General features: G+C 73.0%; 102 protein-coding genes, 1 tRNA gene and 2 pseudogenes (1 of these 105 running past the window's edge). 30 read left to right on the top strand and 75 right to left on the bottom strand.

Features of this window, described 5'->3' with window-relative positions:
* The 6 genes from ilvC to ilvD form a co-directional block, all read right to left on the bottom strand.
* Positions 1 to 168 carry the 5' portion of a ketol-acid reductoisomerase gene (gene ilvC, locus BLW04_RS03830; protein WP_091537469.1) on the bottom strand. The gene continues 861 nt to the left of window position 1, outside the view, so only the first 168 of its 1,029 coding nucleotides appear in the window; its start codon is at positions 166 to 168; its stop codon lies off the left edge, out of view.
* 177 nt (positions 169 to 345) lie between these two features.
* Entirely contained in the window at positions 346 to 870 is a 525-nt protein-coding gene (gene ilvN, locus BLW04_RS03825) for an acetolactate synthase small subunit (protein WP_091537468.1), read from the bottom strand.
* A gap of 2 nt (positions 871 to 872) precedes the next feature.
* The gene (locus BLW04_RS03820) at positions 873 to 2,819 is read right to left on the bottom strand and encodes an acetolactate synthase large subunit (protein WP_091537467.1); all 1,947 of its coding nucleotides are present in this window, start codon (positions 2,817 to 2,819) and stop codon (positions 873 to 875) included.
* 255 nt (positions 2,820 to 3,074) lie between these two features.
* Positions 3,075 to 5,840, bottom strand: a complete 2,766-nt coding sequence (locus tag BLW04_RS03815) for a putative bifunctional diguanylate cyclase/phosphodiesterase (RefSeq protein ID WP_091537466.1) — start codon at positions 5,838 to 5,840, stop codon at positions 3,075 to 3,077.
* Positions 5,837 to 8,530 carry a putative bifunctional diguanylate cyclase/phosphodiesterase gene (locus tag BLW04_RS03810; RefSeq protein WP_091537465.1) on the bottom strand — a complete coding sequence of 898 codons (2,694 nt, stop codon included), beginning with the start codon at positions 8,528 to 8,530 and terminating at the stop codon, positions 5,837 to 5,839. Before BLW04_RS03810 ends, BLW04_RS03815 begins: the two co-directional genes overlap by 4 nt.
* 84 nt (positions 8,531 to 8,614) lie before the next feature.
* Entirely contained in the window at positions 8,615 to 10,324 is a 1,710-nt protein-coding gene (ilvD, locus tag BLW04_RS03805; protein WP_254781021.1) for a dihydroxy-acid dehydratase, read from the bottom strand.
* A 65-nt stretch (positions 10,325 to 10,389) separates the two neighbouring features.
* Here ilvD and BLW04_RS03800 point away from each other — a divergent pair, with 65 nt between their 5' ends.
* Positions 10,390 to 10,752, top strand: coding sequence for a PH domain-containing protein (locus BLW04_RS03800; RefSeq protein WP_254781019.1), 363 nt, complete (start codon positions 10,390 to 10,392; stop codon positions 10,750 to 10,752).
* Between the two features lie 68 nt (positions 10,753 to 10,820).
* Here BLW04_RS03800 and BLW04_RS03795 read toward each other — a convergent pair whose 3' ends face one another.
* Positions 10,821 to 11,780 carry a 2-hydroxyacid dehydrogenase gene (locus BLW04_RS03795; RefSeq protein WP_091537463.1) on the bottom strand — a complete coding sequence of 320 codons (960 nt, stop codon included), beginning with the start codon at positions 11,778 to 11,780 and terminating at the stop codon, positions 10,821 to 10,823.
* A gap of 43 nt (positions 11,781 to 11,823) precedes the next feature.
* Between BLW04_RS03795 and BLW04_RS03790 the strand changes: the two genes are divergently transcribed.
* Positions 11,824 to 12,972, top strand: coding sequence for a PQQ-dependent sugar dehydrogenase (locus BLW04_RS03790; protein ID WP_091537540.1), 1,149 nt, complete (start codon positions 11,824 to 11,826; stop codon positions 12,970 to 12,972).
* Between the two features lie 9 nt (positions 12,973 to 12,981).
* Here the strand turns inward: BLW04_RS03790 and gatB are convergent, their stop codons facing one another.
* The 4 genes from gatB to gatC are packed head-to-tail and all read right to left on the bottom strand — an operon-like array spanning position 12,982 to position 16,506.
* The gene (gatB, locus tag BLW04_RS03785; RefSeq protein ID WP_371327767.1) at positions 12,982 to 14,487 is read right to left on the bottom strand and encodes an Asp-tRNA(Asn)/Glu-tRNA(Gln) amidotransferase subunit GatB; all 1,506 of its coding nucleotides are present in this window, start codon (positions 14,485 to 14,487) and stop codon (positions 12,982 to 12,984) included.
* Positions 14,481 to 14,672, bottom strand: coding sequence for a hypothetical protein (locus BLW04_RS03780; RefSeq protein WP_091537461.1), 192 nt, complete (start codon positions 14,670 to 14,672; stop codon positions 14,481 to 14,483). Before BLW04_RS03780 ends, gatB begins: the two co-directional genes overlap by 7 nt.
* Positions 14,669 to 16,192: an Asp-tRNA(Asn)/Glu-tRNA(Gln) amidotransferase subunit GatA gene (gene gatA, locus BLW04_RS03775; protein WP_091537539.1), complete on the bottom strand. Its 1,524-nt coding sequence runs from the start codon at positions 16,190 to 16,192 to the stop codon at positions 14,669 to 14,671. The genes BLW04_RS03780 and gatA overlap by 4 nt, the downstream gene beginning before the upstream one ends.
* A 14-nt stretch (positions 16,193 to 16,206) precedes the next feature.
* The gene (gene gatC, locus BLW04_RS03770; RefSeq protein WP_091537460.1) at positions 16,207 to 16,506 is read right to left on the bottom strand and encodes an Asp-tRNA(Asn)/Glu-tRNA(Gln) amidotransferase subunit GatC; all 300 of its coding nucleotides are present in this window, start codon (positions 16,504 to 16,506) and stop codon (positions 16,207 to 16,209) included.
* A gap of 232 nt (positions 16,507 to 16,738) precedes the next feature.
* On the opposite strand from gatC, the gene BLW04_RS03765 reads away from it, so the two are divergent.
* Complete coding sequence (locus BLW04_RS03765) at positions 16,739 to 17,401, top strand: ACT domain-containing protein (RefSeq protein ID WP_091537459.1); 663 nt, start codon at positions 16,739 to 16,741, stop codon at positions 17,399 to 17,401.
* 64 nt (positions 17,402 to 17,465) lie between these two features.
* Here the strand turns inward: BLW04_RS03765 and ligA are convergent, their stop codons facing one another.
* The 11 genes from ligA to BLW04_RS03710 all read right to left on the bottom strand — a co-directional run bounded on the left by ligA (position 17,466) and on the right by BLW04_RS03710 (position 30,800).
* Entirely contained in the window at positions 17,466 to 19,619 is a 2,154-nt protein-coding gene (gene ligA, locus BLW04_RS03760) for an NAD-dependent DNA ligase LigA (RefSeq protein ID WP_091537538.1), read from the bottom strand.
* A gap of 42 nt (positions 19,620 to 19,661) precedes the next feature.
* Positions 19,662 to 20,102: a type II toxin-antitoxin system VapC family toxin gene (locus BLW04_RS03755; RefSeq protein ID WP_091537458.1), complete on the bottom strand. Its 441-nt coding sequence runs from the start codon at positions 20,100 to 20,102 to the stop codon at positions 19,662 to 19,664.
* Positions 20,099 to 20,341, bottom strand: a complete 243-nt coding sequence (locus BLW04_RS03750; protein WP_091537537.1) for a hypothetical protein — start codon at positions 20,339 to 20,341, stop codon at positions 20,099 to 20,101. Before BLW04_RS03750 ends, BLW04_RS03755 begins: the two co-directional genes overlap by 4 nt.
* Positions 20,342 to 20,377: 36 nt before the next feature.
* Positions 20,378 to 21,439, bottom strand: a complete 1,062-nt coding sequence (locus tag BLW04_RS03745; RefSeq protein ID WP_091537457.1) for a methionine synthase — start codon at positions 21,437 to 21,439, stop codon at positions 20,378 to 20,380.
* Positions 21,423 to 23,783 carry a bifunctional metallophosphatase/5'-nucleotidase gene (locus BLW04_RS03740; RefSeq protein WP_254781016.1) on the bottom strand — a complete coding sequence of 787 codons (2,361 nt, stop codon included), beginning with the start codon at positions 23,781 to 23,783 and terminating at the stop codon, positions 21,423 to 21,425. Before BLW04_RS03740 ends, BLW04_RS03745 begins: the two co-directional genes overlap by 17 nt.
* 128 nt (positions 23,784 to 23,911) lie before the next feature.
* Complete coding sequence (gene mnmA / locus BLW04_RS03735; RefSeq protein WP_091537536.1) at positions 23,912 to 25,009, bottom strand: tRNA 2-thiouridine(34) synthase MnmA; 1,098 nt, start codon at positions 25,007 to 25,009, stop codon at positions 23,912 to 23,914.
* 5 nt (positions 25,010 to 25,014) lie between these two features.
* Positions 25,015 to 26,205 carry a cysteine desulfurase family protein gene (locus BLW04_RS03730; RefSeq protein WP_091537456.1) on the bottom strand — a complete coding sequence of 397 codons (1,191 nt, stop codon included), beginning with the start codon at positions 26,203 to 26,205 and terminating at the stop codon, positions 25,015 to 25,017.
* Entirely contained in the window at positions 26,202 to 27,593 is a 1,392-nt protein-coding gene (locus tag BLW04_RS03725) for an MFS transporter (protein ID WP_091537455.1), read from the bottom strand. The genes BLW04_RS03730 and BLW04_RS03725 overlap by 4 nt, the downstream gene beginning before the upstream one ends.
* A 166-nt stretch (positions 27,594 to 27,759) precedes the next feature.
* Positions 27,760 to 28,722 (bottom strand): electron transfer flavoprotein subunit alpha/FixB family protein, encoded by a 963-nt coding sequence (locus BLW04_RS03720; protein ID WP_091537454.1) that lies wholly within the window; start codon positions 28,720 to 28,722, stop codon positions 27,760 to 27,762.
* Between the two features lie 32 nt (positions 28,723 to 28,754).
* Positions 28,755 to 29,534, bottom strand: coding sequence for an electron transfer flavoprotein subunit beta/FixA family protein (locus tag BLW04_RS03715; protein WP_091537453.1), 780 nt, complete (start codon positions 29,532 to 29,534; stop codon positions 28,755 to 28,757).
* Between the two features lie 141 nt (positions 29,535 to 29,675).
* A complete protein-coding gene (locus BLW04_RS03710; RefSeq protein ID WP_091537452.1) occupies positions 29,676 to 30,800 on the bottom strand; it encodes an L-cysteine desulfhydrase Cds1 in 1,125 nt (374 codons plus the stop codon).
* Between the two features lie 108 nt (positions 30,801 to 30,908).
* Between BLW04_RS03710 and BLW04_RS03705 the strand changes: the two genes are divergently transcribed.
* Positions 30,909 to 31,145, top strand: a complete 237-nt coding sequence (locus tag BLW04_RS03705; RefSeq protein ID WP_139306720.1) for a FitA-like ribbon-helix-helix domain-containing protein — start codon at positions 30,909 to 30,911, stop codon at positions 31,143 to 31,145.
* The gene (locus BLW04_RS03700) at positions 31,142 to 31,534 is read left to right on the top strand and encodes a type II toxin-antitoxin system VapC family toxin (protein ID WP_091537450.1); all 393 of its coding nucleotides are present in this window, start codon (positions 31,142 to 31,144) and stop codon (positions 31,532 to 31,534) included. The genes BLW04_RS03705 and BLW04_RS03700 overlap by 4 nt, the downstream gene beginning before the upstream one ends.
* A gap of 276 nt (positions 31,535 to 31,810) precedes the next feature.
* On the opposite strand, the gene BLW04_RS03695 is transcribed toward BLW04_RS03700, so the two are convergent.
* From BLW04_RS03695 to BLW04_RS03675, 5 genes are all read right to left on the bottom strand, one after another.
* The gene (locus BLW04_RS03695; RefSeq protein ID WP_091537449.1) at positions 31,811 to 32,596 is read right to left on the bottom strand and encodes an enoyl-CoA hydratase/isomerase family protein; all 786 of its coding nucleotides are present in this window, start codon (positions 32,594 to 32,596) and stop codon (positions 31,811 to 31,813) included.
* 61 nt (positions 32,597 to 32,657) lie between these two features.
* The gene (locus tag BLW04_RS03690; RefSeq protein ID WP_139306719.1) at positions 32,658 to 34,223 is read right to left on the bottom strand and encodes a glycosyltransferase family 39 protein; all 1,566 of its coding nucleotides are present in this window, start codon (positions 34,221 to 34,223) and stop codon (positions 32,658 to 32,660) included.
* A 25-nt stretch (positions 34,224 to 34,248) separates the two neighbouring features.
* On the bottom strand, positions 34,249 to 35,805 hold the full coding sequence (locus BLW04_RS03685) for an NAD(P)/FAD-dependent oxidoreductase (protein ID WP_091537447.1): 1,557 nt from the start codon (positions 35,803 to 35,805) through the stop codon (positions 34,249 to 34,251).
* Between the two features lie 132 nt (positions 35,806 to 35,937).
* The gene (locus tag BLW04_RS03680; RefSeq protein ID WP_091537446.1) at positions 35,938 to 37,659 is read right to left on the bottom strand and encodes a hypothetical protein; all 1,722 of its coding nucleotides are present in this window, start codon (positions 37,657 to 37,659) and stop codon (positions 35,938 to 35,940) included.
* Between the two features lie 8 nt (positions 37,660 to 37,667).
* Positions 37,668 to 38,468, bottom strand: coding sequence for an ABC transporter ATP-binding protein (locus tag BLW04_RS03675; protein ID WP_091537535.1), 801 nt, complete (start codon positions 38,466 to 38,468; stop codon positions 37,668 to 37,670).
* Positions 38,469 to 38,541: 73 nt separating this feature from the next.
* Between BLW04_RS03675 and glgX the strand changes: the two genes are divergently transcribed.
* Positions 38,542 to 40,740 (top strand): glycogen debranching protein GlgX, encoded by a 2,199-nt coding sequence (glgX, locus tag BLW04_RS03670; RefSeq protein ID WP_254781014.1) that lies wholly within the window; start codon positions 38,542 to 38,544, stop codon positions 40,738 to 40,740.
* A 39-nt stretch (positions 40,741 to 40,779) separates the two neighbouring features.
* Here glgX and BLW04_RS03665 read toward each other — a convergent pair whose 3' ends face one another.
* Complete coding sequence (locus tag BLW04_RS03665) at positions 40,780 to 41,751, bottom strand: FHA domain-containing protein (RefSeq protein ID WP_091537445.1); 972 nt, start codon at positions 41,749 to 41,751, stop codon at positions 40,780 to 40,782.
* A gap of 260 nt (positions 41,752 to 42,011) precedes the next feature.
* A complete protein-coding gene (gene glgP, locus BLW04_RS03660) occupies positions 42,012 to 44,561 on the bottom strand; it encodes an alpha-glucan family phosphorylase (RefSeq protein ID WP_091537444.1) in 2,550 nt (849 codons plus the stop codon).
* A gap of 138 nt (positions 44,562 to 44,699) precedes the next feature.
* Between glgP and BLW04_RS03655 the strand changes: the two genes are divergently transcribed.
* From BLW04_RS03655 to BLW04_RS03635, 5 genes are all read left to right on the top strand, one after another.
* The gene (locus BLW04_RS03655) at positions 44,700 to 46,718 is read left to right on the top strand and encodes an alpha-1,4-glucan--maltose-1-phosphate maltosyltransferase (protein ID WP_091537443.1); all 2,019 of its coding nucleotides are present in this window, start codon (positions 44,700 to 44,702) and stop codon (positions 46,716 to 46,718) included.
* 48 nt (positions 46,719 to 46,766) lie between these two features.
* Entirely contained in the window at positions 46,767 to 48,668 is a 1,902-nt protein-coding gene (treS, locus tag BLW04_RS03650; protein ID WP_091537442.1) for a maltose alpha-D-glucosyltransferase, read from the top strand.
* 52 nt (positions 48,669 to 48,720) lie between these two features.
* Entirely contained in the window at positions 48,721 to 50,106 is a 1,386-nt protein-coding gene (locus BLW04_RS03645) for a maltokinase N-terminal cap-like domain-containing protein (RefSeq protein ID WP_091537441.1), read from the top strand.
* A gap of 29 nt (positions 50,107 to 50,135) precedes the next feature.
* On the top strand, positions 50,136 to 53,147 hold the full coding sequence (gene glgB, locus BLW04_RS03640; RefSeq protein WP_091537440.1) for a 1,4-alpha-glucan branching protein GlgB: 3,012 nt from the start codon (positions 50,136 to 50,138) through the stop codon (positions 53,145 to 53,147).
* 112 nt (positions 53,148 to 53,259) lie between these two features.
* On the top strand, positions 53,260 to 54,666 hold the full coding sequence (locus BLW04_RS03635) for a neutral zinc metallopeptidase (RefSeq protein ID WP_091537439.1): 1,407 nt from the start codon (positions 53,260 to 53,262) through the stop codon (positions 54,664 to 54,666).
* Between the two features lie 91 nt (positions 54,667 to 54,757).
* Here the strand turns inward: BLW04_RS03635 and BLW04_RS03630 are convergent, their stop codons facing one another.
* On the bottom strand, positions 54,758 to 55,741 hold the full coding sequence (locus tag BLW04_RS03630; RefSeq protein WP_091537438.1) for a tetratricopeptide repeat protein: 984 nt from the start codon (positions 55,739 to 55,741) through the stop codon (positions 54,758 to 54,760).
* 590 nt (positions 55,742 to 56,331) lie between these two features.
* The gene (locus tag BLW04_RS25680; RefSeq protein ID WP_371327766.1) at positions 56,332 to 56,445 is read right to left on the bottom strand and encodes a hypothetical protein; all 114 of its coding nucleotides are present in this window, start codon (positions 56,443 to 56,445) and stop codon (positions 56,332 to 56,334) included.
* A 218-nt stretch (positions 56,446 to 56,663) separates the two neighbouring features.
* On the opposite strand from BLW04_RS25680, the gene BLW04_RS25675 reads away from it, so the two are divergent.
* Positions 56,664 to 57,428, top strand: coding sequence for a hypothetical protein (locus tag BLW04_RS25675; protein WP_139306718.1), 765 nt, complete (start codon positions 56,664 to 56,666; stop codon positions 57,426 to 57,428).
* 24 nt (positions 57,429 to 57,452) lie between these two features.
* Here the strand turns inward: BLW04_RS25675 and BLW04_RS03625 are convergent, their stop codons facing one another.
* The 3 genes from BLW04_RS03625 to BLW04_RS03615 are packed head-to-tail and all read right to left on the bottom strand — an operon-like array spanning position 57,453 to position 60,514.
* A complete protein-coding gene (locus BLW04_RS03625; RefSeq protein WP_091537437.1) occupies positions 57,453 to 58,355 on the bottom strand; it encodes a halocarboxylic acid dehydrogenase DehI family protein in 903 nt (300 codons plus the stop codon).
* A gap of 46 nt (positions 58,356 to 58,401) precedes the next feature.
* Positions 58,402 to 59,670 (bottom strand): MFS transporter, encoded by a 1,269-nt coding sequence (locus BLW04_RS03620; protein WP_217630824.1) that lies wholly within the window; start codon positions 59,668 to 59,670, stop codon positions 58,402 to 58,404.
* 46 nt (positions 59,671 to 59,716) lie between these two features.
* Complete coding sequence (locus BLW04_RS03615; RefSeq protein WP_091537435.1) at positions 59,717 to 60,514, bottom strand: enoyl-CoA hydratase/isomerase family protein; 798 nt, start codon at positions 60,512 to 60,514, stop codon at positions 59,717 to 59,719.
* Between the two features lie 95 nt (positions 60,515 to 60,609).
* Here BLW04_RS03615 and BLW04_RS03610 point away from each other — a divergent pair, with 95 nt between their 5' ends.
* Positions 60,610 to 61,374, top strand: coding sequence for an IclR family transcriptional regulator (locus tag BLW04_RS03610; RefSeq protein WP_091537434.1), 765 nt, complete (start codon positions 60,610 to 60,612; stop codon positions 61,372 to 61,374).
* 71 nt (positions 61,375 to 61,445) lie between these two features.
* On the opposite strand, the gene BLW04_RS03605 is transcribed toward BLW04_RS03610, so the two are convergent.
* Positions 61,446 to 61,928: a hypothetical protein gene (locus tag BLW04_RS03605; RefSeq protein ID WP_139306717.1), complete on the bottom strand. Its 483-nt coding sequence runs from the start codon at positions 61,926 to 61,928 to the stop codon at positions 61,446 to 61,448.
* Positions 61,929 to 62,349: 421 nt separating this feature from the next.
* Here BLW04_RS03605 and BLW04_RS03595 point away from each other — a divergent pair, with 421 nt between their 5' ends.
* The gene (locus tag BLW04_RS03595) at positions 62,350 to 62,559 is read left to right on the top strand and encodes an endonuclease domain-containing protein (protein ID WP_091537431.1); all 210 of its coding nucleotides are present in this window, start codon (positions 62,350 to 62,352) and stop codon (positions 62,557 to 62,559) included.
* Positions 62,560 to 62,641: 82 nt separating this feature from the next.
* On the opposite strand, the gene BLW04_RS03590 is transcribed toward BLW04_RS03595, so the two are convergent.
* From BLW04_RS03590 to BLW04_RS03580, 3 genes are read right to left on the bottom strand one after another with little or no spacing between them, the layout of a single operon-like run.
* Positions 62,642 to 64,117, bottom strand: coding sequence for a phytoene desaturase family protein (locus BLW04_RS03590; protein ID WP_091537430.1), 1,476 nt, complete (start codon positions 64,115 to 64,117; stop codon positions 62,642 to 62,644).
* A 53-nt stretch (positions 64,118 to 64,170) separates the two neighbouring features.
* A complete protein-coding gene (meaB, locus tag BLW04_RS03585) occupies positions 64,171 to 65,199 on the bottom strand; it encodes a methylmalonyl Co-A mutase-associated GTPase MeaB (protein ID WP_091537429.1) in 1,029 nt (342 codons plus the stop codon).
* On the bottom strand, positions 65,196 to 66,401 hold the full coding sequence (locus tag BLW04_RS03580; protein ID WP_091537428.1) for an acetyl-CoA C-acetyltransferase: 1,206 nt from the start codon (positions 66,399 to 66,401) through the stop codon (positions 65,196 to 65,198). The genes meaB and BLW04_RS03580 overlap by 4 nt, the downstream gene beginning before the upstream one ends.
* Before the next feature lie 226 nt (positions 66,402 to 66,627).
* On the opposite strand from BLW04_RS03580, the gene BLW04_RS03575 reads away from it, so the two are divergent.
* From BLW04_RS03575 to BLW04_RS03540, 8 genes are all read left to right on the top strand, one after another.
* Complete coding sequence (locus BLW04_RS03575; protein ID WP_091537427.1) at positions 66,628 to 67,482, top strand: alpha/beta fold hydrolase; 855 nt, start codon at positions 66,628 to 66,630, stop codon at positions 67,480 to 67,482.
* Positions 67,483 to 67,596: 114 nt separating this feature from the next.
* Positions 67,597 to 68,061, top strand: a complete 465-nt coding sequence (gene mce, locus BLW04_RS03570) for a methylmalonyl-CoA epimerase (protein ID WP_217630823.1) — start codon at positions 67,597 to 67,599, stop codon at positions 68,059 to 68,061.
* A gap of 71 nt (positions 68,062 to 68,132) precedes the next feature.
* Positions 68,133 to 69,464, top strand: coding sequence for a crotonyl-CoA carboxylase/reductase (ccrA, locus tag BLW04_RS03565; protein WP_091537425.1), 1,332 nt, complete (start codon positions 68,133 to 68,135; stop codon positions 69,462 to 69,464).
* Between the two features lie 174 nt (positions 69,465 to 69,638).
* Positions 69,639 to 70,925 carry a coiled-coil domain-containing protein gene (locus BLW04_RS03560; protein ID WP_139306716.1) on the top strand — a complete coding sequence of 429 codons (1,287 nt, stop codon included), beginning with the start codon at positions 69,639 to 69,641 and terminating at the stop codon, positions 70,923 to 70,925.
* A gap of 162 nt (positions 70,926 to 71,087) precedes the next feature.
* A complete protein-coding gene (locus BLW04_RS03555; RefSeq protein WP_139306715.1) occupies positions 71,088 to 71,945 on the top strand; it encodes a hypothetical protein in 858 nt (285 codons plus the stop codon).
* Between the two features lie 66 nt (positions 71,946 to 72,011).
* Entirely contained in the window at positions 72,012 to 73,013 is a 1,002-nt protein-coding gene (locus BLW04_RS03550; RefSeq protein ID WP_139306714.1) for a hypothetical protein, read from the top strand.
* A 137-nt stretch (positions 73,014 to 73,150) separates the two neighbouring features.
* On the top strand, positions 73,151 to 74,011 hold the full coding sequence (locus BLW04_RS03545) for a DUF4397 domain-containing protein (RefSeq protein ID WP_175483891.1): 861 nt from the start codon (positions 73,151 to 73,153) through the stop codon (positions 74,009 to 74,011).
* Positions 74,012 to 74,082: 71 nt separating this feature from the next.
* Entirely contained in the window at positions 74,083 to 74,661 is a 579-nt protein-coding gene (locus BLW04_RS03540) for a class F sortase (protein WP_091537533.1), read from the top strand.
* Positions 74,662 to 74,727: 66 nt separating this feature from the next.
* Here the strand turns inward: BLW04_RS03540 and BLW04_RS03535 are convergent, their stop codons facing one another.
* The 3 genes from BLW04_RS03535 to nucS form a co-directional block, all read right to left on the bottom strand.
* Positions 74,728 to 74,964 carry a hypothetical protein gene (locus BLW04_RS03535; protein WP_217630822.1) on the bottom strand — a complete coding sequence of 79 codons (237 nt, stop codon included), beginning with the start codon at positions 74,962 to 74,964 and terminating at the stop codon, positions 74,728 to 74,730.
* Positions 74,965 to 75,082: 118 nt separating this feature from the next.
* Complete coding sequence (locus BLW04_RS03530) at positions 75,083 to 76,864, bottom strand: 3-hydroxyacyl-CoA dehydrogenase family protein (RefSeq protein WP_091537419.1); 1,782 nt, start codon at positions 76,862 to 76,864, stop codon at positions 75,083 to 75,085.
* A gap of 73 nt (positions 76,865 to 76,937) precedes the next feature.
* A complete protein-coding gene (gene nucS / locus BLW04_RS03525) occupies positions 76,938 to 77,609 on the bottom strand; it encodes an endonuclease NucS (protein WP_091537418.1) in 672 nt (223 codons plus the stop codon).
* A 58-nt stretch (positions 77,610 to 77,667) separates the two neighbouring features.
* Here nucS and BLW04_RS03520 point away from each other — a divergent pair, with 58 nt between their 5' ends.
* Positions 77,668 to 78,567 (top strand): hypothetical protein, encoded by a 900-nt coding sequence (locus BLW04_RS03520; protein ID WP_091537417.1) that lies wholly within the window; start codon positions 77,668 to 77,670, stop codon positions 78,565 to 78,567.
* An 18-nt stretch (positions 78,568 to 78,585) separates the two neighbouring features.
* Here the strand turns inward: BLW04_RS03520 and BLW04_RS03515 are convergent, their stop codons facing one another.
* The 4 genes from BLW04_RS03515 to BLW04_RS03500 form a co-directional block, all read right to left on the bottom strand.
* Positions 78,586 to 78,891 carry a type II toxin-antitoxin system VapC family toxin gene (locus BLW04_RS03515; RefSeq protein WP_091537416.1) on the bottom strand — a complete coding sequence of 102 codons (306 nt, stop codon included), beginning with the start codon at positions 78,889 to 78,891 and terminating at the stop codon, positions 78,586 to 78,588.
* A 3-nt stretch (positions 78,892 to 78,894) separates the two neighbouring features.
* Positions 78,895 to 79,434 (bottom strand): dicarboxylate/amino acid:cation symporter, encoded by a 540-nt coding sequence (locus BLW04_RS03510; RefSeq protein ID WP_254781013.1) that lies wholly within the window; start codon positions 79,432 to 79,434, stop codon positions 78,895 to 78,897.
* A gap of 174 nt (positions 79,435 to 79,608) precedes the next feature.
* Positions 79,609 to 80,046: a pyridoxamine 5'-phosphate oxidase family protein gene (locus tag BLW04_RS03505; protein ID WP_256375458.1), complete on the bottom strand. Its 438-nt coding sequence runs from the start codon at positions 80,044 to 80,046 to the stop codon at positions 79,609 to 79,611.
* A 95-nt stretch (positions 80,047 to 80,141) separates the two neighbouring features.
* The gene (locus BLW04_RS03500) at positions 80,142 to 80,915 is read right to left on the bottom strand and encodes an enoyl-CoA hydratase-related protein (RefSeq protein ID WP_091537415.1); all 774 of its coding nucleotides are present in this window, start codon (positions 80,913 to 80,915) and stop codon (positions 80,142 to 80,144) included.
* A gap of 140 nt (positions 80,916 to 81,055) precedes the next feature.
* On the opposite strand from BLW04_RS03500, the gene BLW04_RS03495 reads away from it, so the two are divergent.
* A complete protein-coding gene (locus tag BLW04_RS03495; protein ID WP_175483890.1) occupies positions 81,056 to 81,826 on the top strand; it encodes a hypothetical protein in 771 nt (256 codons plus the stop codon).
* 8 nt (positions 81,827 to 81,834) lie between these two features.
* Here BLW04_RS03495 and BLW04_RS03490 read toward each other — a convergent pair whose 3' ends face one another.
* A complete protein-coding gene (locus BLW04_RS03490) occupies positions 81,835 to 83,850 on the bottom strand; it encodes a methylmalonyl-CoA mutase family protein (protein WP_091537413.1) in 2,016 nt (671 codons plus the stop codon).
* Between the two features lie 123 nt (positions 83,851 to 83,973).
* On the opposite strand from BLW04_RS03490, the gene BLW04_RS03485 reads away from it, so the two are divergent.
* A complete protein-coding gene (locus BLW04_RS03485; RefSeq protein WP_091537412.1) occupies positions 83,974 to 84,309 on the top strand; it encodes a hypothetical protein in 336 nt (111 codons plus the stop codon).
* Positions 84,310 to 84,429: 120 nt separating this feature from the next.
* Here the strand turns inward: BLW04_RS03485 and murA are convergent, their stop codons facing one another.
* On the bottom strand, positions 84,430 to 85,713 hold the full coding sequence (gene murA, locus BLW04_RS03480; protein WP_091537411.1) for a UDP-N-acetylglucosamine 1-carboxyvinyltransferase: 1,284 nt from the start codon (positions 85,711 to 85,713) through the stop codon (positions 84,430 to 84,432).
* Between the two features lie 84 nt (positions 85,714 to 85,797).
* Here murA and BLW04_RS03475 point away from each other — a divergent pair, with 84 nt between their 5' ends.
* Complete coding sequence (locus BLW04_RS03475) at positions 85,798 to 86,385, top strand: cob(I)yrinic acid a,c-diamide adenosyltransferase (protein ID WP_091537410.1); 588 nt, start codon at positions 85,798 to 85,800, stop codon at positions 86,383 to 86,385.
* A gap of 91 nt (positions 86,386 to 86,476) precedes the next feature.
* Here the strand turns inward: BLW04_RS03475 and BLW04_RS03470 are convergent, their stop codons facing one another.
* The 24 genes from BLW04_RS03470 to argS form a co-directional block, all read right to left on the bottom strand.
* Positions 86,477 to 86,881, bottom strand: a complete 405-nt coding sequence (locus tag BLW04_RS03470) for a DUF2550 domain-containing protein (RefSeq protein ID WP_091537409.1) — start codon at positions 86,879 to 86,881, stop codon at positions 86,477 to 86,479.
* A 38-nt stretch (positions 86,882 to 86,919) separates the two neighbouring features.
* Complete coding sequence (locus tag BLW04_RS03465; RefSeq protein WP_091537408.1) at positions 86,920 to 87,309, bottom strand: F0F1 ATP synthase subunit epsilon; 390 nt, start codon at positions 87,307 to 87,309, stop codon at positions 86,920 to 86,922.
* A 208-nt stretch (positions 87,310 to 87,517) separates the two neighbouring features.
* Positions 87,518 to 87,745: a hypothetical protein gene (locus tag BLW04_RS25670; RefSeq protein WP_139306712.1), complete on the bottom strand. Its 228-nt coding sequence runs from the start codon at positions 87,743 to 87,745 to the stop codon at positions 87,518 to 87,520.
* Between the two features lie 350 nt (positions 87,746 to 88,095).
* The gene (gene atpD, locus BLW04_RS03460) at positions 88,096 to 89,541 is read right to left on the bottom strand and encodes a F0F1 ATP synthase subunit beta (RefSeq protein ID WP_091537407.1); all 1,446 of its coding nucleotides are present in this window, start codon (positions 89,539 to 89,541) and stop codon (positions 88,096 to 88,098) included.
* Positions 89,542 to 89,650: 109 nt separating this feature from the next.
* Positions 89,651 to 90,619: a F0F1 ATP synthase subunit gamma gene (locus BLW04_RS03455; RefSeq protein WP_091537406.1), complete on the bottom strand. Its 969-nt coding sequence runs from the start codon at positions 90,617 to 90,619 to the stop codon at positions 89,651 to 89,653.
* 2 nt (positions 90,620 to 90,621) lie between these two features.
* Complete coding sequence (atpA, locus tag BLW04_RS03450; protein WP_091537405.1) at positions 90,622 to 92,259, bottom strand: F0F1 ATP synthase subunit alpha; 1,638 nt, start codon at positions 92,257 to 92,259, stop codon at positions 90,622 to 90,624.
* A gap of 87 nt (positions 92,260 to 92,346) precedes the next feature.
* On the bottom strand, positions 92,347 to 93,177 hold the full coding sequence (locus tag BLW04_RS03445; RefSeq protein WP_091537404.1) for a F0F1 ATP synthase subunit delta: 831 nt from the start codon (positions 93,175 to 93,177) through the stop codon (positions 92,347 to 92,349).
* Positions 93,177 to 93,764 carry a F0F1 ATP synthase subunit B gene (locus BLW04_RS03440; RefSeq protein WP_175483889.1) on the bottom strand — a complete coding sequence of 196 codons (588 nt, stop codon included), beginning with the start codon at positions 93,762 to 93,764 and terminating at the stop codon, positions 93,177 to 93,179. Before BLW04_RS03440 ends, BLW04_RS03445 begins: the two co-directional genes overlap by 1 nt.
* Positions 93,765 to 93,807: 43 nt before the next feature.
* Complete coding sequence (gene atpE / locus BLW04_RS03435) at positions 93,808 to 94,035, bottom strand: ATP synthase F0 subunit C (RefSeq protein WP_091537402.1); 228 nt, start codon at positions 94,033 to 94,035, stop codon at positions 93,808 to 93,810.
* A gap of 120 nt (positions 94,036 to 94,155) precedes the next feature.
* Positions 94,156 to 94,986 (bottom strand): F0F1 ATP synthase subunit A, encoded by an 831-nt coding sequence (gene atpB / locus BLW04_RS03430; protein WP_091537401.1) that lies wholly within the window; start codon positions 94,984 to 94,986, stop codon positions 94,156 to 94,158.
* Positions 94,983 to 95,204 carry a hypothetical protein gene (locus BLW04_RS03425; protein WP_254781011.1) on the bottom strand — a complete coding sequence of 74 codons (222 nt, stop codon included), beginning with the start codon at positions 95,202 to 95,204 and terminating at the stop codon, positions 94,983 to 94,985. Before BLW04_RS03425 ends, atpB begins: the two co-directional genes overlap by 4 nt.
* 128 nt (positions 95,205 to 95,332) lie before the next feature.
* Positions 95,333 to 95,842 carry a hypothetical protein gene (locus BLW04_RS03420; RefSeq protein WP_091537399.1) on the bottom strand — a complete coding sequence of 170 codons (510 nt, stop codon included), beginning with the start codon at positions 95,840 to 95,842 and terminating at the stop codon, positions 95,333 to 95,335.
* The gene (locus tag BLW04_RS03415) at positions 95,839 to 97,089 is read right to left on the bottom strand and encodes a glycosyltransferase family 4 protein (RefSeq protein WP_091537398.1); all 1,251 of its coding nucleotides are present in this window, start codon (positions 97,087 to 97,089) and stop codon (positions 95,839 to 95,841) included. Before BLW04_RS03415 ends, BLW04_RS03420 begins: the two co-directional genes overlap by 4 nt.
* A 4-nt stretch (positions 97,090 to 97,093) precedes the next feature.
* Entirely contained in the window at positions 97,094 to 98,404 is a 1,311-nt protein-coding gene (gene glyA, locus BLW04_RS03410) for a serine hydroxymethyltransferase (protein WP_091537397.1), read from the bottom strand.
* Positions 98,405 to 98,603: 199 nt separating this feature from the next.
* Entirely contained in the window at positions 98,604 to 99,263 is a 660-nt protein-coding gene (locus BLW04_RS03405) for an L-threonylcarbamoyladenylate synthase (RefSeq protein ID WP_254781010.1), read from the bottom strand.
* Between the two features lie 25 nt (positions 99,264 to 99,288).
* Positions 99,289 to 100,179 (bottom strand): peptide chain release factor N(5)-glutamine methyltransferase, encoded by an 891-nt coding sequence (gene prmC, locus BLW04_RS03400; protein ID WP_091537395.1) that lies wholly within the window; start codon positions 100,177 to 100,179, stop codon positions 99,289 to 99,291.
* The gene (gene prfA, locus BLW04_RS03395; RefSeq protein WP_091537394.1) at positions 100,176 to 101,255 is read right to left on the bottom strand and encodes a peptide chain release factor 1; all 1,080 of its coding nucleotides are present in this window, start codon (positions 101,253 to 101,255) and stop codon (positions 100,176 to 100,178) included. Before prfA ends, prmC begins: the two co-directional genes overlap by 4 nt.
* A gap of 121 nt (positions 101,256 to 101,376) precedes the next feature.
* Positions 101,377 to 101,607 carry a 50S ribosomal protein L31 gene (rpmE, locus tag BLW04_RS03390; protein ID WP_091537393.1) on the bottom strand — a complete coding sequence of 77 codons (231 nt, stop codon included), beginning with the start codon at positions 101,605 to 101,607 and terminating at the stop codon, positions 101,377 to 101,379.
* A gap of 103 nt (positions 101,608 to 101,710) precedes the next feature.
* A complete protein-coding gene (rho, locus tag BLW04_RS03385; protein WP_091537392.1) occupies positions 101,711 to 103,942 on the bottom strand; it encodes a transcription termination factor Rho in 2,232 nt (743 codons plus the stop codon).
* Positions 103,943 to 104,203: 261 nt separating this feature from the next.
* Complete coding sequence (gene thrB / locus BLW04_RS03380) at positions 104,204 to 105,133, bottom strand: homoserine kinase (protein ID WP_217630820.1); 930 nt, start codon at positions 105,131 to 105,133, stop codon at positions 104,204 to 104,206.
* Positions 105,134 to 105,165: 32 nt separating this feature from the next.
* Positions 105,166 to 106,251: a threonine synthase gene (thrC, locus tag BLW04_RS03375; RefSeq protein WP_091537389.1), complete on the bottom strand. Its 1,086-nt coding sequence runs from the start codon at positions 106,249 to 106,251 to the stop codon at positions 105,166 to 105,168.
* A gap of 226 nt (positions 106,252 to 106,477) precedes the next feature.
* A complete protein-coding gene (locus BLW04_RS03370; RefSeq protein WP_091537387.1) occupies positions 106,478 to 107,785 on the bottom strand; it encodes a homoserine dehydrogenase in 1,308 nt (435 codons plus the stop codon).
* Complete coding sequence (gene lysA, locus BLW04_RS03365; RefSeq protein ID WP_091537385.1) at positions 107,782 to 109,275, bottom strand: diaminopimelate decarboxylase; 1,494 nt, start codon at positions 109,273 to 109,275, stop codon at positions 107,782 to 107,784. The genes BLW04_RS03370 and lysA overlap by 4 nt, the downstream gene beginning before the upstream one ends.
* On the bottom strand, positions 109,272 to 110,933 hold the full coding sequence (gene argS / locus BLW04_RS03360) for an arginine--tRNA ligase (protein WP_091537383.1): 1,662 nt from the start codon (positions 110,931 to 110,933) through the stop codon (positions 109,272 to 109,274). The genes lysA and argS overlap by 4 nt, the downstream gene beginning before the upstream one ends.
* 165 nt (positions 110,934 to 111,098) lie before the next feature.
* Between argS and BLW04_RS03355 the strand changes: the two genes are divergently transcribed.
* The 3 genes from BLW04_RS03355 to BLW04_RS03345 all read left to right on the top strand — a co-directional run bounded on the left by BLW04_RS03355 (position 111,099) and on the right by BLW04_RS03345 (position 112,750).
* Complete coding sequence (locus BLW04_RS03355) at positions 111,099 to 111,902, top strand: DUF3105 domain-containing protein (protein WP_091537381.1); 804 nt, start codon at positions 111,099 to 111,101, stop codon at positions 111,900 to 111,902.
* Positions 111,903 to 111,907: 5 nt separating this feature from the next.
* Positions 111,908 to 112,591 carry a DUF305 domain-containing protein gene (locus BLW04_RS03350; protein ID WP_091537378.1) on the top strand — a complete coding sequence of 228 codons (684 nt, stop codon included), beginning with the start codon at positions 111,908 to 111,910 and terminating at the stop codon, positions 112,589 to 112,591.
* 87 nt (positions 112,592 to 112,678) lie between these two features.
* Positions 112,679 to 112,750: transfer RNA gene (locus BLW04_RS03345), tRNA-Arg, on the top strand.
* Positions 112,751 to 112,983: 233 nt separating this feature from the next.
* Here BLW04_RS03345 and BLW04_RS29450 read toward each other — a convergent pair.
* From BLW04_RS29450 to BLW04_RS28010, 4 genes and pseudogenes are all read right to left on the bottom strand, one after another.
* A pseudogene (locus BLW04_RS29450) lies at positions 112,984 to 113,298 on the bottom strand (N-terminal phage integrase SAM-like domain-containing protein); the annotation flags it as partial.
* Positions 113,299 to 113,530: 232 nt separating this feature from the next.
* Positions 113,531 to 113,842: a hypothetical protein gene (locus tag BLW04_RS03330; protein ID WP_091537374.1), complete on the bottom strand. Its 312-nt coding sequence runs from the start codon at positions 113,840 to 113,842 to the stop codon at positions 113,531 to 113,533.
* A 5-nt stretch (positions 113,843 to 113,847) separates the two neighbouring features.
* Positions 113,848 to 114,024: a hypothetical protein gene (locus tag BLW04_RS26500; protein WP_175483888.1), complete on the bottom strand. Its 177-nt coding sequence runs from the start codon at positions 114,022 to 114,024 to the stop codon at positions 113,848 to 113,850.
* A gap of 97 nt (positions 114,025 to 114,121) precedes the next feature.
* Positions 114,122 to 114,362, bottom strand: a pseudogene (locus BLW04_RS28010) (helix-turn-helix transcriptional regulator).
* Between the two features lie 705 nt (positions 114,363 to 115,067).
* On the opposite strand from BLW04_RS28010, the gene BLW04_RS03315 reads away from it, so the two are divergent.
* The coding region (locus BLW04_RS03315; RefSeq protein ID WP_139306710.1) for a transposase at positions 115,068 to 115,343 on the top strand (276 nt) is incomplete at its 3' end.

The raw sequence follows: 115,343 nt of genomic DNA, 5'->3' as shown, positions 1-115,343 counted from the left end.
GGCGCGGCTCTTCGAGCCCTCGGGCAGGCCGACCCGGACGTCGACACCGGAGTCACGCAACGAGAGCGCGTGGGCGTGACCCTGGCTGCCGTAGCCGAGGACGGCGACGGAGCGCCCTTGGATGATCGAGAGGTCGGCGTCGTCGTCGTAGAAGATCTCGGCGGCCATGGGGCGTGGTTCCCTTCGGTCGAGCTTTATGGCGATAAAGCGCGGATCCGACGCTCCGGATGGGCGCCGGGAGTTCGGTGGGGTCAGGCGATGCCGGTCAGGCGGTGTCCATGGCGTGACTCCACGCCCTGTTCCGCTCCTCGCTCGTTCCTCGCTGCCATGCTCGCAGGGCTGTCGTCACGCGGTGCGCTCGACGGGGCGCAAGGTACCGGCGCCATTCATCGACCGGGGTCCGCGGCCCAGGGCCACGGTGCCCGACTGCGCCATCTCCTTGATGCCCAGCGGGGCGAGGACGGCGAGCAACGCCTGCAGCTTGTCCGGGGTGCCGGTCGCCTCGAGGGTGACCGTGTCGGTGTTGACGTCGATGACCCGGGCCCGGAAGAGCTCGGCGGTCTGCAGCACCTGCGAGCGGTCGGCCAGTGGTGCGCGCACCTTCACCAGCAGCAGCTCACGCTGGACGGCGGCGGTGTCCAGCTCGACGATCTTGATCACCTCGATGAGCTTGTTCAGCTGCTTGGTGATCTGCTCCAGCGGCTGGGACTCGGCGTCGGCCACGATCGTCATCCGGGACAGGTCCGGGTTCTCCGTCGGGCCGACCGCGAGGGACTCGATGTTGAAGCCGCGCCGGCTGAACAGTGCCGAGACGCGGGCCAGCACCCCGGACTTGTTCTCGACCAGGACCGAGAGCGTGTGTCGTGTCATCGTCAGACCTGTCCCTCGCCGAAGACCGGGCGCACGTCGCGCGCGGCCAGGATGTCGTCGTTACTGGCCCCGGCGGCGACCATCGGCCACACCTGGGCGTCGGAGCCGACGATGAAGTCGATGACCACCGGGGCGTCGGTGATCGCCATGGCCTTCTCGATCACCGCGTCGACGTCGTCCTTGCCCTCGCACCGCAGGCCGACGCAGCCCAGCGCCTCGGCCAGGGTGACGAAGTCGGGGATGCGAACCTGCTTGGCAGAGCCGTCGCCGGTGTGGGTGTTCAGCCGGGTGTTGGAGTAGCGGCCCTCGTAGAACAGGGTCTGCCACTGCCGGACCATGCCGAGGTTGCCGTTGTTGATGACGGCGACCTTGATGGGGATGCCCTCGATGGCGCAGGTGGCCAGCTCCTGGTTGGTCATCTGGAAGCAGCCGTCGCCGTCGATCGCCCACACGGTGGTGTCCGGGCAGCCGTACTTGGCACCCATCGCGGCCGGGACGGCGTAGCCCATGGTGCCCAGCCCGCCGCTGTTGAGCCAGGTGCCCGGCTTCTCGTAGGAGATGAACTGCGCGGCCCACATCTGGTGTTGGCCGACGCCGGAGGCGTAGATCGCGTCGGGGCCGGCGATCGCACCGAGCCGCTCGATCACGTACTGCGGCGACAGCGCACCGTCCCCGGGCCAGTCGTAGCCCAGCGGGTACTTCTGCCGCCACTGGTCCAGCTGCGCCCACCAGGCGGTCAACTGCGGCGTCCGGCCGGCCTCCTGCTCGGCGCGCACCGCGATCACCAGCTCGGCGATCGTGGCCTTGGCGTCACCCACGATCGGCACGTCGGCCCGCCGGTTCTTGCCGATCTCGGCCGGGTCGATATCGGCGTGCACGATGGCGGCATCCGGCGCGAAGCTCGACAGCTCGCCGGTGACCCGGTCGTCGAAGCGGGCGCCGAGGGCGACCAGCAGGTCGGCCTTCTGCAGCGCGGTCACCGCGGTGACGTTGCCGTGCATGCCGGGCATGCCGAGGTTCTGCGGGTGGCTGTCGGGGAAGGCGCCACGGGCCATCAGGGTGGTCACGACGGGAGCGCCGGTCAGCGCGGCGAGCTCGGCCAGCTCCTCGGTCGCGTGGGCCTTCAGCACCCCGCCACCGACATAGAGGACCGGCTGGCGGGCACCCGCGATGAGCGCGGCGGCCTCGCGGACCTGCTTGCCGTGCGGGCGGACGGTCGGCTTGTACCCGGGCAGGTCGATCCGCGGCGGCCAGCTGAAGTCGGTGTGCGCCTGCAGGACGTCCTTGGGGATGTCGACCAGCACCGGGCCGGGCCGGCCGGTGGAGGCGAGGTGGAAGGCCTCGGCGATGCGCTGCGGGATCTCGTCGGCGCTCGTGACGAGGAAGTTGTGCTTGGTGACCGGCATCGTGATGCCGCGGATGTCGGCCTCCTGGAACGCGTCGGTGCCGATGGCCGCCGAGGGCACCTGCCCGGTGATGGCCACCATCGGCACCGAGTCCATGTAGGCGTCGGCCAGCGGGGTGACCAGGTTCGTCGCGCCGGGGCCGGAGGTGGCCATGCAGACCCCGACCTTGCCGGTGGCCTGGGCGTACCCGGTGGCGGCGTGCCCCGCGCCCTGCTCGTGGCGGACCAGCACGTGCCGCAGCGCGGAGTCGAACAGCGGGTCGTAGGCCGGCAGGATCGCCCCGCCGGGGATGCCGAAGATGACCTCGACACCGACGGCTTCCAGCGACCGGACCAGGCTCTGCGCGCCGGTGATGCCGGAGACGGGCTCGGCGGCGGCCTCGGCCATCGACCGGGCGGTGGTCTCCACTCCGAGGGTCGCCCGCGCGGCGGACTCGGTGGGTGCGGTGAGGACGGCCTGGTCGGGGCCGGCGCCCGGCGCGAACGCCGCGGGCGCGGAGCCGGCCGGGGTGGAGCGGCCGGCGCTGCTGGTGGTAGTGCTCATGGTCGACGATCTCCCTGGACGGGGTGGGTGCGGCGGCGGGCGCAGTCGCTGGCCGGGCACGCCCGGCCAACAAAAAACCCCTCGTGCCGGAGGCACTGAGGGGCGGCGCGTCGGTCGGGAGGACCGGCGCGCTAGCGGATCGCTACGAGCAGGCGAGTGCTGGGCACCTCGACACTGTGCGCCCGCGACGGTCTCCACGTCAACCGAGCTGTCCCACCAGGTGGACCGCGCTGACGGCATTCGTGGGACGACGGGTCAGTTCAGCGCGAGCGGGCCGTCCAGCAGCGCGGCGTCGAAGCCGTCGATGAGGGCGGGCAACTCGGCGGCGGCGGTCGGCCGGCCCAGCAGGAAGCCCTGCAGGTACCGGCAGCCCAGCCCGCTCAGCGCGGCCAGCTGTCCGCGCGTCTCCACGCCCTCGGCCACCACGTCGATGTCCAGTCGGCGGCCCAGGTCGATGACGCTGCCCACCAGAGCAGCGCTGCGCTCGTCGTCCTCGATGCCGGCCAGGAACTCCCGGTCCATCTTCAGCACGTCGACCGGCAGGCGGGCGAGGTAGGCGAACGTCGAGTACCCACGCCCGAAGTCGTCCAGGGAGATGACGCAGCCCATGTCGTGCAGGGTCGACAGGTCGCCCTCGGCGCGGTCTCGCTCGCCGATGAACACCGACTCGGTGACCTCCAGCATCAGCCTGCGGGGCGGCAGCCCCGCAGGGCCCAGCGCCGCGGCGACATCGGGCACCAGGCAGCCGGCCTGCAGGTGCCGGACGCTGATGTTCACGCCCAGCTGCAGGTCCCGGCCCTGGCGCAGCAGCCCGGCCAGCTCGGCGGTGGCCTGGTCGAGGACCCACCGCTGCATCGGCACGATCAGGCCGTCGTCCTCAGCCAGCGGGATGAACTCCTCCGGCGGCACCTCACCCAGCAGCGGGTGGTCCCACCGCAGCAGCGCCTCCAGTCCCAGCACCCGGCGCTCGGCCAGGCCGACCACCGGCTGGTAGACCAGCCGCAGCTGCCCGCGGTCCAGCGCGTCGGGCAGGTCGCGGGCCAGCCGGGTGCGCCGGCCGGTGGCGCTGTCGGCGGCCTCGCCGTGCCGGCGCACGCAGTCCTTGCCGGCGGCCTTGGCCGCCCGCAGCGCGAGGTCGGCCTGCCGGAAGGCGACCGGCACGTCCTCGGCCGGGTCCAGGGCGGTGACCCCGATGCTGGCCGAGACGTCGAAGACCAGGTCGGGGTCGGCGCCGGGCGTGGGCACCGAGCGGTGCACCCCGTGCAGTTCGACCACGATGCGCTCGGCGAGAGCGCTGGCCTCCTCGAGGTCGGCCGACACCAGGACGGCGAACTCGTCGCCGCCCAGCCGGCCCACGAGGTCCCGGTCCCGCACCGTGGTGCGCAGCCGCGCGGCGACCTCGACCAGCAGCAGATCCCCCGCCTCGTGCCCGGCGATGTCGTTGACGGCCTTGAAGCCGTCCAGGTCCAGCAGCAGCAGGCAGGCCGCGTCGCCCTCAGCCGCCCGGCTGCGGGCGGCCGCCGCGGCGGCCATCAGCCGAGCGCGATTGGGCAGCCCGGTCAGGTAGTCGGTGTAGGCCAGGCGCTCGAGCTCCCGCTCGTCCACGCGCCGGCCGTCGAGCTCCCGCAGGTGCAGGATCAGACCGTCGGCGTCCCGTCCGGACGGACCGGCCTGCAACGCCGCGGAGGAGACCACCCGGACGGTCTCGTAGGCGCGCCAGCCGCCGTCGCGGGTGCGGAGCCGGAACACCCGGCCGGGACCGTCGTGCACGCCGGTGGCGGCCAGCGCGCGCTCGAGCTCGGCGCGGTCGTCGGCGTGCACGAACTCCTGCAGGCGGTGGCCTTCCAGGTCCCGCGCCGCCCATGCGGTGGGGCCGTGTTCGGCACCGGAGGACCAGGTGATCTGGCCGTGGTGGTCCAGCACGATGGTGATGTCGGCCGAGCTGTTGACCAGGGTGCGGAAGTAGGCCTCCGTACGCAGGACGTGCCGGGTCAGGCGGGCACTGTCGCCGGCCCACACCAGGGTCCGCACGAAGGTGAGCAGGAGCAGCACGGTGAGCACCGCCGCCTCTCCGCTCGTCACCGACCGGACGGTCGCCCAGCCGCCGAGCAGCAGCAGCACCACGCCGAAGGCCAGGCAGTAGCTGACGACGATGCCGGCCAGCGGCACCGCGGCCGCCGGGGCGCCGCCGGCCCGCGGGCCGGGGTCGGCGGCGAGTGCCAGTGTCGCGGCGACGAGCATCGCCAGGTAGGCGGTGCTGCTGACCACGTCCAGGGCGGGCGAGGGCGACGCGACCGCCAGTGCCCCGCTGAGCATCGCCACGGCGAGCGAGCCGAAGGCCAGCAGCAGCCAGCCGGCGGCGGCGCGGCGCGCGGCGCGGACCCCGGCCAGGGTCACCAGGCCGGCTGCGCACAGCACCGCGCTGACCGCCGGGTAGCCCACGGTCAGCAACGGGTCGGCCGCGGCGTCGGAGATGCCGACGGCAGCCGGCACGACCACCTCCATCAGCACGCCGATCGCGACGAGCGCGACCGTGGCGTCCAGGACCACCCGGGCCCGGACGCGCCCGCCGGTGGCCCGGACCAGCCGCGCGCACAACAGCACGGTGACCAGGCCGGCGGCCGCCAGCGGCAGGTCCGACAGCCCCGACACGTCGGGGTTGACCCCGACGCCGACGAGCCCGCGGCCGGCCTGGCCGAGGCCGAGCAGCCCGGCGATGACCGCGAGGGCCCGCCAGGCCTGGGCGGCGACCGGGTCGATCCAGCGGCAGTGGTCCACAACCAGCGCGCCGACCACCCAGGTCGCGGCGGCCAGGACGAGCGGGCCGCCGTGGCCGGTCCACGCGGGAGCGAGGAGCTCCATCAGCCCCAGGACGACGGCCAGTCCGGCGAGCGCGCCGACGACGGCGGTCCGCGGCCAGCCGCCCGGCCCCCGCAGAGCGGACGCCGGGTCGGCGCGGGGGCCGGGCAGCGCGGTGTCCGGAGGTGCTGTGCACCTGCGTGACCTCGCTAGCTCGGTCACGTTCTGCTCGGGACGCCCGGCCAGAGCTGGCCGGCTCCCTGGTCGAGGAGCTGCACGACACCGGGCAGGGCCACCGGCCGGGAGAGCAGGAAACCCTGGGCGAAGCCGCAGCCGATCGCCTCGAGGACGGCCAGCTGGCTGGTGGTCTCCACGCCCTCGGCCACGACGTCCACCCCGAGGGCGGCGCCGATCCCGACGACCGACTCGACCAGCGCCCGGGTGTAGGCGTCCCGGTCGATCCGGGCCAGGAAGCCGCGGTCGAGCTTGAGCACGTCGACGGGCAGCCGCGCCAGAGCCGGCAGGGTCGAGTGGCTGCTGCCGAAGCCGTCGAGCGCGACGTGCACGCCCATCAGCCGTAGCGCGGAGACGTCGGCGAGGTCGTGCTCACCGCCGGAGGCCACCGCCGATTCGGCGATCTCCACGATCAGCCGCTCCGGCGGCAAACCACTGGCCTGCAGGGCGGCCGAGACGTCGCCGACCAACGTGCCGGCGGCCAGGTGCCGGGCCGAGATGTCGACGCCCAGCTTGAGCTCCACGCCGTGGACGGGCAGGCCGACCGCGGCGAGGGTGGCCTCCCGCAGGACCCAGCGCTGCAGGTCCACGTCGAGACCGGCGCGCCCGGCGACGGGCAGGAACTCCTCCGGTGGCACGTCGCCGTACACCGGGTGCCGCCACCGCAGGGAGGCCTCCACACCGGTGACCCGGTGGTCGGCCAGGGCCACGATGGGCTGCCAGGCGAGGGTCAGCTCACCGCGCTCGCGGGCGCCGATCAGGTCACGTCGCAGCTGCTCGCGCCGGTCGCGGGCCGCGCCCAGACCGTCGTGGTAGCGGCGCACGCTGCCCGGGGCGACAGCCCGGGCGTCCCGGACGGCCAGCTCGGCGTGGTCCAGCGCCTCCCGCTCGGTCAGCCCGGCGACCAACGGCACCACGCCGACGGCGGCGGTCAGGTCGACCAGCCCGAAGTCGGTGACCAGCGGCTGTTCGATCACCGACAGGCAACGCGCGGCGACCTTGTCGGCGTCCGCGCGGGTGCCCACGGCCAGCACGCTGAAGGACTCGGCGCCCAGCCGGGCCACCTGGTCCTCGCTGCGCAGCGTGGCCCGCAGCCGGCGGGCTATCTCCTGCAGCGCCAGGTCCACGACGTCGCCGCCGACGTTCTCGCGGGACTCGAGCAGGCCCTGCACCTCGAAAACCAGCAGGGAGGCTGCGACGTCGTCCTCGTCGGTACCGTCCTCGCTGCCGTCCACGGACCGCCCGCCGGCCCCGTCGGCGAGCGCGCCCAGCCGGCGGCCCAGGACGGCCAGCTGGGCGGCCCGGTTGGGCAGTCCGGTGAGCGGGTCGGTGAAGGCGAGGGAGTGCAGCTCGTCCTCCCGGTCCAGCCGGGCGGTGATGTCGCGGCAGTGCAGCACCAGGGCGCGGACGTCGGCGTCGGCCCGCAGGTCGCTGACCCCGGCCTCCAGCACGCGCCAGCTGCCGTCGGCGGCGGGCAGCCGGAACGTGCGAAGTCCGGTGAGCCCGGCGGTGGTCGCCTCGGCGGCCAGCCAGGTGGTGACGGCGTCCGCGTCGGCCGGGTGCACCACGGTCGGCAGCGGGCGGCCCACCAGGCCGGAGCCGGCGGCGACCGCGGCCTGCTCCAGGACGGCGGCGGCCCAGGTGACCTGGAGCTCGCCGTCCAGGATGAGCACCGCGTCGCTGCTGGAACGGACCAGCGAACGGAAGTAGGCCTCGCTGTCCCGCAGCCGGGCGCCGACCCGGGACTCGTCGCGGGCGGTGACCGCACGGTGCACGGCGGTGAGCCCGAGGCCGGTCAGCAGGGCCAGCGCGGCGACCAGGGTCGGCTGGGTGCCCAGCGCCGCGGACCCGACGAAGAGCAGGGCCGCGGCGACCATGACCAGGTGCGGCAGCAGCTGGCCGGCCTGGCTGAGCCGGACGTCGCTGCGGGTGGGCGGGGCGTCGCAGTGCGAGCCAGGGTCCTGCAGCACGGCCAGGCAGATGAGCAGCAGGCTGGCGAGCTGGACGTCCGGCACGGCGGCCTCCAGCACGGCGAGCGAGCGGTCCGCGCCGACCACGGACAGGCCGTGGGCAGCCGCCTGGCTGCCGGCGGCCAGGAGCAGCAGGGCGCCGGGGACGCGGCGCGCCCCGGCGGAGACCAGCACCAGCACGCTGGACAGCAGCGCCGCGGTGGTCAGGCAGGACAGCTCGATGGCCAGGCGCGCACCGGCCGGGGCACCGGGCGGCCAGGCGGCCAGGACCGGGCCGACGACCAGCACCTGGCCGAGCACCAGGGCCGCACTGAAGAACAGGGCGGTCTCGGTGAGCAGTCGGGCGCCGCCGCGACGGAGCTCGCCGGAGCTGAGCAGGCTCAGCACGCCGCCGATGGCCAGCAGCAGAGAGGGCAGGGGCACGAGCACCGCGGCCGGGTCGAGCAGCTGCCGATGGGCGGCAGGGAGGAGCAGGTCGGCGGCGGCGGTGCTGGCCAGGCCGAGGCCGACCGCCACGGCCAGCAACGTCCAGCCGCGCAACCCGGCACCGGCCCGCCGGCCACCCCGCCACAGCAGGGCGGCGGTGGTCAGCGCGGCGACGAGGAGCAGCAGGTCGGCGGCCAGCGGGACGGCGCCTGCGGCTGCGCCGGCCAGCACCGGGGCGAGGAGCAGCCACCATCCGGGTGCGCGACGGCGCTCGTGGTCCACACCCTGGTTGTCGACCTGGCCGGGGGGATGCCCAAGCCCCGCTGCCCGGCCCTCACCCGAACGGGTCGGGCCGGACTCTCCCGGTCAGCCGCAGATCGCGCCCTGGGCCGCCGAGCCGACCAGCTTGGCGTACTTGCCGAGCACACCCCGGGTGTAGCGCGGGGCCGGCGGCATCCAGCCCTCGGCCCGCCGGGCCAGCTCGGCCTCGTCGACCAGCAGGTCGAGGGTCCGGCCGGTCAGGTCCAGCCGGATCGGGTCGCCGTCCCGCACGAAGGCGATCGGCCCGCCGTCCATGGCCTCGGGGGCGACGTGGCCGACGCACAGCCCCGTGGTGCCGCCGGAGAAGCGCCCGTCGGTCAGCAGCAGCACGTCCTTGCCGAGCCCTGCGCCCTTGATGGCACCGGTGACGGCAAGCATCTCCCGCATCCCCGGCCCGCCCCTCGGCCCCTCGTAGCGGATGACCACGACGTCGCCGGGGCTGAGCGTGCCCTCGGTGACGGCGTCCATCGCGCCCTGCTCGCCGTCGAAGACCCGCGCGGTGCCCTCGAAGACGTCGGCGTCGAAGCCGGCGGACTTCACCACGCCGCCCTCGGGCGCCAGCGAGCCGCGCAGGATGGTCAGCCCACCGGTCGTGTGGATCGGGGAGCTCATCGCGTGGATGATCGCGCCGTCGGGGTCCGGCGGGGACAGTTCGGCGAGGTTCTCGGCCATCGTCTTCCCGGTCACGGTGAGACAGTCGCCGTGCAGCAAACCGGCGTCCAGGAGCGCGCGGAGCACCACCGGCACGCCGCCGATCCGGTCGATGTCGCTCATCACGTACCGGCCGAAGGGCTTCACGTCGGCCAGGTGCGGGGTGCGGTCGCCGATCCGGTTGAAGTCGTCGAGGGTCAGCGGGACGTCGGCCTCGTGCGCGATGGCCAGCAGGTGCAGCACCGCGTTGGTGGAGCCGCCCAGCGCCATGACCAGGGTGATGGCGTTCTCGAACGCCTCCTTGGTCATGATCTGGCGGGCGGTGATCCCCTGGCGCAGCATGCCCACCACGGCCTCACCGGAGGCCACGGCGTAGCCGTCGCGGCGGCGGTCGGGCGCCGGCGGGGCCGCGCTGCCGGGCAGGCTCATGCCCAGCGCCTCGGCCGCGGCGGCCATCGTGTTGGCGGTGTACATGCCGGCGCAGGCACCCTCGCCGGGGCAGGTGGCCTTCTCGATCGCGGTGAGCTCGTCGCGGGTGATCTTGCCGGCGGCGCAGGCACCGACGCCCTCGAAGACGTCGATGATCGTCAGGTCCCGGTCACCGAGCCGGCCGGGCAGGGTGGCCCCGGCGTAGAGGAAGACGCTGGCCAGATCGAGCCGCGCGGCGGCCATCAGCATGCCGGGCAGCGACTTGTCGCAGCCGGCCAGCAGCACCGAGCCGTCGAGCCGCTCGGCGAAGACCACGGTCTCCACCGAGTCGGCGATGACCTCGCGGGACACCAGCGAGGCGCGCATGCCCTCGTGGCCCATCGAGATGCCGTCGGAAACCGAGATGGTGCCGAACTCCAGCGGGAAACCGCCGCCGGCGTGCACGCCCTCCTTGACCTTCTTGGCCAGCCGGTCGAGGGACAGGTTGCAGGGGGTGATCTCGTTCCAGGACGACGCCACCCCGATCTGCGGCTTCACCCAGTCGTCGTCGCCCATGCCGACCGCCCGCAGCATCGCGCGGGCGGGGGCCTTGGCGATCCCGTCGGTCACCTCGTGGCTGCGGGGCTTCAGGGTCGCGGGATCGCTGCCGGCGGGGCGCTCTTCGACGGTGGTCACGGTCCTGGATGCTAGGCCCGGGTCGGCGCGGCTACGTTCCCGGACCCCTGGAAGCATGTCCCGACGTGGCCGTCGCCCGGATGCGGATGAACCGCACCGCCCTGCTCCCCGTCGTCCTGCTGGCGCTGTGCGTGGTCCCGGCCGCGGCCGCCACCCCCTGGATGGCGCTGCTGCTCCTGCTGCCCGTGCTCGCGGCCGCCTGGGTGCTGCGGGTGGGCGCCGACGTCGGCGAGGACGGCGTGACCGTCCGCTCGCTGGTCGGCTCCCGGCACGTGCCGTGGGACCGGGTCGCCGGCCTCCGGGTGGGCGGCCGCGGTCGGCTGTGGCTGGTGACGACCGCGCACACCCAGGTGCGGCTGCCGGCGCTGCGGGCCCGCGACCTGCCCCGGCTGTCCACGGCGTCCGGCGGCCGCATCCCCGCCCCTTAGCGACCCCTGGAAGGACCCCGCTGCCCCCCACCGCTCGCGAGCTCGCGGCGGGACCCTGCGGCGGGGCCTCAGTAGTCGCCGACGACGTTGCGCAGCGGCTCCCCCGCCAGCACCCGGGTCAACTGGTCGGTGACCGCCGCGGTGGCCCGCGCGTTGGTGCCGGGGACGTCCCCGGCGACGTGCGGGGTGAGCAGCAGCCCCGGCGCCGACCACAGCGGGTGCCCGTCGGGCAAAGGTTCGGGATCGGTGACGTCCAGCGCGGCCCGCAGCCGGCCCGACTGCAGTTCGGCGAGCAGCGCGTCGGTATCCACGACCACCCCGCGGGCGGCGTTGACCAGCAGGGCGTCGTCGGCCATGGCGGCCAGGAAGCCGGCGTCGACCAGGCGGATGGTCTCCGGCGTCACCGGGACGATCACGATGACCACGTCGGCGTCGGGCAGCAGGGTGGCCAGCTCGTCGGTGCTGCGCACGCCGTCGCGCGCCGTCCGGGCCGCGTAGGTCAGCGCGACGTCGAAGCCGGCGAGCATTGCGCCGATGGTCCGGCCGATGTCCCCGGCGCCCACCATCAGCACGCGGGCGCCGACCATCGAGTGCTCGGTGCGCGGGGCCCAGCGGCCGGCGTCCTGCTGGCGGGTGAAGTGCGGGATGCCGCGCTGGGCGGCCAGCATCGCGGTCACCGCCCACTCGGCGGTCGAGGGCGTGTGCGCTCCCCGGGCGTTGCACAGCGCGACGCCCTCGGGCAGCCGCCCGGCGAACTTCTCCGCGCCGGCGCTCATCAGCTGGACCAGGCGCAGCCGCGGCAGCCCGGCGAGGAACTCGGCGGGGAGCTCGGCGCCGCCGCGGGGCACGAGCACCTGGGCTGAGGCGGCCTCGCCGGTCGGTGCACCGTCGGCCGGGTCGTAGCGGTGGGCGCGCACGCGGGGCGAGAGCGCCTCGACCGCGGCGGCCACCGCCCGGGAGGGGACGAGCACGTGCAGCGTCTCGTCGGGGGACAGGTCCAGGCGGGGTGCGGTGCTGGCATCGGGCACGGCTGCCGACCCTAGGCGCGGCCCCGCACGTACTGTGGCCGGGGTGGGACGGCGGAGGGCGGCACGCGGCACCGGGCTGGCGACGGCCCTGGTGGGGGTCCTGCTCACCGTGGCCTGCGGCAGTGGCTACTCCCCCTCCGGCCCCTTCCGTGAGCTGCCGCGGGGCGCGCCCCCCGAGGTCGCCCCGCCCACCGGTTCCGCCCCGGCTCCCGTGCCCGGCGACCCGTCCACCCCGGGCAGCAGCGACGAGCAGGCCGGCGACCCGAACGTCGTGGCCACCGAGCTGACCGTGCCGACCGGGCTGGTCGTGCTGCCCGACGGCACGGCGGTGGTCGGCGAACGCGACTCCGGCCGGCTGCTGCAGGTCTTCCCCGACCGCTCCCCCGCCCGCGAGCTGATGACGGTGCCGGGCATCGACACCGGCGGTGACGGCGGGCTGCTCGGCCTGGCGCTGTCGCCGACGTTCCCCGAGGACGGGCTGTACTACGCCTACCTCTCCACCGCGACCGACAACCGGGTGGTGCGCTTCCCGGTGGGCGGCACGCCCAACCCGGTGCTGACCGGCATCCCGCGCGGCGAGGTGCGCAACGGCGGCGGCCTGCTCTTCGGCTCCGACGGCACGCTGTACGTGGGCACCGGCGACACCGGCGACCCGGCGCTGGCCGCCGACCCGGCCTCGCTGGCCGGCAAGGTGCTGGCGGTGGACGTCTTCGGCCAGCCCGTCGGCGCCGATCCGGTCTTCAGCCGCGGCCACAGCGACGTCACCGCCCTGTGCTCCGGCGGCGACGAGCGCGTCTTCGCCACCGACAACCTGCCGACCGGGCCGGACGAGTTCGACGCGCTGGTCGCCGGCGGCGACCAGGGGCCGGACGGGACCGGGCCGGTGCTGACGGTGCCCGAGGACGAGGCGGGGCTGGCCGGCTGCGCGGTGTCCGGCCCCTACGTGTTCCTGGGTGCGCTGACCGGCCGCAAGGTCGTGACGGCCGAGCTGGACGGCACCGGCGCTCCGGTCGGCGACCCGGCGGACTTCCTGCCCGACCGGTACGGCCGGCTGCGCAGCGTGGCGCTCGACCCGACCGGCGCGCTGTGGATCACCACGTCGAACAAGGACGGCGCCGGCACCCCGGAGGCCGACGACGACCGGGTGCTGCGGGTCCTCCCGCCGTCGTCGGCCGCCGACTCGCCGCTGTAGCCGGGCGGCTCAGGAGCTGAGCACGCGCTCCTCGAGCATCCGCTTGACCGTTGCGGCGTCCGCGGTGCCCCGGGTGGTCTTCATGACCGCGCCGACGAGGGCGCCGAGGGCCTGCACCTTGCCGCTCTGCACCTTGGCCACGATGTCGGGGGCACCGGCGATGGCGGCCTCGACGGCGGCCACCAGCTCGTCGGACTCCCCCAGCACCGCCAGGCCCTGGGCTGCGACGACGTCGGCTGGTCCGCCACGGCCAGCCAGCACACTGTCGAGCACCTGCCGGGCGAGCTTGTCGTTGATCGTGCCGGCCTCCACCAGCCCGGCCAGCTCGGCGACCTGCGCCGGGGTGACGGCCAGTTCGGCGAGCTCGCTGCCGGCCTCGTTGGCCCGCCGCGCGAGGTCACCCAGCCACCACTTGCGGGCATCGCCCGGCGTGGCACCGGCGGCGACGGTCTGCTCGACCAGCCCGAGGGCGCCGGCGTTGGCCAGCCACTGCATCTCGGTGCCGGAGATCCCCCACTCCTGCTGCAGCCGCTCGCGGCGCGCCGCCGGCAGCTCGGGGAGCCCGGCCCGCAGCTCCTCGATCCAGGCCGCGTCGGCGGCGATCGGCACCAGGTCGGGCTCGGGGAAGTACCGGTAGTCGGTCGCCTCCTCCTTGGAGCGGCCCGAGGAGGTGGAGCCGGTGTCCTCGTGGAAGTGCCGCGTCTCCTGGACGATCCGGCCACCCTCGTCGAGCACGACGGCCTGGCGGCGCATCTCGTAGCGCACCGCCCGCTCGACCGACCGCAGCGAGTTCACGTTCTTGGTCTCGGTGCGGGTGCCCCACTCGGCGGCACGCACCGGGTTGAGGGAGATGTTCACGTCGCAGCGCAGGCTGCCCTGCTCCATCCGCACGTCGGAGACGCCGAGGGCCTGGACGATCTCGCGCAGCTCGGTCACGTAGGCGCGGGCCACCTCGGGGGCCTTGAGCCCGGCGCCGGGGACTGGCTTGGTGACGATCTCCACCAGCGGGATGCCGGCCCGGTTGTAGTCGACCAGCGAGTGGTCCGCCCCGTGGATGCGGCCCGTCGAGCCGCCCACGTGGAGATTCTTGCCGGTGTCCTCCTCCAGGTGCACCCGCTCGATCTCCACTCGGTGGGTCTCGCCGTCGACGACCACGTCCAGGTGCCCGCCGACGCACAGCGGCTCGTCGTACTGGCTGGTCTGGAAGCCCTTGGGGATGTCGGGGTAGAAGTAGTTCTTCCGCGCGAAGCGGCACCAGGAGGCGATCTCGGAGCCGAGCGCCAGGCCGATCTTGATCGTCGCGGCGACTGCAGCCTCATTGGCCACCGGCAGCGAGCCGGGCAGGCCCAGACAGACCGGGCAGGTCTGCGTGTTGGGCTCGGCGCCGAAGGTCGTCGAGCAGCCGCAGAACATCTTCGAGGCGGTGCCCAGCTCGACGTGGGTTTCCAGGCCGATCACCGGCTCGTAGCGCGTGGCGACCTCGTCGAAGTCGAGGAGGCGGTCGGTGCTCACGATTTCTGCTCCTTGCGGGTGGGTGCCGCCGGCAGGCTGCGGCCGGTCAGCCACGCGCCGATCCCGGTCAGCACGCCGAGCACGATGAAGACGGCGAAGACCGCCCGGCCGGTGGTCGCCCACAGCACCGCGCCGACCACGATGACGAAGACAACCAGCCCCCAGGCGGCCTTCAGTGCGCCGTTCATGCCGTCGTCCGGGCGGGGAGCTCGTCGAGCAGCCGGTGCCCGCGGGCGGCGTCCTGCGCGGCTTCCAGCGCGGCAGCGACCCGGTAGCAGCGGTCGTCGGCCAGGCCGGGGGCCATCACCTGCAGCCCCACCGGCAGCCCCTCGGACAGGCCACAGGGCACCGAGATCGCCGGCACGCCGGCCAGGCTGGCCGGCAGGGTGCACAGGTCCGCGGCGTACATGGCGATCGGGTCGTCGACCCGGGAGCCGATCGGGAACGCCACGGTCGGGGTGGTGGGGCTGACCAGGACATCGACCCCGGCGCCGTCCGTCCGGTCGAACGCAGCCGCGAACTCCCGGCTGATCAGCGTGCGGACCTTCTGCGCCTGGCCGTAGTAGGCCTCGTAGTAGCCGCTGGACAGCGCATAGGTGCCCAGGATGATCCGGCGCTTGACCTCCGGGCCGAAGCCCTGCTCCCGGGTCAGTGCCATGACCTCGTCGAGGTCGTGGCTGCCGTCGTCGCCGACGCGCAGGCCGAAGCGGACGCCGTCGAAGCGGGCCAGGTTGGACGAGGCCTCGCTGGGTGCGATCAGGTAATAGGCGGCCAGGGCCAGGTCGAAGGTGGGGCAGGAGACCGGCACGATCTCCGCGCCCAGGCCGGCCAGCACCTCGAGCGCCTCACCGAACCGGGCCAGGACGCCGGGCTCGTAACCGTCGGAGTGCCCCTCGCCGCCCAGCTCGGTGACCACGCCGATCCGCAGGCCGGCCAGGTCGCCGGTGGCGCCGGCCCGCGCCGCGTCGGCGAGCCGGGGCAGCGGGACGTCGATGCTGGTGGAGTCGCGCCGGTCGTACCCGCCGATCGCCTCGTGCAGGACGGCGGCGTCCAGCACGGTGCGGGCCATCGGGCCGGCCTGGTCAAGGCTGGAGGAGAAGGCGATCAGGCCGTAGCGGGACACCGAGCCGTACGTGGGCTTGTGCCCGACCAGCCCGGTGACTGCGGCGGGCTGGCGGATCGAGCCACCGGTGTCGGTGCCGATCGCCCAGGGCGCGAGGTGCCCGGCCACCGCGGCGCTGGACCCGCCGGAGGAGCCGCCCGGGATGCGGTCGGGATCCCAGGGGTTGCGGGTGACCCGGTAGGCCGAGTTCTCCGTGGACGAGCCCATGGCGAACTCGTCCATGTTCGTCTTGCCCAGCAGCACGGTGCCGGCGCTCTTCAGCCGCTCGGCCACCGTGGCGTCGTACGGCGGTCGCCAGCCCTCGAGGATCTTCGAGCCGCTGGTGGTGGGCACGCCCTCGGTTACCACGACGTCCTTGAGCGCGACCGGCACCCCGGCCAGCGGGCCGAGCGCGGCACCACCGGCACGGGCCTCGTCGACCGCCGCGGCGGCGGCGAGCGCCGCGTTCCCGTCGACGTGCAGATAGGCGCCCAGGGTCGCGTCGTCGGCCGCGATCCGGTCCAGGTGGGCCCGGGTGACCTCGACGGCGCTGACCTCGCCGGCGGACAGCAGGGCGGTCAGCGCGTTGACGTCCAGCGCCGTCAGATCGGGGCTGGTGCTCACGCTTCCTCCTGCAGGATGCGGGGCACGCGGAACCGGTCGTCCTCGGCCGCGGGCGCGCCGGCCAGGACCGCATCGCGCGGCAGGCTCGGGGTCACCTCGTCGGGCCGGAAGACGTTCGTCAGCGGGACGACGTGGGAGGTGGGCGGGACGTCGGCGACCGGCGCCTCACCGACCCGGGCGACGGCAGTGAGGACGACGTCCAGCTGGCCGGCGAAGAGGTCCAGCTCCTCGTCGGTCACCGCGAGCCGGGCGAGGCGGGCCAGGTGCTCGACGTCCGTTCGGGACAGGCTGCTCATGCTGGGCTGGGACCCGGGGTGCGACGACCCCGCTCCGGCTGCCGGTCCGACCGGCCTCGACTGCGCTCCACGACCGGCCACTCTACGTGGGACACGGGCGAGGTCCGTGCGCCCCGGGTTGACCACCGGGCCCCTCCATGCGGGAAGCTGACACCGCTCTCGATCGACGGCGATCGGCCCGCACACCCGTGCATCCGGCGGGGCCCTGACGTGGACGGCACCGGAGGCACCCGTGTCCTACCTCTTGCGACTGGTGGTCCCCGACCGACCCGGCATCCTCGGGGCGGTCGCCACGGCGCTCGGCACCGCCGGGATCGACATCGTCTCCGTCGACGTGCTCGAACGCGGAGGCGGGACGGCCGTCGACGACGTGGTGGTGGAGCTGCCACCGGACCGGGTCGCCGACAGCCTGATCACCGCGGTCACTGCCGTGCCCGGGGTACGGGTGGAGTCGCTGCGGCCCTTCGCCGGACCACTGGACACCCACCGCGAGCTGCTGCTGCTGGAAGCGCTGGTCCGGGCCGGGTCGGGGACCCCGAAGCTGCTGGCCGCCGAGCTGCCGCGGGTCTTCCACAGCGGGTGGGCAGTGGTGCTGGCCGGCCCGCCGGCAACATCCACCGTGCTCGCGGCGTCGGAGGCGGCGCCGTCCTTCGATGGGGTGCCGCTGCCCTGGCTGCCGCTGAGCTCTCCCCTGCTGCTGCCCAGCGAGGGCGACTGGGTGCCCCCGCGCTGGCAGGAGCTGGCCGTGGAGATGATGGCCTCACCGCTGGACGACGCCGGCACCGCGGCACTGCTGGGCCGCTCCGGTGGGCCGGCCTTCCGGCGCTCGGAGCTGCTGCGGTTCGCCCACCTGACCGGGATCGCTGCCACCGTCTCCCGGCTACCCCCCGCCTGAGGAAGGACCCCTTTGCCCCCCAACCCTCGCTGACGCTCGGGCCGGGACCCTGCAAAGGGGCCGATCAAGCACCGTCGCTGTCGGCGTTGCCCATCGTGGCGACTTCGCGGGCCGCATCGGGGCCCTGCTCGAGCAGCACTGCGAACCCGTCGTCGTCCAGGATCGGCACCTTGGCGGCGACCGCCTTGTCGTACTTGCTGCCGGGGTCGGCGCCGACCACGACGAAGCCGGTCTTCTTCGAGACCGAGCCGGTGACCTTGCCACCGCGCTCCTGGATGGCGGCGATCGCCTGGTCGCGGCTGTGGTCGCGCAGCGACCCGGTGACAACGACGGTTACGCCGGTGAGCGGGCCGGGGCCGGTGTCGGACTCGGCGTCGGCCATCCGGACGCCGGCCTGCCGCCACTTCTCCACGACCCCGCAGTGCCAGTCGACGCCGAACCAGTCGCGCACCGCGGCGGCGATGGTCGGTCCGACGCCCTCGGCGGCGGCGAGCTCCTCCTCGCTCGCTTCCATCAGCCGGTCCAGCGAGCGGAACTCCCGGGCCAGCGCCTGGGCGGCGGTGGGGCCGACGTGCCGGATGGACAGCGCCACCAGCACCCGCCAGAGCGGAACGTCCTTGCGGGTCTGCAGGTTCGTCAGCAGCCGGCGGCCGTTGGCGGAGAGGGTGCCGTCCTTCTTGGTGAAGAAGTCGCTGCGGACGAGGCTGCCCTCGGTGAGGGAGAAGACGTCACCCTCGTCCTCGAGCAGGTGCGAGCCCAGCAGCGCGGTCGCCGCCTCATAGCCGAGCACCTCGATGTCGAAGGCCCCGCGGCCGGCCACGTGGAAGACGCGCTCCCGCAGCTGGGCGGGGCACGAGCGGGCATTCGGGCAGCGGATGTCGGCGTCGCCCTCCTTCTCCGGGCGCAGCTCCGTGCCGCACTCGGGACAGTGCGTGGGCATCACGAACTCCCGCTCGGAGCCGTCGCGGGCGGCGACCACCGGGCCGAGCACCTCGGGGATGACGTCGCCGGCCTTGCGGATGACGACGGTGTCGCCGATCAGCACGCCCTTGCGCCTGACCTCGCTGGCGTTGTGCAGGGTGGCCAGCGCGACGGTGGAGCCGGCGACCTTGACCGGCTCCATGAAGGCGAACGGGGTGACGCGGCCGGTCCGGCCGACGTTGACCCGGATGTCGTGCAGCTTGGTCGTCGCCTCCTCCGGGGGGTACTTGAAGGCGATCGCCCAGCGCGGCGCGCGGCTGGTCGAGCCCAGCCGACGCTGCAGCCCCACCTGGTCGATCTTCACCACGACGCCGTCGATCTCGTGCTCGACGGAGTGCCGCTGCTCGCGGTAGCGCTCGATGTAGGCCCACACGCCCTCGAGGTCGGCGACCACCTCGTAGCGACTGCTCACCGGCAGGCCCAGCGCGGCCAGTTGCTCGTAGGCCGCCGACTGGCGGTCGGCCTCGAAGCCCGTCCGCGCGCCCAGCCCGTGCACCACCAAACGGAGCGGTCGGGAGGCGGTGACCTTGGGGTCCTTCTGCCGCAGCGACCCGGCGGCGGCGTTGCGGGGATTGGCGAACGGGGCCCGGCCGGCCTCCACCAGCCCGGCGTTGACCTCGGCGAACGCGGCGACCGGGAAGTAGACCTCGCCGCGGACCTCGAGCAGCTCGGGCACAGCGCCGTCGTCCCCGGGGAACTGCTGGGGGACGTCGGCCATGGTGCGGACGTTGGCGGTGACGTCCTCCCCCGTCGTCCCGTCACCCCGGGTGGCCGCGCGCACCAGCCGGCCCCGCTCGTAGACCAGGTCGATGGCCAGCCCGTCGACCTTCAGCTCGCAGAGGTACCCGGCACCGGCAGCGCCGTCCCGGGCGGCCCGGGCGGCCCAGGCGGACAGCTCGTCGGAGCTGAAGGCGTTGTCCAGGCTCTGCATCCGCTCCAGGTGCGTGACCGGGGCGAAGGTGGCGCCGAAGCCACCGCTGACCTTCTGGCTCGGCGAGTCGGGGGTGACCAGTGCGGGATGCGCGGCTTCGATCGCCTTGAGCTCGCCCATCAGCTCGTCGTACTGGCCGTCGCTGACCAACGGCGCGTCCTGCACGTAGTAGGCGAACGCGTACCGGTCCAGCTCCTCGGCGAGGTCGCGGTGGCGGGTACGCGCGTCGTCGGGGACCTCGGTGAGGTCCTCCCGGTCGGTGGCGGCGCCGGTCTGTGGCTGGTCCAGCGAGGCGTCGGTGCTCACGGAGGGCACCGTAACCGGCCGGTATGACGGAAGGCCGGCGGATCAGCCGCCGACCAGCGGATTGCGGGTGCGCAGCTCGGGAAACCAGCCGTAGTCGCGGTCTGCCGTCCAGAATTCCCGCACCCCGTGGTCGAGGCAGATCGCCGCAATCCGGGCATCGTGGATGCGGGCACCCGTGAACCCGGAGCGTTCCAGCAGCCCGCGCAGGAGTGGCCAGTACCCGGCCCGTTCTCCGATCACCTGGGCAACCGGGGCGTTCAGCCAGGCGTCGACCTGTGCCAGCGCCCTGGTCAGGGGGGTCGGGTCAGAGGAGAGGCGTCGACCGGTGACGACGGTAAGAAACTCACCGATGCACGGAGCCGGGATCCCGACGCGCTCCTCGCTCGTCTCCAGCAGCGAAGCGACCGCCGAGCTCGCTCGGCCGAACTCGGGCGTATCCGGCCGGTGCGCATAAACGAGGAGATTGGTATCGAGCGCAATCACCGGTCGGGCCCGTAAGCGGCTTCGAGAAATGCATCATGTCCGCCGGCCAGGTACTCCGGACGGATGCCACCAGTCCCGTAACTGAGGTCGGGCAACGTATAGCCGGGCGGGGGCGACACCTCGTCGAGCACGCGACGGAGCCCCTCTTCCAGCAACGACCGCATCGTCTGCCCTCTCCGCTCTGCTACCTCGCGCGCCTCGGCGAACAGGGCGTCCGCGATCTCCACGGTGGTCTTCATGCGGGCCACCGTACGCGCGGACCCATACTCCCGTACTCACTCCGGCAGCAGGTACTTCGCCGCCTCCCGCACGTGGCCCATCGCCGTCCGGGCGTAGGCGGCACTGGCTCCGGCCAGACCACAGGACGGCGTGAGCGTCACCGCACCGTGCAGCTGCTCGGCCGGGAAGCCCAGCTCCCGCCACCAGGCCTGCAGGCGGCTGGCGGTGGCCCTGGGTGCGGGCAGATCGGTGTCAGTGCCCGGCACCACCCCCACGAGCAGGTGGGTACCGGCCTCGACCGCGGTGCCGATGGCGTCGAGGTCCTGCACCAGGGCCAGGTCGAAGGACAGCCCGGCCGCGCCGGCCGCGCGGAACAGCTCCAGCGGGGCGCGCCTGGCGCAGCAGTGCACGACCACCGGTACGGACAGCTGGTCGACCACGTCGGTCAGCCCCTGCTCCACGAGGTGGGACTCGACGGCGGCGAGCTTGCCGAACCCGCTGACGGTGGGCAGCCCGCCCTGCAGGACGGCGGGCACCGACGGCTCGTCGAGCTGCACGACGACGCCGCCCGCGGGCACCCGCGCAGCGACGGCGGCGACGTGCGCGGCGAGCCCCTCGGTCAGCGACTGCGCGAGGTCCCGGCGGGCCCCGGGGTCGACGACGGCCCGGTCGCCGCGGGTGCGCTCCAGGCCGGCAGCAAGCGCCCATGGACCGGCCGCCTGGACCTTGAACGGACCGGCGTAGCGCTCAGCGACCTCGTAGAGGGAGTCGAGGTCGCGCTCGAGCATCTCGCGGGCTCGGCGCTGGTCCACGCCGGGTCGCGAGACCAGCCGCCAACCGGCCGGGGTGAGGTCGACGAACAGGTCGACCAGCAACCCCGCCGTCCGGCCGATCAGGTCCGCTCCGGCGCCGCGGGCGGGCAGCTCGGGCAGGTGCGGAAAGTCCGGCAGCTCACCGGTCACCAGGCGCAGCGCCTCGATCGGGTCGGTGCCGGGCAGCGAACCGACGCCGGAGGCCGGCCCCCACGGAAAGGGGGCCGGCCCCGCGGCTCCGTCCCGAGGCTCGTCCCGAGCCTGCGAGGGATGAGGATGGGGTCCTTCTTCAGTCGGCGAGGCCACGCCGGCGACGGTAGCCCGCCGCCATCAGGACCCCACCGGCCGCCAGCAGGCCCCCGGCGATGCCGGTCAGCTGCAGCACAGGCGCGCCGGTGTAGGCCAGCGAAGCGGCGGTGCTACGCCCGGTGCCGCTGCCGGTCCGGGACCCACTGCCCGCGATCGGCAGCACGGCCGGCGTCGGCGCCGGCGCCGGGCTGGCGACCGGCGGGGCAGGCGTCGGAGCCGGGGCCGGGACCGGCGCCGTGGTCCCCGCGCAGTCCAGACGGTCCGAGGTCGCCATGGCGTGGTCCGCCGCCGGGGGGCTCACCGGCGAGTGCGTCCGGAAGTACTCCGCCGAGGTGTCGACGTCGACCGGCCCGGTCACCGGGTCGGTCCCGTTGGTGAAGCCGGTGAAGCTGTCGCCCCCGGCGATCAGGAAGCTGTTGGCGACGACCCGGTAGCTGCCGGCCGGGTCGATGAGCTGACCGTCCAGCGTGATGGAGCACGGGTCGACCCGGTCCCCGTAGGCGCGGGTCAGGTCGTAGCTGTAGGCGAAGCCCTCCGAGGTCCCGAGGACCAGCTGTGAGGCGCGCGCCTGGTCCTTCTGGAACTGCTCCTCCAGCACCTGCTTGATGTCCGCCCCGGTCAGGGTGATCGCGTTGACCGTGTTGCCGAAGGGCTGGACGTCGAACAGCTCGCCGTAGGTCACCGGGCCGGCGGCGATGTCGGTGCGCAGCCCACCCGGGTTCATGAACGCGATCACCGGGTCGCCGTACTGGGTCTGCTGGAGCGCCTCCAGCTGCGCCTGCGCCACCAGGTTGCCCAGCGAGGACTCGGCGTCGCGGGTGGCGGCGGCCGGCGGCGCCCCGGCGCGCAGGATGTCGGCGCTTGCCTCGCCGACGACGACGTCGCCGGCCACCGCGGACTGCGCCGTCCAGTAGTCGACGATCGCCTGGACCCCGGCGTCGGGGGCGTCCCGGGTGACCGGAACGTTGAGCGCCGAGTAGGTGGCGGAGCGGTCGACGTCGCCGGTCAGCGGGTCCAGCGAGAGCCGGATGTCGGTGACCAGACGGCCGTAGAAGCCGGCCTGGGTCACCAGTCGGGGCTGACCGCTCGGGTCGTCGAGCAGGCAGTTGTACGCCTGGTGGGTGTGCGCGCTGATGATCAGGTCGACGGCCGGTGAGACGGCGGCATTGATGTCGGTGATCGGACCGGTGAGGGTGTCGCAGCCGTTGCTGTCCGCGGCGTCGGCGCCCTCGTTGGTGCCCCCCTCGTGGACCAGGACACCGATCGACTGGATGCCGAGGGCCTGGATGGTCGGCACCCACCGGTTGACCGCGGTGGCCTCGTCGATGAACTCGACGTCGGCGATCCCGCCGGGCGACACGATGGTGGGTGTGGTGTCGGTGACGACGCCGATCAGGGCCATCTGCTTGCCACCGCCGACGTCGAAGACCTGGAACGGCGGGAGCATCGGTGCGCCGGTGTCCTTCATGACCACGTTGGCCGCCAGGTACGGGAAGTCGGCGCCCTCGAACTCGTGGCCGGTGTCGCCGAAGCAGCCGGTCACGCCGACCTCGATGCCCTCGCACGCGCTGACGTCGTCGGAGTAGAAGCCGTCGGTGGCCGCGGAGATCCGGCGCAACTCCTCGGTGCCGCGGTCGAACTCGTGGTTGCCGACGGAGGAGACGTCCAGGCCCATCGCGTTGAGGACCTCGATGGTCGGCTCGTCCTTGAAGACGCTGGAGTTGAACGGCGAGGCACTGATCAGGTCCCCGGCGCCGACGAAGAAGGAGCTGCCGGCGTCCCCGCCGTCGCCGACGAAGGAGGCCTGCACCGACTCCACGGTCGAGGCCACGTTGGCCGAGCCGCCGACGGTGAGCACCACGTCGTCGGCCGTGCCGATGACCCCATCAGCACCGGCATCGGTGAGCTGACTGTCCCCACCGGTGGTCTCGGAGATCCGCCCGTGGAAGTCGTTCATCGCGACGAGCTGCACCGGGATGTCGGCGGGTGCGGCGGCTGCCACCACGGCCGGAGCCCCAGCGCCAACGGCCGGCTCCGGCTCAGCAGCGACCGGCGCGGCCTCCTCGGCCGGCGCGCCAGCCTCGCCCGACTCCGCGACCTCGGTGGCGCCGGCAGTCCCGGTCGACTCCGCGGTCCCGGTCGACGCGGCGGGCTCCGTCGACTCGGCGGCCTCGGTCGACTCCGCGGCCTCCGTCGACTCCGCAGAACCGGTCGGTGCAACGGTCGTCGTCGACTCCGTCGAGGAGTCGGTGGCGGGGGCGGCGATTGCCGCGGTCGGCACTCCCAGGACGGCGACAGAGGCCACCGCAAGGGCTGCCAGGGACAGGCGCGTACGGCGCAAGGAGGTCCTCCAGAGGACGTGCGGCCGGGTAGCCGATCTCAGTAGCTCGGCTCACGATCAGGGCAAGAGATCCGGGTTGGACCGGTTCGTCACAGGACCGTAGCGGTCGGCCGCTGATCAGCCAAGCGTCAGCTGTGGATCGACGGCTGCCGTTCACCGGCGCGCAACACCGCGCCCTGGCCGAGCACCCGGTCCCCGCGCTCGGCGTCCGGGGCGTAGAGCACGGCGGACTGTCCCGGCGCCACTCCGCGCTGCCGGTCGGACAGCGCGAGGCGCAGCCCACCGTCCTCGGTGGCACTGACCTCGCACGGCACCGCGGCGCCGTGCGCGCGCAGCTGCACCTGGGCCAGGAACGGCAGCTCCGGCTCCGCGCCACCCCAGGTCGGCGCCGCGGTCACGACCTCGTCGATCCCGGCCTGCTCGGCGGTGCCCACGGTCACCGTGCGGGTCACCGGCTCGATGCCCAGCACGAAGCGGGGCCGCTGGTCCCCGACCTCGATCCCGAGGCCGCGGCGCTGGCCGATCGTGAACCCGTGCGTGCCCGCGTGCTCGCCGACCGTACGACCGGTGGCTGCATCGACCACCGGGCCGGGCGCGGCCCCCAGCCGGCGGGCGAGGAAGCCGCGGGTGTCGCCATCGGGGATGAAGCAGATGTCGTGCGAGTCCGGCTTCGTGGCGACCGCATACCCACGCTCGGCGGCGATCTCGCGCACCCGGTCCTTGGTCATCGACCCGAGCGGGAAGAGCGCGCCGGCCAGCTGGTCGGCGGTGAGCACGCCGAGCACGTAGGACTGGTCCTTGGCCGCGTCGACCGAGCGGCGCAGCTCGCCGTCGGCCAGCCGGGCGTGGTGCCCGGTGACCACAGCATCGAAGCCCAGTGCCCGGGCCCGGTCGAGCAACGCGGAGAATTTGATCTTCTCGTTGCAGCGCAGGCAGGGATTCGGCGTCCGGCCGGCGGCGTACTCGGCGACGAAGTCGTCGACGACGTCCTCGCGGAACCGGTCGGCCAGGTCCCACACGTAGAAGGGGATGCCGAGCTCGTCGGCGACCCGGCGCGCGTCGTTGGCGTCCTCGACGCTGCAGCAGCCGCGGGCACCGCTGCGCAGCGTCTGCCGGTCCGGCGACAGGGCCAGGTGCACCCCGGTCACCTCGTGCCCGGCGCCGACGGCCAACGCCGCGGCGACGGCGGAGTCCACTCCGCCGCTCATGGCCGCGATGACCCGCATGCCGCTCACCGCCGTCCAGTCCCCGCCCTACGTGCCCGCTCGACGACCGGCGCGATCACCGCGAGGACGGCGTCGACGTCCGCGTCGGTCGAGGTGTGCCCGAGGCTGAACCGCAGGGAACTGCGCGCCCGGTCGGCGTCGGCACCGGCGGCCAGCAGCACGTGGCTCGGCCGGGCCAGCCCGGCGCTGCACGCCGAGCCGGTGGAGCACTCGATGCCGCGGGCGTCGAGCAGCATGAGCAGGGCATCGCCCTCGGTACCGGGGAAGGACAGGTGGGCGTTGCCGGGCAGCCGCCCGGGCCCACCGGCCAGGACGTCGTCCAGCGGGGGACCGTTGAGGTCGGCGTCGGGCACCTGCTCGACGATCCCGGCGACGAGCCGGTCGCGCAGCGCCGCCAGACGAGGGGTGCGGACGTCGCGCTCCCCCACCGAGGTCACCGTCGCGACGGTGAGCCCGACGATGGCGGCGACGTCCAGGGTGCCCGAGCGCACGTCACGCTCCTGGCCGCCGCCGTGCAGCAGCGGCGTGCACTCGGCGTCGCGGCGCAGCAGCAGCGCACCGACACCCATCGGGCCGCCCACCTTGTGGCCGGTCATGGTCAGCGCGTCGACGCCGGTGGCCGTGAAGTCCACCGGCAGCTGTCCGACGGCCTGGACCGCGTCGGTGTGCAGCGGCACGCCGACGGCGTGCGCGGTGGCGGCGAGTGCGGTGAGGTCGCTGACCGCACCGATCTCGTTGTTGGCCCACATCACGCTGGCCGCGGCGACGTCCACGCCGTCCCCGAGGGCGTCGGCGAGCGCCTCGGGGGTGATCCGGCCGGTGGGTTCGACCCGCAGCCAGGTGACCTCGGCGTCATCGTGCTTCTCCAGCCACTCCACGCTGTCGAGCACCGCATGGTGCTCGGCGGGGCTGACCACGAGCCGGCGGCGGCGGGAGTCGGCGGTCCGGCGAGCCCAGTACATGCCCTTGACCGCCAGGTTGTCGCCTTCGGTCCCGCCGCCGGTGAAGAGCACCTCCGACGGGCGGGCGCCCAGCGCCTCGGCCAGCCGCTCGCGGGACTGCTCGGCGACGCGCCGCGCATGGCGCCCGCTGGCGTGCAGCGACGAGGCGTTGCCGAACCTGGCCAGCTGCTCGGTCATCGCCGTCAGCACAGCGGGCAAGATCGGCGTGGTCGCCGCATGGTCCAGGTAGGTCATGGCGCCACCAGCGTAACCGCGTCCGCCGATGCTGCCGGTTGCGCGAGCGGGCCGGCCGCCCGGCGCGACACGAGCGCACCCAGCACGGCCAGCGCGGCGTAGCCGGCGACCACGACCAGGACGGCGACGCGCAGCGGGAAGGCCCCCGCCGTCGCGGCGGCCACCAGCACCCCGGTCAGGCCGATGCACAACGCCGACCCGGTGACGTCGGCGATCTGCAGCGCCGCGGAGTCCGCGCCCCGGCGGTGCTCCGGCGAGGCGGCCAGCAGCAGCACGCTCAGGCTCGGCATGCCCAGCCCCATCCCGAGTCCGGCGATGCCCCAGGTCAGGTAGGCGGGCCAACCGCCGACCCCGGGCACCGCGACGACGGCGGTAAAGGCCAGGCCGATGGCGACCAGTACGAAGCCGGCCCGCAGCAGCCGGACCCGGGAGGCCCCGGGGTGCCTGCCCTGCCACTGCGAGGCCAGCGCCCAGCCGACCGCCCCGGCGGTGAGCGGCACACCGGCGGCGGTCGGGCGGTAGCCGTGCACGGCGGTGAGAGCCAGCGGCAGCAGCGTGTCCACCCCGAAGAAGGCGCCGGCCAGCAGCCCGCGCGCGGCGACGACGGTGGGCAGGCCGCGCCGCAGCCGGGCAGTACCCGGTGGGAACAGCGGCCGCAGGCCGAGGACGAGCGCGGTGAGCCCGGCGACGGCGAGCACCGCGGCGAACGCGTCGAGCCGCTGCCCGGCGTACTGCAGCAGCGCCACGCCGGCCCCGGCGAGCAGCGCCCACCAGTGGCGGGCCCGCGCCGGTCGCGGTGGGTCTGCCGGTACCGGTAGCCCTCGTAGCGCGGGCAGCACCAGCGCCAGGCCGACGGCGATGAGGGGCAGCAGGCCGAGGAACACCCAGCGCCAGCTGGCCGCGCTGGTGACCAGCCCGGCCACCAGTGGTCCCACCAGGGCCGGCAGGACCCAGGCGGCGGCGATCGCGCCGAACAGCCGCGGCCGCAGCGCCTCGTCGTAGGCCTGCCCGGCGACCAGGTAGAGGCAGACGCCGATCAGCCCGCCACCGAAACCCTGGACCGCCCGGCCGGCAACGAACAGCGCCATGTCCGCGGCCAGGCCACAGGCCAGCAGCCCGGCGGCGAAGACACCCACGCCCCAGAGCAGGGCGACGCGGGGTCCCCGGCGGTCACCGACGTCCCCGCCGACCACCATCCCGACGACCTGGGCGACGAGGAAGGCGGTGAACGGCCAGCCGTACCAGACCAGCCCATCGAGCTCGGCGACCGCGGTGGGCATCGCGGTCGCCACCGCCATCGACTCGAACGCGACGAAGGTGACCAGCATCAGCAGCCCGGCGGTGGTCAGCCGGTGCCGCGGGTCGAGCACACCCGCGGGCGCGTCCATGGCCACCTCCTCCCCAACCGCGTGCTCCCCTCGCCTGCTTCCCCCTCCCCACACACGTCGAGCGCCGGCCCCGCGGGGGGACAGGCGCTCGTCGTGTCGTGCTGGAACGGCCGCCCTTCAGGGGCCCGCGCCGAGCCTGCGAGGCGTGGGGGGAAGGGTGGTCCTTCTACTTGCGGGCGGTGATCTGCTCGGTCGCGGCGGGGACGACGGTGTTCAGGTCGCCCACGACGCCGAAGTCGGCGAGTTCGAAGATCGGCGCCTCAGGGTCCTTGTTGACCGCGACGATGGTCTTCGACGTCTGCATGCCGGCCCGGTGCTGGATGGCACCGGAGATGCCCACCGCGATGTAGAGCTGCGGGGACACCGTCTTCCCGGTCTGCCCGACCTGGAAGGTGTGCGGGTAGAAGCCGGAGTCCACCGCCGCCCGGGAGGCACCCACCGCGGCACCCAGGGAATCGGCAAGGCCCTCGATGACCGAGAAATTCTCGGCCGAGGCCACCCCGCGGCCGCCGGACACCACGATCGCGGCCTCGGTCAGCTCCGGGCGGGAGGACTTCTGCTCCACGATCCGGTCGACGACGCGGGTCAGCTTGGCCTGCTCGGAGATCGAGACGGAGACGGTCTCCTCGGCCGCGGCGCCAGCGGCGGACTCGGGGGTGACCGAGTTGCCGCGCAGCGTGTAGATCGGCGTCCCGACGGTGACCTTGGAGTGCACGATGACCCCTCCGGCGAAAGCCACCTGGGTGGCGGTGCCGTCGGGGCTGATGTCGGTGACGTCGGTCAGGAACCCGCTGCCGGTCTTGATGGCGAGCCGCCCGGCGATCTCCTTGCCCTCCGGGGAGGAGGGGATGACGACGGCGGCCGGGGACTTCTCCACGACGAGCTGGGCCAGCACCTCGGCCTTGGGGGCGACGAGGTAGCCATCGATGTCGGCGGACTCGGCGACGTAGACCTTCGCGGCGCCGTACTCGGCCAGGCCATCGCGGACCGTGGCCGCGGTGCCGGGGGCGCCGAAGACGACGGCCGAGGGCTCACCGAGGACACGGGCGGCGGTCAGCGCCTCCAGCGTGGTCTTGCGGACGCCGGTGCCGGCGGGGTTGAGCTCGGCAAGGACCAGGACTTCTGCCATGTCAGTTTCTCCTCAGCTCTGAGTCGGGCCGGTCAGACGATCTTCTGGCTGGCGAGGTAACCGACGAGCTTCTCGGCGCCGTCGCCCTCATCGGTGACCTTTACGCCCTCGCCCTTGGGCGGGCGGCCGGCGAAGTCGAGGACCTGGCTGGTGGCGGTGGCCAGGCCGACCGTCCCCGGATCGATGCCCAGGTCGGCCAACGTCAGGGTCTGCACCGGCTTCTTCTTCGCCGCCATGATCCCCTTGAAGGAGGGGTAGCGCGGCTCGTTGATGGTGTCCCAGGTGGACACGATCGCCGGCAGCGAGGCCTGCAGCTGCCAGTAGCCGCCGTCGGTCTGACGCTCGACCGTCGCGGTCTGGCCCTCGACGGTGAGCTTGCGGGCCCCGGACAGCTGCGGGATGCCCAGCCGCTCCGACAGCAGCGCCGGCATCACCGAGACCTGGCCGTCGGTGGACTCGGCGCCGCAGAGGACCAGGTCGTACTCCAGCTGGCTCAGCGCCGCGGCGATGATCGCGGAGGTCTGCGGAGCGCAGGCGCCGTGGATGGCCGGGTCGGACACGTGCACGGCCTTGTCTGCACCCATCGACAGCGCCTTGCGGATGGCGTCGGTGGCGGTGTCGGGGCCGACGGTCAGCACGGTGACCTCACCGCCCTGCGCCTCCTTCACCAGCAGCGCCTCCTCGATGGCGTACTCGTCCATCTCGTTGATCACGTTGTCGGCGGTGGCCCGCGCGACGGTGTTGTCCGACGGGTCCAGCTTCCGCTCGCTGCCGGAGTCGGGGACCTGCTTGACCAGAACGACGATGTTCATCGTCAGACCAACCTCCGCGGTGGTTCGGGGCGCGGGCGGGGGCGCCCGCACTGCTGCCGATCGTCGAGGCTACTTCGGGGTAACGAACGCCGGGCGGCCGGGCCGGCGGTGAGCTCGCTCACCCCTGCCTCTCCACGCAGGTCAGGACGGCGGCCGCCACTCCCCCGTGCGCTGGAAGTGCTCGAGGACGGCGGTGTACGGGGCGAGGTCGAGTCCCTGCGCGGCCACCCAGGCGTCGGAGTGGTAGGTGTGGGCGTACCGCTCGCCGCCGTCGCAGAGCAGGGTGATCACGCTGCCGACGCGTCCGGCGGCGATCATCTCCGCGACCAGCCCGAAGGCACCCCACAGGTTGGTTCCGGTGGAGCCGCCGGCCCGCCGTCCGGTCACCGTCTTCAGGTGGCGCATCGCGGCCAGCGACGCGGCGTCGGGGACGCAGGTCATCCGGTCGACGATCGTCGGGACGAAGGACGGCTCGACGCGCGGCCGCCCGATGCCCTCGATCCGGGACGGCTGGCCGGTCGCGGCCGGATCGCCGTCCCGCCAGCCGGGGAAGAACGCCGATCCCTCCGGATCGACGACGGCCAACCGGGTGGGCAACCGGCGGTAGCGCAGGTAGCGGCCGATCGTCGCACTGGTGCCGCCGGTGCCCGCGCCGACCACCACCCACTCCGGCGTCGGGTGCCGCTCCAGGCCCAGTTGCTCGAATATCGACTCGGCGATGTTGTTGTTGCCCCGCCAGTCGGTGGCCCGCTCGGCGTTGGTGAACTGGTCGAGGTAGTGCCCGCCGGACTCCGCGGCGATCCGCCGGGCCTCGTCGTAGACGGTCGAGGGGTCGGCCACCAGGTGACACCGGCCGCCGTGGAACTCGATCAGCGCGATCTTCTCCGGGCTGGTCGAGGCGGGCATCACTGCGACGAACGGCAGACCCAGCATCCGGGCGAAGTAGGCCTCACTGACCGCGGTCGACCCACTCGAGGCCTCCACGACCGTACTGCCCTCGCCGATCTGCCCGGAGCACAACGCGTAGAGGAACAGCGAGCGCGCCAGCCGGTGCTTGAGACTGCCGGTCGGGTGCGTCGACTCGTCCTTGAGGTAAAGGTCGACCCCCCACTCCGGCGGGAGCGGGAACACGAGCAGGTGGGTGTCGGCGCTGCGCAGCGCGTCGGCCTCCACCAGGGCCACCGCCCGTTCCAGCCAGGCCCGCCCGCCGCGGTCAGAGCGGTCGACGTCGGGCCGTGCGGCGTTCGTACCCGCGGCAGTCGTCATGCCCGAATGATCACGCATGCGCCACGCAACTCGTCGACGATGCGCACATGACGCGCATGCATGTTCTCGGCCTCGAAACGCATGCTCAGCGCATGTAGCCTGGCTTCCATGAGCAAGATGCTCCAGGTTCGCCACATGCCTGACGATGTGCACGCCGCGCTGCGTGCTCGCGCAGCCGCGAGCGGACTGAGCCTGTCCGAGTTCGTCCTCCGGGAGCTGACGACCATCGCCGAGCGGCCCAGCAAGGCAGAGGTGCTGGCTCGCGCCGCCCGCCGCGGCGGGCGGCTCAGCTTCACCGAAGCCGTCGAGGCGGTGCACGCGGATCGCCCGGAGCACGGCGCATGATCGTGGCGGATGCGTCCGTCCTCGTCGCAGCGCTGCTGGACGAGGGCAGCGCCGGCGCTCTGGCTCGCGAGCGTCTGCTGGCCCACGACGTCCATGTGCCGGAGCTGGCCGATGTCGAGGTGCTCTCCGCGGTGCGACGACGAGTTCTGTCGGGCGCCGTGGCATCGGAGCGCGGCGCGGGAGCGCTTCAGGACTACGCCGAGCTCATCCTCGGACGCTTCCCTCATCTACCGCTGCTGGCCCGCGCGTGGCAGCTCCGCGACGGCGTCAGCGCCTACGACGCCATCTACGTGGCGCTCGCCGAGGTCCTCGAGGTGCCCCTCGTCACTGCTGACCGGCGGCTGTCCCGCGCTCCCGGACTGCGCTGCGAGATCGATCTGCTGCAGTGACCGGAAGAGTCGATTCGTCCTTGCGGTGCCGATCGATGCCCCGGTCATGCGCGCCTGATCCCCACCGACGTGAGTCCGTCCCCGTTGTCCACCTGTCGGGGTCTCCTTGAACCCGAGCCGTCCACAGATCCCGACAAGCGGGTGTCCTGTGGATCGGCGAGGTAGCCGCGGGCGCCGCCGCCATCCCGATCCACCGGCGCTGCCAACACCTGCGCGCCCGACGTCGTGGACACCGGAGTGACGAACCACGAGCGCTGGGGAACGGTCACCGCCGTGTCAGCGGCCCTGGAACGTGGCCTTCCCGGGACCGCTGTCCAGGAACGACGCCATCCCGGTCTTCTGGTCCTCGGTGTCGAACAGCTCGGCGAACAGCCGGCTCTCCAGCGCCAGGCCGGCGGCCAGGTCGCCGTCCCCACCGGTGTCGATCGCCTGCTTGGCCGCGGCCAGCGCCAACGGCGGGCCGGCGGCGAACTTCCGCGCCATCGCCACGGCGGTCGAGTAGACCTCATCGTCGGGGACCACCGCGTCGGCCAGGCCCATCTCCAGGGCCTCCTCCGCGCCGACGTGCCGGCCGGTGAACACGAGGTCCTTGGCCTTGGCCGGGCCCACCAGCCGGACCAGCCGCTGGGTGCCGCCGGCACCGGGGATGACGCCCAGCTGGATCTCCGGCTGGCCGATCTTGGCGGTGGTGCCCATGACGCGGAAGTCGGCGCACAGCGCCAGTTCGTAGCCACCGCCCAGCGCGTACCCGGTAATCGCGGCGATGACCGGCTTGGGGATAGCGGCGACCTGGCCGAAGGAGGAGGTCAGCTCCCGGCCCCAGGCGACCATCGCCGAGCCGGACAGCTGGGACATCGCCCTGATGTCGGCGCCGGCGGCGAACACTCGCTCACCGCCGTAGAGCACGACGGCGCGGACGCCGGGGTCCGCGCTCGCCTCCATCGCGGCGGCACGCACCTCCCAGTGCAGCTGCTCGTTGATCGCGTTCATCTTCGGCCGGTCGAGGCGGATCGTGCCGATCCCGTCCTGGACCTGGAGGGTGACGAACTTCGGCGCTGCCATGAGGGCTCCTGTCGGGCGGGGGACGTCGTCGTCCCCCGGCACCCTAGCCACGGGAGCGTCCTCAGGCCGCGGGGAAGCGGTGCATGCGCATGCTGTCGGGCACGCCCGGGTCCCGCGCCACCACTTCCTCCGGCTTTCCGCGCAGTTCGCCCAGCACCGTCCGCAGCTCGCGGCAGTCGGCGTCGGACGGGACCCGGTAGCCGTTGCCGCTCACCACCCAGATGGCGTGGTCCCCGGCCCGGGCGCTCAGAGCGGCGGCCACGGCAGCGGGGTCGGCCGAGTCGTTGCGCTCGGCGTAGTCGGTCCAGTCGACCCGGTCCGCGGGGCCGAGGTCGGGGTAGACCACCATGTCGAGGCCGGGCGGGGCCAGCCGGCTCACCTGCGGCCCGAGCTGGTCGGGACAGAAGGCGACGGTATCCCCGAGGTTCGCCCCCGCCAGTGCGGCGGCGACCTGCCCGGCCTGGGTGCGGGGCGTGCGCACCGCCGCCGCAGCCACGGCGAGCCCGAGCACGACGACGACCGCGAGCAGCGCTGCACCGGCCCGCCGGCCCGCCAGCGACACCAGGCCGGCTGCCACCAGCGCCAGGTAGGCCGGCACCGCGACGCTGGTGTACCGCGAGCTCACCGCGCTGTCGGTCAGCAGGCTGGCCAGACCGGCCAGGACCACCGTGCCGGCCGACAGCGCCAGCAGCGACCAGCGCGTCCGGCTCCGGGTGACCCCCAGGCCGACGACCGGTGGACGCCCGCCCGCGGTGGCCTCCGCCACGGGCACCGCGACCAGCCCGAGCGCGGCGAGGCAGAACTGCGCGTGACCCAGGAGTACGGCCGCGAAACTGCCCCCGCCCCGCCACGCGGTGAGCGCTGTCGGGACCACCGAAAGGCCCCCGACCTCCGCCCACGGGGTGCCGGTGTGGGCGAGCTGGAACCGAAGGCTGGGCAGCCACGGCAGGAAGGCCAGGGCCGCCAGGCCGAGCGCGACCAACACCCGCAGGGCCGGGCGGCGGTGCCGACGCAGCCCGGCCAGGGCGAGCAGTCCCGCCACCGCGATCAGGTAGGCGGCCCAGTAGTGGGTCAGTAGCAGCGCGGCCGCGCCCAGCGCCAGCGCCACCACCGGGACCGGGCCGGAAGAGCGCACCGCCCACCGGGCGGCCAGCGCGGTGGCCAGCACCAGGAGCACCAGCAGGGAGTACATCCGGGTCTCGCTGCTGTAGCGGATCAGGAAGGGGTTGCTGGCCAGCAGCAGGGTCAGCACGACCGCGCCCCGCCGTCCGGCCACCTCCCGGCCCAGCACCCAGGCCAGCGGAAGAGCGAGCACGCCGAGCAGCCCCGACAGTGCGCGCACCGCGACCGCACCCTGGCCGAACACCCCGACCCACCCGTGCAGCAGGAGAGAATACAGGGGCGGCGAACCGTCCTGCCGCAGCGCCGTGAACAGCTCGGGCAGCGGCAGCCGCGCGATGGCCACGCTCTGCGCCTCGTCCAGCCAGAGGTCGGCCGGTGCGACGAAGCGGAGCGCGACCCCGGCGAGCAGTGCCGCAGCGACCAGCCCGCCCGCGAGCCAGGCTGCCGACCCGCGGGCGGCCGTGCCGGGTCGATCCACGGACACGACGCCGGGGAGGAGGGACACCGGACCGTCCTCCCCGGCGGCGACCTCAGGCAGCCTGGACCGGCTGCCGCGGCCGGACGGGCGCAGACCGCCCCGTCCCCACGGCCGCCACGGTCGCCGCAGGCCGGTCACTGCCCGACGGGCCGACGTCGGGGACGGCTGCCTGCTCGTGGTAGTCCTCCTCCACGTTGACCGACCAGACGTCGTGCTGGGCGTCGTCGACGATGTTCTCCACGGTCAGCATGGCGGTGACCATCGAGTGGTCGGCGTTGTTGTACCGGTGCATGCCGTTGCGCCCCACGGGGTGCACGTTCACCGCCGCCTCGGCCAGCCAGGCGCGGATGAGGTCCACCTGCCGGTCATAGCCCTTGTCGTAGACCGGGTAGGCCTTGGGCATCCGGACCACGTAGCCGCGCTCGACCGAGCCGGCCTGAACCAGGCCGAGGAGGTCCAGCTCCTTGGTCGCCAGGACGATCAGGTCGTCGTCCGGGGACTCCCACAGGTCGTCGCCCTCGTCGACGAAATACTCCAGTCCCAGGCAAGTACGCCCGTCCTTGACCAGGTACGGCGACCAGCTGCCGAAGTTCTGCACCCGGCCGACCCGGGCCTCCGGCGAGTGGACGTAGATCCAGTTGTCCGGAAACCCTGCGGACTCGGGCACCACCAGGGCGACGGTGAGGAAGTCGCGGTGGGACAGCGCGCGGGCGGCGACCTGGACGTGCTCGGGAGCCGGCGGGTCCATCGCCAGCACCAGCTCCGGCAGCGGCATCGAGCTGATCACCTCAGCCGCGGGCAGCCGGTGGCCGGCGGTCGGCTGGCCGGTGTCGTCCGTGGTCTGTGTCGTCACCGCGGTGACCCGGCCGTCCTCCCGGTGGAGCGCGGTGACCGCGGTGCGCATCCGCACCACCCCACCTGCCGCGCGGACCTGCTCGGTGGCCCGCTCCCACATCAGTCCGGGCCCGGTCTTCGGGTACTGGAACTCCTCGATCAGCGTGGTCACCGTGGTCGTGTGCCGGCCCGGGCGCAAGGCGTGCAGGATCGCCGTCCCGAGGGACAGGTCCTTGATCCGCTGCGCCGCCCAGTCGGCTTGGATCTCGGTCGCCGGCATCCCCCACACCTTCTCGGTGTAGGTCTTGAAGAACATCTCGTACAGCCGGCGACCGAACCGGGCCGAGACCCAACCCTCGAAGTGCGACTGGTCCGCCGGTGGCCGCACCTGCGCCTGCACGTAGGAGGCCACGCAGCGCACCGCCTCGACGACCCCGAGGCTCCGCAACGCGTTCATCGGCTTGAGCGGGTAGTCGAACAGCGTGCCGGCGTAGAGGATGCGCGACATCCGCGGGCGCGACAGGAACTCGTCGTCGGTGAGCACCGCGTGCCACCAGGCCTCGACGGCCGGGACCTTGGTGAAGAAGCGGTGGCCGCCGATGTCGAACCGCCAGCCCTCACGCTCGACCGTGCGGCTGATCCCGCCGACTACGTCGTCGGCCTCGAGGACGGTCACCGGCAGGCCGCGGCGCGTCAGCTCGTGGGCCGCGGTCAGCCCGGCGGGCCCGGCGCCGATGACGACGACGTCCGAATGGTCGGAAGGGAACTCGGGCACCGAACCTCCATGAGGAGTCACTCCCCCGGCGGACGCGCCGGATCGGTGAGACTGACTGATGTCCGCGGCGCGGGGCTGACGCCTGCGGGGTCGACGGGGACAGTCGTACCTGACGACCCTGTGCGCCAGCCGCTACCCGCCCGTTTCGCCCTGCAACCTCCACACGGAGACGTGGCCGGACGGGTGTGACCGGGCGACCTCGACGTACCCGGCGCGCAGGTCAGCGAGCACCCGCGTCGTCCGCTGGGCGTGCCGCACCCAGCCTTGCGCACGGTCCAGCCCAACGACCAGAACGTAGTCGAGCCGCCCGGTGACGGCGGCCAGGTGCACCCAGGGCGGCACCGCGTCCAACCCGTCCAGCCCCGGGTCGAGGGCCCGACGGAGTTCCGCCCCGTCGGCGAACCGGACCTGGAAGTAGGGGTAGATCGCCTCGTAATGGCCGATGTCCACGCCCTGCGCCCGGACGGCCAAGCCGCTGGAGAGGTGGCGCAGCGGGTCGGGGCCGCCCGGCACCGGCGCCACACCGTCCCGGTTGCCGCTGAACCGCAGGACGGCGAAGGTGGCGCCCGCCGGCAGGTCCGCCGCAACCGACAGGACCTCCGCGGCGTCACGTTGGTCGTGCAGCTGGCTGGGGAGCCGCACGAGCACGGCAGCGGTCGCCGCGACGACCAGGCAGCCCGCCGCGAGCTGGCGGGTAGAGACCCGGGTCGGTGGCGCTGTGGCGCAGAACAGCACGAGCAGGAGCGGAGGGAACCAGGCCAGCCGGTCGGACAGGAACCCATACTCCTCCCCCAGCTGCTCCGGGGACAGCAGGAACCCGACCGCGGAGAGCGCGGTGGCGGTCCCGAGGATCACCCGGTCCGCCCGCGCCCGGCCCACGCCGGCCCGGCCCGGCGCCCCGAGCGAGAGCACCTCATCGACGCGAGCCGGCCGCAGCGCCCGCACCAGGAGCCCGGCCAGCACGCCGGCCACCAGCACCGACGGCACGATCTCCCACCAACTGCCGACCACCAGCGGCCGGTACAGGGTCAGCAGCGACGCCACGCGGGCAGCCCCCGGCCAACCGGCGGCGGCCCCGTGCCGACCGTCGCCACCGACCAGGAAGCCGACGCTGAGCGCGAGCGACGGCAGCACCGCCACGGCCGGGCCGGCCAGGTGGCGGAAGACCGCCCGAGCCGGCCGCAGGTCGCACGATACGTCGCTGACCACCCGGCCGACGCCCAGCCCGGCGACCACCACCGTGGCCACCGTGTACGGCAGCAGGTGCGCCGACCAGGTGAGCAGCAGGAGCAGACTGAGCACCCCGGCGCCGGCCAGGGTCCATCCGTCGCGGCGGCGCAGGGCCCAACCCATGGCGAACAGCGCCAGGGCCACGCCCCAGCAGAAGTTGTAGAAGCCGTAGACGACCAGCTCGCTGCCGGCCAGCGGCAGCGCCGCGACGGCCAGCCAGCCGGCCCGGCGGTGCACCCCGCGCAGGGCGTAGTGCAGGCCGGCCACCAGCAGCACGACGAACCCGGCAACCACCACCTTCTCAGCGGCGCCCGGGGTCAGCACCGCCAGCAGGAGGGCCAGCAGCGCGGTGGTCAGCATGTTGGGCACCGGATCGAGGTCGATCGCGTAGTGCGTCCGGAGGAGCTCGCCCACGGCCCCGTCGTCCCCGTGGTGCAGCAGGACCCAGGCGCCGTCGACGTGCGCCGGGCCGTCCTGAGTGAGCACCACCGGCAGGAGGAGCCACGGGGCCAACTGCACCGCCAGGCCGGTCAGCAGGAGGACCGTGGGCCAGCGCGCCCGGGCCCACCCGACCCGGGACCCCGGCGACCGGCGCCCGGTCCCCGCATCGGACCGCCCGCCCACGCCGCGGGTCAGCCCGAGCGCCGGGCGGTGAACCGGCCGTCCTGCCGCTGCACCGTCAGCGGCAGTGCGAACGCCTCCGACAGCAGCGGTGCGGTCAGCACGTCCCCCACCGGCCCGGCCGCCAGGACCTCGCCCTCGCGCAGCAGCAGCGCGTGGGTGTAGCCGGGCGGGATCTCCTCGACGTGGTGGGTGACCAGCACCTGGGCCGGCGCGTACGCGTCGCGGGCCAGGTCGGTCAGCCGGGAGACCAGGTCCTCCCGGCCGGCCAGGTCCAGCCCGGCACCCGGCTCGTCGAGCAGCAGCAGCTCTGGATCGGTCATCAGCGCGCGGGCGATCTGGGTGCGTTTGCGCTCCCCCTCGCTGAGCGTGCCGAAGGGCCGGTGGGCCATCGGCGCCACCCCCCACTGCTGCATCAGCATCGCCGCCCGGGTCAGGTCGTGGACGTCGTAGCGCTCCCGCCACCGCCCGACCACGGCATAGCCGGCGCTGACCACCACGTCGCCCACCCGCTCCGCCGCGCTGATCCGCTGGGCGATGGCCGCGCTGGTCAGCCCGATCCGCGGCCGCAGCTCGAAGACATCGACCGCCCCCATGGTCTCCCCCAGGATGCGCACCTCGCCGGAGCTGGGGTGCATCTGCGCCGAGGCGAGCTGCAGCAACGTCGTCTTACCCGCGCCGTTGGGCCCGAGGAGCACCCAGCGCTGGTCGGCCCGGACGGTCCAGTCGACGCGGCGCAGCAGGTGGGCCTGGCCGCGGATGACGTCGACGTCCCGGATCTCGACGACGGGTTCACTGTCCACGGACGCCATCCAACCAACCCCGCGGGAGTGTCGGCGACGCGGCCAGCAGTCCGGTGGCCGGCGGTCGGGCACGATGCGACGGGTGAGTGCATCGAGAACGGGCCCCTCGGTCGAGGTCTGGCCCGGCACGTCGGCACCGCTGGGCGCGCACTGGGACGGCACGGGCACCAACTTCGCCCTGTGGTCGGCCGGGGCGACCGGCGTGGACCTGTGCCTGTTCGACGCCGACGGCACCGAGCACCGCGAGCGCCTGCAGGAGACGACGCACCAGGTCTGGCACGGCCGGCTGCCCGGGGTCCGCCCCGGGCAGCCGTACGGCTACCGGGTGCGCGGACCGCACGACCCGGCCTCCGGCGCGCGCCACAACCCGGCGAAGCTGCTGTTGGACCCCTACACCCGCGCCGTGGACGGCGAGCTGCGCCTGTCCCCCGCCCTCTTCGGCCACCGGCAGTCCGACCCCTCCGCGGCCGACCCCGCCGACTCCGCGCCGTTCGTGCCGCGGGGCGTGGTCATCCACGACTCCTTCCCCTGGGAGGGCGACGCGCGGCTGCACACCCCCTGGTCGGACACGGTCGTCTACGAGGTGCACGTCAAGGGCGCGACCATGCTGCACCCCGACGTCCCGCCGGCGCTGCGCGGCACCTACGCCGGCCTGGCCCACCCCGCCTTCGTCGAACACCTGGAGTCGTTGGGCGTCACGGCGGTCGAACTCCTCCCGGTGCACCACTTCGTCAGCGAACCGCACCTCCTGCGCCGGCGGCTGACCAACTACTGGGGCTACAACACCCTGGGCTACTTCGCCCCCCACGCCGCCTACAGCGCCACCGGCTCGGGCGGCGGGCAGGTCACCGAGTTCAAGGCGATGGTCAAGGCACTGCACGCCGCGGGCATCGAGGTCGTGCTGGACGTCGTCTACAACCACACCGCCGAGGGCGACCACACCGGCCCGACGCTGTCGTTCAAGGGGATCGACAACGCCGGCTACTACCGGCTCGGCCATGAGGACCGCTCGCGCTACACCGACTACACCGGCTGCGGGAACACCCTGGACGTGCGCCGTCCGCCGGTACTGGCGCTGCTGATGGACTCGCTGCGCTACTGGGTCGAGGAGATGCACGTCGACGGCTTCCGCTTCGACCTGGCTTCTGCGCTGGCCCGCTCGATGCACGACGTCGACCGGTTGTCGGCGTTCTTCGACGTCGTCCACCAGGACCCGGTGGTCAGCCAGGTCAAGCTGATCGCCGAGCCGTGGGACGTCGGCGAGGGCGGCTACCAGGTGGGCAACTTCCCGCCGCCGTGGACGGAGTGGAACGGCAAGTACCGGGACACCGTGCGCGACGTGTGGTCCGGCGCCCGGGTCGGCGTCCGGGACCTCGCCTACCGGCTGACCGGCTCCTCGGACCTGTACCGCTCCGACGGGCGCCGGCCCTTCGCCTCGGTCAACTTCGTCACCGCCCACGACGGGTTTCCCCTGGCCGACCTGGTCGCCTACGAGCGCAAGCGCAACGAGGCCAACGGCGAGGACAACCGGGACGGCGAGAGCCACAACCGGAACTGGAACTGCGGGGTCGAGGGGCCCACCGACGACCCGGCGGTGCAGGAGCTGCGCGGCCGGCAGGTGCGCAACCACCTGGCGACCCTGCTGCTGTCCACCGGCGTGCCGATGATCACCGGCGGCGACGAGCTGGGCCGCACCCAGGGCGGCAACAACAACGCCTATTGCCAGGACAACGAGGTCTCCTGGCTGGACTGGGGCGCGATCGACGCCGACCTGTGGACGTTCGTGTCCCGGCTGGTGTCGCTGCGGCGGGGCTCGCCGGTGCTGCGCCAGGAGGCCTTCTTCGAGGGCGGCGAGATACCGGGCACAGCGCTGCCCGGCACCGGGGGCACCCGCGACCTCGCCTGGTTCGCCCCCGGTGGCGGTCAACTGACCAGCAGCGACTGGTTCGACACCGGGCTGCAGACCATCGGGATGTACCTGGACGGCCGCGGCATCCGGCACCGGGACGAGCGGGGCCGACCGGTGGTCGACGACTCCTACCTGGTGTGGCTGCACGCCGGCCCGGACGCGCTCCAGGTGGAGCTGCCCGGGCCCCCGTGGGGTGACGGCTACGAGCTGGTCGTGGCCACGGAGTACCCGACGGGCGCGCCGCCGCGGCCCACCGCGATGGCGCCGGGCCCGGTCGAGCTGCCCGGCCGGTCCGTCTGGGCGCTGCGGGTGCTCCGCAACCCACCTCCGGCGATGGGCAGGAACGGCTACGCCGTGCTGAGCGCGACCTGAGGCGCAGCGGGCGCCGCGGAGTAATACGCCTGCGGCGGATTACTCCGCGGGCTGCTCGAAGGTGATCACGGTCCAGCCCAGCAGCAGCCGGTCGCCGTCGGCGAGCGGGTGGGAGACGCCGGGCTCCAGCTGCGTCCACTCGGTGGCCTCGGGGCCGGCGACGTGCGTGCCGTTGAGCGAACCGAGGTCGGTGAGCGAGACCTCGCGACCGGTCCGCTGGATCGCCGCGTGGGCGGAGGACAGCACGTTCTGGGTGTCGGCGATCGGGACCGGCCTGGCGTTGCCACTGGTGACCAGCTCGTGGCCGTCGGGACGGCGCCCGAGGACCAGGTCCTCATCGACGTTGACGACCATGCCGTCGTCGAAGCGGAGCACCGGCGCCGCGGTGGACTCCGGGCGCCAGAAAGCGGTGGACTCCCCGACCTGGCCCATCGGCTGGGAGACCGGGCCGCGGCTGGAGCTTCCGAAGCCGGCGTCGGAGCCGGCGGTGAAGGACTCGGCCGGCGGCAGCGCGGTGGCCGGCGGAACGACCACGCCGGAGGGGCCCGCGACGGCAAGCTGCAGCAGCGCGCCGGCGCCGGGCACGGTTCCCTCGGTCAGGTCGAAGGCGACGCCCGGAGGCATCGAGGCGGCCGGCTGGCCGGGGCCCACGTAGAGGGTCTGGCCCAGGGCGAAGCCGCTGGCGAGAGTGCAGCCGTCCACCGAGGAGCCGGACACCGGGACGCCGTCCACGGCCGGCTGGCCCTTGCCCGACCACAGCGCGACGCCGGAGCCCGAGCCGGCGGCGGTGTCGGCGAGCACCAGGGCGAAGGACGCCGGGCCGTCGGACAGCCGGGAGACCTGCCCGGCGACGGCGGCCAGCACGCGCTCGGCGCCGGGACCGGCCACCCCGAGACAGGCGTGCAGGGCGGCCACCAGGGCGGGGGAACCGGGAGCGTCCACCCACAGCAGGCCGCCGCCACGTCGGGCGACGACAGAGTCTCCGGGGAGCACCTCACAGCGGTCGGGCATGCGGACCAGCCTAGTTGCGCCCAGCGGGATGCGGAGCCGGGCGCCCCGTGGCACGCCGGATCTTGGCGGCGTCCACCGCACCCCGTGCACCACCGGTCACCACCGGTCGCACCAACCACTGCTGTGCACGCGGTCCGGAGGACCGCTGTGACAATCCGGCGCGGGACCCGGAGGGTTCCCGCCGGGGTATCACGAAACGGCTCCGCGCGGACCGGGCACGGCTCCTGGCCGCGGTGGGAGTCCGGAGGACGACAGTCTGGCTACGCGTTGACGACCACGCCCAGCTCGGCGGGGTCCGCGAGGTGCTCGGAGTGCGGGAGCACCCGCACCGTGTAGCCGAAGGCACCGGTGCGCTCCAGCGGCACGTTCGCGGAGAACCAGTGCCGGGAGCCCTCCGTGAGGTCGTGCCGCATCGGCACGGTGGTGATCTGGTGCAGGCCGTCGGCGTCGTCGACCCGGCCGAAGGCGGCCTCGACCCGGACGTCGCCGGGGGTCAGGCCCGGCAGCTCCACCTCGGCCCGCAGGTCGATGCTGGAGCCGATCTCCGGGGTGTCGCCCACCCCGGTGGCCTCCACGTGGGCGACCCGGATGCCGTGCCAGTTCTCCAGCAGGTGCCCGCGCCAGGCGGCCTCGCTGCGCGCGACCTCGTATCCTCCCGTGGCCAGCGACCGGGCCGAGCCCGCCGCTGGCACGTACAGCTGCTGGACGTAGTCGCGGACCATCCGGGTGGCCAGGACCTTCGGCCCGGTCACCCGGAGGGTGTGCCGCACCATCTCCACCCAGCGGGTCGGGATGCCGTCGGCGTCGACCTCGTAGAAGCGTGGCAGCACCTGCCGGTCCAGCAACTCGTAGATGGCGTGCGCCTCGACCTCGTCGCGCCGGTCGTGGTCCTCCACGCCGTCCGCGGTCGGGATCGCCCAGCCGTTCTGGCCGTCGAACCACTCGTCCCACCAGCCGTCGCGGATGGAGAGGTTGAGGCCGCCGTTGAGCGCGGACTTCATGCCCGAGGTGCCGCACGCCTCCAGCGGGCGCAGCGGGTTGTTCAGCCACACGTCGCAACCCCAGTACAGGTAGCGGGCCATGCCGATGTCGTAGCCGGGCAGGAACGCGATCCGGTGCCGGATCTCCGGGTCGTCGGCGAACTTCACCATCTGCTGGATCAGCTGCTTGCCGCCGTCGTCGGCCGGGTGGCTCTTGCCGGCGATGACCAGCTGGATCGGTCGCTGGGGGTCCAGCAACAGCGCCTTGAGCCGCACGGGGTCGCGCAGCATGAGGGTGAGCCGCTTGTAGGAGGGCACCCGGCGGGCGAAGCCGATGGTGAGCACGTCGGGGTCGAAGGCGGTATCGGTCCAGCCGAGCTCGGCCTCCGCGGCCCCGCGGGACAAGGCAGTCTCCTGGATCCGACGGCGGACCTCCCCCACCAGCCGTCCGCGCAGCAGGCGACGGGTGTTCCACAGCTCGCCGGCGTCGATCCGGTCCACGCCGTCGAAGAACACGTCGCCGACGACGTCGACCGGCTCGCCCTGGCTGGTCGACTGGGTGCCCAGCTCGACGAGCTCCCGAGCGGTCCAGGTGGGGGCGTGCACGCCGTTGGTGATCGAGGAGATCGGCACGTCGTCCTCGTCGAACCCGGGCCACAGATCGCCGAACATGCCGCGGCTGACGTGGCCGTGCAGCTGGCTCACGCCGTTGGCGCGCTGACCCAGCCGCAGGCCCATGTGCGCCATGTTGAACTTGCTCGGGTCCTCCTCGGCGCCCAGCGCGAGGAGCTGGTCGACCGGGACGCCGAAGCCGGCGAAGTACCGCTCGATCAGCGCGCGCGGGAAACGGTCGATGCCGGCCGGGACCGGGGTGTGGGTGGTGAAGACCGTCCCCGCGCGCACGGCCTGGAGCGCTTCGCCGAAGGTCAGCCCGTGTGACTCGGTCAGCTCCCGGATCCGTTCGACGCCCTGGAAGCCGGCGTGGCCCTCGTTGGCGTGGAAGACCTCCGGCTGGGCGGTGCCGGTGAGCGAGCAGTAGGCGCGCAGCGCGCGCACGCCGCCGATGCCCAGCAGCATCTCCTGGCGCAGCCGGTGGTCCTCCCCGCCGCCGTAGAGCCGATCGGTGACCCCGCGCTCGGCGGGGGCGTTCTCCTCGATGTCACTGTCGAGCAGCAGCAGCGACACCCGGCCGACCTGGGCGCGCCAGACGTGCGCGTGCAGCATGCGGCCCTCGGGCAGCGGCACGGTGATGACCACGGCGTTGCCATCGGCGTCGCGCAGCAGCTTCACCGGCAGGCCGTGCGGGTCCAGCGCGGGGTAGTGCTCCAGCTGCCAGCCGTCGGCCGACAGGCCCTGGGAGAAGTAGCCGGCCCGGTAGAGCAGCCCGACGCCGATGAGCGGGACGCCGAGGTCGGAGGCCGCCTTGAGGTGGTCGCCGGCCAGGATGCCCAGGCCGCCGGAGTACTGCGGGAGCACCTCGGTGATGCCGAACTCGGCGGAGAAGTAGGCAATGGTGGCCGGGGCGTCCGCGCCGAGGGACTGGTACCAGTGCGGAGCGTCGAGGTACTCCTGCAGGTCGTCGGTGACGTCCTGCATGCGGCGCAGGAAGCGGCGGTCCTTGGCCAGCGCGGCCAGGCGCTCGGCGGACACCTCGCCCAGCACCTGGACCGGGTCCCCGCCGCAACTACCCCACAGTTCGGGGTCCAGCGCCTCGAACAGGTCACGGGTCTCGGGGTGCCAGGACCACCGCAGGTTCATGACGATCTGCGACAGCGGCAGCAAGGCCCCGGGGAGGGATGCTCGGACGGTCAGTCGGCGGAGGGCTCGCACAGGTCCGACCCTAGCGGCCGAGGAGGCCCTGCACCGGTCCTCGAACAGATCCCGAGGACCCTCCGCGCTGACCCCGCGGCGACGGGGCGTGGACCGCCGATGTGCCCGTGGGGCAGTTGATCGCTAGCGTGACCGGCGATGAATGGCCGCGCTGACCTCCGCCTCGGCATCACCGATGTCGCCCCCGTCGTGTCCTGCGGGTCGTTCTCGACCCGCGCCGTGGTCGGTGAGCACGTCCCGATCACCGCCACCGTCTTCCGGGAAGGCCACGACGCGGTGGGCGCCAACGTGGTGTTCACCCCGCCGGCCGAGCCGGACCGGCGGGCCGGTCGCCCCCCGTTGGTGCGCATGGTGGAGTTCGGTCCCGAGCCCGACCGGTGGCTGGCGACCGTCGTCCCCGACCGGGAGGGGCTGTGGACCTTCCAGGTCGAGGCCTGGGACGACCCGCTGCGCACGTGGCACCACGACGTCGAGGTCAAGGTTGAGGCCGGTCAGGGCGCCGACGAGCTGGCCAACGACCTCGAGTCGGGCGCCCGGCTGTTCGACGAGGTCGCCGAGGCCGCACCCCGGGAGCACCGGGCCGCGCTCACCGCGGCCGCCGTCGCGCTGCGCGACACGTCGCTGGAGCTCATCGCCCGCCTCACCCCCGCGCTGTCCCCCGCACTGCAGCGCGTACTGCAGGACAACCCGGTGCGCCGCCTGGTCACCCGGTCGCCGCGCTACGAGGTGTGGGTCGACCGGCCCCGCGCTCTCTACGGCTCCTGGTACGAGTTCTTCCCCCGCTCGGAGGGCCCGGTCGTCGGCGGCACGAGGACGCACGGCACCTTCGCCCAGGCCGCCGAGCGGCTCCCGGCGATCGCCGAGATGGCTTTCGACGTGGTGTACCTGCCGCCGATCCACCCGATCGGCACGGTCAACCGCAAGGGCAAGAACAACACCCTCGTCGCGCACGACGACGACACCGGGTCGCCGTGGGCCATCGGCAGCGAGGAGGGCGGTCACGACGCCGTCCACCCGCAGCTGGGCACGCTGGAGGACTTCCGCGCCTTCGTCGACCGGACCCGGGAGCTGGGCATGGAGGTCGCGCTCGACCTGGCCCTGCAGGCGGCCCCGGACCATCCGTGGGTCACCTCGCACCCGGAGTGGTTCACCACCAAGCCCGACGGCACCATCGCCTACGCGGAGAACCCGCCGAAGAAGTACCAGGACATCTACCCGCTCAACTTCGACAACGATCCCGACGGTCTCTACACCGAGGTCCTGCGGGTCGTGCGGCACTGGATGGACGCCGGCGTCCGGATCTTCCGCGTGGACAACCCGCACACCAAGCCGCTGAACTTCTGGCACTGGCTGATCTGGGAGATCAAGAAGGCCGACCCCGACGTGCTGTTCCTGGCCGAGGCGTTCACCCGGCCGGCGATGATGCACCAGCTGGCCCGGATCGGCTTCACCCAGAGCTACACGTACTTCACCTGGCGCACCCAGCGCGCCGAGCTCGAGGAGTACGGCCAGCAGCTGGTGGAGTCCGCGCACTACATGCGGCCCAACTTCTTCGTCAATACCCCGGACATCCTGCACGAGTCCCTGCAGCTCGGCGGCCCGCCGATGTTCAAGATCCGGGCTGTCCTGGCGTCGATGCTCAGCCCGACCTGGGGCGTCTACTCCGGCTTCGAGTTGTTCGAACACGTCGCCGTGCGCCCGGGCAGCGAGGAATACCTGGACACCGAGAAGTTCCAGTTGCGCCCCCGGGACTGGGCGGGTGCGGAGGCCGCCGGGCGGAGCCTGGCGCCCTACCTGCGTCGGCTCAATGAGGTGCGGCGCGCGCATCCGGCGCTGCAGCAGCTGCGCACCCTGCGCTTCCACCCGGTCGACAACCCGCGGCTGCTCTGCTTCTCCAAGACCGACCCCGGCTCGGACGACGCCGTCCTCGTGGTCGTCTCCCTGGACAGCACCAACACCCAGATCGGGACCACCTCGGTGGACCTGCCGGCGCTGGGCCTGGACTGGTCGGACCGGTTCGCCGTCACCGACGAGATCACCGGCGCGACCTACGACTGGGGCCAGTTCAACTACGTCGAGCTCGACCCCCACCGCGAGCCCGCGCACGTGTTCACCGTGCACCGCGCCCTGCCGCCGGGGCCCATCTCCCTCGCCTGACCGGCCCAGCCCGACCAGCACACCCGAGATCGAGGACACCCCCGCCCCATGAGCCTCCCCGTCCCCGACCAGTCGACCCCCGGCGCGGCCGAACAGTCCACGCTGCCGCCGCCGGGCTCGGACCCCGAGTGGTACAAGCGCGCCGTCTTCTACGAGGTGCTGGTGCGCGGCTTCGCGGACAGCAACGCCGATGGCATCGGCGACCTGCGCGGCATGATCAGCAAGCTGGACTACCTGCAGTGGCTCGGCGTGGACTGCCTCTGGCTGCCACCGTTCTTCGCCTCTCCGCTGCGCGACGGCGGCTACGACGTCAGCGACTACACGGCGGTGCTGCCGGAGTTCGGGAACATCGAGGACTTCCAGGACCTCGTCGCCGAGGCGCACTCCCGGGGCATGCGGCTGATCATCGACTTCGTCATGAACCACACCTCGGACCAGCATCCCTGGTTCCAGGCCAGCCGCAGTGACCCCGAGGGTCCCTACGGTGACTTCTACGTATGGGCCGATGACGACACCGGCTACGCCGACGCGCGGATCATCTTCGTCGACACCGAGAGCTCGAACTGGACCTTCGACCCGGTCCGCAAGCAGTACTTCTGGCACCGCTTCTTCAGCCACCAGCCGGACCTGAACTTCGAGAACCCCGCGGTCTGCGAGGCGATCATCGACGCCCTGCGCTTCTGGCTGGACCTGGGCATCGACGGCTTCCGGCTCGACGCCGTCCCCTACCTGTTCGAGGAAGAGAGGACCAACTGCGAGAACCTGCCCAAGACGCACGCCTTCCTCAAGAAGGTGCGCAAGGTGGTCGACAAGGAGTACCCGGACCGGGTCATGCTGTGCGAGGCGAACCAGTGGCCCGGCGACGTCGTCGAGTACTTCGGCGAGGACGGCGACGAGTGCCAGATGGCCTTCCACTTCCCGGTGATGCCACGGTTGTTCATGGGCGTCCGGCGGGAGCAGCGGTTTCCGATATCGGAGATCATGGCGCAGACGCCGGCCATCCCGGACAACTGCCAGTGGGGCATCTTCCTGCGCAACCACGACGAGTTGACCCTGGAGATGGTCACCGACGAGGAGCGCGACTACATGTGGGGCGAGTACGCCAAGGACCCCCGCATGAAGGCCAACATCGGCATCCGGCGCCGGCTCGCCCCGCTGCTGGACAACGACATCGACACCCTCGAACTGTTCACCGCCCTGCTGTTGTCCCTGCCCGGGTCGCCGGTCATGTACTACGGCGACGAGATCGGCATGGGCGACAACATCTGGCTCGGTGACCGCGACGGCGTCCGGACGCCGATGCAGTGGACGCCGGACCGCAACGGTGGCTTCTCCACCGCCGACCCCCAGCGCATGCACCTGCCGCTGATCGCCGACCCGGTGTACGGCTACCAGGTCACCAACGTCGAGGGCCAGCTGCGCAACTCCAACTCGATGCTGCACTGGATCCGCACGATGATCTCGGTGCGCAAGGAGCACCCCACGTTCGGCGTGGGCAGCTACGCCGAGGTCGGCTCCCGCAACCCCACCGTGCTGTCCTTCGTCCGCGAGTTCGGCGACGACGTGGTGCTGTGCGTCAACAACCTGTCCCGCTTCCCGCAGCCGGTGGAGCTGGACCTGCGCCGCTTCGAGGGGTACATCCCCATCGAGCTCACCGGCCGGGTCGAGTTCCCCCAGGTCGGCGTCCTGCCCTACATGCTCACCCTGGCCGGCCACGGCTTCTACTGGTTCGAGCTGGCGAAGGCCGCCGAGCCCACTCCGGACGCAGACGACGGCTGGGAGACGACCACAAGCAGCAGCGTCGCGCAGTCCCTGCTCGACGCCGGGGTGGTGGGCGCCACCGACCTGCCGACCGGTAGCGGCGGGCGGGGTGTGGAGTCGATCGGCGGAAAGGCGATCGGCGGCACGGCGACGTCCGGAACCACCGACCCCGACGGAGGGGCCCGATGAGACTCTCGACAGCACGGTGTAACCGTTCCGCTCCTGCACCGGAGGTGGGTCGATGAGCGCGTTGACCGACATCCTGGCTGACTGGATCCCGAACCAGCGCTGGTTCGGGGGCAAGGGCCGGCACTGGGCCGGCGTCACCGAGGAGGGCTTCTTCCTCGACCAGTCCGACCCCGCGCTCTCGGTGCACCGGGTGCGGATCAGGTACACCGACGGCGGCACCGACACCTACCTGGTGCCGCTGTCCTGGCGGGACGCCCCGGCCGACGAGCTGGCCAACGCCTTCGTCGGCGCGGTCTCGGGCGCACACGGGTCGAACTACGCCTACGACGCGATGCGCGACCGTGACTCGACCGTGCCGTGGCTGACCCACCTGGTGGCCGCCTCGACTGTCGGGCCGATGCACTTCCACCCCGCGGGCAGCTCCTCGTCGGGCGGGGCCCACATCCCCGAGGGTCTACCCGGTGACGTGATCTCCACCGAGCAGAGCAACACCTCGCTGGTCTACGGCGAGAGCGCGATCCTCAAGCTGTTCCGCCGGCTCGAGCCAGGGCTCAACCCCGACGTCGAGGTGCACGACGCGCTGCGCGGCACGGAGAACCCGCACATCGCGCCGCTGCTGGGGTACATCGAGGTCAACGACCCCGACCCGGCGCAGGAACCGGCGACGGTGGCGATGCTGCAGGCCTTCGTGCCCAACGCCAGCGACGGCTGGCGGCTGGCCACCTCCAGCGTGCGCGACCTGTACGCCGAGGCCGACCTGCACGCCGACGAGGTGGGCGGCGACTTCGCCGGGGAGAGCGAACGGCTGGGCGAGGCGACCGCCTCGGTGCACGCCGACCTCGCCCGGGTGCTCCCCACCGAGCCGGCAGACCGCGACTGGTACACCACGACCGCCGAGCAGATGACCGCCCGGCTCGAGGCCGCCGTCGAGGTGGTACCCGACCTGGCCGAGCACGCCGACGGACTGCGGGCGCTGTACGCCGCGGCCGCCGCCTCCGATGAGCCGGTGGTCCGCCAGCGTGTGCACGGTGACCTGCACCTGGGTCAGGTGCTGCGCACCACCACGGGCTGGATCGTGCTGGACTTCGAGGGCGAGCCGGCCCGGCCGCTGGCCTCCCGTCGCCAGCTGGACACCCCGCTGCGCGACGTGGCGGGGATGCTCCGCTCCTTCGACTACGCCGCCCGGCACATGCTCGTCGAGCAGCCCGGCGACCCGCAGCGCGCCTACCGGGCCCAGGAGTGGGCCGAGCGCAACCGGCACGCCTTCCGCGCCGGCTACGCGGCCGCCGCGGGCGTCGGGCTGGACGCCGCATCCCCGCTGCTGCGCGCGTTCGAGGCCGACAAGGCGGTGTACGAGTGCGTCTACGAGGCGCGCAACCGCCCACACTGGCTCATGATCCCCCTCCAGTCGGTGTCCCGGCTGACGACGACCGACTGACTGCAGACAGGAACGAGGGACCTCGCACCATGACGATCGACGACGCTTCCACCCCCGCGCCCGGCGGCGAGCCTGCCGACAAGGCCGAGCTGATGCGCCGGGTCGAGGAGATCACCGAGTCCGTGCGGTCCGACGCCGCCACCGCCGACGAGCCGACGGCACCGCAGGCAGCCGCCGCCCCGGCCAGGGAGACCGCGGCCAAGCGGGCACCGGCGGTGCGCAAGGCCGCCGCCAAGAAGGCGTCCCCGGCCGCAGGCGAGGACGCCGTGGGCGAGGACCAGGCCCCGGCCCCGGCCAAGAAGGCGACGAAGCCGGCTGCGGCGAAGAAGACCGCCGCAGCCCCGGTGCCCGATGGCGACGCGTCCGCGCCGGCGAAGGCCACCAAGCGCGCCCGGGCGACGAAGAAGGTGACGGCCACCCCGGTTGTCGCGCCCGCCCCCATCGCCGAGCCGGGCAACCCCTCGGCACCCTCGGCCCCGCAGCCGGAGCCGCCGAGCCGCGACCCGGCCGAGCCGAGTACCCCGCAGGCCCCGGCCGACGGCCAGCAGGCCGGCACGGGCGGCAGTTCCCCGGCCGAGACGGCGTCCGAGCCCGGCGACCCGGGCCGCACGGACACCGGCCCCGAAAGCGCCAGCGGTGCCGTGACGACGCCTGGCGGGTCCGCACCCACCCCGGCGGCCACGCCGGCCGCCGCCGTGCCCGCCGGTGCCGAGCCGGCGCTGGCCGAGCCGGCCGGGTCCGGCGCCCCGTCCGCCGCCGGGGTGCCGACGACGACGCAGGGCCGGGAGGTCAGCGAGGAGGAGCTGCGCGCCGTCGTCGAGGGCCGGTCGTACAACCCGCACGGCGTGCTGGGCACCCACCAGCTGCCTTCCGGGTGGGCGGTCCGCACGCTGCGGCCGGACGCCGCGGCGGTCACCATCGTCGACCAGGACGGCAGCCGGTACGACGCCACCCAGGTGCACGACGGCGGGGTCTTCGAGGCCCGGCTGCGCGGCCAGCCCGGCGACTACCGGGTGGAGGTCACCTACCCCGACGCCGAGGGCGGCACGAACACCCACGTCGTCGACGACCCCTACCGCTGGCTGCCCACGCTGGGCCAGCTCGACCAGCACCTCATCCGCGAGGGCCGGCACGAGCAGCTGTGGACCGTGCTGGGCGCGCACGTGCGCGGGTTCGACACCCCCGGCGGCCACGTCGAGGGCGTCTCCTTCGCAGTCTGGGCCCCGAACGCGCGCGGCGTGAAGGTGACCGGCGACTTCGACTACTGGGAGGCCCGCGCCTACCCGCTGCGGTCACTGGGCTCCTCCGGCGTCTGGGAGGTCTTCATCCCGGGCGTGCAGGTGGGCACCCGCTATCGCTTCCACGTGCTCGGTACCGACGGGCAGTGGGTGGTCAAGTCCGACCCGATGGCCTTCGCCACCGAGGTCCCGCCGTCCAACGCCTCGGTCGTCACCGAGTCCGCCCACGTGTGGGGCGACGACGAGTGGATGACCCAGCGGGCCGAGGGCAACTGGCACCAGCGCCCGATGAGCGTCTACGAGGTGCACGCCGGCTCCTGGCGGCAGGGCCTGTCCTACCGGGACATGGCCGACGAGCTGGTCGCCTACGCCACCGACGCGGGGTTCACGCACCTGGAGTTCATGCCGCTGGCCGAGCACCCCTTCGGCGGCTCGTGGGGCTACCAGGTCACCTCTTACTACGCCCCCACCTCCCGGTTCGGCAGCCCGGACGACCTCCGGTACCTCATCGACCGGGCGCACCAGGCCGGGCTGGGGATCATCGTCGACTGGGTGCCCGGGCACTTCCCCAAGGACGAGTGGGCGCTGGGCCGATTCGACGGCACCGCCCTCTACGAGCACGGCGACCCGCGCCGCGGGGAGCAGCCAGACTGGGGCACCTACGTCTTCGACTTCGGTCGCTCCGAGGTGCGCAACTTCCTGGTCGCCAACGCCCTGTTCTGGTGCAAGGAGTTCCACGTCGACGGCATCCGGGTCGACGCCGTCGCCTCGATGCTCTACCTGGACTACTCCCGCAACGACGGCGAGTGGACGCCCAACGTCTACGGCGGACGGGAGAACCTCGAGGCGGTGGCGTTCCTGCAGGAGATGAACGCCACGCTCTACCGCGAGATCCCCGGCGTGGTGACCATCGCCGAGGAGTCGACGTCCTGGCCGGGGGTCACCCGGGCCACCCACCTGGGCGGTCTGGGCTTCGGCTTCAAGTGGAACATGGGCTGGATGCACGACTCGCTGGCCTACATGTCCAAGCAGCCGGTGCACCGCAGCTTCCACCACAACCAGCTGACGTTCTCCCTGGTCTACGCCTTCTCCGAGAATTACGTGCTGCCTATCAGCCACGACGAGGTCGTTTACGGCAAGGGCTCCCTGCTGCGGAAGATGCCCGGGGACCACTGGCAGCAGCTGGCCAACCTGCGCGCCTTCCTGGGGTACATGTGGGCGCACCCGGGCAAGCAGCTGCTGTTCATGGGCTCGGAGTTCGGCCAGCTGTCGGAGTGGGCGGAGAGCCGCTCGCTGGACTGGTGGCACCTCGACGATCCGGCGCACTCCGGCGTCCTGCGGCTGGTCCGCGACCTCAACACCGTCTACAAGGACACCGAGGCGCTGTACTCCCAGGACTCCGACCCGGCCGGCTTCCAGTGGATCGACGCGAACGACGCGGGCGGCAACACGCTGTCGTTCCTGCGCTACGGCGCCGACGGCCAGGTGCTGGCCTGCGTGGCGAACTTCGCCGGCAATCCGCACCAGGAGTACCGGATCGGGCTGCCCCGCGGGGGTCGCTGGCGCGAGCTGATCAACACCGACTTCGACGGCTACGGCGGCTCGGGGGTCGGCAACTACGGCGGCGTGGACGCGGTGGCGGAATCCTGGCACGGGCAGCCCTACTCGGCAACGCTGACCGCGCCCCCCCTGGCCACGGTGTGGTTGGTCCACGAGGGGCCCGACCCCGACGAGGCGGCGGCCGACCCGGAGCAGGCGGCCGGCGAGGCCTCCGGCGGCGTCGAGGGGCTCGACATCCCCTAGGCCTGAGTCCGGCCGGTGGTCCCCCGCCCTCCCTCGAGAGGGCGGGGGACCACCGGGTCCGGCAGGATGGAACGGCCTGCCGGATCGTCCCGGCCCGACCGATCGGGAGCTCATGCCCTCTCCGTCCCGCCGGCTGCTGGCCGCCGTCGTCGTCGTCAGCATTGCGGCCCTGCCGGTGCTGGCCGGCTGCGGGGTGACCTTCGTGGTCGGCAGCGCCAGCCCGGCCACCGGGCAGGTCGGCACGGTGCAGTCGCAGGACTTCCCGGTGATCGGGGCGACCGAGGACGAGATCGACCAGCTGGCCCGCAACGCCCTGGTCGACCTGAACGTCTTCTGGCAAAACCAGTTCCCGGACACTTTCGGCCAGGAGTTCACCCCGCTGCGCGGCGGCTACTACTCCGTCGATCCGGCCAACATCGACCCGACGCAGTACCCGGGCGGGCAGATCGGGTGCGGTGAGACGCCGGACGCGGTCGAGGACAACGCCTTCTACTGCCCGCCCAGCAACGAGTACCCCAACGGCGACGCCATCCAGTACGACCGGGCTTTCCTGCAGGACCTGGCCAACGAGTACGGGCGGTTCCTGCCGGCGCTGGTGATGGCGCACGAGTTCGGGCACGCCATCCAGGGGCGGGTCGGCTACCCGCTGCAGGCCTCGATCGCGATCGAGACGCAGGCCGACTGCTTCGCCGGCGCCTGGACGGCGTGGGTGGCCGACGGGAACGCCCCGCACACCACGATCCGGACGCCGGAGCTGGACGACGTGCTGCGCGGCTACCTGCTGCTGCGCGATCCGGTCGGCACCGACCTCAACGAGAGCGAGGCGCACGGCTCGCTGTTCGACCGGGTGTCGGCGTTCCAGCAGGGCTTCGACGACGGGCCGACGGCCTGCCGTGACGAGTTCGGTGCCGACCGGATCTACACCCAGCGCGAGTTCGACCCCGCGGACGCCGCCACCCAGGGCAACGCCAGCTACCCGGTGACGCAGCAGCTGGTGACGGAGTCACTGTCGACCTTCTGGAGTAGAACCTTCACCGCGCGCGGCGAGACCTTCGCCGCGCCGGACGTCGTCCCCTTCTCCGGCACGGCGCCGGACTGCGCCGGGCAGGGCAACGAGCAGGCCGATCTCGTCTTCTGCGCCAACAAGGACACCGTCGGCTACGACGAGACCGACCTGGTCCGACCGGTGTACGAGGAGCTGGGCGACTACGCGGTGCTGACCGCGGTGGCGATCCCGTACAGCCTGGCCGCGCGCGACCAGCTGGGGCTGTCCACCGACGATCAGGACGCCGCCCGGTCGGCGGTCTGCCTCACCGGGGCATTCACCCGGTCCGTGCTGAGCGGAGAGGTCAACGGCATCACGATCTCGCCGGGCGACGCCGACGAGAGCGTGCAGTTCCTGCTGGGCTACAGCGATGACCCCGACGTGCTCGGCGACGTCGGCCTCAGCGGTTTCCAGCTGGTCGACGTCTTCCGCAGTGGCGTGGTCGAGGGCGAGTCCTCCTGCGGCATCGGCTGACCAGGGAGAGCCAGGTCTCGGCTGCGCCGAGCGTCCCTCCGGTTCCGTCCGGGCGGTGCGGGATGCTCCGCATGCCGCACCGCCCGGACGGTCAGAAGAGCGCGAGAGTGAGCGCCCGCCGGGCGGCACCCACCCGGGGATCGTCGTCGCCGACGACGACGAAGAGCTCCACGAGGTGCTTGCGCGCCATGTCGCGGTCCTCCCCCGCGGTGCGCCGGACGACGTCGAGCAGCCGGTCGAAGGCCGCCTCGACGTTGCCGGTGCCGAGCAGGAAGTCCGCGGCGCAGGTCTGCGCGGCGACGTCGTCGGGCGCGGCGTCCGCGGCGGCCAGCGCGTCCGGGCCGGCCTCCTCGGCGCGGCGGAACAGCTGCACCTGGCGCAGCGCCAGGCCGGCCACCGGGTGGTCGGGCTCGGTGGCCAGCATCTCGGTGTAGGCAGCCTCGGCGGCGGCCAGGTCGCCCCGGTCCAGCGCGGCCTCGGCAGCATCCAGCCGGGGGTCCTCGGCGTCGGTGGCCTCGTCCTCGCCCTCGGCGCCGGGCACCGCTCCCCCGGTGGTCGCCGCGACCAGCTCGGTGACGAACTGGCGGGCCTGCTCCTCGGGGATGGCGCCGGTGAACTCCGCGACCAGCTGGCCCTGCCACACCGCCTTGACCGCCGGGATGCCCTGCACCTGCAGGCCCTGGGCCAGCGCGGGGTTGGCGTCCACGTCGACCTTGGCCAGCACCCAGGTGCCGCCGCCCTCGGTGGCCAGTCGCTCCAGCACCGGGGACAGCTGCTTGCACGGCCCGCACCACTCGGCCCACAGGTCCAGCACCACCGGCACCTGGAAGGAACGGTCGAGCACTTCGGACTGGAAGGTGGACTCGTCGACGTTGACCACGGCGCTGCCGGGCGCGCCCACCGGGGCGGCCGCCGTGGGCGGCGGTGCGGCCTGGGCACGGGCGGCCGCCTCCGAGCGCGCCTTCACGGCCGCGAGGTCGACCGCGCCGGCCAGCGAGGCCGCCATCCGGGCCTGCTGGGCAGCGGCTCGGGGGTCGGCGCGCGGGTCGGGTCGGGCGGGGCGGTTCGGCTGCATGACCGCAATCCTCCCACCGTCCCGGCGGCCCCGCCGCACCCCTCCTGAGCCGCCGTTCGATCCGACCCGAGTGGCGAGCTGTTGTGGTGTCCGGACCGGCCGAGGCCGCACCAGGTCGCCACCCGAGTCGAGGCGGCCGCCTGTGGACGGGAGAACCGGGCCGCGGCGCGGGTCGGTCGGCCAGGCTCCCGTCGTGCCCGTACCCGCCCGTCGCACCCCGGCGCGCTGTCCGGCCGGGTGTTCCGCGGCTCGGCCGCGGTGGCCGACGGAATGCTGACGGCGACCGAGCTGCGCGGTTCGACCTGGCGCCGGCTGTTCCGCGACGTCTACGCCTGCCCGGCCGTGTCGGTGGACCACCAGGTGCGCCCCCGGGCCGCTGCGGCGCTGCTGCTGCCCGGCGCCGTGGTGCCCGGCCGGAGGGCGGCGGTGCTCTGGAGCGTCGGCCCGGCCGGTCCGCACGACGACGTGGTCGACTCTGTCCTGGCCCAGCACTGGCCGACCGTATGCCCGAGAGCAGCCCCTCGCAGCTGCCCCGTCCTGGGAACGGCTCCTCCGAGTGTCAACCCCCGGGTTTGGTGGAGACCGGGTTCTCACGCTCCGGCGGTCGCCGGGGCGGGTTGCAGGGCCGCGTGGGCGGCTTCGTACTCGGCCGGTGGGACATGGCCGATCTCGCCGTGCAGCCGGAGGTGGTTGAACCAGTCGATGTACTCGACGTTGTTGATGCCGCGCCAGGGGCCTCGGTTGGCGGATCAGTTCGGCCTTGAACAGGCGCGTTCCGGCTCATCGGCGACGCGTTGGCCACCGCCCGGGCGGCCGGCGCGACGCCCGACGGGACGATCACGATGCGCGCCGACTCGGCGTTCTACAACCACAAGGTGGTCGCTGCGTCCGACGGGGGGCCCGCTTCTCGATCACCGCCCGGGTGGACCCTGCGGTCCGTCGCGCCATCGCGGCGATCGGCGAGGACGCGTGGACCCCGATCCGCTATCCGGGCGAGATCTGGAAGGAGGCCGAGCAGCGCTGGATCTCCGACGCCGAGGTCGCCGAAACCGAGTTCACCGCGTTCACCTTCCGCCGCAGGGCCGAGCACGTGACCGCCCGGCTGATCGTCCGGCGGGTCAAACGGCTGAACCCCGCGTCGGTGCCGCCCGGGCAGACCGCACTGTTCGGGGAGTACCGGCATCACGCCGTCTTCACCGACTCACCCCTGTCGATGCCGGCCGCCGCGGCCGCCCACCGCGACCACGCCATCGTCGAGCAGGTCATCGCCGAGCTCAGGGCAGGGCCGCTGGCCCACCTGCCCTCGGGAAAGTTCACCGCGAACGCCGCCTGGCTGGTCTGCGCGGCCATCGCGTTTCAACCTCACCCGCGCCGCCGGTGCCCTGGCCGGGGCGTTCCACGCCAAGGCCCGAACGGCGACGATCCGCGCGCAGCTCATCGCCGTCCCGGCCTGGATCGCCTCCTCCGCCCGACAACTACGCCTGTACCTGCCGCAGAACTGGCCCTGGCAGACCGGCGACGAGCAGCTGTCCACCGCCGCCCTCGGCCCACCGGGCGCGGTCGCGGCCTGACCACCCAGCCCAGCACCGAGCGCAAGGAACGACCGACGTGGAGAAGCCGGACAGACCGGCGACTACCGCACGCCCACCGCCGGGAACCATTCCACCGATCAGGATCACGTCACTGAGAATGCCGATCGGCGGATCGACGCTCAGGCGGGGAACTTGTTCTCGACGGCGGAGGCCCCTCCGTCGAACGCTTGCTGGAGCCGGATGATCGCCACGGTGATGTCGGCGATGAACCGGTTGTACATGAACAGCACCCCGGTCAGGCCGGCGATGTCCGTCGGGCTCATCGACTCCTCGAGGTCGCGGCGAGAGACCCCGCCGACCCCGGTCAGGCCGGCGACCTCCTCGCGGGCGATCTCGCGGATCCGGCGGGTGGTCTCCTCGTACTCGGAGGTGAGTGCGACGGGCCGCAGGACGTCCTCGACCGCGACCCGGAGAAGGTCGGGCCACGCCGCGAGCACCCGGTAGTCACTCGCGGGACCGTGGTGCAGCAGGACGTCGCGCGCCTCGCGCAGCAGCTCCTGCACCTCCTTCGGGGCGGCGTCGGGGTCGACCAGGTGGAACGGCTCGACACCGTCCGGGAGACCGTAAGGCAGCGGCGCTGCGGCGGAACTCGTCAGTGGATGGTTGGGGTCGCCAGCAGCCCGCTCGTGCCAGGCCTCGTTCCACGCCGTAATCAGTATGAGGTACTTCGGGTTGCCGTAGTTCAAGGCGTCCAGCGCCAGTTGGACGCCCGCGATGTCCTCCTCGCTCCAGCCCTGCTCGCGCAGCCGCGGACGCGGGTCGGGTGGAGGTGGCCCGTCGAGGATGGACGCCCGGCGGATCCGGTCGGCGGCGTCCTCCGCGTACTGGGTCGCGACGAGGGGCTTGAGTGCGCCCCATGCCTGCGGCACGTAGGACCCGAACTGCGCCATGACGCGGATCGCGAAGGCCACCCACGGCACCCGGAGGGTGTCGCGGATGTCGGCGTAGAGCTCGGCGATCTCTCCCGAGGCCGTCTCCTGGTCGAGCTGGGGGAACATGGCTGCTGTCGAGCGAGCGGGCATCGCGAACCTCTCTCCGATGGGCGGGGCGACGGTGGTCGTCGGGCCGTCAGGTGGTGGCGTCTTGAGCGCTCGTCCGGACCCGGTAGGTCTCCCGGGCGACGAAGACGGAGACCAGGGTGATCGCGGCGAACACCATAATGTAGGTGGCGACCGGCCAGGCGGCGTTGTCGTAGGCGGCCAGCAGTGCCGCAGCGGCGAGCGGCGTGAACCCGCCTACGATGGCGCCGGTGACCTGGTAGCCGAACGCGGCGCCGCTGTAGCGCACCCGTGCGGGGAACAGCTCAGAGAAGAACGCGGCCTGGGGCGCGTACATGGCGGAGTGGAACACCGCGAGCGCGAGCACCGCGGCCAGCCAGACCAGCACCGGCTGCTCGGAGTCGACGAGCAGGAAGAACGGATAGGCAAACACGAACGCCCCGGCCGTGCCGAACAGGTAGATGGGCCGGCGGCCGAAGACGTCGGAGAGCCGGGCGAAGACCGGGATCGTGACCAGCTCCAGGGCGGCCGCGATCAGGATGCCCGTGAGCACCGTGCTCCGGGAAAGGTCGGTCGTCAAGGACGCATAGGTGATGATGAAGACCGCCCCGACGTAGAACTGCACGGTCTCCCCCACCCGCGCTCCGGCGGCGATGAGGATCCCCTTGGGGTGCTCCTTGATGGCGTCGAGCAGCGGCAGCTTCGCCTGGCTCCCGCTCTTCATGATCGACTCGAAGTCAGGCGACTCGGCGACCTTGAGCCGGACGACCAGCCCCACGATCACCAGCAGGGCGCTCAGCAAGAAGGGGACCCGCCAGCCCCAGGAGAGGAACTGCTCGTCCGGGAGGGTCGACACCAGTGCGAAGACGCCCGTGGCCATCAGCAGCCCGGCCGGCACACCCATCTGTGGTGCACTGCCGTAGAGCCCACGACGTCCCTCCGGCGAGTGCTCCACCGCCATCAGGACGGCGCCGCCCCACTCGCCGCCGACGGCGAAGCCCTGCGCGAGCCGCAGGACCACCAGGAGGACGGGCGCCAGCACGCCGATCTGGTCGGTGGTGGGGAGCACCCCGACCAGGAAGGTGCTGACCCCCATGATGAGCAAGGTGGCGACCAGCATCTTCTTCCGGCCGAGGCGGTCGCCGTAGTGGCCGCACACGACCGCGCCGACGGGACGCGCCACGAAGCCGACCCCGAATGTGGCCAGTGCGGCGAGGGTGCCCCCGACCTCACCGGCCGCACTGAAGAACAGCTGGCCCAAGACCAGGCTGGCAGCGGTGCCAAAGATGAAGAAGTCGTACCACTCGATCGTGGTCCCCGCGAAGCTGGCGAGAAGCACTCGTCGCACCGAGATTGGCGGGGCTGCTGGGATGGCGGTTGATGGTTCAGTCACTGGTCTCGTCCTCCTTGACGGGCGTCGTGGTTGAATCCTCGTCGGGGTCATCCGGTCGCCTCTCGTGGGCGTCGGCCGTAGGTGGTCGGGCGTCGCTGTCGAGCGGGTCGCGGCGGCGGTGACGCCGGCCCTGCTGGACGGTGCGGTGCTCCTCGCCCTGCCAGAGCCGGCCGAACACCTCGGCCACCTCGTGGGCCGAGGCGTCCTGGGCGAGCAGCTGCTTGGCCGCTCGCACCGAGGGGCGTGGGAGGACGGCGACGGCGCGGGTGAGGCGCGTTGCTTCCTCGGCGGCGGAGTCCTCGGCGACCACGTCGACCAAGCCGATCTCGCGAGCCCGGTGGGCGTCTAGGCGGTTGTCGACGAGCAACACCTGCAGTACGCCGTTTCGTCCGAACAGCTCGCGCATCCTGCCCAGGCCGCCCCAGGGCGGGACCAGGCCCATGCCCACCTCGGGGCGCAGGAGGCGGCTGCTGGCGTCGGCCACGCGGAGGTCGCAGGCTAGGGCAATCTCATGACCACCGCCGACCGCGTGCCCGTTGAGGGCCGCGACGGTCGCCGCCGGAAGCCGGGAGAACCGGTCCAAGACGCGTTGCATCCGGAGGCTGAGCTCACGGGCGCCGTCGGCCGGGTCGAGCGACGGGTGCTCGTCGAGGTCCCCACCGGCGCGGAAGAACCGACTGATCGCGGAGATGACTCGACCTCCGAGCGCTTCCACCCACTCGCCGTCGATCAGCATCGAGGTGGGACCCGTCATCTCGACCTCGTACGTGGGGGCGGCTGCTGCCGTCATGAGGGCCCCCTCGGTACGTTCAGCGATACGCAGTATCGAACTACGGAACGCGCGTGGCGTCCGACCGTGTCATCTGTCCCTGTTAATGTCAACGGGTGAGTTCCGCGGCCACAGCACTGCGCGCTCTGGAACTCATCGCCAGTCACCAGCCGCTCGGGGTCAGCGAGTTGGCGCGGCGGCTGGAGATCCCCAAGCCCACCGCCCAGCGTGCGCTGAGGACCCTGGCCGACGCCGACTGGATCCAGCGGTCCGAGAGCCAATCCGGACGGTGGGTGCTGACGACGAAGCCGCTGCGGATCGCGAACGGCATCGGCCGCGAGTTCGGCCTGCGGGAAGCGGCCCTGGGGCCGATGACGCGGCTGGCGGAGCGTACGACGGAGTCAGTCCACCTCGCGTTGCTCGACCGGCTCGACGTCGTGACAATCGACGACATTGAGTCCACGCAGGTCGTGCGCATCCACTGGCCGATCGGCAGCCGGTCGCCTGCCTACGCGAGCGCCAACGGCAAGGCGATCCTCGCGACGCTGCCGCGGGACCGAGTTCGCCAGCACCTGCCTGACAAGCTGCGCGCGCTAACCTCCGAGACAATCACCACCATGAAGGACTTCGATGCCGAGCTGGACCGAGTGGTCGAGCGCGGGTATGCCGTGCAACGCGGCGAGCAGCGCGCGGACGTCGCGTCGATCGCCGCCGTGGTCGGTCGGCCGGGCCAGCCGGTCGCGTCGCTCAGTCTCTTCATGCCCGCCCATCGCTTCCCCGAGGCGGAGGAAGCGCACTTCGGGGCCATGGTGCGGAGCGCGAGCGAGCAGGTCACGGCGGCCCTGACGGTCAACTCCCGTGGGGTGGTGCACGAGGTGTGATCCCTCGTCGTTCGCGGGGCCGAGGACGGGAGTCGGCGGTCGGCGTTCCGCACGTCCGGCAAGCCCAAGACTTACGGCCTGACCTGCCGCAGGCATGATCGGGATGTCACCCGCGCCGGCACCCCGGTGCTGGCGTGGTCCTGGCCGGGCAACACCGCCGACTCCGCCCTGATCCGCCAGGCCGAGGCCGATCTGCCCCGGATTCGCCGGTAGTCCCGGCCCGACAGGGCCAGGGCGAGCAGCGCGGCCCACAGCCAGGCGGTGTTCACGCCCGGGTCGGCCGAGGGCAGGTGGATCAGGGCGGAGCGTGCTTGAGCGTGCTTGGCGTCGCGGAAACGGCCCTCGATGTCGGTGCGACCGCGATACCAGGCCTCGATGCCTACGGCCTGGGCGGGAGTGTCGGTGGGCAGGTTGGTGGCGATGACGGAGTAGCCGTAGACCGCGTCGAGTTCACCATCCAGCGCCAAGGTGAGTTGCTCTTGGGGGATGGTGCGCCGCCGGCCGGCCCGCGGATCGGCCGACAGATCGGCCGCGGCATGCCGGACCCGGCGCACCACACAGACGGCGCCTGAGGTGGTCGGTGGTGGTGTCGGCCATCGCGCCGGGGAGAGCGAGGACCGTCATCCCGGGGCGGTGAGTCCGCCGAGCTGCTCTGAACCGAGCAACCGACCCGGGGACGGCGGACGCCGGTGACGACGCCGGGGGTTACGGCAGTCGCCCTCGTCGGCATCGGCGGACTGGAGGAGGCCGTAGTCGCCCTCGACCGGTTCGTTGGCAGCGGCGTGGCCGACCTTCGTCGACGTCCGGGCGACCGCGGCGGTGACCACGGGGCCGGGTAGCGGCAGGCACGCACGGCGGCACTCGCCGACGGGCTGGCGGGCACACCGCAGGAAACGCGACTGCGGTCGCTGCTACACCGCTCGCCGCTGCTGCCACCGCCGGTCGCCCAGTTCACCATCCGCCACGGCCGTGTGTGTGGCCCGGGTCGACTTCGCCTGGCCGGAGCACCGGCTGGCCGTCGCGTACGACGGACTGTGGCACGGCGAGCCCGGCCAATTCGCCGCCGATCGGGAGCGCCTCAACCGGTTGCTGGCCGCCGGCTGGCGCGTGCTCTTCGTGACCGCGGCCGACCTGCGCACGCCGGACCGGCTCATCGCCCGGATCGCCGCGGAGCTGACGCGCTGACGCGAGTGGCGAGCTGGTGTGGTCTCCCGACAGTCGGTGGCCACACCACCTCGCCACTCGCAACCGAGGGCGTCCCGAGACTTCAGGCCGGCGGAGCGGGGCGCAGCGGCGGAGCATGCCGGACGCCGAACACCTCGCGCAACGCCACCTGGGCCGCGTTGTCGCCGCACTGCCCGTGCACCGCCGGACCGGGTGGGGTCGCCGCCGAGGCCAGATAGGTGCCGAGGACCGGCGTCTTGTAGGTGTTCCAGCGCGGGACCGGCCGGGCGAGCATCTGGCGCAGCGACGGCTCGCCGTTGGAGATGTCGCCGCCGACGTCGTTGGGGTTCCAGTGCTCCATCTGCCCGGCGTGCATGGTGTGCCGCGCCAGGATGGTGTCCCGGAAACCCGGGGCGAACCGCTCGACCTGCGCCTCGATCACGTCGGTCATGTCCACCGTCGACCCGTGCGGTACGTGGACGTAGGCCCAGAAGACGTGCCCAGCTTTGGGCGCGCGCGACGGGTCGACCACCGTCGGCTGGACGGCGAGCACGTAGGGCCGGTCCGACAGCCGGCCGTGGGCCGGCGCCGCCTCCCCCGCGATCGTCTCCTCCATCGTCCCGGCCACGTGCACGGTGCCTGCCCGGCGGACGTCGGGGTTGGTCCACGGCACCGGCTCGGACAGGGCCCAGTCGATCTTGAAGACCCCGGGGCCGTGCGTGTAGCGCTGCACCCAGCGGCGGTACCCAGGGTTCAACCGGTTGCCCGCCATCGCCACGAACGCGCCCGGCGAGGTGTCCAGCAGCACCGCCGGGACGCCGTCGAACTCGCGCAGGTCGGTGACCTCGTGCCCGGTCACCACCTCCCCGCCCTGCTGCTCCAGCGCGGCGACCATGGCGTCGGCCAGCACCTGCGAGCCGCCCTCGATCAGCGGCCAGCCGTGGTGGTGGGAGAGCATCCCCAGGAACATCCCGAGCGCCGCGGTCAGCGGGCGGGTGAGGTCGAGCATCCCGTGCGCGGCGGCGCCGGCGATCAGGGCCTTGGCTGCGTCGTCGTCGAAGTAGCGGCGGGCCAGCCAGCCCACGCTGGGCAGCCCCTGCAGCCCGAAGCCGGCGATGCCGAGCAGGCCGTGCGGCGGCGGCAGCCGGCGGAAGGCCGAGGTGAGGAAGAAGTCGGTGATCTCGTCGGCGTGGCGCAGCAGCGGGCCGAACAACCGGCGGTAGGCGGCCGCGTCCGCGCCCAGCCCCGCCGCAGTCTGCTCCAGCGAGTCGAAGGACAACGCCGCCCGGCCGCCGTCCAGCGGGTGGGCGAAGTTGATGTCCGGCTGGAGCAGCCGGACACCCCGGGAGGCCAGGTCGAACTCTCGGAAGAACGGCGCCGCCGCGGCCATCGGGTGCACCGTGGAGCAGATGTCGTGCCGGTAGCCCGGCAGCGTCACCTCCTCGGTGCGCAGCCCGCCACCGGCCCGGTCGCCGCGCTCCACCACCCGCACCGACAGGCCGGCCGCGGCCAGGCGCAGCGCGGCCGCCAGACCGTTCGGTCCGGCTCCGACGACGACAGCGTCCGGGGTCCCCTTCACCAACTCATCCTCTCCCGCGCACCACCCGGACGGCGCGGTGAGGGGTCAGCCGGTCAGAGCCGGGCGACCAGTTCGTCGGCCGCACGGTAGGGGTCGGTCTGCCCCGCGACCACCTGTTCGGCCAGGGTGCCCAGAGCGGCCGACCCGTGCACGTCGCCGAGCCAGGACCGCAGGCCGGCCAGCGCGATGGCCTCGATCTCCCGGGCGGCGCGCGCGACCCGCCGGCGCCGCCCCTCGCCGGAGGCGGCCAGCCAGGCGGAGTGCTCCGCGATGCGGTCCATGACGTCGGGCACGCCGTTGTCGGTTTCCCGCGAGGCGACCGTGGAGACGATGGGCGGCCGCCAGGCGCCGTCCGCGGCCCGTCCGCCGAGGGTCAACATCGAGCGCAGGTCGCGGACGGTCTGCGCGGCGCCCCCCCGGTCGGCCTTGTTCACCACGAAGACGTCGGCGATCTCCAGGATCCCGGCCTTGGCCGCCTGGACGCCGTCGCCCGTCCCCGGTGCGAGGAGCACCAACGTGGTGTCGGCCAGGGACGCCACCTCGAGCTCGGACTGCCCGACGCCGACCGTCTCCACCAGGACGACGTCACAGCCGGCGGCGTCCAACACGCGCAGCGCCTGGGGAGTCGCCCAGGCCAGACCGCCCAGGTGACCGCGGGAGGCCATCGAACGGATGAACACCCCCGGGTCGCCCGCGTGGTCGCTCATCCGCACTCGGTCACCGAGCAGCGCTCCGCCGGAGAACGGGGACGACGGGTCGACGGCGAGCACGCCGACCCGCTTGCCGGCGCCCCGGTAGGCCCGCACCAGCGCGGTGGTCGTGGTGGACTTACCGACCCCGGGCGGGCCGGTCAGGCCGAGCACCTGAGCCCGACCGGTGTGCGGAGTCAGGGCGGCGGCGACCTCGCGGAGCAGCGGGCTGGTGTCCTCGACCAGCGAGATCAGCCGGGCCACCGAGCGGGCGTCGCCGTCCCGGGCCCGGTCGACCAGCGTCGGGACGTCGGCAGCACGCCGCCCCCGCCGCCCCGGAGGGACGGCGGGGGCGGGACCCTGGACTGCTGTGCTCTCCGGGAACCCAGTCACGCCCGCGCGGGCACGTGTAGCACCAGGGCGTCGCCCTGCCCACCGCCGCCGCACAGGGCGGCCGCGCCGACACCGCCGCCGCGGCGGCCGAGCTCGAGGGCCAGGTGCAGCACGATCCGGGCACCGCTCATCCCCACCGGGTGGCCCAGCGCGATCGCCCCACCGTTGACGTTGACCTTCTCCGGGTCGATGCCGAGCTCGCGGGTGGAGACGATGCCGACGGCGGCGAAGGCTTCGTTCAGCTCGACGAGATCCAGGGACGCCGGGTCGATCCCCTCGCGGGCGCAGGCCTTGGCGACCGCCCGGGACGGCTGCTGCTGCAGCGTCGCGTCGGGCCCGGCCACGACACCGTGCGCGCCGATCTCCGCCAGCGGGGTCAGGCCAAGCTCTGCGGCCTTGGCCGCGGACATGACGACGACGGCGCAGGCCCCGTCGGAGATCTGCGAGGCCGAGGCCGCGGTGATGGTGCCGTCCTTGGCGAACGCCGGCTTCAGCTTGGCCAGGCTCTCGACCGTGGTGTCGGCGCGGATCCCCTCGTCCTCGCGCAACTCGATCGGGTCGCCCTTGCGCTGCGGGATCAGCACGGGGGTGATCTCGTCGTCGAACAGGCCGTTCTTCTGCGCCGCGGCCGCCTTCTGGTGGCTGCCGGCGGCGAAGGCGTCCTGCTCCTCGCGGGTCAGCCCGTACCGAGAGTTGGCCTCCTCGGTCAGCGCGCCCATGGCGACCTGGTCGAAGGTGTCGGTCAGCCCGTCCTGGGCCATCGAGTCGACGAGCGTCGTGTCGCCGTACTTGGTGCCGGTGCGGGAGTTGGTGAGCAGGTGCGGGGCCTGCGTCATCGACTCCATGCCACCGGCCACGACGACGTCGAACTCGCCGGCCCGGATCAGCTGGTCGGCCAACGCGATGGCGTCGATGCCGGACAGGCAGACCTTATTGAGGGTGAACGAGGGCACGGTCATCGGGATGCCACCGGCGACCGCGGCCGGACGGGCCGGGTTCTGGCCGGCGCCGGCCTGGATGACGTGGCCCATGATCACGTAGTCGACCTGGTCGCCGGAAATACCGGCACGCTCCAGGGCCGCCTTGATCGCGAACCCGCCGAGGTCGGCGGCGGAGAAGTCCTTCAGCGAGCCGAGCAGGCGCCCCATAGGGGTGCGTGCGCCGCTGACGATGACCGATCGGGGCTGTGCGGGCTGGCTCATGGGAGGCCTCCAGTGGCTCCGGCCGCCGCCGTTGGCGGCCGCTTCGCGTGACAGCGCGCAGGCACCGGCGGCGCCTCGGGCTGCCCTCAGGATAGGACGAGGACCGCCGGCCCGAAGCCCTGGTGACCGACGTCACGGGGTCGAACCGCCTGGGACGCCCGACCGAATACATGGCGCACGACCGGGTAGGACATCACCAATAATCAACCCCGCACTGGAGGAATCCATGCCCCAACTGACCGTCGGCACGGAGAACGGCCACCCCGTCGAGTTGCACTACACCGACCAGGGCACCGGCAGCCCCGTCGTCCTCATCCACGGCTGGCCGCTGTCCGGCCGCTCCTGGGAGGCCCAGGTCCCCGCGCTCGTCGAGGCCGGCCACCGGGTCATCACCTACGACCGGCGGGGCTTCGGCCAGAGCAGCCAACCGTGGGCCGGCTACGACTACGACACCTTCGCCGCCGACCTCGATGCCCTGCTCACCCAGCTGGACCTCACCGGGGTGACCCTCGTGGGCTTCTCCATGGGCGGCGGTGAAGTGGTCCGCTACATCGGCACGTACGGCACCACCCGGATCGCCAAGGCGGTGCTCGCCTCCGCCGTCCCGCCCTACCTCTACAAGAGCGAGGACAACCCGGACGGCGGCCTGGACGACGCCACCATCGCGCAGTTCGAGACCGGCGTGGCCACCGACCGGCCGGCGTTCCTGGACGGCTTCACCGCTGACTTCTTCAACGCCGGCGGCAAGGGTCTGCTGGACTCGAAGTCCGGCGCGGTCAGCGAGCCCATGCGCCAGTACGCGCTGCGGCTGGCCGAGGTGGCCTCCCCCAAGGGCACGCTGGACTGCATCGCGGCCTTCGGCCGGACCGACTTCCGCGGCGACGTGGCGAAGGTGACCGTGCCGACGCTGGTGGTCCACGGCGACTCCGACGCCGTCGTGCCTTTCGAGGTCAGCGGCAAGCGCTCCCACGAACTGATCGCCGGCAGCGAGCTCGTCGTCATCGAGGGCGGGCCGCACGGCATCAACACCAGCCACCCGGAGCAGTTCAACCGGGCGCTGCTGGAGTTCCTGGCGCGCTGAGCCGCACCCGCACGCCGCCCGGAGCCCACCTTACCCATGGGAAGGCGGGCTCCGCTGCGTGAAGCCGATCACATCCCGCTGTGCGTCGCCCCGGGTGGCGGCAGGATGCCGACCGTGACCACCGACGCGCACACCGGCCTGCCCGCGGACCTGTTCACCACCATCGACCACGTGGGCATCGCGGTGCCCGACCTCCGGGAGGCGATCGCCTTCTACGAACTCGTCTTCGGCATCACCTCGGTGCACGAGGAGGTCAACGACGAGCAGGGCGTCCACGAGGCGATGCTCGCCGTCGGCGACGGGCAGACGCGCATCCAGCTGCTCGCCCCGCTGACCCCCGAGTCGGCGATCGCGAAGTTCATCGGCCGCTCCGGACCCGGGCTGCAGCAGCTGGCCCTCCGGGTGACCGACGTCGAGGCGGTCAGCGCGACTTTGCGCGAGCGCGGCCTGCGGCTGCTCTACGACGCCCCGCGGCGCGGGACGGCCGGCAGCCGGGTCAACTTCGTCCACCCGAAGGACGCCGGCGGGGTGCTCGTCGAGCTGGTCGAACCGGCGTCGTCCGACACCGTCGCGCATTGATCCCTACCCACCAGTAACGTTCGCGCTGCCGCACCTGCACCCTCCGAGCCAACGACGACCCGGGAGCCCGCATGGACGAGATCAAGGACGCCATCCTCGCCGACCACCTCGATGCCGTGGGCGGCCTGGCCGTCCCGGAGTCCTATCGCGCGGTGCTGGTGCGCAAGGACGAGCAGGACATGTTCGAGGGCCTGGCCACCAAGGACAAGGACCCACGCACGTCCCTGCACGTCGAGGAGGTGCCCACCCCCGAGCTCGGCCCGGGCGAGGCGATCGTGGCCGTGATGGCCTCCTCGGTGAACTACAACACCGTCTGGACGTCGATCTTCGAGCCGGTGTCGACCTTCGGCTTCCTGGCCCGCTACGGCAAGGTCTCCGATCTGACCAGAAAGCATGACCTGCCCTACCACGTGGTCGGCTCCGACCTGTCCGGCGTCGTGCTCCGGGTGGGCCCCGGGGTGAACAAGTGGAAGCCCGGCGACGAGGTCGTGGCGCACTGCCTGTCGGTGGAGCTCGAGGACCCGGCCGGCCACGACGACACGATGATGGACCCGCAGCAGCGGATCTGGGGCTTCGAGACCAACTTCGGTGGCCTGGCCGAGCTCGCCCTGGTCAAGAGCAACCAGCTCATGCCCAAGCCCGCCCACCTCACGTGGGAGGAGGCCGCGGTGCCGGGGCTGGTGAACTCCACCGCCTACCGGCAGCTGGTCAGCCACAACGGCGCGAACATGAAGCAGGGCGACGTCGTCCTGATCTGGGGGGCCTCGGGCGGGCTGGGCTCCTACGCCACCCAGATGGCGCTCAACGGCGGCGCGATCCCGGTGTGCGTGGTCAGCAGCCCGGAGAAGGCCGACATCGTGCGCTCGATGGGCGCGCAGCTGGTCATCGACCGCTCGGCCGAGGGCTACCAGTTCTGGAAGGACGAGCACACCCAGGACCCCAAGGAGTGGCAGCGCCTGGGCGCCAAGATCCGCGAGCTGACCGGCGGCGACGACTCCGACATCGTCTTCGAGCACCCCGGCCGGGAGACCTTCGGCGCCAGTGTCTACGTCGCCCGCCGCGGCGGCACGATCGTCACCTGCGCCTCGACCAGCGGCTACCTGCACCAGTACGACAACCGCTACCTCTGGATGAACCTCAAGCGGATCATCGGCTCCCACTTCGCCAACTACCGCGAGGCCTGGGAGGCCAACCGGCTCATCGACCGAGGGCTCATCCACCCCACCCTCTCCAAGACCTACGCGATGAACGACGTCGGCCAGGCGGCCTGCGACGTCCACCGCAACCTGCACCAGGGCAAGGTCGGCGTGCTGACCCTCGCCCCCGAGGAGGGGCTGGGCGTGAAGGACGTCGCCAAGCGGGAGCGCCACCTGACCGCGATCAACCGCTTCCGCGACATCTGAACGAGGACCCCCCTGCCCCCTCCGCTCGCAAGCTCGCGGCGGGACCCTGCAGGGGGGCCTCATCCCCGAGCCCTTCGCGGGCTCGAGGACGCCAAGGACGGGCCGGCTGGAGATCTCCTGGGAGAGGCGCTCCACCGATCCCCCGGCACCTCGACGTCTGCGAGGATGGACACCATGAGCGACCCCCGCGACGACCTGCTCGCCCCCCGGGACGCCGGGTACGACTTCGCCACGGTGCGCCGGGGCGGCTACGACCCCCGCCAGGTTGACGGGACGATCGAGACGATCGAGGCGGAGATGCGGGTCGCCGTGGCCGAGCGGGATGCCGCCACGGCCCGCGCCAGCGACCAGGCCGCCCAGCTCCAGGCGCTGCAGAGCGACAACGAGGCGCTGCGCCGCCGCGCTGCCACCGCCGGTGCCCCCACGTTCGAGAACATGGGCGAGCGCATCTCCAACATGCTCCGGCTGGCCGAGGAGGAGGCCGGGGAGATCCGCCGGGTCGCCGGGGAGCAGGCCGCCGCGCTCCGGCAGGCCGTAGCCGCCGAGGCCGAGGGCGTCCGCGAGCGGGTCGCCGGCGAGGAGCGCGCCCTCGGCGAGCGCCAGGCCGCCAGCCGGGCCGAGGCCGAGCGGGTCGTCACCGAGGCGCGCCAGCACGCCGAGCAGGTGTCGGCCAAGGCGCAGGCCCGCGCCGACGAGCTGGTGCAGAAGGCACAGGAGCGCGTCGCGAAACTCGACGCCGACTCCCAGGCCCGGCGGGCCAAGGTCGAGGAGGACTTCGAACTCGCCCAGCGCGCGCGCCGGACGGAGACCGCGCGGGTGGAGGCCGAGCGCGAGCAGGCCTCGATCGCGGCGGCCCAGCAGCGCGTCGCCGCGGCCGAGGAGCACGCCCGCCGGATGGTCGCCGAGGCAGAGGCGTCTGCGATGGGCATCCGGGCCGCCCGTGACGACCTGACCCGGCGCCTGGCCGAGGTCCGGCAGCTGCTGTCCGAGTTCCCCGACCTCTCCGACCAGCCGGCACCGGCGCGGGCACCGCAGCAGGCAGCGCCCCAGCAGCAAGCGCCGCAGGCGGCTCCCCCGCAGCAGGCCGCACCGGCCGAGCAGACGCAGGTCGTGCGCCCGGTACCCACCCAGCAGCCGGCGGCGGAGGCCGCCGCGCCAACCGCGCCGCGTCCGGCCCCGGCCGCCACCGGCGCCACGGCGGCCGGCGTCGCTCCACCGGCACAGGCCACCCCCGAGGCCAGCCCGGCCCCGACCCAGGCCGCCGGACCGACGCAGCAACAGGGCCGCCCGAGCCCGCCGTCCCGCCCGCAGCCGGCGCCCCGGCAGACCCCTCCGGTCCCGGACTCCGATCCGGCGACCCGGACGATGCCCGCGGTCAACCCCCAGGCAGCGACCACCGGCCAGCCGGCGACCACGGAGCAGCCGGTCGCGCCGGCCGGCCAGCGCCCGGGACGGCGCTGACCGCAGTCTGAGCCCCGCCGGCCTCCCGGTGGCCGCTGGGCGGCGACCGTGCCAGGGTCGGACGTCACCACCCCCGGTACCGGCCCGGGGCCATGCCGCACCGCGAGGACTGACCGAGCGCTGGACGCCGCAGCCGCTCGGTGTGCCGGGGGGAGCCGCGCCGTGCCTGACCCGAGGGCCGGGGTGACCGCCTCCACCGCTGGACCCGACCCTCTCCCGCCCGGCCTCCCGCAGTACACGCCCCGGCACGCCCAGCCGGAGCCCGAGCCCAAGCCGGACGCCCCCTCCGTCGCCGACCTGTCGCCGTCCGCTGGACCGCGACCCCGGCACCGTGCCGGCGGGAGCCGGCTGCCCCGGATCGGCGCTGACGCCCTCTGGCCGCTGGCCGCGGTCGTCGCCGTCGCGCTGGCCGGTGCACGCACCCTCGGGGGCCTGCCCCTGCCCGACGACGGCGCCCTGACCGACCCCGCCTTCCGGCTGCTGCGCGGGGGCACCGCCGTCTCGCTGCTCTCCCCGGACGGGCTCGCTGCGGTGCACACCGCCGTCTACGCGACGGTCACCCGCGCCTTCTCCCGGCATGACACCCTGACCGGGGCCGGCCGGGAGATGCTGCTGGTGCTTCTGGTCGTGTCGGCCCTGCTGGTCTGGCGGACCAGCCGGCGGCTGGGGTTGGGCGATCCGGCGGCAGCCGCCGCCGTGCTCGCCTTCGGCGCGGTGCCACTGCTGGTGCCCGCGCACGCCGTCAGCGCGCCGGCGGCATTCGCCGTCGACTGGGCGCTGCTGGCCTGCCGGCTGGCCCTCGCCCGGCGTTCCGCTCCGGCCACTTGGACCGTGGCCGCGATCGCCGTCCTGCTCGCCGTCCTGCTGGCCCCCGACGCCCTGCTGCTGCTCACCACCGGCCTGGCCGGCGCGGTGCTGACCGGGCGGGTGCGCCCCGGGTGGCCGGCGCCGCTCCGCGTCGGGGTTGCGGCCGTGTTGGCCGTGGCAGCCGTCGGCGTCCGGCTGCTGCTCCCCCGCTGAGACCCCGACGTCGAGGATCCCGCCCGCTGGTCCACCGGCGCGGCCGGCCTGATGGGCGTCAGTGCCGTGCTGCTGGGAGTCGGCCTGCTGGCGCTGTGGGCGCTGCCCGCGCTGCGCGGCCCCGCGGTCGCCCTGGTGGCGACGACGCTGCTCGCGGTCGCACCGCCGTCCGGCCGGCTGCCGGCCCTCCTGCTGTGCCTGCCGCTGGCGGCCGTGCTGCTCGGCGCGCTGCTGGAGCGCGCCGCCCGCTCCCTCGTCGGCACCCGGCGCGGCCCGGCCCGGGCCCTCCGGCTGGTCGCCGCCGGAGCGGTAGCCGCGTCGGTCGTCGCCGCCGGCGTGGGTCTGGCGACGGCCGACCGCAGCGACTTCGGGGCCGCGGCCCGCGACGACCTGCTCACCTGGGCCGGAGCGCAGCTGTCCCAGGACGGCCGGCTGTCCGTCGGCGAGAAGACCTCCGCGGAGCTGCTGCACGCCGGGGCGGACCCGCAGGCGGTGACCGCCGGCGCCGACGTGCCCGTGCCGGCCACCGGACCGAGTCCCGTCGTGCTGCGCGTCGTGTCCGGCAACCCGTCCCGGCACGGCGCCCCCGTCGCCCGGTTCGACGCCGCGGACGGCCTGCCCGCGCTCACCGTCATCACCCCCCGGCCGGTTCCGCCCACCGCCGAGGAGCTTGAGCGCCGCCAGGTGCTCGGGCAGGCCCTCGCGGCCAACCCGGAGACCGTGGCCGACGAGCAGGTCACCGACCGGTTGGCCCGCGGGGACCTCGACCCGCGTCTGCTGTCCCTGCTCGCCGGTATTGGAGCGCAGTCCGGCATCGGGCTGGCCGGCCTCCCCGCCGTGCCGGCCGAGCACGACTGGACGCTGGTCCGGCAGGCGGTGATCGAGAGCGTGGGCGGCGTCCGGCTGGACGCCGACGCGGCGCAGACCGACCGCGTGCGGGCCCTGCTGCGGGCCCAGCGTCCGCCATACACTCCGGATGTCGTCCGCCGCGTGCCCGGGGGGCTGCTCGTCGGCTACGGCTATGTGCCCGACCCCGACGCGGTCCTCACCCGGGCGGGCGTCGGATGACGCCACGCCGGGCCCGGGATGCGCCGCCGGCCGGCATGAGGTACAGCTGGTCCTGTCACCGTCCGACCCCGCAGTGCAACACCGGCACCCCGTGCCGGGCACGTCGCTCGTCTCGAGCGCATCTGGAGGCACCCCTCATGGCCCGGTTCACCCGAGCGGCCCTGCTCGCCCTGCTCGTCGCCGGACTCACCGTGCTGGGAGCACCGGCCGCCGGCGCCATCCCGGCGCCGGGCACCGCGCTCGTCCGGATGATGCACCTGTCGCCCGACACCCCCTCCGTCGATGCCTACATCGCCTCGGTGTCGGACCCGGACGTGAAGGTGGTGCTGAAGGCGGTCTCCTACGGGGACGTCTCGGGCTACCAGACCGTGCCGGCCGGCACCTACACCGTCAGCGCACGGGCGGCGGGCGCCGACCCGGAGAGCCCGCCGGTCCTCGGCGTCACCGTCACGCTCGACGCGGGCACCGCGACGACGATCGCGGGGGTCGGTTACTTCGCCGAACTCGGCTTCGCCGTGCTGACCGACGACCTCACCCTGCCGCCGGCTGGCCAAGCCCGCGCCCGGGTGATCAACGCGGCCTCCGCCGGGTCGCCTCTCGACCTGTCCCTCGGCGACGCGAGCACGCTGGCCCGCGGCCTGGACTTCGCCAAGAACACCGAGTACGTCGACGTCCCCGGCGGGCCGGGCACCCTGTCGGTCGCCACCTCCGGGCCTGATGCCGACCTGCCGGTCGACCTGGGCGCCGGCTCGGTCTACACGGTGCTGGTGCTCAACGGCAACGGCGGCGGGGTCACCGTGCAGACGGCGCTGGACGCCGCCAGCCCGGGCGTCGTCCCGGCCGGTGGCGTGGAGACCGGTGCCGGCGGCACCGCAGCGGACGGGGCCAACCCCCTGCCGCTGGTCGCGCTGGCCGCCCTGGCGGTGGCGGCGCTCCTGGTCACCGCCTTGCCCCGGCTCTCCCGGCGCCGCCGCGACCCGCGGCACGCCGCCTCCTGACCCTGGTCACCGGGGGTCGGCATCGCCGCCACAGCCTGGTGCTGTCCCGGCTGCGGTGGGCAGCGACCGTCGTGGCATTGGGAGCCGGGGCGCTGGCGCTGCTGTTGTCACCGGACGGGCCGGCCGCCCCAACGGCCGAACCGGTCGCCAGCACGATCGTGGCGCCGCCGGCGCCGGTGCTGTCCGGACCGGCGCCGGCGCCGGCCGCCGCGACGCCGCAGCAGGTGCGCATCCCCGCCATCGGCGTGGACAGCAGCCTGGCCTCGCTGGGGGTCGATGCGGCCGGTGCACTCGTCCCGCCCGCCGACTTCGCCCAGGCCGGCTGGTACAGCGCCGGCACGGTGCCCGGGGACGTGGGGCCGGCGGTGATCGCCGGGCACGTCGACGACTACACCGGTCCGGCGGTCTTCTACCGGCTGGAGGAGCTCACCGTCGGGGACGCCGTCCAGGTCATCCGCAGCGACGGCCGGACGGTGGACTTCCGGGTCACCCGGGTCGCCCAGTATCCCAAGGACGACTTCGCCACCGACGAGGTCTACGGGCCCACGACCGGACCCGAACTGCGCCTAATCACCTGCGGTGGCACGTTCGACACCAGTCGCCGCAGCTACCGGGACAACGTCGTCGTCTACGCCCGCTCGGTGAGCTGATATACCGGCCCCGCCGCAGGGGCCCGCCGCGAGCCTGCGAGCGGTGGGGGGCAGCGGGGTCCTTCCTCAGCGGCGCCGGTCGCGGTTGCGCCAGCACGCGGTGTGCCAGTGGCGCCGCCAGTCCGCGGCCGACTCGGTGTCCCACGGGTCGAGGTCGGAGTCGCGGGCGTAGGCCGGCCAGCTGACCACGTGCGGGGTGCGCGGCGGAATCTCCTGGTCGCAACCCGGGCAGCGGTAGGTCTTGTCACTGCCCGCCCCGCTGATCGCCCGGACCGCCCAGTCACCGTCGGCCGCCTCCTCCACCGGCTGCCGGGGAGCGACCGGACCACGGCCCGGCTGTGCATCACGGGCAAGGCCGGGCCTGCGGCGGGGACTGCCTCGACGGGGCACGGATCAGCGGTCCGGCATCAGCTGACGGCGGTCAGCGGGCGGTGTGGTCGCGGAACCCGCGTCCGGCCTTGCGGCCCAGGTAGCCGGCGGTCACCAGGTGCTCGAGCAGCGGGGCGGGGGCGAACCCGGGCTCGCGGAACTCGGTGTACAGCTCCCGCTCGATGGCCAGCGACACGTCCAGCCCGACGACGTCCAGCAGCTCGAAGGGGCCCATCGGGTAGCCGCAGCCGACCTTCATGGCCGCGTCGATGTCGTCGGCGGTGGCGTAGTGCGCCTCCAGCATCTTGACCGCGTCGTTGAGGTAGGGGAACAGCAGCGCGTTGACGATGAAACCGGCCCGGTCGGTGCAGGAGACGGCGTGCTTGTCCAGCTGCGCGCAGACGGCGTGTGCCGTGGCGGCGACGTCGGGCTCGGTGGCGATGGTGGAGACCACCTCGACGAGCTTCATCACCGGGGCGGGGTTGAAGAAGTGCAGGCCGATGACGTCACCGGGGCGTTCACTGGCCTTGGCGCACTCGATCACCGGCAGGCTGGAGGTGGTGGTCGCGAGCACTGCGCCGGGCTTGGCGATCTCCCCGAGCGCGGCGAACAGCGCCCGCTTCACACCCAGCTGCTCCACGACGGCCTCGATGACCAGGTCGACGTCGGCCAGGTCGTCGAGCTCGGCGGTACCGGTGACCCGGCCGAGGACGGCGTCCCGCTCGTCCTCCGTCAGCCGGCCGCGGACCACCTGCTTGTCCAGCGACCTGGTCAGCGCCGTCCGGACCGCCTCCACCTTGTCGACCGTGCGGGCGACGAAGGTGACCGGGAAGCCGCTCTTGGCGACGACCTCGACGATGCCGGTGGCCATGGTGCCCGAGCCGACGACGCCCACGGTGCGCACCGGGCGCGCGCCGTCGGCGGCACTGCCGGCCGCCGGGGTCGCCGCGTCGGTCACCACCTCGGCGGAGTCGCGGCCGGCGTAGGTGTAGAAGCCGCGACCGGTCTTCCGGCCGAGCAGCCCGGCGGTCATCATCTGCTTGATGACCGGGCTGGGCGCGTGCAGCCGGTTGCGTGACTGCTGGTACATCGTCACGAGGATCTCGTAGGCGGTGTCGATGCCGATGAGGTCCATCAGCGCGAGCGGGCCCATCGGCAGGCCGCAGCCCAGCCGCATGGCCGCGTCGATGTCCTCGCGGCTGGCGTAGCGGTTCTCGTACATGGAGACCGCGTGGTTGAGGTAGCCGAACAGCAGCGCATTGGCGATGAACCCGGCCTTGTCGCCGATGGTCACGTCGACCTTGCCCAGCCGGGCGGCGAGCGCCTCGACATCATCGACCACCGAGGGCTCGGTGACCACGGTGCGGACCACCTCGACCAGCTTCATCACCGGCGCGGGGTTGAAGAAGTGCATCCCGATGACCTTGCCCGGCCGGCCGGTGGTGACCGACAGCTCGGTGACCGACAGGCTCGAGGTGTTGGTGGCCAGGATGGTGTCCGGCGGGCAGATCCCGTCCAGCTTGGCGAACACCTGCGCCTTGAGCTCCATCCGCTCCGGGATGGCCTCGACGACCAGCTCGGCCCGGGCCAGGTCCTCCAGGCTGGTGGAGAAGTGGATCCGCTCGAGGATGGCGTCGCGCTCGGCCGGGTCCAGCTTCCCGCGGGACACGGCCTTGTCGGTCGACTGCTCGACGTGTTTGCGCCCGCGCAGCACCGCGGCCTCGGTGACGTCGACGGCGGTCACCGCCAGCCCCGCCCGGGACAGGACCTCGCAGATGCCGGCACCCATGGTGCCCAGCCCGACGACCCCGACCTCGCTCAGTTCCCTGGCCACGCCGCCAGTCTCCCATCCCCACCCGAATGGAGTGCCACGGGCGCGTTTCCGCGCTGTGGCACTCCACTACGGATCAGAACAGCCGGGCCGAGGGGTCGTCGGTTCCCTTGAGGACGGCGTAGTCGACCGTCACGCAGTCGATGCCCCGGTCGCCGGCCAGCACCCGCGCCTGGGGCTTGATCTCCTGGGCGGCGAACACGCCCTTCACCGGGGCCAGCAGCGGGTCGCGGTTGAGCAGCTCCAGGTACCGGGTGAGCTGCTCGACGCCGTCGATCTCCCCGCGCCGCTTGATCTCCACGGCCACCACCGCGCCGGAGGCGTCCCGGCAGAGCAGGTCCACCGGGCCGATGGCGGTCGGGTACTCCCGGCGGACGAGCGACCAGCCCGCGCCGAAGGTCTCCACGTGCAGCGCGAGCAGCCGCTGCAACTCGGCCTCCACGCCGTCCTTCTGCAGGCCCGGGTCGACCCCGAGCTCGTGCCGGTGGTCGTGCAGCACCGACTCGATGGTGATGACCAGCTGCTCGCCGGCCCTGTTGGTCACCGTCCACGTGCCCGCCCCGTCCGCGAGGTCCTCCCGCAGGGAGCACGGCGGGCTCATCCAGTTCAGCGGCTTGTAGGCCCGGTCGTCGGCGTGCACGGACACCGAGCCGTCGGCCTTGACCAGCAACAACCGGGTGGCGAGCGGGAGATGAGCGGTGAGCCGCCCGATGTAGTCCACGGAGCAGCGGGCGATGACCAGACGCACGGACGCCGACGCTACCGGGTCGCCGGAACCACCCCGACCACCCCGACGTCCTCTCTCCATGACCGGTCTCCGTTCCGCCCGAACCGCCGCTGCCCTCGCCCTGCTGCTGGCCCTCGCCGCGTGCGCGCAGCGCAGTGGCGCCGGCGCTGCGCCGGAGCCCACCGGGTCCATGGCGCCGATCGCCGCGCTGCCGACCGAGGCCGGTGTCCTGGTGCTCCAGGTCGCCGCAACCGGCGGCTTCGTCACCCCGCCGATGCTGGCCGCCCGGTTGCCGCTGATCAGCGTCTACACCGACGGCCGGGTGATCACCGAGGGCCCGGTGCCGGCCATCTATCCGGGGCCCGCCTGGCCGAACGTGCAGGTGCGGCAGGTCCACCCGGCCGACGTGCAGGAGATGGCCGACCGCGCCCTCGCCGCCGGCGTCGGCGGGACCGCCGACCTGGGGACGCCGCCGATCGCCGATGCCACCTCCACCCGGTTCACCCTCGTCACCGCCGAGGGCAGGCACGTGCGCGAGGTCTACGCACTCCGGGAAGCAGCCGGGTTCCCCGGTCCGGGGGGCGAGTGGGACAGCGGCCTGACGGCGGACCAGGAGGCGGCTCGGGCGGCGCTGTCCGACCTGCTCGACGCGCTGACCGCCGTCCCCGGCATCGGGGGCGACGTGCCCTACCAGCCGGCCGCCGTCGCCGCGATCGTCTCCCCGTGGATCGACCTGGACGAGGAGCTGTCCTCCCCGCAGCTGCCTTGGCCCGGCCCCGCGCTGCCGGGCGAACCGACGGGCAGGCCGCCGGACGTCAGCTGCGTCACCGCGACGGGGGCACAGGCTCAGTCCCTCCGGGACGCCGCCCGCTCGGCCAGCTCGCTCACCCCGTGGGTCACCGCCGACGGCGCTCGGTGGTCGGTGACCTTCCGGCCGCTGCTGCCACACGAGTCCGACTGCGCCGACCTGACCGGGTGAGCGGGACTCGATCCGTCCTCAGGCCCGAGCGTCGCGCACCGAGATGCCGTAGCCGGAGAAGGCCTGGTCGGCGGTGGAGACGGCCAGCCCCTCGGCGAGCGCCTGCGCGATCAGCAGCCGGTCGAACGGATCGCGGTGCTGCCAGGGCAGCTCCTGGAGCCGGACGAGGTGGGCGTCCTCGATACCGAGTCGCTGGACAGCCGCTTGCTCCAGCACGGTGGGCAGCGTGGGCAGCGTGGGCAGCGCCGAACGGGCCTGCGCACCGAGCCGCCGATCGCCGGCCACCAACCAGAGCAGCGCGTTGGTGTCCAGCAGCAATCGCACCGGTCAGCGTTCCACGTGCTCGAGCAGGGCCTGCGCGATCTCGTCGTCCGCCGCGTCGTAGTCGTCAGAGAAGCAGACCTGATCGGCGTCGGCCGAGGTCTGCAGGCCCAAGAAGCTGGCCGGGACCAGACCGAGCAGGAAGTCCCACCAGGAGCCGGTGGTCTGCGGAACGGCCGCTGCGGCGGCGTCGACGGAGCTGTTGCGGCCAGGCTGGGTGAGCAGGCCCAGGCCGATGCCGATGGAGACGGCGATGAGCGCGGTGATCGCGAACCGCAGCAGCGTCTGGCCGGCCAGCCGGGCGGCATTGGAGACCTGATTGAGGTTGGCGACGCTCACGATGATCGCGGTGACGATCAGCGGGACGACGATCACCCGCAGCAGCGCCACGAAAGTGCTGCCGATGGTCTGCAGGGTGCTGGTCAGCCAGTTGGGGGTGCCGTCGGCGACGGGCCTCATCTGGCGGGCGACCAGCCCGAGGGCGATGCCCAGCCCGAGGGCGATGAGCACCTGCGCCGCGAAGGGGCGGTGGAGTCGAGCGAACACGGGAGAGGTGCCTTCCAGACGGAGGAGTAGGGACGGCGGCTGGACGCGCTCAGCGAGCGCGGGGGTCGCGCGCCCGAGGTCGACGACGAGGCGTCGCGTCAGGCTCCACAGGTTCTGCACACGCACCTGAAGGCGGCCACGCGCCCGCCCGCATCCCGGATGTGTGGGGCAGGTTCACTGTCGGGCGAAGGTCCATCGGGTCGGGCTGCCGGGGAAGTCGTCCCCGTTGAACGCAATCACCCGGTGCGGGGCGACCGCATAGGTGCCGTTGACCGACGGGTCGAGGAAGTCCGCCGTCAGCCCCGCGTCGTATTTGCCGTTGACCGCGTCGAAGAAGGCGGCCAGCCGTCCGGCGTCGACCACCCATTCGGCGACCCCGTCGAGCACAACGGGATTTCGGGCGTCGTCAGTGGTCAGCGAGCACCGCGGGTCGGCTGCCAGGTTGCGGGCCTTGCGGGACCGCGCCCCGCTGGAGAACCACAACCGGCCACCCAGCCAGACTCCCCAGACCGGCATGACGTGCGGGCGCCCGTCCGGTCGGACGGTCGCACACCAGTAGTCGTACGAGGCGAAGAGCCGCCGTTCGGCCTCCCCCCAGGGGCGGCAGCCCACTCCCCCCGCCGGCCGGCAGCACTCCGTAGCCGGGCATGACCGGCCGGTCGGCCACCGGCTCGGTCATCGCGGCTCGGCCCGCTTCCCGGTCGCCCTCAGTCGGTCCAGACGGGTTTCCGCTTCTCCAGGAACGCCGCCATCCCCTCCCGGGCGCCGGGGAGCTGGCTGGCCGCGGCCATCACCTCGACCGCGGTCGCATAGGCGTCCCGCTCCGGGCGGTCCAGCTGGGCATACATAGTCTGCTTTCCCCAGGCCTTGCTGGCCCGCGACCCGCGGGTGGCCCGGCCCAGCAGCTCGTCGACCGCGGCATCCAGCTCCTCGTCGGGCACCACCCGGTTGACCAGGCCCCAGTCCAGCGCCGTCCGGGCGTCGATCACGTCCCCGGTCAGCGCCAGCTCCATCGCCCGCTTGCGCCCCACGTTGCGGGCGATCGCGACCATGGGGGTGTGGCAGAACCATCCGCCCTTGCCCCCGGGGGCGGCGAACCCCGCGGATTCCGCGGCGACCGCCAGGTCGCAGGAGGCGACCAGCTGGCAGCCGGCCGCGGTGGCCAGCGCGTGCACCCGGGCGATCACGACCTGGGGCACCTCCTGCAGGGTCTGCATCAGCTCGGTGCACAGCGCGAGCAGGCTGCGCACCTCCGGCAGCGGCACCCCCGACACGTCGGCGAAGTCGTGTCCGGCGCTGAACACCGGCCCCTCACCGCCCAGCACGATGCCGGTGGCGTCGCTGTCGCCGGCCGCGGTCACCGCGGCCAACAGCTGGGTCAGATGCTCCCGGGACAGCGCGTTGCGCTTGGGCCCCCTGGTCATGGTGATGCGCACGGTGTCCCCGTCGCGGTCGACACGAGGTGCTCCGTTCGAGGTCATGCCCTCACCCTCTCCTGCGCCGGTACGGTGCGGCACCCGGGAAGTCCGGGTGGCCGGAACGACGCCGTCCCGGCGACTCCACCACGTCGACGGCGGCTGCGGCAACGGCTCGCCGCCGGCCGTCCGCCCAGGAGCCCGTCATGCCGCAGGACCGCCCGACCTCCCGGCGCCTCCTCCTCGTCCTGCTGACCGCCGTGCTCGTGGCGGCCGCGGTGGTCGCCGGCCTGGTGCTCGGCCAGCGCGACCGGACGGCGACCGCCGAGCCTGCGCCCACCGCAGGGACGAGCGCATCGTCGGCAGCGCCGGCCACCAACGCCGCGATCGACGCCCCGGTCGACGGTGCGCTCACCTTCGAGGCGCTGATGACCCCGGCCGACGTCGCGGACGCGGGCCTGACCGTCGCCGATCCGGTCGCGATCGACGCCCCGCTGTTCCCGGTGCTGTGCGACGCCCCGGACTGGGGCAACCAGTGGAGCGCGCCGGAGCAGGGCGTCGGGCATGAGTACCCCACCACCGGCGCCGGAGTGAGCGAGTACGCGGTGGGCTACGCCGACAGCGCCGCGGCCTCGGCTGCGCTGGCCCGGCTGACCGACGACGCGGTGGCCTGCCCGACGCCGTCCACCGGTGGGTCGATCGAGCCGACCGGCACGGTGAACGGCACCGGCGACGAGTCGGCCGTGTTCGTCGTCGACGACGGTGGTCGGGACGGGGTCATCCGGGTGACGTGGAGCGTCGTGGTCCGCTCCGGCAGCACTCTGCTGCACGTCGGGTACACCACCGAGCAGTCGATCGGCACGGGCTCCGGCCCCGGGGACGGCGGCGACGACGCCGCCGGGGACAGCGCCGCGGCCCGATCCACCGCGGAGTCCCTCGCCCACGCGGCCGTGGACCGGTTCAACGCCCAGGCCTGAGCCTCCACTCAGGCCGGTGCGGGCACCTGCGCATCGAGTCCGTTGGCCGCCCGGACGACGTCGACGATCTCGCCCATGATGTCGGTGATCGCGAAGTCCTTCGGGGTGAAGACCCGCGCGACGCCCTGGTCCCGCAGCCGCCGGGCGTCGCCGTCGGGCACGATGCCGCCGACCACGACCGGGACGTCGTCCAGGCCGGCCTCGCGCAGCCCGGCCAGGACCGCGGGCACCACCTGCAGGTGCGAGCCGGAGAGCACCGACAGACCGACGACGTGCACGTCCTCCTCGACCGCGGCGGCCACGATCTGCGCCGGGGTGAGCCTGATGCCCTGGTAGACGACCTCGAAGCCGGCGTCCCGGGCCCGGACGGCGATCTGCTCGGCGCCGTTGGAGTGCCCGTCCAGGCCCGGCTTGCCAACCAGGAACCGCAGCCGGCCGCCGAGCTCCTGACCAGTGGCGGCGACCCGTCCGCGGATGTCGTCCAGCGTGGTGTCCCCCGCGCCGCCGGCAGCCGCGGCCACCCCGGTGGGCGCCCGGTACTCGCCGAAGACCTCGCGCAGCACGCCGGCCCACTCGCCGGTGGTCACCCCGGCGCGGGCGCAATCGAGGGTGGCCGGCATCAGGTTGGCGTCGGTGCCGGCCGCCGCGCGGAGCGCGTCCAGTGAGCGCTGCACGGGCTCGGGGTCCCGCTCGGCACGCCAGGTCCGGACGGCTTCCTGCGCCGCGTTCTCCATGGCGGGGTCCACCACCATGATCGCGGCGTCGAGATCGGCCAGCAGAGGGTTGGGCTCGGTGGTCTGGAAGCGGTTGACGCCGACGACGACGTCCTCGCCGCTCTCCATCCTCCGGAGCCGGTCGGCCAGCGAGCCGACCAGCTGGGACTTCATGTAGCCGGACTCCACGGCCGGCACGGCCCCACCCATCTCCTGCACCCGGGCGATCTCGGCCCGGGCACCTTCGACCAGCTCGGCGACCTTCTGCTCGACCACGACCGAGCCGGTGAACAGGTCCTCGTACTCGAGCAGGTCGGTCTCGAAGGCCAGTACCTGCTGCAGTCGCAGCGACCACTGCTGGTCCCAGGGACGGGGCAGGCCCAGCGCCTCGTTCCAGGCCGGCAGCTGCACCGCGCGGGCGCGCGCGTCGCGGGAGAGGGTGACCGCGAGCATCTCCAGCACGATGCGCTGCACGTTGTTCTCCGGCTGGGCCTCGGTCAGGCCGAGTGAGTTGACCTGAACCCCGTAGCGGAACCGACGGTGCTTGGGGTCGGTCACCCCGTAGCGCTCGGCGGTCAGCTCGTCCCAGAGCTGGCCGAAGGCCCGCATCTTGCACATCTCCTCGACGAAGCGGACACCCGCGTTGACGAAGAAGGAGATCCGGGCGACGACCTCGCCGAAGCGCTCGGGGGGGACCTGTCCGGAGTCCCGCACCGAGTCCAGGACGGCGATGGCCGTGCTCATCGCGTACGCGATCTCCTGCACCGGCGTCGCCCCGGCCTCCTGCAGGTGGTAGCTGCAGATGTTGATCGGGTTCCACTTCGGCATTGCGGTGACGGTGTAGGCCACCATGTCGGTGATCAGCCGCATGCTCGGCGCCGGAGGGAACACGTGGGTGCCCCGCGACAGGTACTCCTTGATGATGTCGTTCTGCGTCGTCCCGGTCAGTTGCGTGACGTCGTGCCCGTGCTCCTCCGCGACCACCTGGTAGAGCGCGAGCAGCCACATCGCGGTGGCGTTGATCGTCATCGACGTGTTCATCCCGTCGAGCGGGATGCCGTCGAAGAGGGCCCGCATGTCCCCCACGTGGGTGACCGGGACACCGACCTTGCCGACCTCGCCGACGGCGAGCTCGTCGTCGGGGTCGTAGCCGGTCTGGGTGGGCAGGTCGAAGGCGACCGAGAGGCCGGTCTGCCCCTTCGCCAGGTTGCGGCGGTACAGGGCGTTGGACGCAGCCGGCGAGGAGTGGCCGGCGTAGGTGCGCATGACCCAGGGGCGGTCGCGCTCCTTCGGCGTGTGCGGGAACGGCATGACCGCGGAGTGTAGGGCGGTTACCGGCCAGTAGCCATGGGGCTCCCCCCTACGGCGGTGGCACACTCGAACGGGAGTCCGGCCGTCCCGACCGGACCTGCCGCCCAGCCGGGGGGAGTCCGCGTGCCGATCGACGCCGGGAGCCTGCACTACGCCGTCGGCCCGGTCATCGCCGCGATCATGGTGGGCCTGATCGCGCTGTTCCTGCGCTGGGCGTTCTCCTACTCGACGGGCTCCGGTGGCCGGCCCGGGCCCGGGCCCGGGAGCGGCGAGGGCCTGCTCACGCCGGTCGCCTCGCTCACCCGCCGGGAGTCGGCGCTGGCGCTGCGCGCGGTGCTGTCGGACGCCGGCATCCGGTCCACGCTGCGGGAGCCCGCGCCGCACCGGACCGACGTGCTGGTCTTCCTCGAGGACGCCGAGCGGGCCCGCACGCTGGCGATGTCCTTCCGCGACGGCTGACCAAGGACCCCGCTGCCCCCCGCCGCTCGCACGCTCGCGGCGGGACCCTGCAGCGGGGCCGCGTGCCTCCGAACCTCGCTCCGCTCGACTCGGGCCCCTGCACGAGGGCCAATCGGGGAGTCAGCCGGGGCGGTCGGTCCGCTCGATAGTGACCCCCACGCCGCGCAGCTGCTCGGCGAAGTCGGGATAGCCGCGGTCGATGTGCCGGACGTCCTGCACCTCGGTGACGCCGTCGGACAGCAGACCCGCCAGCACCAGCCCCGCACCCGCCCGGATATCGGTGGCCAGCACCGGGGCGCTGGAGAGCCGCTCCCGGCCGCGCACCACCGCGTGGTGGCCGTCGATGCGCACGTCGGCGCCGAGCCGGACCAGCTCGTTGACGAACATGAACCGGCCCTCGAAGACGTTCTCGGTGATCAGTGCCGTCCCGGTGGAGACCGCCGCCAGTGCCACCGCCATCGGCTGCAGGTCGGTCGGGAAGCCCGGGAAGGGCAGCGTGACCACGTCCACACCGCGCGGCCGATCGGCCATGGCCACCCGCACGCCGTCAGGCCGGGGCTCGACGGTTGCACCGGCGGTGACCAGCTTGTCCAGCGGGACGGCCAGGTGCTCGGCGACCGCCCGCTCGATGACCACGTCGCCGCGGGTCATCACCGCACCGATCGCCCAGGTGCCGGCCACGATCCGGTCCGGCACCGTCGTGTAGGCCACCGGCCGCAGCTCGGCCACGCCCTCGACGGTGATGGTGGAGGTGCCCGCGCCGTCGACCCGGGCGCCCATCGCGGTGAGCATCGCGCACAGGTCGCTGATCTCCGGCTCGCGGGCGGCGTTGTCGACGATCGTGGTGCCCTCGGCGAGCACCGCGGCCATCACCAGGTTCTCCGTCGCCCCGACCGAGGGGAAGTCCAGCCAGATCGAGGCGCCGACCAGCTTGGGCGCGGTGGCGATGAGGAAGCCGTGCTCGTTGACCACGGTGGCGCCGAGCCGCTCCAGGCCGGCGATGTGCATGTCCAGCCCCCGCGAGCCGATCGCATCGCCCCCGGGCAGCGCGACCTTCGCCGTCCCGAGCCGGGCCACCAGCGGGCCCAGCACGCTGATCGAGGCGCGCATCCGGCGCACCAGGTCGTAGTCCGTCTCACTGGAGGGCCGCTCCGGGACGTCGATGTGCACCCGGCCACCTCCCCCACTGCCGGCGGGGTAGCGCTCGAAGCCGACGCCGCAGCCCAGCCGGCGCAGCACCTCGCTCATGATCTCCACGTCGAGGATGTCCGGGACCTCGTCGAGGGTGGTCCGACCGGTGGCCAGCAGCGCGGCGGCCATCAACTTCAGAGCACTGTTCTTCGCACCGGTCACCCGGACCCGGCCCCGCAGCGACGCACCACCGGTCACCGAAAAGCAGTCCACCGGGCCAGCGTAGAGGCGTCCTCGCCCCGCGCCCCAACCGAGCACCGTCCACCGGTAGCGGCCGCAAGACCTAGGCTAGCCGGCATGACCGTCCGGCTCACCCGCATCTACACCAGGACCGGCGACGCCGGTCAGACGCACCTGGGCGACATGAGCCGGGTGACGAAGACCGATCCCCGGCTGGTCGCCTACGCCGACGTCGACGAGACCAACAGCGTGCTGGGGGTCGCGGTCGCCCTGGGCGCGCCGTCGGCGGAGGTCGCCGACCTGCTGCGCAGCGTGCAGAACGACCTGTTCGACGTGGGCGCCGACCTCTCCACCCCGGTCACCGACTCCCCGGCGCACCCGCCGCTGCGGATCACCCCGAAGTACACGCAGCGGCTGGAGACGGCCTGCGACGCGGCCAACGCCGAGCTGCCCGCGCTGACGTCCTTCGTGCTGCCCGGCGGCACCGCGCTCGCCGCGCTGCTGCACCATGCGCGCACCGTCGCCCGGCGCGCCGAGCGGAGCGTGTGGGCGCTGCTGGCCGTCGACGCCGCACGCACCAACGCCGAGACCGCCCGCTACCTCAACCGGCTCTCGGACCTGCTGTTCATCCTGGCCCGGGCGGCCAACCCCGACGGCGACGTGCTGTGGGAGCCGGGCGCGCACAGCCACACACCTCCGGTGTAGGCGGCGAACGACTGCGCCGTGCTCAAGCCTTCTTGAACCGCGGCCTCCGGCCCCCGGACCGCGAATGGCTTCGCACTTTCGTCGTACGGCTCTATCGCTCGATCGGCGGAGCCGACTCGATCCAGGACAGGAAGCCGGTCACCGTCGAGACGTCCATGGCCAGCTCCTGCGGGCCGGCCCCGGTCCGGCAGGTCAGCACGACACTCTCCGCGGGCAGCGCCAGGTCGTCACGGGTGGCCGGACGACGGCCGTCGACGTGGAACTCCGAGCGGCACATCCGCCGGTTGGGCCGCACCGACAGCGACAACGCGCGGTACCAGAGCAGGTTGTCCCCGGAGTACCAGGCCACCCCGACGGCCCAGCGGGGGCTGCCGGCCGGGCGCAGCCACATGGTGACCGCGCCGAGGCCGGAGAGGAGGAAGCGACGGCGCAGCAGGAAGGCGGCGACCAGCGCGACGACCAGTAGTCCGACGAGGACCAGGACGACGGTGGTCACGGGTCAGCAGCCGCCGGACCTGACGGAACCGAGGCGTCTCAGGCGTCCTGACCGGCGGCCCGGAGGCGGGACTGGGCGCGACGCCCCGCGGCGAGGGCCTCGGGGTCGTCGCCGGCCTGTTCGGCGCGGCGCAGAGCGTCGCGAGCGCGCTCCACGTCGATCTCGCTGGCGATCTCCGCCGTCTCGGCCAGGATGGACACTCCCCGCTCGGTGACCGAGAGGAAGCCACCGTGGGCGGCGACGACGAGCTCCTCGCCGGACTCGGGGCGGATCCGCACGACGCCACCGGGAGCGAGCTCACCGAGCAGCGGGGCGTGCCCGGGCAGGACACCGAGCTCGCCTTCGGTGGTACGGGCGATGACCATGGTGGCCTCGCCGGACCAGATCATCCGCTCCACGGCCACGAGCTCGACCTGCAGGGTCGCCACGTCACTCCTCGGGGTCCACCGCGCCGAGGGGAACCGGCGGGTGCGAAGTCGCCGGTCCGGGTGGACACGGCGACGGGTCGTCATCCACTGTACCGACGGGGGCGGAACGGTCGCCCGCAGCCCCCGGCCCCAGAACGGGGCCCGGCCCCGTCCCGGGCCCCGCCCTGAGCTTGGCGAAGGGTGGGCAGGACGGGGCCCTTCTACTTCTTCAGGCACCCCGCCGGTAGAGCACTGTCCACCGGCCGACCCGCAGCTGCGGGTGCCACACGGTCGAAGCAGGCGCCCACTCGGGGGTGTCGAACGGTACGGCCGCCAGCTCGAGCGGGGCGTAGGGAGGCCAGCTCCAGTCCAGGTCGTGTGCCTGCGGGACCACCGCAGACGGGAGGGCGGGCAGCGCTACCTGGTCCCGGGTTGTTCGGCGTTCCTCGCGGTACACGGTGGTTCTCCTGGCTGGACGCCCGCGGTTCGGACGCGCTGACCGGATGATCGACCTGCCACGCCCGTTGCTTGAGCGTCGCCGGCCGCCGCCACCCGATCGGATGGCCGGTCGTCGCCCTGCGCGACCGGCCGGCGACCCGCGCACCCCGTTCGGGGAACGGAAACGCCGACGGCCGGGCCCTCCGAGGGAGGAGCCCGGCCGCGCTGGACGGAGTGCTGAGGTCAGCAGTCTTCAGACCGGCTGCCCAGCGCAGCTGAGGTCAGCAGTCTTCAGGTCTCCTTCAGTCCGGCTCCCCAGCGGAGCTGCGATCAGGTCTTCTTCAGTCCGGTTCCCCAGCGGAGCTGCGATCAGGTCTTCTTCAGCTTGTCGAAGTTGCGCTCGAGGTCCTCGAGACCACCGCACATGAAGAAGGCCTGCTCGGGCACGTGGTCGTACTCGCCGACCGTGAGCGCCTTGAACGCCTGCAGGGTCTCCGAGAGCGGCACGTAGGACCCCGGCTGCCCGGTGAACGCCTCGGCTACGAACATGTTCTGCGAAAGGAACCGCTCGATGCGCCGGGCCCGCTGCACGGTGACCTTGTCCTCTTCACCGAGCTCGTCGATGCCGAGGATGGCGATGATGTCCTGCAGCTCCTGGTACCGCTGCAGGATCCGCTGCACCTCACGGGCGATGTCGTAGTGCTCCTGCCCGATGTACTGAGCGTCGAGGATCCGGCTGGTGGAGTCCAGGGGGTCCACGGCCGGGTAGATGCCCTTCTCCGAGATCGGCCGGGAGAGCACCGTCGTCGCGTCGAGGTGGGCGAAGGTCGTGTGCGGCGCCGGGTCGGTGATGTCGTCGGCGGGCACGTAGATCGCCTGCAGCGAGGTGATCGACCGGCCGCGGGTCGAGGTGATCCGCTCCTGCAGCTCGCCCATCTCGTCGGCCAGGGTCGGCTGGTAGCCCACCGCGGAGGGCATGCGGCCCAACAGGGTGGAGACTTCGGAGCCGGCCTGGGTGAACCGGAAGATGTTGTCGATGAAGAGCAGCACGTCCTGGTCCTGCTCGTCGCGGAAGTACTCCGCCATCGTCAGGGCCGACAGTGCCACCCGCAGCCGGGTGCCCGGCGGCTCGTCCATCTGGCCGAAGACCAGCGCGGTCGAATTGATGACGCCGGACTCGGTCATCTCGGTGATGAGGTCGTTGCCCTCGCGGGTCCGCTCACCCACGCCCGCGAAGACCGAGACGCCACCGAACTCCTGCGCGACGCGGCGGATCATCTCCTGGATCAGCACGGTCTTGCCCACGCCGGCCCCACCGAACAGGCCGATCTTCCCGCCGCGCACGTACGGGGTCAGCAGGTCGATGACCTTGATGCCGGTCTCGAGCAGCTCGGTCCGGCCCTCGAGCTGGTCGAACTTCGGCGCGTGCCGGTGGATCGTCCAGTGCAGGGCGTCCTCGCCGTAGCCGGGTGTGTCCAGGCACTCGCCGAGGGCATTGAACACGTGCCCGGTGACGACGTCGCCGACCGGCACGGAGATGGCCGACCCGGTGTCGCGCACCTCGGCCCCGCGGACGAGGCCGTCGGTCGGGGCCATGGAGATCGTGCGGACCACGTTGTCGCCCAGGTGCTGGGCGACCTCCAGGGTCAGCGTCTTGCCCAGATCGGCGAGGGTGACCTCGACCTTGAGGGCATTGAAGAGCTCGGGCATCGCGTCGCGGGGGAACTCGACGTCGACGACCGGGCCGGTGACCCTGACCACGCGGCCTGCGCCGGTGATCTCCTGGGTGCTCGGACGGTCCTCGGTGACGGTCATCTGTACTGCTCTCCTGCCCTCGGGCTCGGTGGTCTCGCGTCTTCAGTGTCCCCGGCCGCGGCGGTGGGCGCAGCGGCCGGGGCGGGTGGCTCAATGACTGGCCGGCTCACTAGTTGTCGGCGTTGGCCGACACCAGCGCGTCGGCGCCGCCGACGATCTCGCTGATCTCCTGGGTGATCTCCGCCTGGCGCGCCTGGTTGGCCTGCCGGGCGAGGTTCTTCGCCAGCTCCTCGGCGTTGTCCGACGCCGACTTCATCGCCCGGCGGCGCGACGCCGACTCCGAGGCCGCCGCCTCGAGCATCGCCGCGTAGATCCGGGTGGTGACGTACTTCGGCAGCAGGGCGTCCAGCAGCGCCTCCGCCGACGGCTCGAACTCGTACGAGGTCGGGACGTCGCTGGTCCGCTGGGCCTGGACCTCCTCGTCCCGCTCGTCGCGGAACTCCTCGACCTCCTCGACCTCCAGCGGCGCCATCCGCTTCGCGACCGGCACCTGCGACAGCAGCGAGCGGAACTCGGTGTAGACGATGTGCAGCTCGTCCACGCCGAGGACCCCGTCGGCCCCGGCACCGGTCCCGTCGTCGTCGGCACCGGCGGTGAAGGCGTCGATGAGGACGCTCCCCACCTCCTGGGCGTTCTCGTAGCCCGGCTGTTCGGAGAAGCCGGTCCACGTGTCGGCCGTGTCCCGCTCACGGAAGCGGTAGTACGTCTCGCCCTTGCGCCCCACCACGTAGAGCAGCGGCTCCTTGCCCTCGTCGCGCAGCAGCCGGAGGAGCTCCTCGGTGCGACGCAGCACGTTGACGTTGTAGGAGCCGGCGAACCCGCGGTCAGAGGTGATCACCAGGACGGCGACCCGCCCGGGCTTGTCCCGCTCGGTCAGCAGCGGGTGGTCCAGGCTGGCCGAACCGGCCAGCGCCGACAGCACCCGGGTGATCTCCCGTGCGTACGGCTTGGACGCCGTCACCCTGTTCTGCGCGCGGACGATGCGGGCACCGGCGATCAGCTCCTGGGCCGAGAAGATCTTCTTCGTCGACTGTGTGGAGCGGATCCGGCGCCGCAGCGCGCGGAGGGAACCGGCCATGGTCAGCGGCTCCGCTTCACCTGGACGGTCTCCTGACCGCGCTCGCTGGCGTCCATGGCCTCGACCTCGGCGTCGTTGACCTGGAGCGACTCGCCCTCGCCGGTCCGGAACTGGCCGAGGAACGCCTCGACTGCCCGCTCCAGGCTGGCGACCGTGTCGTCACCGAGCTTCTTGGAGTTCCGGATGTCGTCGAAGATCGTGTTGTCACCGCGGCCGATGAACTCGAGGAACTCGGACTCGAAGCGGCGCACGTCCGGGACCGGCACCTTGTCCAGCTTGCCGGTGGTGCCGAGCCAGAGAGAGACGACCTCACGCTCGACCGGGTACGGCGAGTACTGCCCCTGCTTGAGCAGCTCGACCAGACGCTGACCGCGGTCCAACGTCGCCCGGCTGGAGGCGTCCAGGTCCGAGGAGAAGGAGGCGAAGGCCTCCAGCTCGCGGAACTGGGCCAGGTCCAGCCGCAGCCGGCCGGCGACGGACTTCATCGCCTTGATCTGCGCGGAGCCACCGACCCGGGACACCGAGACGCCGACGTTGATCGCCGGGCGGACACCGGAGTTGAACAGACCGGTCTCGAGGAAGATCTGGCCGTCGGTGATCGAGATGACGTTCGTCGGGATGTAGGCCGAGACGTCGTTGCCCTTGGTCTCGATCAGCGGCAGCCCGGTCATCGAGCCCGCGCCCAGCTCGTCGGAGAGCTTCGCGCAGCGCTCGAGCAGCCGGGAGTGCAGGTAGAAGACGTCGCCGGGGTAGGCCTCGCGGCCCGGCGGGCGGCGCAGCAGCAGCGACACGGCCCGGTAGGCCTCGGCCTGCTTGGACAGGTCGTCGAACACGATGAGGACGTGCTTGCCCTCGTACATCCAGTGCTGGCCGATGGCCGAGCCGGTGTAGGGAGCGATGTACTTGAAGCCGGCCGGCTCGGATGCGGGGGCGGCGACGATGGTCGTGTACTCCATCGCCCCGGCGTCCTCCAGCGCCGCGCGGGTGGCGGCGATGGTGGATCCCTTCTGGCCCACGGCGACGTAGATGCAGCGCACCTGCTGCGCCGGGTCACCGGTGGCCCAGGCCTGCTTCTGGTTGATGATCGTGTCCAGCGCGATCGCGGACTTGCCGGTCTGCCGGTCACCGATGATCAGCTGACGCTGGCCGCGGCCGATCGGAGTCATGGCGTCGATCGCCTTGATCCCGGTCTGCATCGGCTCGTGCACCGACTGGCGCTGCACCACGGAGGGCGCCTGCAGCTCCAAGGCGCGCCGGTCGGTGGTCTCCACCGGGCCCGCGCCGTCGATCGGGTTGCCCAGCGGGTCGACGACCCGCCCCAGGTACCCGTCGCCGACGGCGACCGAGAGCACCTCGCCGGTGCGGCGGACCGTCTGGCCCTCCTCGATGCCGGCGAAGTCACCCAGGATGACCACACCGACCTCGCGCACGTCGAGGTTCAGCGCCAGGCCGCGAACGCCACCCTCGAACTCCAGGAGCTCGTTGGTCATGACCGAGGGCAGGCCCTCGACCCGGGCGATGCCGTCGCCGGCCTCGGTGACTGACCCGACCTCCTCGCGGGAGACGTCGGGGGCGTAGTCACTGACGTAGTTCTGGATGGCACTGCGGATCTCGTCCGCGGAGATCGTCAGCTCGGCCATGGCTCTGCGTCCTCTTCCTACTGGTGACTGGGGCGGTGGGGCGGCCGGATGATCGGCGGGGCGGGTCGGATGTCTGTCGGGCCCGGCTCAGCCGGCCAGCCGCCGGCCGGCGGCCTCGAGTCGGTGCGCGATGCTGCCGTCGATGACCTCGTCGCCGACCCGGATGACCAGACCACCGAGGACGGAGGGGTCGACCTGGACCTGGAGGCCCATGGTCCGCCCGTAGAGGCGCTCGAGCAGTTCCGTGAGCCGGCGTTCCTGGACGGCGGTGAGGTCCACCGCACTGACCACGTGGGCGACCGACTGTCCCCGGCGGCGCGCGGCCACCTCGGACAGTCGCTCGATCGTGTTCTCCGGGTTCTGCACGTGCGAGCTGGTCAAGGAGTTCCGGACCAGCCGCTCGGTGACCGGGCTGACCTTCCCCGACAGCAACCGGTCCAGCAGGGCCGACTTCCCCTCCCGGGGAGCCGACCGGTCACCCAGGATGCGCAGCAGCTCGTCGTCACCGGAGATGATCCGCCCGAAGCGGAACAACTCGTCCTCGACGCCGTCGAGCTCGTTGCGCGCCTCGGCCGCGTCCAGCGCGGCCTCGACCGCGAGGATCTCGGTCGCCTCCACGAGGTCCAGCGGCCGCGACCAGCGCTGCCGCGCCACGGCCTCGACGACCGCGAGCGCGGCCGGCGACACCTGGGCGGCGAGCAGCCGCGAGGCCAGCCCGGCCCGGTCGTCGGGTCGCACCGACGCGTCCGACAGGGCCCGGCGCAGCGACGGCTGCCCGTCGAGCAGCCGCGCTACGGCGAACAGCTCGTCGGTGAGCGCGAGCAGGGTGTCGCCTCGGCGGTTGCTCGGGGCGCCCTGCGTCTGCCCGGCGAGAGCCGCGCGGGCCTCGTCCATGGCCGCCCGGCTCGACGCCTCCATCAGCGGTCGCCCTGCGGCACGTACGCCGAGTTGCCACCGCGGCCGTCGGCCGAGGCGGTGCCGGCGCTCATCCCGTCGAGCTCGTCAAGGAACCGGTCGACGGTCCCGCTGCGGCGGGCGTCGTCCGCGAGGGACTCCCCCACCACCCGGCCGGCGAGGTCGACGGCGAGCGCGCCGATCTCCCCGCGCAGCTGGTTGACCACCTGCTGGCGCTGGGCAGTCAGCTGCTCCTCGCCACGGGCGACGATGCGGGCCGACTCCTCCTGAGCCTGGGCACGCAGCTCCTCGAGGATCTGCTGCCCTTCGGCCCGGGCGGCGTCGCGGATCTGCGCCGCCTCGGTCCGGGCCTCGGCGAGCTGGGCGCGGTACTGCTCCAGCGCCGCCTTCGCCTCGGCCTGCATGGCCTCGGCCCGCTCGATGCCGCCCTCGATGGCGTCACGACGCGCGACAAAGGCCTTTTCGAACGCAGGGGCGACGAACTTGAAGACCACGAACAGCACGACCGCGAACGCGATCAGGCCGATGATGATCTCGCCCAGGGGCGGGAGGAGCGGGTTGTGCTCCGCCTCGGCTGCCCAGGTCAGCATGGTGTCCACCATCCAGTCGGGATCCGTGCTCGGGAGAGCAGGATCAGATGCCGAAGACGAACGGGACGACGAAGCCGATCAGGGCCAGCGCCTCGGAGAGCGCGAACCCGAGGAACGCGTAGGTGCGGGTGAGGCCGGCCGACTCCGGCTGCCGGGCGGTCGCCTGGATGTAGGCGGCCCAGACGATGCCCACACCGATGCCGGGGCCGATGGCGGCCAGGCCGTAGCCGACCGAGCCGATGCTGCCGGTCAGTTCTGCCAGAAGCTCCATTGCGGGGTGTTCCTCCTGTGTCGTCGCCCGGTGGATACCGGGCGGCTGGCGGGGGTGGTGCGGGTGGTGCAGCTTTGGGTCGTGCGGTCGTGCGGTCGTGCGGTCGTGCGGTGGTGCGGCTCAGTGCTCGGCTTCGATGGACCCGTTCAGGTAGGTGCCCATCAGCACGGTGAAGACGTAGGCCTGCAGGAAGATGACCAGCAGCTCGAAGAAGGTCATCACGATCGCCATCAGCACCGATACCGGCCCGAAGATCACCGAGTAGTTGCCGACTTGGAACAGGTACACGGCGCCGAGGGAGAAGACCACCAGCAGCATGTGGCCGGCGAACATGTTGGCGAAAAGTCGGACGGCGAGGGTGAACGGCCGGACGATGAAGTTCTGCAGGATCTCGATCGGCGTGACGAGGACGTACATCGGCTTGGGCACCCCGGGCAGGAACAGGATGTCCTTGAAGTACTTGCCCGCGCCCTGGTTGCGGATGCCGACCACGATGTATATGACCCAGCAGATCATCGCCAGCAGCAGCGGGAAGGCGAACTTGCTCATCGGCGAGATCTGCGCGAACGGGATGATCGACATCAGGTTGTTCGCCAGGATGAAGAAGAACAGCGCGACCAGGAACGGCGCGAACGGCAGCCCCTTCGGCCCGACCACGTCGCGGGCGATGCCGTCGCGGACGAGGGAGTAGCCGCTCTCACCGAGGAACTGCAGCCGGCCGGGCACGATCTTGGGGTTGCGCGCCATGGCGAGGAGCAGGGCGGAGATGGCCAGCGTGGCGATCCAGAGAATGATCGTGATGCGGGTGATCTCGAAAGAGACACCGAGCACCGAGAAGCTGCCGATCACCTCGGGGTAGAACTCGCCGAGGCCGGGAGCCTGAAACCCGGAGTCGCCGCCACCGCCTTCGGCAGCGAGCACGTCCACGAGCGCGAGGGCGCTGGGGGTCACCGTCGTCCCTTCTGCGTCCTTGTCACTGTCCCTGGCTGGCTCCGTCGTCCGCCCGGGGTCTTCGCCGACCGCTGACCCGGGAGCGGGTCGGCGGCGCCGTACCTCTTGACCACCAGGTAGATGGCCACTGCCATGCCGAAGATGATGCCGACCGGGAAGAACACCAGGATGTCCAACCAGCGGTCGAGCAGCCACCCGGCCCCGCCCCACACGGCCATCCCGGAGATGAGCGTTCCGGTGACCGCCCAGCCGGTGTCCGCCCCACTGGGCTGACGAGCTGGACTCGCAGGTCGTGGTCGGGGGCTCCCGGGTGTGGGAGTGTCCTCAGCCATCGGATCGGACCCTATCAGCCGCGCGCCGGGCGAATTCCCGGGTCATCCGCCGCACCGGGCTGAGAGTTCGCTGTGCGGGCGACCGGCGGCGGAGGTGGGGACGTGTAGTAGATCTGCCGGGTCCACACCCAGCGCAGCTGGACACCGCTCCACAGCAGCGCACCGGCGATGACCGACCATGCCAGCGCCCGTCGGTCCAGCCAGCCGTCAGCGGGCAGGGCGGACAGCACGGCGTACAGCACCAGCGCCTTGATGCCGAAGGTGCCCAGCGCGGCCGGCAGGGTCCACGTGTCGTCGATCTTGCCGGCCCAGGCAATGACCAGGCCGGACACACAGAAGAACGCCGTGACGATCACCGCGCCCACCAGGATGCCGAGGGCGTCGGACCAACCGGCGAGCAGGCCGGTGACCGGGACGGCGACGGCGGTGACCGCCAGCGCCACCAGCACACCCACCCGCAGGAAGGACAGGTCCCAGGGGGCGTCGCTGCGCGGGCCGGTGGGCTCGGCGAACAGCCCGCTCACCGCCGCACTCCCGCCGGGGTCGAGGAGACGACCGGGGGCGCCGGAGGGGCAGGGGCGGGCGAGGCGGACGGCACGGCGCGCCCGGTCGGGTGGGTCGAGCGGCTGCGTTCCCTCATCGCGGCCAGCTTCGCCTGTCGGGCAGCGATGGCCGCGCGCCGGGCCCGCGGGCTGAGCACCACGACCACCCCGACGACGAGCAGGGCACCGATGACGACCAGGACGTTAGCCGTCCCGCCGGTGATGGACAGCGCGACCGCGCCGAAGCTGAGCAGCGCGGCCCAGAAGTACATGATCAGCACCGCCCGCCGGTGCGAGTGCCCGATCGACAACAGCCGGTGGTGCAGGTGCATCTTGTCCGGGGAGAACGGCGACTGCCCGCGCCTGGTGCGCCGGATCACGGCCATCACCAGGTCGGCGAAGGGGATGAACAGCACGGCGACCGGCACCAGCAGGGGCAGCGCCAGCGGCAGCAGGCTGGCCGCGGAGTCGAAGGTCTGGGGATCTGCCTGGCCGGTCGCCGAGACCGCCGCCGCCGACAGCATCAGGCCCACCAGCATGGAGCCAGAGTCGCCCATGAAGATCCGCGCCGGGCTGAAGTTGTGCGGCAGGAAGCCCAGGCAGGCACCGGCGAGCACGGCAGTGATCAGCGCGGGTGCGCTGGCCACGTCGTCGTAGCCGACCAGCCCCAGGTGGTAGCTGTAGGCGAAGAAGGCCAGCGCGGCGATCGCCGAGACCCCCGCGGCCAGCCCGTCGAGGCCGTCGATGAAGTTCAGCGCGTTGACCGTCAGCAGGGTCAGCAGGATCGTCGCCGGCACCCCGACCGAGGGCCCGAGGATGAGCGTGCCGATGTCGGCGACCGGCAGGAAGAGGTAGAGCAGCTGGACGCCGAAGAGCACCATCACGCCAGCCGCGGCGATCTGGCCGGTGAGCTTGGTCAGCGGGTCGAGACTGAACCGGTCGTCGAGCACGCCGAGCAGGCAGATGACGCCGCCGGCGATGAGCACGCCGATGGTCTGCGAGTCGTCGAAGGTCCGCTGCAGCGCGGGCAGCCGGCCGGCGACCAGGACGGCGGCGGCGACCCCCAGGTACATCGCCACTCCCCCGCCCCGCGGGGTGGGGATGACGTGCACGTCGCGTTCCCGCGGCGCCGCCATCATCCTGAGCCGGACCGCCGCCACCCGGACCACGGGCGTGGCCAGGAAGGTGACCACCGCGGCGGTCAGCAGGACGACGGCGTACTCGCGCACCGGATCAGGCGGAGTAGGAGGCGGGAGCGGGGTAGGCCGGGTGCGCGGCCACGAGCTCGCGGACGCCGACGGCCACCTCGGCGGTCCGGGCACCGGAGGCGTCCCGGATAGCGGTGCCGATGAGCGCGGCGACCGCCTTCATGTCGGTCTCGACCATGCCCTGGGTGGTGACCGCGGGGCTGCCCACCCGGATGCCCGAGGCGATCGAGGCCGGCTGCGGGTCGAAGGGAATGGCGTTCTTGTTCAGCACGATGCCGGCGGCGTCCGCGCGGGCCTCGGCCACCTTGCCGGTGACCAGCTCGCCGGCGTCGTCGGTCACCTCGCGCAGGTCCAGCAGCGCCAGGTGGGTGTCGGTGCCACCGGCCACCGGGCGGAGTCCCTCGGCGGCGAGGCCTGCGGTGAGCGCCTGGGCGTTGGCGATGACCTGGCGGGCATAGACCTGGTATTCGGACTGCAGGCACTCCTTGAGGTTCACCGCCTTGGCCGCGATGGCGTGCATCAGCGGGCCGCCCTGCATCATCGGGAAGGTCGACTTGTCGATGGCCTTGGCGTGCTCGGCCCTGCAGACGATCGCGCCGCCGCGCGGCCCGCGCAGCACCTTGTGCGTGGTAAAGGTGACCACGTCGGCGTAGGGCACCGGCGAGGGGATCGCTTTGCCGGCGACCAGGCCGATGAAGTGCGCGGCGTCGACCATCAGTATCGCGCCGACCTCGTCGGCGATCTCCCGGAAGGCGGCGAAGTCGATCAGCCGCGGGATGGCCGAGCCGCCGCAGACGATCAGCTTGGGTCGGTGTTCGCGGGCCAGGTCGCGCACCTGGTCGTAGTCGATGTGCTCGGTGTCGGGCCGGACGCCGTACTGCACGGCGTTGAACCACTTGCCGGAGAAGGACACCTTGGTGCCGTGGGTCAGGTGCCCGCCGTGCGGCAGCGCCATGCCCAGCAGGGTGTCGCCCGGGGAGAGGAAGGCGCCGTAGGCGGCCAGGTTTGCGCTGGCCCCGGAGTGCGGCTGCAGGTTGACGTGCTCCGCGCCGAAGAGCTCCCTGCCGCGGGCGATGCCGATCTCCTCGGCCCGGTCGACGACCTCGCAGCCGCCGTAGTAGCGCCGTCCGGGATAACCCTCGGCGTACTTGTTGGACAGCGTGCTCCCCAGCGCGGCCAGCACGGCCGGGCTGGTGAAGTTCTCGCTGGCGATCAACTGCAGGCCGCCGCGGAGCCGGTCGAGCTCGTCTAGTACGACGCCGGAGATCTCCGGGTCGAAGCCGGCCAGGGCGTCGAAGTCCGGGCCCCAGTAGGGGGTGGGTGCGGAGGTGCTCATCGCGGCTGCACTCCAGGAACGGGACGACGGTGCGTCGGTGCGGGCGCCCGCGATGCCCGGGCTCGGACGGCGCGGCGGACAGTCAACCGTAACGCTGCAACGTGGCGATGCTTCGCATCGCATCGCGGCCACGTGCCGTCCTCGGTGGCGTGGAGCCGTTTCGTGCGATGACGGCGGGAGCCTCCGGCCCAGCGGTCCGTCAATCCGTGATCCCGGGGACCACCTCGCGCAGCCGGTCGACGTCGATGGCCCCGATCCGCAGCACCCGGGGCGTCGGTGCGGTGCAGTCGACGATCGTGCTGGCCGCCGAGCCCTCCCGCGGGCCGTCGTCCAGGACCACCGCGCCGTGCTCGCCGAGCTGGTAGTCCGCCTGCTGGGCCGTCGTCGCCGCCGGACGCCCGGACCGGTTGGCGCTGGACACCGCCAGCGGCCCGGTGCGGCGCAGCAGCTCCCGGGTCAGGTCGTCGTCGGGTAGCCGGACCGCGACGGTGCCCTCGGCATCGCCGAGGTCCCAGGCCAGCGAGGGCGCGTGCTCGAGGACCAGGGTGAGCCCGCCGGGCCAGAACGCCTCGGCGAGGGCGTGTGCCACCGACGGAACGGTGGTGACCAGGCCGGCCAGCGTGGACGCCTCACCGATGAGCACCGGGACCGGCATGCTGCGGCCGCGGTTCTTGGCGGCCAGCAGCTTCGTCACCGCAGCGGGGGTGAAGGCGTCGGCGGCCACCCCGTAGACGGTGTCGGTGGGCAGGAGGACCAGGTCGCCGCGGGACAGCGCCGCTGCGGCGGCGGCCAGCCCCGCGGTGCGCTGCTCCGGGTCGCTGCAGTCGTAGACGTCGGCCACGGGACCGGAGTCTGTCACTGCGCCTCCCGGCGCTCCGCCCGGCTCAGCCTCGCGGGCCCGGGTCCGGTGCGGCCTCGGCCCCGCCGAGCCGAGCGGTCGTGTACCGCGGCCGGCCGGCCAGGTCAGAATGGTCGGTGACCTCGGTCCACCCGCCGGCGGCGCGCACCAGCGCGGGCAGAGTGCTGCCCTGCTGGTCGGCGTGCTCGATGCCCAGCCAGCCGCCGGGGCGCAGCAGCCGGGCGGCGGTGCGCAGGAGCCCGCGGACGACGTCGAGTCCGTCGGGTCCACCCCACAGCGCCAGCGGCGGATCGTGGTCGGCGACCTCGCGCGGCAACCGGGCGCCGTCGGGGACGTAGGGCGGGTTGGAGACGACGACGTCCACCGAGCCCTCGAGCGCGGACAGCAGCCCGGGGTCGGTCATGTCCCCGGCGAGCACCTCGACCGGGGTGTCCCCGGCGGCGGCCCGCGCGGCGGCGTTGTGCCGGGTCCACTCGATGGCGCCGGCGTCGTGCTCGACGGCGACGACCTGCGCGCCGGGGTGCTCGGAGGCCACCGACAGCGCGATCGCCCCCGAGCCGGTGCCCAGGTCGACCACCCGCGGCGCGTCGAGCCCGGCGATCCGGTCGAGCACCCAGCCGGCGATGAGCTCGGTCTCCGGGCGGGGCACGAAGACCCCCGGTCCGACGGCGAGCTCGACGTGCCGGAACGGCGCCCGGCCGGTGAGGTGCTGCAGCGGCACCCGCGCGGCCCGCTGCTCGATCAGGGCGGCGAACCGCCCGGCGGTGGCGTCGGGTACGTCGTCGAGGGTGAGCAGCCGGGCGCGGGGCACGTCGAGCACGGCGGCCAGCAGGAGCTCGGCGTCCGCCCGCGGGGATTCGACGCCGGCCCCGGCGAGTGTGCGGGCCGCCTGCGCGGCGAGGGTGCGGGCGTTCAGGAGCCGGCCGCCAGCAGCTCGGCGGTGTGCGCCTCGGTGAGCGCATCGAGCACCGGGTCGAGTTCGCCGTCCAGGACGGCGTCCAGGTTGTGCGCCTTGAACCCGACCCGGTGGTCGCTGATCCGGTTCTCCGGGAAGTTGTAGGTGCGCACCCGCTCGCTGCGATCGACGGTGCGCACTTGGCTGCGGCGGTGGTCCGACGCGGTCGCGGCGGCCTCCTCGCGCGCGGCGGCGAGCAGTCGGGAGCGCAGCACCCGCAGCGCGGACTCCCGGTTCTGCAGCTGGCTCTTCTCGTTCTGCGAGCTGACCACGATGCCGCTGGGCAGGTGGGTGATCCGGACGGCGGAGTCGGTCGTGTTCACGCTCTGCCCACCCGGACCCGAGGAGCGGAAGACGTCGATCCGCAGGTCGTTCGGGTCGACGCTGACGTCGACCTCCTCGGCCTCGGGCAGCACCAGGACGCCGACCGCGGAGGTGTGGATGCGGCCCTGGGACTCGGTGACCGGCACCCGCTGCACCCGGTGCACGCCGGCCTCGAACTTCAGCCGGGACCAGATGCCCTCGTCCGTGCGCGACTTCACCGCCACCGCGACGTCCTTGTACCCGCCGAGCTCCGCGCCCACGGCGTCGAGGACATCCGTCGACCAGCCTCGGCGCTCGGCGTAGCGCAGGTACATGCGCAGCAGGTCGCCGGCGAACAGCGCCGACTCCGCCCCGCCCTCCCCCGCCTTGATCTCGAGGATGACGTCCTTGTCGTCATCGGGGTCCTTGGGCAGCAGCAGCTCGGTCAGTCGGTCGTCGAGCTGGGCCACCCGCTGCTCGAGGGCAGTGGCCTCGGCGGCGAAGGAGGCGTCCTCCACGGCCAGCTCGAGCGCGGTGGCCAGGTCGCCGCGGGCCTCCTCAAGGGCGCGGGCGTTCTCCACCAGCGGGGCCAGCTGGGCGTAACGGCGCCCCAGCCGGCGAGCTCGGGCGGCGTCGGCATGCACCGCCGGGTCGGCCAGCTCGGCCTCCAGGGAGGCGTGCTCCTCGAGGGCGTCGGCGAGCCGGTCGGTGCCGGCGTCAGCGTTGCTGCTCACGGTGCACTCCTACGGCAGGCCCGGCCAAAGTGGCCACTTTGGCCGGGGAAACGGGTCCGGACATGACGACGGCGCCTGCGCCGCTCCCGCGAGGGGAGCGGCGCAGGCGCCGTCGGAGGTGCTACTTCTCGGCGTTGACGCCGGTGGTGCGCTTGCCGAACCGCTTCTCGAAGCGGGCGACGCGGCCACCGGTGTCCATGATCTTCTGCTTGCCCGTGTAGAACGGGTGGCAGGCGGAGCACACCTCGACGCTCAGCGCGGGCTGGCCGTAGGTGCTGCGCGTGTGGAACGTGTTGCCGCAACCACAGGTCACCTCGGTGACGGTGTAGTTCGGGTGGATGTCGGCCTTCATGCCGCTCACCCTCTCTCTGCTCGGTCGGTCTGGTTCTGGATCGGTGGCGCAGGCTCGGCCCATCAGTCTCCCAGACGGGAGGACCGGCCGGGCGGGCCGGGGGTCAGTCCTTCTCGCCGACGCCGAGCGTCGTCTTCTGGACCTGCATCAGGAACTCGATGTTGTTGCGCGTCTTGCGCATGCGGTCCAGCAGCAGCTCGATCGCCTGCTGCGGCTCGAGCGCGGAGAGCACCCGGCGCAGCTTGATGATGATCGCGAGCTCGTCAGGAGCCAGGAGGATCTCCTCCTTGCGGGTGCCCGAGGCGTTGACGTCGACGGCCGGGAAGACCCGCTTGTCCGCCAGCCGGCGGTCGAGCTTGATCTCGGCGTTGCCGGTGCCCTTGAACTCCTCGAAGATCACCGTGTCCATCGTCGACCCGGTCTCCACCAGCGCCGAGGCGATGATGGTGAGCGAGCCACCGTTCTCGATGTTGCGGGCGGCACCGAGGAAGCGCTTCGGCGGGTACAGCGCCGTGGAATCGACACCACCGGACAGGATGCGGCCGCTGGCCGGGGCGGCCAGGTTGTAGGCACGCCCCAGCCGGGTGATCGAGTCCAGCAGGACGACGACGTCGTGCCCCATCTCGACCAGGCGCTTGGCCCGCTCGATGGACAGCTCCGCGACCGTCGTGTGGTCCGACGGCGGCCGGTCGAAGGTCGAGGCGATGACCTCGCCCTTCACCGAGCGCTGCATGTCGGTGACCTCTTCGGGCCGCTCGTCGACGAGCACGACCATCAGGTGGCACTCGGGGTTGTTCGTGGAGATCGCGTTGGCGATCGCCTGCAGCACCATCGTCTTGCCCGCCTTGGGCGGGCTGACGATCAGCGCACGCTGCCCCTTGCCGATCGGCATGACCAGGTCCATCAACCGGGTGGTCAGCAGGTTCGACTCGGTCTCCAGCCGCAGGCGTTCCTGCGGGTAGAGCGGCGTGAGCTTGGTGAACTCCGGCCGGTCGCGGGCCTGCTCGGGGTCCAGGCCGTTGACCGAGTCGAGGCGGACCAGCGCGTTGTACTTGTCCTTGCGCTCGCCCTCCCGGGGCTGGCGGACCGCACCGGTGATGGCGTCACCGCGGCGCAGGCCGTGGCGGCGCACCTGGGACAGCGATACGTATACGTCGTTCGGGCCGGTCAGGTACCCCGAGGTCCGGACGAAGGCGTAGCTGTCGAGCACATCGAGGATGCCGGCGACCGGCAGCAGGACGTCGTCGTCGCTGACCGTGGGCTCGCTGGGCTCGAAGCGCTCCCGGCCCCCGCCGCCGGCGTTGCCGCCGCGACGGTTGCGGTCGCGGTAGCGCCGGCCGCGGCGACGGCCGTTGCCGTCGAACTCGTCGTCGTCCTCGTCGGGACGGCCGGCGTCGTTGCGGCCGCCGTCGCTGCGGCCCACGTCGCTGCGGCCCACGTCGTTACGGTTGCCGTCGGGACGGCCTCCGTCGCGGTTGCCGTCGCGATTGTTACGGCCGCTGCGGCCGCGCTCGGCGCGGTCGCCGGTCTCGCCGTCGCCCCCGCCGGTGCGGTTGCGGCCGGCGCGCTCCTCGGAGTCGTGGTTGCCGTCGGCACGGGGGCGCTCGTCGCGCTTGGCGCCCTCACGGGTGCGGTCCTCGGCGGCAACGCCCTCGCGGCCGGCACCGTCGCGGGCACCGTCCCGCTCGACGCGGTCACGGTTGCCGCGGGTCCGCTGCGGGCGCTCGGGACGCTCACCCTCAGTGTGGCCCTCGGCCGGCGCCGTGTCCGGAGGGGACTCGGTGCGGGTCTCGGCGCCGGCGGCGGGAGCCGCGGCGCCCGGGGAGTCGGTGCTCCCATTGTCGGCGTCCGCCATCGGCGCGCCGGCCGGACGGCTGGCGGTCCGGCGACGGCGCCCCGTCGGCGCCTCGGCGGGAGCGTCGGCCGCGGTGTCGGCACCGCCGGCTGCGGCGCCGTTGACCGACCCGTTGACGGGTCCGCCGTTGCCGCCTCCGCTGATCGGCGCCTCCAGCGGCGCGGCCGTAGTGGTCACACCCCCGGTGACGGGGCTGTCGGCCGCGCGGTCGGAGCGCGGCGCGGGGGGGGTGGGTGCGGTGACCTGCGCCGGCGCCGGGCCGGACGGCCCGCCCACCTGGCGCTCGGAGATGGCGGCGACGAGGTCGCTCTTGCGCATCTTGCCGGTGCCGGCAATGCCCAGTTCACCGGCCAGGCGCTGCAGCTCGGGCAGCAGCATCCCGGACAGTCCGCTGCCTCGACGACGGGAACGGCTGGCCGCTCCGGTGTCGGCAGCTACCTCGTTCGACGGGGCGTCGACGAGGTCGGTGGTCTCACTCACGTACAGGTCCTTCCCTGCGGTGACCTGCGCCTACCAGCGCAGGGGGTGATCCGGTCCCGGACCATAGGAGCCAGCTGTTCGACTCGTGGCGTCGATCGGGATAACACGAATCTGTGGATGCGGGGCGAGGACGAGCGGCGACGGATCGTCCCGTCTGCAACGCTCCCGCGTGGAGCAACGCCCGGAGGCGGCTACGTCGTCAGCCTAGACACAAGCCGACAGTGCCCACAACACCGTCTGCCACCAGTGTCTTCCAGGCGGTCAGAACGATACCGCATCGTGATCAGCGGGCAGCGGGGTGACCGCCGCGCCGGTGTGGTCGACCGGCAGCGGCAGGCAGCGCCACCCCGGCGGGGTGTACCCGGCCAGCTCCCGGACGGCGGCAGCGGACACCGCGTCGCCGGCGTGCTCGCCGGTGGTCAGCTGCGCGAGCACCAGCACGCTGGGCCCGGCGCCGGAGACGGCGGCGGCGTGCCCGTCAGCCCGCAGCCCGGCTACCAGCGCGGCACTCTCCGGCATCGCCGGGGCACGCTGAGCCTGGTGCAGCCGGTCCTCGGTCCCCTCGAACAGCAGCGCCGGGTCGCGGGTGAGGGCGTGTACGAGGAGCGCGGCCCGGCCGGCGGCGTGCGCGGCGTCGGCGTGCGGGACGGTGGCCGGCAGCAGCCCCCGCGCCACGTGCGTGGACAGCGTCGCAACAGGTACGAACAGCACCGGGGCGATCCGCGGGTCGACCGACAGCCGTTCGGCGCGGGCGCCGGCCGACGTCGTCCAGGACAGCGTGGCCCCACCCAACAGGCAGGCGGCGACGTTGTCCGGGTGGCCCTCCATCTCGGAGCAGAGCCGCAGCACCGCTGCGTCGTCGACCCCGACGACGTCGGGGCACAGCGCCCACGCGGCCAGGACGCCGGCGGTGACCGCCGCGGCCGAGGAGCCCAGCCCGCGGCCCTGCGGCACCTCGTTGCGGGCGGACAGGCGCAGACCTGCCGGCGACCAACCGAGCTCCACGCACGCCGCCCGGAAGGAGCGCACAACCAGATGTGACTCGTCGGTGGGCAGCTCCCCCGCCCCGGTGCCGCTGACCTCGACGGCCAGCCCGCCGTCGGTGACGACGACGTCCAGTACGTCCCAGCAGCTCAGCGCCAGGCCGGCGCAGTCGAAACCGGGACCGAGGTTGGCGCTGGTGGCGGGCACCCGGACGCGCACCGCCGAGCCGGAAGCCGCCACTAGAGGCCGAGCTGCGCGGCCGCCGTGGCGGCGTCGACCGGGATCGTCACCGGCGCGGGGGCGCCGGAGATGGCCCACTCGGGGTCCTTGAGGCCGTTGCCGGTGACGGTGCAGACCACCCGCTGACCCGGGGCCAGCTCGCCTGCCGCCGCCACCTGCAGGAGCCCGGCCACCGACGCCGCGGACGCCGGCTCGACGAACACCGCCTCGGTGCGGGCGAGCAGCTTGTAGGCGGCCAGGATCGCCCGGTCGGTGACCGCGTCGATCCGCCCGCCGGAGGAGTCCCGGGCTTCCAGCGCCTTGGTCCAGGACGCCGGGTTGCCGATCCGGATGGCGGTGGCGATCGTGCTGGGCTGCTCGACGACCCTGCCGGTGACGATCGGGGCGGCGCCGGCGGCCTGGAACCCCCACATCCGCGGCGTGCGGGTGGCCGGACCGTCCGCGGCGTACTCGCGGTAGCCCTGCCAGTACGCCGTGATGTTGCCGGCGTTGCCGACCGGCAGGCAGTGCACGTCCGGGGCGTCGCCGAGGACGTCGACCACCTCGAACGCCGCGGTCTTCTGTCCCTCGATGCGGTACTGGTTGACGCTGTTGACCAGGCTGACCGGGTAGTCGATCGCCAGCTTGCTGGCCAGCGCGAGGCAGTCGTCGAAGTTGCCCTCGACCTGCAGCAGCTTGGCCCCGTGCACCAGCGCCTGGGCCAGCTTGCCGCTGGCGATCTTGCCCTGCGGCACCAGGACGGCGCAGACCAGCCCCGCGCGCGCGGCGTAGGCGGCGGCGCTGGCGCTGGTGTTGCCGGTGGAGGCACAGATGACCGCCTTGGCCCCCTCCTCAACGGCCTTGGTGATCGCCATCGTCATCCCGCGGTCCTTGAACGACCCGGTCGGGTTGGCGCCCTCGACCTTGAGGTAGACCTCGCAGCCGGTACGCCGGGACAGCTCCGGCGCCGGCACCAGCGGGGTGGCACCCTCCTGCAGCGTCACCACCGGGGTCGACGGGCTGACCGGCAGCCGGTGCCGGTAGGCCTCGATGAGCCCCGGCCAGAACGGCGATACGGCGCCCCGCAGGATGTTCGCCCCGGTCATGACCAGATCACCTGTTCGCTTCCGCGGAGCGCTCCGCGCCTCGCTCGCTCCGTCACAGGTCGCCTCCGCGGTCGCTCCGCTCCTCGTTCGACGCCACGGGTCGCCTCCGCGGTCGTTCCGCTCCTCGCTCGCTGGCGCTCGCTGAGATGCTCGCTCCCTGTCGGCTCCGGGCAGCTCACTCTTGGTCGGCTCATCCGCTCGCTGCGATGCTCACGCTTCTGTCCGCTCACAACCCCTCCACACGCAGCACGCTGGTGACCCCCCGGACGGCGGCCATCCCGCGCAGCCGCTCCACCGTCGTCGCCAGGGCGGCGTCCGGGGCGCGGTGCGTGACGATGACCAGGGTGGCGGCGTCGCCGTGCCCGTCCTGGCGGACGGTGGCGATGCTGACCCCTTGGGCGGCGAACTCACTCGCGACCGTGGCCAGCACACCCGGCTTGTCGGCCACGTCGAGGCTGACGTGGTAGCGGGTCGGGGTCTCGGCCATCGGCCGGGTCAGCAGCCCGGCGTAACCGGTGGCCCCCGGGCCGGCGGCACCGGACACCCGGTTGCGAGCCACCGCCACCAGGTCGCCGAGGACGGCGCTGGCGGTGGGCTCACCGCCGGCGCCCTGCCCGTAGAACATCAGCTGCCCCGCGGCCTCGGCCTCGACGAACACCGCGTTGAACGCCCCGTTGACCGCGGCGAGCGGGTGCGAGGTCGGGATCATCGCCGGGTGCACCCGCACCGAGATGGAGTCCCCGGAGCCGTTGCCGTTCGGCACCCGCTCGCAGATGGCCAACAGCTTGACGGTGCAGCCGATCTCGGCGGCCCGGGCGACATCGGTCGCCGACACCGCCGAGATGCCCTCGCGGTAGACGTCGGCGGCGGTTACCCGGGAGTGGAAGGCCAGCGAGGCGAGGATCGCGGCCTTGGCTGCGGCGTCGAAGCCGTCCACATCGGCGGTCGGGTCAGCCTCGGCGTAGCCGGCCTCGGTCGCCTCGGCGAGCGCTTCGCCGAAGCCGGCGCCGGTCTCGGCCATCGAGGACAGGATGTAGTTCGTCGTCCCGTTGACGATGCCGACCACCCGGCGCAGCTGGTCGCCGGCCAGCGACTCGCGCAGCGGGCGGAGCAGCGGGATGGCGCCGGCGACGGCCGCCTCGTAGTAGAGGTCGACACCGGCGGCCGCCGCGGCGGCGTGCAGCGCGACGCCCTCGTCGGCCAACAGCGCCTTGTTGGCGCTGACCACCGACTTGCCCGCGGCCATCGCCGCCAGCAGCAGGGTGCGGGCCGGCTCGATGCCGCCGATCACCTCCACCACCAGGTCGACGTCGGGGCGGGCGACCAGCGCGTGCGCGTCGGTGGTGAGCAGGCCGGCGGGCACGCCGGGATGCCGGTCGGGCCGGCGGACGGCGACCCCGGCGACCTCGATCGGGCGGCCGATCCGGGCGGCCAGGTCCGCGCCCTGGTCGGTGAGCAGCCGCAGCACCGCGCTGCCGACGGTGCCGCAGCCGAGCAGCGCGACCCGCAGCGGCGTGCTCGACGGTCCCGTCATGAGCGGGTCCCGGCGGCGAGCTCGGGCGCCGGCTGGTCGATGACCGGAGACGGGGCGGGCATGTGGGCGAGGACGGCGTCGAGGGCGAACACGTCGGACAGTGTCTGACGGCGCACCAGCTCAGTGGCCACGCCGTCCCGGACGGCGACCACCGGCGGCTTGAGCAGGTAGTTGTAGTTGCTCGCCATCGACCAGCAGTAGGCCCCGGTGGCCGCTACCGCGAGCAGGTCGCCGGGGACGACGTCGGCGGGCAGCCACAGGTCGCGCACCAGGATGTCGCCGGTCTCGCAGTGCTTGCCCACGACCCGGCACAGCGCCGGTGGGGCGTCGGAGTCCCGGTTGGCCAGCACGCAGGTGTAGGCGGCGTCGTAGAGGGCGGTGCGGATGTTGTCGCTCATCCCGCCGTCCACCGACACGTAGTTGCGTACCAGCGGGGTGCCCGGGGCGCCGCTGGCGCCCAGCCGCACCGGCTTGATCGTGCCGATCTCGTAGAGGGTGACCGTGCCCGGGCCGGCGATCGCCCGGCCCGGTTCGACGGCCAGCCGCGGTACGGGCAGTCCGAGCTCGGCGCACTCGGCGGCCACGATGGTGCGTAGCTTAGCCGCGACGTCGCCCGGGGCGACCGGGTCGTCCTCGGGCAGGTAGGCGATGCCGAAGCCGCCGCCGAGGTTGAGCTCGGGGAGCACTCGACCGGTGGCGTCGCGGATGGCACCCATCAGCCCCACGACCCGGTGCGCCGCGGCCTCGAAGCCGGCGGTGTCGAAGATCTGCGAGCCGATGTGGCTGTGCAGCCCGGCCAGTTCCAGCGCCGGGGAGTCGCAGACCCGGCGGGCGGCGGCCAGCGCGTCGCCGGTAGCCAGCGAGAAACCGAACTTCTGGTCCTCGTGGGCGGTGGCGATGAACTCGTGGGTGTGCGCCTCGATGCCCACGGTGGCCCGGATCAGCACCGGGACCGGGCGGCCCCCGGCGGAGACCCGCGCGCTGGCCAGTGGCACCAGCCGGTCGATCTCGTCGAAGGAGTCCAGCACGACGTGCCCGATGCCGGCGTCGACCGCCAGCTGCAGCTCCACGAGGGACTTGTTGTTGCCGTGCAGCGCGATCCGGGGCGCCGGGAAGCCGGCGGCCAGGGCCAGGGCCAGCTCGTTGCCGCTGCAGGCGTCCAGGTGCAGGCCGTCCTCGGCGACCCAGCGGGCCACCTGGCCGCAGAGGAAGGCCTTGGAGGCGTAGTGCACGTCGGCGCCGGCGAACGCGCCGGCGAAGTCCGCGGCCCGGCCGCGGAAGTCGCCCTCGTCCAGCACGAACAGCGGGGTGCCGTGCTCGCGGGCCAGCTCGGTAACGGAGCGGCCGCCCAGGTGCAGCTCGCCGTCGACCCGCCGCGCGGAGCGGGGCCAGACCTGCGGGTCGAGCGCGCCCAGATCGGCCGGTGCAGGCCCGGTGGCCGGCGGCGGCGCGATGCCGGCATGCAGCGGACCTGCGGGGTGCGCCCTCACATCCGCTCCGGGGCGTGCACGCCCAGGACGGCGAGCCCGTTGCGCAGCACCGTGGCGGTCGCCGCACACAGCCACAGCCGGGCGGTGGTCAACGTGGTGGCCTCCTCGTCGCCGCGCGGCAGCACCCGGCAGGCGTCGTAGAACCGGTGGTAGGTGCCGGCCAGCTCCTCCAGGTAGCGGGCCACCCGGTGCGGGGCGCGCAGCTCCGCGGCGGAGGCCACCACCTGGGGGAACTCCGCGATCGCGCGCAGCAGGTCGCTCTCGCGCTGGGTCGCCAGCAGGGCGGGGTCGACGTCGGCGGGCTCGCCGAGGACCAACCCCAGGTCGCTCGCCGCCCGCAGCAGCGAGGCGATGCGGGCGTGCGCGTACTGGACGTAGAAGACCGGGTTGTCGCTGGTCTGCCGGCTCCACAGGTCCAGGTCCAGGTCGATCTGCTGGTCGATCGAGGCCCGGGCCAGCGCATAGCGGGCGGCGTCCGCGCCGATCGCCTCGACCAGGTCGCCCAGGTTGATGACGTTCCCGGCACGCTTGCTCATCCGGACCGGTTCCCCGCCCTTGACCAGGTTCACCAGCTGGCCGATCAGGATCTCCAGATTGGTGTCCGGGTCGTCGCCGAAGGCGGCCACCAGCGCCTTGTACCGGCCGACGTAGCCGGTGTGGTCGGCGCCCAGCATGATCAGGACCTTGTCGAAACCGCGCTCCCTCTTGTTCAGGTAGTAGGCGCAGTCGGCGGCGAAGTAGGTCGGCTCGCCGTCGCCCTTGACCAGCACCCGGTCCTTGTCGTCGCCGAACGTCGTCGTCCGCAGCCAGATCGCGCCGTCGGCCTCGAAGACGTGGCCCTGCTCGCGGAGCCGGGAGATCGCCTTCTCCAGCGCGCCGGCCTCGTGCAGGGTCCACTCGCTGAAGTAGACGTCGAAGACCACGCCGAAGCCGGACAGCGAGCTGCGAATCTCCACCCACATCAGCTCGACCCCGCGGGACCGGAACACCGCGAGCTGCTCGTCGTCGGCGCGCTCCGCCAGCCCCGGCTCGGCGGCCACGACCTCGGCGGCGATGTCGTCGATGTAGGCCCCGGCGTAGCCGTCTTCCGGGACCGGCCGGCCCTGCGCCGCGGCCTGCAGGCTGCGGGCGAACCGGTCGATCTGGGCGCCGGCGTCGTTGAAGTAGTACTCCCGGGTGACCTCTGCGCCGCTGCTCTCCAGCAGCCGGCCGAGCGCGTCACCCACGGCCGCCCACCGGACGGCGCCGATGTGCACCGGGCCGGTCGGGTTCGCCGAGACGAACTCCAGGTTCAGCCGCTGCCCGGCGAGCATCTCGGTCCGGCCGTAGGCCTTCCCGGCGGCGACCGCCTGCAGGGCCACCTGACCCAGCGCTGCCTTGGCCAGCCGCACATTGAGGAAGCCGGGGCCGGCGATGTCGACGGCGTCGATGCCCGGCTGTTGGCGCAGCTCGGCGGCGATCACCTCGGCGACCTCCCGCGGCGGTCGGCCGGCGGCCTTGGCGAGTCGGAGTGCGAGGTTGGTGGCGTAGTCGCCGTGCTCGGGGTTCTTCGGCCGGTCGACCACGACGTCATCGGGGACGGCGACGGCGAGTGCGCCGCGCTCCACGGCCGAGGCCACGGCAGAGCGGACGACGTCGCGGAGCTGCTCGGGTGTCACCTGGTGATCGTACTGACCCGCCGGGTCCGCCCGACCGGCGCGCAGGGGCCGTCGACCTGCGGTGACCGGGGAGGCACAGGCAGCGCACCTACGCTCGCCCCGCCAGGCGGGAGAAGCCCGTGCGGGACGAGGGCGCGCGCAGCGCCCGGCACGACAGGAGTGGCAGTGGCCAAGGACCCCAAGCCCGAGGACAGCCGCGCTGCCCGCGGCTTCACGCCCCGGGGGTCCAGCGCCGCCGGCAAGAAGCCGCCGCAGCGCGGGCGCACGCGCCCGCCGGCCAACGTGGTGACCGCCCAGAAGCCGTGGGGGCTCATCGCCGGTGCCGTGGCCGTCGTCGTCTTCGCCGCCGCCGTGCTCACCTACGCCGTGGTGCAGGTCAACCGGTCCAACGCCGATCGGGTGACCTCGGCCGACCAGATCGCGGGCCTGCAGACCTATGACTACGCCGCCGGCCAGGACCACGTGTCCACGCCGGTCACCTACACGGAGTCCCCGCCGGTCGGTGGCGCGCACGACCCGGAGTGGGCCGACTGCACCGGCACCGTCTACGACGTCGACATCCGGCACGAGAACGCGGTGCACAGCCTGGAGCACGGGGCGACCTGGATCACCTATGACCCGGACACCATCAGCGACGACGACCTGGCTACCCTGGAGGACGTCGTGCGGGGCAACTCCGGTCTGATGCTGTCCCCCTACGACGGCCTCGGCTCGACGATCAGCCTGCAGTCGTGGAACCACCAGCTGGCGGTCGACTCGGCCACGGACCTCCGGGTCCAGCAGTTCGTGGACTTCTTGACCAAGAACGCCGACGTAGCGGGTCACTACCCCGAGATCGGCGCCAGCTGCGAGAACCCCACCTTCATCAGCGACCCGCTGGTGGAGGGCCACAGCAGCCGGTCGGCGACGTCCACCGACGTGGCCACCGACGCACCGACCACCCCGACCGCCACGACCCCGGCGCCCTGAGCGACATGACGCACCCCACGGCCGCGCGGGATGACGCGGCACCCCCGCCGCGTCGCCGGCTCACCACGGCGCTGCTCGCCGTGATCGCGGTCGGCCTGCTCGTCGCCGGTGGCGGCCTGGCCGTGGGACTGGGCATCGGGCGGACGGAGACACCGGCGGCGGACTCGGTGGACGCCGGGTTCGCCCGCGACATGAGCCGGCACCACCTGCAGGCGGTGGAGATGGCCAACCTGACGCTGCAGCGCACGCAGGACGCCGAGGTGCGCCGGCTGGCCTTCGACATCTCGGCCACCCAGACCAACCAGGTAGGCCGGATGCAGGGCTGGCTGTCGCTGTGGGGGCTGCCGCCTTCCGGCAGCAAGGTCATGGCCTGGATGAGCGCCGACGCCGATTCCATGCCCGACGCTGCCGCGGCGGCCGACGGCGCGGTGATGCCCGGCATGGCCACCGAGGCCGAGCTGGCCGAGCTGCGCTCGCTGTCGGGCACGGAGCTGGACGTGCGGTTCCTCAAGCTGATGATGCGGCACCACCAGGGCGGGCTGGAGATGGCGCAGTACGGGCACGCGCACGCCACCCAGCCCGCCGTCCGCACCCTCGCCCGGTCGATCGCCGAGACGCAGGCGGCGGAGACCGCCACGATGGAGGACATGCTTCGGGCCCGCGGCGCGGCGCCGCTCCCGGCGCCCTGAGCCCCCCGCCGGGGCACCCGTTCCCGGCTGGTAACGTCCCTGCCGCGCCGCGCGAGAGCGGGGCGACAGCACCACAACGCGGCACGAGCCCCCGTAGCTCAGGGGATAGAGCACTGCCCTCCGGAGGCAGTGGCGCAGGTTCGAATCCTGCCGGGGGCACTTGACAAAATGCCTGGTCGGAGCGGGGATAGCCCGCTCCGACGGGCTCGGTCGAAGAACAAGACGATGAGTCTGTAGTCCTCGCGTCGCCGTTCGCTCAGTCTCCGGTGCTTGCTGACGGGCTGGCCTACAGGAGCCGCGCAGGCCTCGGCGAGCCGCTCGACCTCCGCGTGGGTCAGGTACTGACGCTCTTCGGTGACCACTCGCGGAAGGTTGACGCCGGTGGCCGCGTTCCGCGCCAGCCGACCGTCCTTCACCGCCATGGTCAGCACCAGGGAGAGGACCCGGTGCACCTTGCGCACGGTCGCGGGCGACCGCGCCGCCGCGAGCCTGGCCACCCAGGACTGGACGTCGGCGTGTGAGACGTCGGCAAGGCGCACCCTTCCCCACTGCGGGTCGATATCCTTCCGCAGGATGCCGGCGTAGCGCTCGAGGGTCGACGGCTTGAGGTGCGTCTGGTCAGCGAGCCAGCGGACCGACCACTCACCGACCGTGAGGCGACCCAGGGATGGGTCGGCGAACGACCCGCTCAATTTCGCCGACTCCACAGTCGTCAGGAACCGCTCGGCGTCCCCCTTGCGCGTGAAGGACTTGTTCCGCTGCTTCCCATCCGGCGTGCGGTAGTGGGCGCGCCAGATCGTCCGCCCGTCGCGGACTCGTTTCTCTACGCTGCTCACGCTCGCCGGCTCCGTGGGCCGGCCGGCATGTCGCCGGGTCTGGAGCGGGGCGCCAGGATGGCGGCCATCGCACCGTCCTTCCTCGTCGGTCGCTGCGGTCTTGTCAGGAGGAGGCCACCCGCGCCTCAAGTGCCTCGCGGGCGAGTTGGGAGATGGTCTTGCCCTCGCGGGCGGCGATCTCGGCGGCGCGGTCGCGGACGCTGGGCGTAACGCGGAAGACGATGCGCGGGGACGTGGCCGCCTCTCCGGTCAGGGATGGCCGTCCGCCGCGACGCCGCACTTCCTCCACGATCGCCGCGGCCTTCTGCTCGGTCAGCCGGCTGCCGTCTGGAAGGCGTACGTCCTCCTCGTCGAGGTCGACGTCGGGTCCCAGCGGAGTGCTGGTCGTGACGGGGGGTGGGGTGCGCTTGGCCATGGGCTTCATCCTCGGAGCTGGGTCGGCATGACGTGGATGACGAGGAGAGACGGCGCCGCAGGCTCCGTCGACAGCGGAATCGCGATGATCTCCAACTCTCGGCCTCGTTTGTCGCGTCCGATGTAGAGCCAGGCGTCGGTGCCGTTGGCGGTGGTGACCAGCGTCGGTTCGGTGCTGGCCATGACGTGCCGTGCGGAGGCTTTGCCGATGCGGTGCCTGCGCGCGGACTGGGTGAACCGGATCTCCGCCCCGCCACTATTGTCTGACACAAGCGCCTCGTCAAGGCCGGGCGGGGGCGCCCTGGTTGTGCTGAGTGTTGATCCAGGCTCGGAGGTCGTTTGCGGCGGTAGAGGACGCGGCGGCCGAGGGGGAAGCTGCGTGGGCCGGTGCCGAGGTGGCGCCAGTAGCGCAGGGTGCCGACGGGGGCGCGGAGGAGTTCGGCGGCTTCGGCGATGGTGAGCAGTTCCGGCTCCCTGTCTGCAGTGAGGTCGCGGACGCGGCTGGCGGTGTGCTCGGGCATGGCTGGCTCCGGGGCTGGTCGAGCGTGGTTGGCGGTGCACTACAGAAGGCGTCATTTCCCGGTGAGTGCTGACAGCCGACAACCAGTTCCCGCAGCTGTCCTCCGGTCGTTCTCCTGTGGCGGCGTCCACCCCGCCGCGCGCCCGCACGAAGGCCCGTGGTCAACGCCCCAGCCGGGGCACGGCGCCGGGACGGCTATCGGACCGCCCAAGGTATTCCGGCTGCGGGCGTGGCACGCCCGACGTCGAGGTGGCCTGCCGCGGGGCGGGGGTGCCCCGCTGGCGGCGCTCGGTGTCGCTCCGGGCTCGCCAGGCGTCGTGTTGCTGGGCGAGCCCGTCGACCGGCTGGGCGAGGATGGCGGGCTCGGTCGTGAGGGTCGCGATGCGCGCCCGGGTGTCGGTCAGCTCCTGGTGCGCGGCGGCGATGCCGCGCTCGAGGTCGGCGAGCCGCCGCTCGGGGTCGGGGGTCCGAACCGGTCGAGTCGCTCGCTGCGTTGCCGGCGGCCCTCGGCCAGGGTGCGTCGGGCGTTGTCGTGCGCCTGCCGCGCTGCGTCGGCGGCGGCGTGCAGCGCCGCGTGTTAGGGGTGGGCGTCTGCGGCGGCGCGGCGGGCGACGGCGTCCAGCGCCCTCCACAGCGCGGGCCGGTCATCGATCCAGCTAGAGCGTGTCTGCCAAAGATTGGCGGGTTGGTGGGCGACGCTGGACGAATGTTGCGTACCGACGAGATCCCGGACGAGTTGTGGGAGTTGATCCAGCCGGTGCTGCCTGCCGGCGGTCATCAGGGCCGGCCGTGGAATGACCACCGACTGACGCTCGAGGCGATCATCTGGCGGTACCGCACCGGGTCGCCGTGGCGTGACCTGCCCGATCACTTCGGCGCGTGGCAATCGGTGTGGGAACGCCACCGTCGCTGGTCTGACGACGGCACCTACGTGCGGATGTTCGCCGCGGTGCGCGCCGCAGCCCCTGAGCGCGATGAGCAG

Origin of the sequence: Modestobacter sp. DSM 44400 (assembly GCF_900107175.1) — a bacterium.
Taxonomy (GTDB): Bacteria; Actinomycetota; Actinomycetes; order Mycobacteriales; family Geodermatophilaceae; genus Modestobacter.
The sequence above is the reverse complement of the archived record's forward strand: the minus strand, read 5'-3'. Positions and strand labels throughout refer to the sequence as shown.

Bases quoted from the DNA above. Each gene is read 5' to 3' on its own strand.
- BLW04_RS03655 (WP_091537443.1), top strand. From the start codon at position 44,700: ATGAATGGCCGCGCTGACCTCCGCCTCGGCATCACCGATGTCGCCCCC.
- BLW04_RS03625 (WP_091537437.1), bottom strand. From the start codon at position 58,355: ATGCCCGCTCGCTCGACAGCAGCCATGTTCCCCCAGCTCGACCAGGAG.
- gatC (WP_091537460.1), bottom strand. From the start codon at position 16,506: ATGAGCAGCCTGTCCCGAACGGACGTCGAGCACCTGGCCCGCCTCGCC.
- BLW04_RS26500 (WP_175483888.1), bottom strand. From the start codon at position 114,024: ATGGCCAGCACCGAACCGACGCTGGTCACCACCGCCAACGGCACCGAC.
- BLW04_RS03695 (WP_091537449.1), bottom strand. From the start codon at position 32,596: ATGGCAGCGCCGAAGTTCGTCACCCTCCAGGTCCAGGACGGGATCGGC.
- BLW04_RS03730 (WP_091537456.1), bottom strand. From the start codon at position 26,205: ATGACCTACCTGGACCATGCGGCGACCACGCCGATCTTGCCCGCTGTG.
- BLW04_RS03455 (WP_091537406.1), bottom strand. From the start codon at position 90,619: ATGGCCGGTTCCCTCCGCGCGCTGCGGCGCCGGATCCGCTCCACACAG.
- BLW04_RS03700 (WP_091537450.1), top strand. From the start codon at position 31,142: ATGATCGTGGCGGATGCGTCCGTCCTCGTCGCAGCGCTGCTGGACGAG.
- glyA (WP_091537397.1), bottom strand. From the start codon at position 98,404: ATGAGCACCTCCGCACCCACCCCCTACTGGGGCCCGGACTTCGACGCC.
- BLW04_RS03675 (WP_091537535.1), bottom strand. From the start codon at position 38,468: ATGGCGTCCGTGGACAGTGAACCCGTCGTCGAGATCCGGGACGTCGAC.
- BLW04_RS03635 (WP_091537439.1), top strand. From the start codon at position 53,260: ATGCCCTCTCCGTCCCGCCGGCTGCTGGCCGCCGTCGTCGTCGTCAGC.
- BLW04_RS03490 (WP_091537413.1), bottom strand. From the start codon at position 83,850: ATGCCGTTCCCGCACACGCCGAAGGAGCGCGACCGCCCCTGGGTCATG.
- BLW04_RS03780 (WP_091537461.1), bottom strand. From the start codon at position 14,672: ATGAACGGCGCACTGAAGGCCGCCTGGGGGCTGGTTGTCTTCGTCATC.
- BLW04_RS03715 (WP_091537453.1), bottom strand. From the start codon at position 29,534: ATGAACATCGTCGTTCTGGTCAAGCAGGTCCCCGACTCCGGCAGCGAG.
- BLW04_RS03820 (WP_091537467.1), bottom strand. From the start codon at position 2,819: ATGAGCACTACCACCAGCAGCGCCGGCCGCTCCACCCCGGCCGGCTCC.
- treS (WP_091537442.1), top strand. From the start codon at position 46,767: ATGAGCCTCCCCGTCCCCGACCAGTCGACCCCCGGCGCGGCCGAACAG.
- BLW04_RS03475 (WP_091537410.1), top strand. From the start codon at position 85,798: ATGACCGTCCGGCTCACCCGCATCTACACCAGGACCGGCGACGCCGGT.
- BLW04_RS03445 (WP_091537404.1), bottom strand. From the start codon at position 93,177: ATGGAGGCGTCGAGCCGGGCGGCCATGGACGAGGCCCGCGCGGCTCTC.
- BLW04_RS03630 (WP_091537438.1), bottom strand. From the start codon at position 55,741: ATGCAGCCGAACCGCCCCGCCCGACCCGACCCGCGCGCCGACCCCCGA.
- BLW04_RS03720 (WP_091537454.1), bottom strand. From the start codon at position 28,722: ATGGCAGAAGTCCTGGTCCTTGCCGAGCTCAACCCCGCCGGCACCGGC.
- BLW04_RS03560 (WP_139306716.1), top strand. From the start codon at position 69,639: ATGAGCGACCCCCGCGACGACCTGCTCGCCCCCCGGGACGCCGGGTAC.
- BLW04_RS03725 (WP_091537455.1), bottom strand. From the start codon at position 27,593: ATGGACGCGCCCGCGGGTGTGCTCGACCCGCGGCACCGGCTGACCACC.
- ccrA (WP_091537425.1), top strand. From the start codon at position 68,133: ATGGACGAGATCAAGGACGCCATCCTCGCCGACCACCTCGATGCCGTG.
- BLW04_RS03645 (WP_091537441.1), top strand. From the start codon at position 48,721: ATGAGCGCGTTGACCGACATCCTGGCTGACTGGATCCCGAACCAGCGC.
- BLW04_RS03575 (WP_091537427.1), top strand. From the start codon at position 66,628: ATGCCCCAACTGACCGTCGGCACGGAGAACGGCCACCCCGTCGAGTTG.
- ilvN (WP_091537468.1), bottom strand. From the start codon at position 870: ATGACACGACACACGCTCTCGGTCCTGGTCGAGAACAAGTCCGGGGTG.
- BLW04_RS03330 (WP_091537374.1), bottom strand. From the start codon at position 113,842: ATGGCCAAGCGCACCCCACCCCCCGTCACGACCAGCACTCCGCTGGGA.
- mnmA (WP_091537536.1), bottom strand. From the start codon at position 25,009: ATGCGGGTCATCGCGGCCATGAGCGGCGGAGTGGACTCCGCCGTCGCC.
- BLW04_RS03615 (WP_091537435.1), bottom strand. From the start codon at position 60,514: ATGACGGCAGCAGCCGCCCCCACGTACGAGGTCGAGATGACGGGTCCC.
- atpA (WP_091537405.1), bottom strand. From the start codon at position 92,259: ATGGCCGAGCTGACGATCTCCGCGGACGAGATCCGCAGTGCCATCCAG.
- atpE (WP_091537402.1), bottom strand. From the start codon at position 94,035: ATGGAGCTTCTGGCAGAACTGACCGGCAGCATCGGCTCGGTCGGCTAC.
- glgB (WP_091537440.1), top strand. From the start codon at position 50,136: ATGACGATCGACGACGCTTCCACCCCCGCGCCCGGCGGCGAGCCTGCC.
- BLW04_RS03500 (WP_091537415.1), bottom strand. From the start codon at position 80,915: ATGACCTCGAACGGAGCACCTCGTGTCGACCGCGACGGGGACACCGTG.
- BLW04_RS03370 (WP_091537387.1), bottom strand. From the start codon at position 107,785: ATGACGGGACCGTCGAGCACGCCGCTGCGGGTCGCGCTGCTCGGCTGC.
- BLW04_RS03520 (WP_091537417.1), top strand. From the start codon at position 77,668: ATGACCGGTCTCCGTTCCGCCCGAACCGCCGCTGCCCTCGCCCTGCTG.
- BLW04_RS03425 (WP_254781011.1), bottom strand. From the start codon at position 95,204: ATGGCCGTGTGGGGCGGGGCCGGGTGGCTGCTCGACCGCTGGTTGGAC.
- BLW04_RS03440 (WP_175483889.1), bottom strand. From the start codon at position 93,764: ATGCTGACCTGGGCAGCCGAGGCGGAGCACAACCCGCTCCTCCCGCCC.
- thrC (WP_091537389.1), bottom strand. From the start codon at position 106,251: ATGACCGGGGCGAACATCCTGCGGGGCGCCGTATCGCCGTTCTGGCCG.
- BLW04_RS03545 (WP_175483891.1), top strand. From the start codon at position 73,151: ATGGCCCGGTTCACCCGAGCGGCCCTGCTCGCCCTGCTCGTCGCCGGA.
- BLW04_RS03750 (WP_091537537.1), bottom strand. From the start codon at position 20,341: ATGAAGACCACCGTGGAGATCGCGGACGCCCTGTTCGCCGAGGCGCGC.
- BLW04_RS03580 (WP_091537428.1), bottom strand. From the start codon at position 66,401: ATGAGCCAGCCCGCACAGCCCCGATCGGTCATCGTCAGCGGCGCACGC.
- rpmE (WP_091537393.1), bottom strand. From the start codon at position 101,607: ATGAAGGCCGACATCCACCCGAACTACACCGTCACCGAGGTGACCTGT.
- BLW04_RS03665 (WP_091537445.1), bottom strand. From the start codon at position 41,751: ATGCCCGACCGCTGTGAGGTGCTCCCCGGAGACTCTGTCGTCGCCCGA.
- atpD (WP_091537407.1), bottom strand. From the start codon at position 89,541: ATGACCGTCACCGAGGACCGTCCGAGCACCCAGGAGATCACCGGCGCA.
- BLW04_RS03705 (WP_139306720.1), top strand. From the start codon at position 30,909: ATGAGCAAGATGCTCCAGGTTCGCCACATGCCTGACGATGTGCACGCC.
- BLW04_RS03495 (WP_175483890.1), top strand. From the start codon at position 81,056: ATGCCGCAGGACCGCCCGACCTCCCGGCGCCTCCTCCTCGTCCTGCTG.
- BLW04_RS03350 (WP_091537378.1), top strand. From the start codon at position 111,908: ATGACGCACCCCACGGCCGCGCGGGATGACGCGGCACCCCCGCCGCGT.
- BLW04_RS03710 (WP_091537452.1), bottom strand. From the start codon at position 30,800: ATGACGACTGCCGCGGGTACGAACGCCGCACGGCCCGACGTCGACCGC.